The sequence below is a fragment of the Burkholderia sp. AU38729 genome (assembly GCF_020419725.1).
In the GTDB taxonomy this organism is placed as follows: Bacteria; Pseudomonadota; Gammaproteobacteria; order Burkholderiales; family Burkholderiaceae; genus Burkholderia.
Genome location: NZ_JAIZQO010000020.1, coordinates 1 through 83,557 on the forward strand (window position 1 = coordinate 1; position 83,557 = coordinate 83,557).

Genomic DNA, 83,557 nt, shown 5'->3' on the forward strand with positions numbered 1-83,557 from the left:
CCGCCGCCGCGCAAGCGCCGCAGCCGGCTCAGCCGGCGGCGCAGGCCGACCACGCGCCGCAACCCGCCGCGCATCACGACGACAAGCGCGCGCGCCCGGCCGCCGCCGCGGCATCGGGCGCCGAAGGCAGCTCGATTCGCGTCGGCGTCGAGAAGGTCGACCAGCTGATCAACCTGGTCGGCGAGCTCGTGATCACGCAGGCGATGCTCGCGGAAACCGCGAGCGCGTTCGATCCGGCGCTGCACGACCGCCTGTTCAACGGGATGGCGCAGCTCGAGCGCAACGCGCGCGACCTGCAGGAAGCGGTGATGTCGATCCGCATGATGCCGATGGACTACGTGTTCAGCCGCTTCCCGCGTCTCGTGCGCGACCTCGCCGGCAAGCTCGGCAAGCAGGTCGAGCTCGTCACGTTCGGCCAGGCGACCGAGCTCGACAAGAGCCTGATCGAACGGATCATCGATCCGCTGACCCACCTCGTGCGCAACAGCCTCGACCACGGGATCGAGACGGTCGACAAGCGCGTGGCCGCCGGCAAGGACGCCGTTGGCCAGCTCGTGCTGTCGGCCGCGCATCACGGCGGCAACATCGTGATCGAGGTGAGCGACGACGGCGCGGGCCTGAACCGCGAGCGGATCCTCGCGAAGGCCGCGAAGCAGGGCATGCAGGTGTCCGACAACATCAGCGACGACGAAGTCTGGCAGCTGATCTTCGCGCCGGGCTTCTCGACCGCCGAGACGGTGACCGACGTGTCGGGCCGCGGCGTCGGGATGGACGTCGTGAAGCGCAACATCCAGTCGATGGGCGGCCACGTGGAAATCACGTCGGTGGCCGGCCGCGGCACGACCACGCGGATCGTGCTGCCGCTGACGCTCGCGATCCTCGACGGGATGTCGGTGAAGGTCGGCAACGAGATCTTCATCCTGCCGCTGAACTTCGTGATGGAGTCGCTGCAGCCGTCGAACGACGACATCTACACGGTCGGCAACGGCGAGCGCGTGGTGCGCGTGCGCGGCGAATACCTGCCGCTGGTCGCGCTGCACGAGGTGTTCTCGGTCGACGACGCGCGCACCGACCCGACGCAAGGAATCGTCACGATCATGGAAACCGAGGGGCGCCGCTTCGCGATGCTGATCGACGAGCTGGTCGGCCAGCAGCAGGTGGTCGTGAAGAACCTCGAAACCAATTACCGCAAGGTGCACGGCATCTCGGCGGCGACCATCCTCGGCGACGGCAGCGTCGCGCTGATCGTCGACGTCGCGGCGCTGAACCGCGAAACCCGTGCGATGCACGGCGCCCGTGCCGGCGCCGAGCTCGCGATGTTCTGATGTCACTCGCCATTCAACCGATTGGGGGCAAACGTGTCTGCTGAAGTCCAAATGATCAATCCGGCCGCGGCGAACGCGGCGACGAGCCGCCGCGACGCGGAACAAGGCGACGCGACGGGCCAGGAATTCCTCGTGTTCACGCTCGGCGACGAGGAATACGGGATCGACATCCTGAAGGTGCAGGAAATCCGCGGCTACGACAGCGTCACGCGCATCGCGAACGCGCCGGAGTTCATCAAGGGCGTGATCAACCTGCGCGGGATCATCGTGCCGATCGTCGACATGCGGATCAAGTTCCATCTCGGCCGCGTCGAGTACGACCACCAGACCGTCGTGATCATCCTGAACGTCGCGCATCGCGTGGTCGGGATGGTGGTCGACGGCGTGTCGGACGTGCTGACGCTGCAGACCGACCAGATCATGCCGGCGCCGGAATTCGGCGCGACGCTGACGACCGAGTACCTGACGGGCCTCGGCACGGTCGACGGCCGGATGCTGATCCTGATGGACATCGAGAAGCTGATGTCGAGCCGTGAAATGGCGCTGATCGAGACGCTCGGCGGGTAAGCGCGCTGCGCGCGCAGGAATTTCGGGAGAATCTGCAATGTTGCAAAACTGGTCGATCCGCACGACGCTCACGGCGGTCGGACTCATCCTCGTGGCGCTGGCCGCAGCCGTCGGCGGGCTCGGCCTGGTCGCGCTGAATCACGCGAGCCGCTCGCTCGACGCGATCGCGCACGTCGACCTGCCGGCGATCCACTCGCTCGACGATACGTCGTCGTACCTGCTGCGCGCGCGCGTGTCGCTCGACCGCTTCCGCTCGCTGACGGAAGCCGGCAACACGGCCGAAGCGGCCAAGGTGCTCGACCGCGCGCAGGAGCTGTACGCGAAGTCGAACCAGAACTGGCAGGCGTTCCAGGCGACGCCGAAGCTGGGCGTCGAGCAGGCGCTCGTCGACGAGCTGGCCACCCGCTACGCGACGATCGTGAAGGAAGGCGTCGAGCCCGAGTTCGCGGCCGCGCGCGCGGGCGACATGGCCGCGTACCACGCGGTCGCCGATACCAAGATCAGCCCGATGTTCGTCGCGTACGACCAGGCCGCGGCGGCCGTGGTCGCGTCGCTGCAGAAGCGCGCGGAAGATCGCCAGGCCACGACGCAATCGCAGATCTCGCTGATGATCGGGTTGATCGCGGCGGGCATCGCGATCGCGTTCGTCGTCGTGATCGCGATCCGCTTCGCGCTGCGCGGGCTGATCGTGCAGCCGCTGGAAGACGCGATCGCGCACTTCGAGCGCATCGCCGGCGGCGACCTCACGCAGCCGGTCAACGTGTTCAGCACCAACGAGATCGGCCGCCTGTTCGGCGGCATCAAGCGGATGCAGGACGCCGTCACGACGATGGTGCAGGCCGTGCATCGCGGTACCGAGTCGATCGACGTCGGCGCGCGCGAGATCTCGACCGGCAACACCGACCTGTCGCAGCGCACCGAGGAACAGGCCGCATCGCTGCAGGAAACCGCGTCGAGCATGGAGCAGCTGACGGGCACCGTGCGGCAGAACGCGGAAAACGCGCGACAGGCCAGCCAGCTCGCGGTGAACGCATCGGACATCGCGACGCAGGGCGGCGAGGTGGTCGGCCAGGTCGTGTCGACGATGCAGGACATCGCGGCAAGCTCGGGCAAGGTCGTCGACATCATCGGCACGATCGAAGGCATCGCGTTCCAGACCAACATCCTCGCGCTGAACGCGGCGGTCGAAGCCGCGCGTGCGGGCGAACAGGGCCGCGGCTTCGCGGTGGTCGCGGGCGAGGTGCGCTCGCTCGCGCAGCGCAGCGCGAGCGCCGCGAAGGAAATCAAGCAGCTGATCGGCGATTCGGCCGAGAAGGTCGAAAGCGGGTCCGCGCTCGTGTCGCGCGCCGGCACGACGATGGACGAGATCGTGCAGGCCGTGCGCCGCGTGACCGACATCATGGGCGAGATCAGCGCCGCGTCGGACGAGCAGTCGACCGGCATCGAGCAGGTCAATCGCGCGGTCGGCCAGATGGATTCGGTCACGCAGCAGAACGCCGCGCTCGTCGAGCAGGCGGCTGCCGCGGCGGCGTCGCTCGAGGAGCAGACGCGCCAGATGAAGGCGATCGTGTCGGGCTGGCGCGTGGCGGGCGGTATCGTGCTCGCGCCGTCGCGCGGTGTCGCGCGGCCGGTCGCCCATGAGCACGCGCCGGCGCTGACGTCGGAGCCGCGTTTCGATGCGACGCCGGTCGCCGCGCTGCCGGCGCCGCAGGCTGCCGCACAACCGGCACGGCGCGCCGCGCCGGCGCCGCGTGCCGCCGCATCGGGTGCTGCGGGTGCTGCGGGTGCGGGCCATGAAACGAAGCGTGCGGCCGATACGGGCGCGCACGCGCACAAGGATGCACCGGCTTCCCGCGGCACCGCTGCGGGTGGCTATGGGCCGCGTCTCGCAAAAACCGCCGCACCGGCCGACAAGCCGGCCGCGAAGCCCGCGCTCGTGCGCCCGGCGCTGAACGGCGAGAAGCCGGCGGCGGCCACGGCCGGCACGTCCGACGACGATTGGGAGACCTTCTAAACCATGCCGCACGCGCGCGCGCCGTTTCGACCCGATGCACCGGATGCCTCGCCTCGCGCGGGCGAGCCGGGGCGCGATTTCGCGTTCACCAGCGCGGATTTCGCACGCATTCGCGCGCTGATCCATCAACGCGCGGGGATCTCGCTGTCCGAGCACAAGCGCGACATGGCGTACAGCCGTCTCGCGCGCCGCTTGCGGGCACGCGGCCTCGACACGTTCCGCGACTACCTCGACCTGCTCGAGCAGGAAGACGATCCACTCGAGTGGGAAGCGTTCACCAATGCGCTGACGACGAACCTGACCGCGTTCTTCCGCGAGGCCCACCATTTCCCGATCCTGTCGGATTTCGTGAAAGGGCGGCCGGCGCCGGTCTCGGTCTGGTGCTCGGCGGCGTCGACCGGCGAAGAGCCTTACTCGATCGCGATCACGCTGATCGAGGCGCTCGGCGAATCGGCCGCGCGCGGCGCGTCGATCCTCGCGACCGACCTCGACACGCAGGTGCTTGCGAAGGCGGAGGCCGGCATCTATACGTACGACCAGGTCAAGCACCTCGCGCCGGAGCGGCTGAAGCGCTTCTTCCTGAAGGGCACCGGCGCGCAGGCCGGCCGCGTGAAGGTGCGTCCCGAGCTGCGCGCGATGATCCGCTTCGAGCAGCTGAACCTGACCGATGCGGATTACGGGATCGCGAAGCCGTTCGACGCGATCTTCTGCCGCAACGTGATGATCTATTTCGACAAGCCGACGCAGGGGCAGGTGCTGTCGCGCTTCGAGCCGCTCGTGAAGCCGGGCGGGCTGCTGTTCGCCGGCCATTCGGAGAACTTCACGTATGTCACGCAGGCGTTCCGGCTGCGCGGGCAGACGGTGTACGAACTGACCCGCGACGCCGCCCAGGGCGCGCGTCCGCGGGGCGCGCAGGCGAGCGCGATGCAGGCCCCCGCGCGCATGCATGCCGCGGGCGCCGCATCCGCTCTTGGAGAGCGCGGATGAGCGCCCTGCCGATCGCCACCAATCGCTACTTCGACAACCACTTCGGCCGTCCCGGCGTGAAGCTGCTGCCGAACGAGTTCTACACGACGTCCGAGGACATGGTGCTGATGACCGTGCTCGGCTCGTGCGTCGCCGCGTGCCTGCACGACCCGTATGCGGGCATCGGCGGGATGAACCACTTCATGCTGCCCGACGACGGCGCCGATCCGGGCGCGGCCGCGTCGGAATCGATGCGCTACGGCGCGTATGCGATGGAAGTGCTGATCAACGAGATGATCAAGGCCGGCGGGCGCCGCGAACGCTTCGAGGCGAAGGTGTTCGGGGGCGCCGCCGTGTTGGCCGGGATGACGACGATCAACATCGGCGACCGCAACGCGGATTTCGTGCGCCGCTACCTCGCGCTCGAACGCATCCGCATCACGGCGGAAGACCTGCAGGGCGTGCACCCGCGCAAGGTCGCGTTCATGGCGGCCACGGGGCGCGCGGCGGTGAAGAAGCTGCGGCTGCAGGTGCCGGGCGTCACCGAGCGCGAAGCCGCGCTCGCCCGCGAGGCCGATCGCGCCCGCACCGCACGGCCGCGTCCGCAAGTCGAGCTGTTCGCGGCGAAGCGTCCGGCGCCGCCGCAGCCGACGCGGCCGCGCATCGAGCTGTTCGGCGCGCGCAGCGCGGCGCCGGCCGCCGGCGTGCGGCCGGCGAACCTATCAAGAAAGCAGGAGGCATGACCGCAGTGCAGAAGATCAAAGTGTTGTGCGTCGACGATTCGGCGCTGATCCGCAGCCTGATGACCGAGATCATCAACAGCCAGCCCGACATGACGGTGTGCGCGACCGCGCCCGATCCGCTCGTCGCGCGCGAGCTCATCAAGCAGCACAACCCCGACGTGCTCACGCTCGACGTCGAAATGCCGCGCATGGACGGGCTCGACTTCCTCGAGAAGCTGATGCGCCTGCGGCCGATGCCGGTCGTGATGGTGTCGTCGCTGACCGAGCGCGGCTCGGAAATCACGCTGCGCGCACTCGAACTCGGCGCGGTCGATTTCGTCACGAAGCCGCGCGTCGGGATTCGCGACGGGATGCTCGACTACGCGGAGAAGCTCGCCGACAAGATCCGCGCGGCGTCGCGGGCGCGCGTGCGCCAGGCGCCGCAGCCGCAGGCCGCCGCGCGCGCGGCGGACAGCCACCCGGCCGCGCCGATGATCAACAACCCGCTCGTCAGTACCGAGAAGCTGATCATCATCGGCGCGTCGACGGGCGGCACCGAGGCGATCCGCGAAGTGCTGACGCCGCTGCCGCCCGATGCGCCGGCCGTGCTGATCGCGCAGCACATGCCGCCGGGTTTCACGAAGTCGTTCGCGCAACGGCTGAACGGCCTGTGCCGGATCGCGGTGAAGGAAGCCGAGCACGGCGAGCGCGTGCTGCCGGGGCACGCGTATATTGCGCCGGGCCACGCGCACCTGTTGCTTGCGAGAAGCGGGGCGAACTATATTGCGCAACTGTCGGACGAGCCGCCGGTGAACCGGCACCGCCCGTCGGTCGACGTGCTGTTCCGCTCGGCGGCGACGCACGCGGGCAAGAACGCGATCGGGGTGATCCTGACCGGGATGGGCCGCGACGGCGCGGCCGGCCTGCTGGAAATGAAACGCGCGGGCGCTCACACGTTCGCGCAGGATGAAGCAAGCTGCATCGTGTTCGGGATGCCGCGCGAGGCGATCGCGCTCGGCGGCGCGGACGAGATCGTGCCGCTCGCCGAGATGAGCCGTCGCGTGATGGCGCGCCTGGCGACGATGGGCGACCGCGTGCAGCGCGTTTGAATGGAATGTCACGGGGCGCGTGCCACGATACGCGTCCCGACGGAAACGAATCTGGAAAGGAACGACGATGGACAAGAGCATGAAAATCCTGGTGGTGGACGATTTCCCGACGATGCGCCGGATCGTCCGCAACCTGCTCAAGGAACTGGGCTATTCGAACGTCGACGAGGCCGAGGACGGCGCGGCCGGCCTCGCGCGGCTGCGCGGCGGCGGTTTCGACTTCGTGATCTCCGACTGGAACATGCCGAACCTCGACGGCCTCGCGATGCTGAAGGAAATCCGCGCGGACGCGACGCTCACGCACCTGCCGGTGCTGATGGTCACGGCCGAGTCGAAGAAGGAGAACATCATCGCGGCCGCGCAGGCCGGCGCGAGCGGCTACGTCGTGAAGCCGTTCACGGCCGCGACGCTCGACGAGAAGCTGAACAAGATCATCGACAAGATGGCGAAGACCGGGAGCTGACGTGAACGAGCCGATCCATGCCGCGCTGACCGGCGCCGGGTTCAGCGCCGACGGCCAGGCCGAAGGCGCCGATTTCGCGAGCGACCGCATCCTCGCGCGCATCGGCCATGTCACGCGCGCGCTGCGCGATTCGATGCGCGAGCTCGGGCTCGACAAGCATGTCGAGCGGGCGGCGGAAGCCGTGCCCGATGCGCGCGACCGGCTGCGCTACGTCGCGACGATGACCGAACAGGCCGCCGTGCGCGTGCTGAACGCGATCGAGGTCGCGAAGCCGATGCAGGAGCGCATCCAGAACGAGGCCGAGGCGCTCGACGCGCGCTGGGCGCAGTGGTACGCGGCACCGATCGAGCACGCGGAAGTGCGCGAGCTGATGGACGATACGCGCACGTTCCTGCGCACGCTGCCCGAGTCGGCTTCGGCCACCCGCGCGCAACTGCTCGAGATCATGCTCGCGCAGGATTTCCAGGACCTGACCGGGCAGGTGATCAAGAAGATCATGGACATGGTCTACCTGATCGAGCAGCAGCTCCTCACGGTGCTCGTCGAGAACATCGCGCCCGAGCGGCGCGAGCAGTTCGCCGCCACCGCGGCTGCGCTCGCGGCCGAGCAGGTCAGCCCGACCGGTAGCCCCGAGTCGCTGCTGAACGGCCCGCAGATCGCGCCGGAAGGCAAGACCGACGTGGTCCAGGACCAGGGGCAGGTGGACGACCTGCTCGCCAGCCTGGGCTTCTGACCTGCCGCAGGCATCGGCGCGCCGCGTATCGCAGTGGCGCCCGATGCCCGCGTCACACGTTCCCCGCACCGCTTTCCCACGCACGTCTCACCTGCGAGGCCCAGGGTCGTCCTGCGTCAAATTGACACTTCGACACACTCAGCAGGCATACTACGCGTCAGCAGCAACGTAGCGTCATTCGTACGATTTCATATGTTGGCAGGTGGCGCGGGCGCGATGGCCGCACCGCCGGCAACAAAGCCAGTCCCTTGGGGGGGAACGTGAAGCTGAAACGCTTGGGCTGGGCCGTCGCGCACGCGACGGCTGCAATGGGTGTGCTGTGGAGCGTCCACGCATACGCGGAACTGGGCGGCGCGCCGATGTCGCCGCCGGCGGACGATCGGGCCGCGACCGTGCGCGCCTTGCAGCGCGCGATGCGTTCGGCAGACGGCATGCAGACGAGCACGGCCGCCTATACCGTCCGCGAGATCACGCTCGGATCGGGCACCGTCATCCACGAATACACGTCGGCCGCCGGCAGCGTGTTCGGCCTCGCATGGCAAGGGCCGACGATGCCGGATCTCGCGTCGCTGCTCGGCAGCTATTTCCCGCAGTACACCGCAGGCGTCCAGGCGGCGCACCAGGCGCGCGGCTGGCGCGCGCCCGTGTCCGTCGACACCAGCGGCCTCGTGATCCGGACCGGCGGCCACATGGGCGCCTTCTCGGGCCAGGCGTGGCTGCCGGCGGCGCTGCCAGCCGGCCTGACCGGCACCGACATCCAGTGACAGCGGGAGAGCGATCTTGAGAATTCCTCGTACATTCAAGCGCTGGCTCGGCGTGCTGGGCCTCGCGGCGGCGACGGCCGTCCTCGTGACGGCTTGCGGCGGCGGAGACGGCGGCGGCAGCAGCTCGGGCAGCAACGGCAACGGCGGCAACAACGGTAACGGCGGCTCGGACGGCAATTCCGGGAACACGGCCGTCATCACCGTGAACGCCGGCGTCGCGAACGTGATCAACATCCCGACCATCAGCCTGAAGGTCTGCGCGCCGGGCACGTCGAACTGCCAGGTGGTCAACAACGTGCTCGTCGATACCGCGTCCTACGGGCTGCGGCTCGTCGGCAGCGCCGTGTCGGGCGTGCTCGGCAGCCTCCCGCAGGTGACGAGCGGCGGCGCGCCGGTCGCCGAGTGCGGCAAGTTCGTGTCGAGCTATACGTGGGGGTCGGTGCGCACGGTCGACCTGTCGATCGGCTCCGAGCAGGCGAGTTCGCTGCCCGTGCAGATCATCGGCGACCTCGGCACGACCAACGTGCCGAGCTCGTGCACGAACGGCGGCGCGTCGGCCAACTCGGCGAGCGCGCTCGGCGCGAACGGGATCCTCGGCATCGGGCCGGCGCCGGTCGACTGCGGCACGACCTGCGCGACGTCGACGTCGACGAACAACAACTATTACGCGTGCCCGAACGGCAACAACGCGAACTGCACGGTCGCACTCGTGCCGGTGGCGCAGCAGGTGGCCAACCCGGTGCATCGCTTCGCCGACAGCAGCGGGGTGAGCGTGAGCATGCCGCAAATTTCGGACAGCGGGCAGGCCAGCGCAACCGGGACGCTGACGTTCGGCCTGCCCGACCTGACCGGGAAGACGGTGATGACGTCGACCACGACGGGCGACGTCAGCGCGACGTTCCAGGGCCGCAACGTGACCGCGTTCTTCGATACGGGTTCGAATGCGTACTTCTTCAACGATACGTCGGGCAAGTTGCCGGCCTGCTCGAAGAACACGCAGTTCTACTGCCCGTCGACGACGATCAGCAATTCGGCGACGCTGACCGGCCAGAACGGCGTGAGCGGCACGGTGACGATGCCCGTCGTGAACGCGGATTCGCTGTTCTCGAACCCGTCGACGTTCGCGTTCGACGACATCGCCGGCCCGTTCGGTTCGTCCAGCTGGCTCGATATCGGCATGCCGCACTTCTACAACCGGACGATCTACTTCGGGATGGACAAGACCGCGAGCGGCGGCGCGGCGCCTTTCGTCGCGTTCTGACGCGGCACGGCGACACGCAGGACCCAGGGGGCGAGCGATCGCCCCCTTTTTTTATTCGACGGCCGTGCGCGGCACGACGGGTCCGACCGGTGCGCCGCCGCGCGCGGGCACAGCGCCTACGATGTAATACCGGCACCCATGCCGGCACGACATCGAGGAGGCAGCGCCATGAACCCGCGCATACAACGCATCACGCCGTTCCTGTGGTTCGACCGCGAAGCAGAGGCGGCCGCCGGTTTCTACGTATCGGTGTTCGACAACGCGCGCATCGTGCACGTCGCGCGCTACGGCAAGGCCGGCGCGCATGCGTCCGGCAGCGCGGAGGGCGCGGTGATGACCGTCGCGTTCGAGCTCGACGGGCAAGCCTTCGTCGCGCTGAACGGCGGCCCCGTGTTCCAGATCACGCCGGCCGTGTCGTTCGTCGTCAACTGCCGGGACCAGGACGAAATCGACCGCTACTGGGCGCGCCTGTCGGAAGGCGGCGACGAGCGTGCGCAGCAGTGCGGCTGGCTGCGCGACCGCTTCGGCGTGTCGTGGCAGGTCGTGCCGGCGCAGATGAGCGAGCTGATGACGGGCGATCCGGCGCGCGCGGAGCGCGTGATGGCGCAGGTGATGACGATGAAGAAGCTCGACCTCGACGCGCTGCAGCGGGCGGCGGCGGGCTAGGCGGCGGGAACCCGTTGCAGGCGTGAACCGGCGAACCGGCGCTAGGCCGGCGGCCGGCCGTCGCGCATCAGGCGCGTGTGATCGAGGAAGCGGTGGCCGGGCCCGTACGCGGTGCTTTCGATCCGGACGGCGTCGGCCGGCGCGACCGGGCGCCCGGCGGCATCGACCGGCACCGATTCGATCTCGACGACCGGCACGCACCAGGCCGCGCGGGCGCGTTCCGCCGGCTCGCCGCGCGTGTCGACGCAGCGGAAGGTGAAGCTCGCGGGAAAATCCTGCGCGTGCAGGGTTTGCGTCGATCCGTTCCACGCGTGGCGCAGGGCGATCGTGCCGGGATGCGGCGCGTCAGGCGCCTGCGCGCCGGGCGGGCGGGCCGGCGTGCCCGCGCAGCCGGCGGCCAGCGCGCAGGCAAGCGACAGCAACGGAACGAGCGGATGACGGAGCATGGTGCGGTTCGACCGGAATCGGCGAATCATGGCGAAGCGTAGCGCGCTTTGCACGCCCGCGTAATGCCGGCCGGTTAATCGAATGCGGCACACTCGTTGCCGATTATCGATCGCATTCGATTTCATTCGGACGTAATCAAATGCTGGATTATCCGGGGCTGTCGTTTCTGTCAGGTCTTCAAGATTATTAAAATGACGCGGCATGCAAGCCGATGGCGCCGGATTCCGCTATTGCAGCCATTCCCGCACCGCACGGGCCGGCGAGACGGCCGGTGCGCGCACTACCCGGCATGTGAAAAGAGATGGAGTCCGTCGACATTCAAACATATAATGCCGGCGTTGTTTCCGGGGTCGTCTATATAAAACAGGAGGGTAATAAAATGAATTTTTCCGAAGCCGTTCGTGCCGTACTCAATAAATACGCGACATTCGAAGGCCGTGCGCGTCGTGCCGAATACTGGTATTTCGTGCTGCTGACCACGGTGCTGTCGATCGCCGCGCAGATCATCGGCGTGGCCGGCCGCGACGGCGGCCTGATCACGCTGCTGCTGCTCGGCGTGCTCGCCCTGGTTTCGCTGGCGCTGATCATTCCGGGCATCGCGGTCAGCGTTCGCCGCCTGCACGATACGGGCCGCTCGGGCTGGTTCCTGCTGCTCGGCCTGATTCCGGTCGTCGGCGGCATCCTGCTGCTGGTATGGACGTGCTCGCGCGGCACCGAAGGTCCGAACCGCTTCGGCGCGGACCCGATCGTGGCGGCCTGACCGACGCCTGCCCCGACGCGCGACGCCGCCGCGTCGGGGCCCGATTTCGCGTCGCCCCCGCTGCACCGCTTTACTGCTTCACCGTTTCCGCGTTTTTCCCCGCTTCACGCCGTCGCCGCTCCGCCCGGAGCCGACACCCGCCATCGCCCCCGCCGGCACGTTTTTCCGCCGCGCCGCACCCCGTTCCGTCCCCCGTCCGGCCCCGTTCGCACCGGCTCGCCCGATTCCCCGAAATACCCCCCTTTCCCGGCTTTGCTCGACCGATCGGCGTTTGACGCCTCCATGAATAATCGGTGTCACTGGAAAGCGGCATTCCGCCGTACCCGACTGGAGGCCCCGTGGCAGACGAGAGCGATCTCGACAAGACCGAAGCCGCCACTCCCAGGCGCCGCGAGAAGGCGCGTGAGGAGGGGCAGGTCGCGCGTTCGCGCGAGCTGGCTTCGTTCGCGCTGCTCGCGGCCGGGTTCTACGGCGCGTGGCTGCTCGCGGGCCCGTCGGGCGGGCATCTGCAGGCGATGCTGCGCGGCGCGTTCACGTTCGATCGCGCGACCGCGTTCGACACGAGCCGGATGCTGTCGGCGGCCGGCAGCGCGAGCCTCGAGGGCTTCGCCGCGCTGCTGCCGATCCTCGCGCTGACCGGCGTCGCCGCGCTGCTCGCGCCGATGGCGCTCGGCGGCTGGCTGATCTCGTCGAAGACGTTCGAGCTGAAGTTCGACCGCCTGAACCCGATCTCGGGCCTCGGCCGGATCTTCTCGATCCAGGGGCCGATCCAGCTCGGGATGTCGTTCGCGAAGACGCTGGTCGTCGGCGGCATCGGCGGCATCGCGATCTGGCGCAGCAAGGACGAGCTGCTCGCCCTCGCGACGCAGCCGCTGCGCGTGGCGTTGCCCGATGCGCTGCACCTGATCGCCGTGTGCTGCGGCACGACGGTTGCCGGGATGCTGGTGGTCGCCGCACTCGATGTGCCTTACCAAATCTGGCAGTACAACAAGAAGTTGCGCATGACGAAGGAAGAAGTGAAGCGCGAGCATCGCGAGAACGAAGGCGATCCGCACGTGAAGGGGCGGATCCGCCAGCAGCAGCGTGCGATCGCGCGCCGCCGGATGATGGCGGCCGTGCCGAAGGCCGACGTGGTCGTGACGAACCCGACGCACTTCGCCGTCGCGCTGCAATACACGGACGGCGAGATGCGCGCGCCGAAGGTCGTCGCGAAGGGCGTGAACCTCGTCGCCGCGCGCATCCGCGAACTCGCGGCCGAACACAACGTGCCGCTGCTCGAAGCGCCGCCGCTCGCGCGTGCGCTGTATCACAACGTCGAACTCGAACGCGAGATTCCCGGCTCGCTGTACTCGGCCGTCGCCGAAGTGCTCGCGTGGGTCTACCAGCTCAAGCGCTTCCGTTCGGAAGGCGGCGCGTTCCCGGCGATGCCGGTCGATCTGGAGGTGCCGGCCGACCTCGACAAGGGCGCGTCGGTGTCCGCCGAAGACGAGCGCGAAGAACAGGAAGACACGCTCGGTAACGGAGGCACTGCATGATTAGCCCCCACGCTCACTTTCGTTCGCTGCCCCCCGAGGGGGGGGCTGCCTCCCTTGGGGCGGCCCGGCGGGAGGCAGCATGAGCACCCCGACCGGCCTGTTCGCGAAGCGCCCGAACCCGTTCGCGGGCACGAACCTGCGCGCGCTCGCGGGCCCGATCCTCATCTGCATGATTTTGGGGATGATGATCCTGCCGCTGCCGCCGATGCTGCTGGATCTGCTGTTCACGTTCAACATCGCGCTGTCCGTGATGGTGCTGCTCGTCAGCATGTACACGATGAAGCCGCTCGACTTCGCGGCGTTCCCGAGCGTGCTGCTGTTCTCCACGCTTCTGCGCCTGTCGCTGAACGTCGCGTCGACGCGCGTCGTGCTGCTCGAAGGCCACACGGGCCCGGACGCGGCCGGCCAGGTGATCGAGGCGTTCGGCCACTTCCTGGTCGGCGGCAACTTCGCGGTCGGCATCGTCGTGTTCGTGATCCTGATGATCATCAACTTCATGGTGATCACGAAGGGCGCGGGGCGGATCGCCGAAGTGTCCGCGCGCTTCACGCTCGACGCGATGCCCGGCAAGCAGATGGCGATCGATGCCGACCTGAACGCGGGCCTCATCAACGAAGAGCAGGCGCGCAAGCGCCGCCTGGCCGTGTCGCAGGAAGCCGAGTTCTACGGGTCGATGGACGGCGCGTCGAAGTTCGTGCGCGGCGACGCGATCGCCGGCCTGATCATCATGGCGATCAACGTGATCGGCGGGCTGATCGTCGGGATGGTCCAGCACGACATGACGTTCGCGGCCGCCGGCACGAACTACACGCTGCTGACGATCGGCGACGGCCTCGTCGCGCAGATCCCGTCGCTCGTGATCTCGACCGCGGCCGGCGTGATCGTGTCGCGCGTCGCGACCGACGAGGACATCGGCACGCAGATCACCGGCCAGTTGTTCACGAACCCGCGCGTGCTGAACATCACCGGTGCGATCATCGTGCTGATGGGGCTGATCCCCGGCATGCCGCACTTCGCGTTCCTCGCACTCGGCGGCGGCGCGATCTGGCTGGCCCGCACGCTGACCAAGCGCGCGGCGGCCCGCAAGGCGGCCGGCGACCTGACCGACATCGCGCCGCCCGCGGTGCTGCCGTCGGACAGCCACGAGGCGACCTGGGACGACGTGCAGCTGATCGACCCGCTCGGGCTGGAAGTCGGTTACCGGCTGATCCCGCTCGTCGACAAGAACAGCGACGGCGAACTGCTCAAGCGCATCAAGAGCATCCGCAAGAAATTCGCGCAGGAAATCGGCTTCCTGCCGCCGGTGATCCATATCCGCGACAACCTCGAGCTGCGGCCGAACGCGTACCGGATCGCGCTGAAGGGCGTCGAGATCGGGGTCGGCGAAGTGTTCCCGGGCCAGTGGCTCGCGATCAACCCCGGCCAGGTGACGGCCGCGCTGCCGGGCGCCGTCACGCAGGATCCCGCGTTCGGGCTGCCGGCCGTGTGGATCGACGTCGCGATGCGCGAACAGGCGCAGGTGTACGGCTACACGGTGGTCGACGCGAGCACGGTCGTCGCGACGCACCTGAACCATCTGGTCGTCCAGCACGCGGCCGAGCTGCTCGGCCGCCAGGAAGTGCAGTCGCTCATCGAGCGCACCGGCAAGGATGCGCCGTCGCTCGTCGAGGACCTCGTGCCGAAGACGATCTCGCTGACGACGCTGCAGAAGGTGCTGCAGAACCTGCTCGAGGAGGGCGTGCCGATCCGCGACATGCGCACGATTCTCGAAGCCGTGTCCGAACACGCGGGCCGCGGCGATGCGTTCGAGATCACGGCCGCGGTGCGGCTGTCGCTCGGCCGCGCGATCACGCAGCAGTGGTATCCGGGCGCCGGCGAGATGCAGGTGATGGGCCTCGACTCGAATCTGGAGCGCGTGCTGTCGCAGGCGCTCGCCACCGGCGCGAACCCGGGCCTCGAACCCGGCCTCGCGCACAACCTTCTGACCGGCACGCAACAGGCGATGCTGCGTCAACAGAATCTCGGGCTGCCGCCCGTGCTGCTGGTGCAGCACGCGCTGCGCGCGATGCTCGCGCGTTTCCTGCGCCGCAGCCTGCCGCAATTGAAAGTGCTGTCGTATGCCGAAGTGCCGGACACACGCACGATCAAAGTCGTTAACGTCATCGGGGGTTCCGCTTGAACATTCGCAAATTCACCGGCGCAACGAGCCGCGACGCACTTCGTCTCGTGCGCGAGGCGCTCGGCGCCGACGCGGTCGTGCTGTCGAACCGCACGCTCGATGACGGCAGCGTGGAAATCGTCGCCCTGGCAGATTCGGACCTGGCCGCCGTGGCGCCGCCGGCCGCGGCACGCCCGCGCATCGCCGCGTCGCGCCCGCCGGAATCGGTGCCGGCCGCCGCCGTGCCGGGCATCGTGTCGCGCCCGGGCGCGCCGCTGGCCCGCCCGACGGTCAATCCGTATGCGGCAGGCGAAGGCGGGCTGCCGGACGTGTTCTCGTCGGTGTTCGGTGCAAGCGCCGACGCGGACGAGGCGACGCCGCAACCTTCGGCGCTCGATGACGAAGCGCCTGCCGCGGCAGCGCCGTCTTCCGCCGCCCCCGCGCCGACCGGCGCCGCTCCGGCCGCCGCCTCCGAACCCGCGCCGTGGCTCGTCGAGCACGCGAAGCGCCTGACGCAGCAGCGCGACGCGCTGATGGCGCGTGCGCAGGCGGCGCCCGCCGCGCCGCCAGCGAGCGCGCCTGCGCCGCAGGCCGCCGCGAGCGCGACGCCGCCCAACTGGGCGCGCGACATCGTGCGCGACGCCGAACGCCGGATGCCGGCCGCCGCCACCCGCGCGCCCGACGCGAACACGAGCGCGGCGCATGCCGCGAAGGCGGCCGAGCGCACGCGCCTGTCCGCCGACGCAGCCGCCGCGGTGGCCGACGCCGTGAAGTCGCGCATCGAGCGGATCGTCAACGATACGGTGATGCAGGAGCTCGGCGAACTGCGCGGGATGATGGCAGAGCAGTTCGACAGCCTGATGTGGCACGACCGCCAGCGTCGCAGCGCCGTGCATGGCGCGCTGACGAAGCACCTGTTCGCGGCCGGCTTCTCCGCGCAGCTCGTGCGGATGCTGGTCGACAACATGCCGGCCGGCGACGGCGCGCAGACCTTCGAACAGGCCGCCGAATGGGCGCAGTCGGTGCTCGCGTCGAACCTGCCGGTGCTCGACAGCGAAGATGCGCTGATGGAGCGCGGCGGCGTGTTCGCGCTGATGGGGCCGACGGGCGTCGGCAAGACGACCACCACCGCGAAGCTGGCCGCGCGTTGCGTGATGCGCTTCGGCGCGAGCAAGGTCGCGCTGCTGACCACCGACAGCTACCGGATCGGCGGCCACGAGCAGCTGCGCATCTTCGGCAAGATCCTCGGCGTGCCCGTGCACGCGGTGAAGGATGCGGGCGACCTCGCGCTCGCGCTGTCCGAGCTGCGCAACAAGCACATCGTGCTGATCGACACGATCGGCATGAGCCAGCGCGACCGCGCGGTGTCCGACCAGATCGCGATGCTGCACGGGGCGAACGCGCCGGTGCAGCGCCTGCTGCTGCTCAACGCGACCAGCCACGGCGACACGCTCAACGAAGTCGTGCAGGCGTACCGCAGCGCGGGCGAGCATCCGGACCTGGCCGGCTGCATCCTCACGAAGCTCGACGAGGCGACCCACCTCGGCGGCGTGCTCGACACGGTGATCCGCTACAAGCTGCCGATCCATTACGTGTCGACCGGCCAGAAGGTGCCGGAGAACCTGTACGTCGCGTCGACCAAATTCCTGCTGAAGAGCGCGTTCTGTGTACCGCGTGACGGCTCGCCCTTCGTGCCGCAAGACGAGGACATGCCGACGCTGCTTTCCGCACTGACCGCACGTTCCACCGCCGAGCTTCACGAGGTGCGATTTGGATAAACGAATCATCGACCAGGCCGAAGGGCTGCGGCGCCTGCTGGCCGGGCGCGCGTCACGCATCGTCGCGGTGGCGGGCGGGCCGGCGGGGGTCGGCTGCACGTCCACCGTCGTGAACCTGGCGGCGGCGCTCGCGTCGCTCGGCAAGGATGTGCTCGTCGTCGACGAGCGTGCCGACGTGCATTCGGCCAGCGCGACGCTGGCGGGCGCGTGGCTGCGCGACGGCGAGCGCACGCGGGTCGCGGCCGGCTTCGGCCTGTGCGCCGCGGCGCGGCTCGCGCGCACCGGCTACACCGACGCGCAGCTGAGCGATTTCATCGACGGCCCGGCCGACATCGTCCTCGTCGACGCGCAGCTCGGCGCCGACGGCTCGTTCTCGGCGCTCGCCCGCGAAGCGCACGACGTGCTGGTCGTTACGCGGGTCGCCGCGCAGGCGATCACCGAGGCGTATGCGTACATGAAGCGGCTGCATTTCGCGCATGCGTTCGCGCAGTTCCGCGTGCTGACCAATCACGTCGGCAGCCACGCGGACGCGAAGACGGCGTTCGACAACCTCGCGGGCGTCGCGAGCCGCTACCTGACGGTGTCGATCGCCGACGCGGGCTGCGTGAGCGCCGATCCGCTCGTCGAGCATGCGCGCGAGCTGACGCGTGCCGCGGTCGACGCGTTCCCGTCGTCGGCCGCCGCGCGTGACTACCGGCAGATTGCCGCCGACCTGCTGTACTGGCCGATGCGTCCGCGTTCGGGTGCGGGCCGCGCCGTGCACGCGGGCGGCAAGCCGTCGTATGAGGCGGGCGCGGCACACGCCGCGTGAGCGCCACCGGAAGGAGAGAGCCATGATGTACAACGCTCAAGGAAAGATGTCCCAGGCCGACGTGCTCGCGCAATATGCGCCGCTCGTGCGACGCCTCGGGCTGCAGCTCGTCGCGAAGATGCCGGCGAGCGTCGACCTCGACGACCTGATCCAGGCCGGCATGATCGGCCTGATGGACGCGGCCGGCCGCTACAAGGAAGACCAGGGCGCGCAGTTCGAGACCTACGCGACGCAGCGTATCCGCGGTGCGATGCTCGACGAGCTGCGCAGCAACGACTGGCTGCCGCGCAGCCTGCGCAAGACGTCGCGCGAGGTCGAGCACGCGGTGCACCAGGTCGAGCAGCATCTCGGCCGCTCGGCGAGCGAGACCGAGATCGCGCAGCACCTGAACATGCCGCTCGACGAATACCAGGGGATGCTGCAGGACCTGCACGGCAGCCAGCTGATCTACTACGAGGATTTCGACCGCGCGGCCGACGACGAGCCGTTCCTCGACCGCTACCGCGTCGATCACGCCGATCCGCTGTCGGCGCTGCTCGACGAGCACCTGCGCGAAGCGCTCGTCGAGGCGATCGAGCGGCTGCCGGAGCGCGAGAAGCTGCTGATGTCGCTGTACTACGAACGGGGTCTGAATCTGCGCGAGATCGGCGCGGTGCTCGAAGTGAGCGAATCGCGCGTGTGCCAGCTGCACAGCCAGGCCGTCGCGCGCCTGCGTGCCCGGCTGCGCGAACAGGCGTGGGTCGGCGCGGAGTCCTGACCCTTTACTGACGGCCGCGCGCGCCGACGCCGCGCGCATGTGCCGGGTGCGCATCGTGTGTGCGCATGCTTGCGCATTCTGCGCGCCGATTTGCTACAATCCTCTCCGCTTTCCGAGGAGCGTTGCGACGGACCACCCTGCGTCCGCCAGGCTCGGAAGGCTTCACCAAGCAGCCGTGCGGCACAACCGCGTCGGCCCCGCTTCCTGAACGGCGCTCACGTCACCAATCTAGAAACTTTTTAGAAAGGAGGGCGTGATGAACGCCATTATCGATTCCAAAGCTTCCAACGATTACGTCGTCGCCGACATGGCGCTGGCCGGCTGGGGCCGCAAGGAACTGAACATCGCCGAGACCGAAATGCCGGGCCTCGTGCAGATCCGTGACGAATACAAGGCGCAGCAGCCGCTGAAGGGCGCGCGCATCGCCGGTTCGCTGCACATGACGATCCAGACGGGCGTGCTGATCGAGACGCTGAAGGCGCTCGGCGCGGACGTCCGCTGGGCCTCGTGCAACATTTTCTCGACGCAGGACCACGCCGCGGCCGCGATCGTCGAAGCCGGCACGCCGGTGTTCGCGTTCAAGGGCGAATCGCTCGACGAATACTGGGAGTTCTCGCACCGCATCTTCGAATGGCCGAACGGCGAATTCGCGAACATGATCCTGGACGACGGCGGCGACGCAACGCTGCTGCTGATCCTCGGCGCAAAGGCCGAGAAGGACCGTTCGGTGATCGCGAAGCCGACCAACGAGGAAGAAGTCGCGCTGTACAAGTCGATCGCGCAGCACCTCGACGCGGACCCGACCTGGTACTCGACGCGCCTCGCGCACATCAAGGGCGTGACCGAAGAAACCACGACCGGCGTGCACCGCCTGTACCAGATGGAAAAGGACGGCCGCCTGCCGTTCCCGGCGTTCAACGTGAACGATTCGGTCACGAAGTCGAAGTTCGACAACCTGTACGGCTGCCGTGAATCGCTGGTCGACGGCATCAAGCGCGCGACCGACGTGATGATCGCGGGCAAGGTCGCGGTCGTCGCGGGCTACGGCGACGTGGGCAAGGGCTGCGCGCAATCGCTGCGCGGCCTGGGCGCGACCGTGTGGGTCACCGAAATCGACCCGATCTGCGCACTGCAGGCGGCGATGGAAGGCTACCGCGTCGTGACGATGGAATACGCGGCCGACAAGGCCGACATCTTCGTGACGGCCACCGGCAACTACCACGTGATCAACCACGATCACATGAAGGCGATGCGCCACAACGCGATCGTCTGCAACATCGGCCACTTCGACTCGGAAATCGACGTCGCGTCGACCCGCCAGTACCAGTGGGAAAACATCAAGCCGCAGGTCGACCACATCATCTTCCCGGACGGCAAGCGCGTGATCCTGCTGGCGGAAGGCCGCCTCGTGAACCTCGGCTGCGCGACCGGCCACCCGTCGTTCGTGATGTCGAACTCGTTCGCGAACCAGACGCTCGCGCAGATCGAGCTGTTCGTGCGCGGCAACGAGTACGAGAACAAGGTGTACGTGCTGCCGAAGCACCTCGATGAAAAGGTTGCGCGCCTGCACCTGGCGCGCATCGGCGCGAACCTGTCCGTGCTGTCGGACGAGCAGGCTTCGTACATCGGCGTGCAGAAGGACGGCCCGTTCAAGCCGAACCACTACCGCTACTGATCCGATGCGCCGCTGCCGCGGTGCCGGGCGCGCGTCACCCGCGCGCACCCGGTACGGCGGCACGGCGCGGGATCGCCGGCTGCCGCGGCGCGCCTTCGGGCACCCGCGGCAGCCGGCGGCGGCCACTGATCGTACCGATCGACAACCGAACCGGAGCACTCCATGAGCGTCATCCTCACCTGGGTCATCAACGCGCTCGCGCTGCTGATCATCACCTACCTCGTGCCGTCGATCCACATCAAGAGCTTCGGCACGGCGCTGATCATCGCGGTCGTGCTCGGCCTGATCAACACGGTGATCCGTCCGGTGCTGATCCTGCTGACGCTGCCCGTCACGATCGTCACGCTCGGGGTGTTCATCCTCGTCGTGAACGCGTTGTGCTTCTGGTTCGCGTCGTCGCTGCTGAAGGGCTTCGAGGTGTCGGGCTTCTGGTCCGCATTCTTCGGTTCGATCCTGTACAGCATCGTGTCGTGGCTGCTGTCCGCCCTGATCTTCGGTCAGCGCGACATCGGCTGACGCATGGGCCCGCTCCATCAGAATCATGAAAACGATCGAACTCTCGTTTGAATTCTTCCCGCCGAAAACGGCGGAAGGCGTCGAGAAGCTGCGCGCCACGCGTGCGCAACTGCTGCCGCTGCAGCCGAAATTCGTGTCCTGCACGTTCGGCGCCGGCGGCTCGACGCAGCAGGGCACGCTCGATACGGTGCTCGACATGCAGAAGGACGGCCTCGAGGCCGCGCCGCACCTGTCGTGCATCGGCTCGTCGCGCGACAGCCTGCGCGCGATCCTCGACCAGTACCGCTCGTACGGCATCCGCCACATCGTCGCGCTGCGTGGCGACCTGCCGTCGGGGATGGGCGAAGTCGGCGAGCTGCGCTATGCGTCGGAGCTCGTCAGCTTCATCCGTGCCGAGCACGGCGACTGGTTCCACATCGAGGTGGCCGGCTATCCGGAGTACCACCCGCAGGCGCGCTCGCCGAAGGCCGATCTCGAGAATTTCGCGCGCAAGGTGAAAGCCGGCGCGAATTCCGCGATCACGCAGTACTTCTTCAACGCCGACGCGTATTTCCGCTTCGTCGACGATGCGCGCAAGCTGGGCGTGGAGGTGCCGATCGTGCCGGGCATCATGCCGATCACGAACTTCTCGCAGCTGATGCGCTTCTCCGAGATGTGCGGCGCGGAAGTGCCGCGCTGGGTCGCGCGCCGGCTCGAGAGCTTCGGCGACGATCGCGAGTCGATCCGCGCGTTCGGCGCGGACGTCGTCACGAGCCTGTGCCAGCGTCTGGTCGACGCGGGCGTGCCGGGGCTGCATTTTTATACGCTGAACACGGCGGCCGCCACGCGGACGATCTGTGAACGGCTCGTCATGTAAGCGTGCTCACGCGATTGCATGCGTCAAAGCCCCGCCGGTTGTGCCGGCGGGGCTTTTTTTCGTGGCTTGCGGCGCGCGGCCGCGTGCGTCAGCGCTGCGCCTGCATCAGCGGCGGGCGCCGCTCGAACCACGGCCGCGCCTGTTCGAGCTGCCGGGCGAGCCGGAGCAGCAGCGCGTCGTCGGCGTGACGCGCGGCGAACTGCACGCCGATCGGCAGCCCGCGCGCGTTCCAGTAGAGCGGCACCGACATCGCCGGCTGGCCGGTCAGGTTGAACAGTTCGGTGCAGCCGGCCCACGTGAACGCCTTTTCCGACGACTTCGCGAGCATCTCCTTCAGCAGCGGCTTCACCGGCAGCGCGGCGAGCACCTTCATCTGCGCCGCTTCGAACGGCGTCGGCTGCAATTCGCCGATCTTCACCGGCGGGCCCGCGAGCGACGCGCACAGGATCGCGTCGTAGCGCGACACGAGGCCGGCCACCTGCACGGTGAGCTGGCGCTGCCATTCGAGCACGTCCGGCAGGCGCGTGCGCGCGAGGCGCCGGCCGACCACGGCCATCGCCCACGTCGCGGCCTCGAATTCGCCGCGCTTCGGCGAGCGGCCGGTCAGCGCACGCGCGCCGAGCACCATCTCCTCGGCGATCGTCGCCCATAGCGTGAGGAAGGTTTCGGCCGCGCGCGCGTAGTTGACCTGCAGCGTCGCCGGCTCGACATGGTGGCCGAGCGATTCGAGCAGTGCGGCCGCGTCGTCGAGCGCCGCGCGCGTGTCGTCGGCCAGTGCCGGCGCGAGCATCGGGTCGAGCACGAGGCCGATCCGCAGCGGGCCGGGCGGCGTGTCGAGCTCGCCGAGGAACGTGCCGGGCGCGCCCGGTGGCAAGGTCTGGCCGGTCGTCACGTCGAGCAGCAGCGCGCTGTCGCGCACGCTGCGCGTGACCGCATGCTGGACGACCAGCTCGCCGTTCGACGGCAGGTCGACGAGTACCGGGTTGCGGCTCGGCTTCAGGCCGAACAGCCCGCAGCACGACGCCGGGATGCGGATCGAGCCGCCGCCGTCGGACGCATGCGCGAGCGGCACGATGCCGGCCGCGACGGCCGCCGCCGCACCGCCGCTCGAGCCGCCAGGCGTGTGATCGAGATTCCACGGGTTGCGGCACGCGCCGAACAGCTCGGGTTCGGTGTACGGCATCTGGCCGATCTCCGACGTGTTGGTCTTGCCGAACACGTTGAGACCGGCCGCGCGGCTGCGCGCGATCACCGGCGAATCGTCGGCGGGCACGAAATACCGGTAGTGCCGGCTGCCCATCGACAGCGGCAGCCCGGCGACCGCCGCGCCGAGATCCTTCACGAGATAGGGAACGCCGGCGAACGGCGCGTCGGCGCCGCCGTCGGGTGGGGCGGCCGCGCGCTGGCGTGCGGCTTCGTAGTCCTGCAGCACGATCGCGTTGATCGCGCCGTTGACCGCTTCGGCCTGGCCGATCGCGGCGTCGAGCAGTTCGCGCGGGCTCGCCTTGCGTTCGCGTACCAGTGTGGCGAGGCCGATCGCGTCATGCGCGAGATAGTCCGAGTGCATCGCTGTCATCCCCGTGGTGGCTCGTGGCGATGCCAGCAGCATAACGCGGGCCCGGTGCGCGGGGCCCGCGGCCGGCCGCTTTTAGAGGTGCTCGGCGAGGAACGTCAGCGTGCGGCCGTGCGCGAGCGCCGACGCGCGCTGGTTGTACGACGCGCGATCCGTGCAGTTGAAGCCGTGCTCGGCGCCCGGATAGTCGTGGAACGACGCGTGGCCGTGGCCGGCGAAGGCGGCCTTCACCTGGTCGACGGCCTCGGGCGGGATCGCGTGGTCGTGTCCCGCGTAGTGGAACAGGATCGGCTGCTTGATCTGGCCGGCCAGATCGAGCGCGTTCTGGATGCCGCCGCCGTAGTAGGCCACGGCCGCGTCGATCTTGCCGGTCGCGGCCGCGCGGTACGCGAGCTGGCCGCCGAAGCAGTAGCCGATCGCGGCGATCTTGCCGGCCACTTCCGGGCGCGCGTGCAACGCATCGGCGGCCGCGCCGATGTCCGCGACCGCGAGGCCCACGTCGGTCTTTTTCATCAGCTCGATGCCCTTGTCGCGATCCGCGCCTTCGTAGGTCAGCTCGACGCGCGGCTGCGTGCGCCAGAACACGTCCGGCGCGAGCGCGACGAAGCCGTCGGACGCGTACTGGTCGGCGACCGCGCGGATGTGCGCGTTCACGCCGAAGATCTCCTGGATGATGATGACGGCAGGGCCTTTGCCGCGCTTGGGCAGCGCGAGATAGCCGCCGAAAGTGTCGTTACCGGCGGGGATGTCGATCCATTGGGCAGTCACGTTCTGAACTCCTGGCGAACGGGGTGCGCGATGCGCGCCCCGGGGTGGAAGTGGGCGGCCTAGTGTGCCACCGATCCCGTGTCACTGCAGGGCACGCGCCCGCTTCTCGCACAGCGATCGTTTCGATCTCGATAATTCATTTTTCGGCGCTGCGCCGCTTCGATAGAGTCGATGTGCCGGCCTTTACAAAGCGCTTTCGCGCACCGTCATCGAAGGATTCACCATGTCCGCCCGTCTGTTTTCCACGCCCTTTTCCGAACGCTTCGGCCTGCGCCTGCCGCTCGTGCAGGCGCCGATGGTCGGCGCGACCACGACCGCGATGGTCGCCGCCGCGTCGAATGCCGGCGCGCTCGGCAGTCTCGGTGCCGCCGCGTTCGCGCCCGAGCGCCTCGCGACCGAAGTCGACGCCATCCGCGCGGCGACCGATCGCCCGTTCGCGATCAACCTGTTCGTGCTGCCGGACGCGACGCCCGACGCGGCGACCGTCGCCCGCGCACTGGCCGCGATCGACCCGCTGAACGCGGTGCTCGGGTTGCCGCCGGGCACCGCGCCCGCGCGCTACGCGCCCGACTTCCGCGCGCAGCTCGATGCACTCGTGGCGCTGCGCGTGCCCGTTGCGAGCTTCACGTTCGGCGTGCTCGATGCAGCCGACGTCGCGCGCCTGAAGGCGGTCGGCACCTACGTGATCGGCACGGCGACGCACGTGGCCGAGGGTCTCGCCTGGCAGGCGGCCGGCGCCGACGCGCTGTCCGCGCAGGGCGCCGAGGCGGGCGGCCATCGCGGCACGTTCATCGGCTCCGCCGACGATGCGCTGATCGGTACGCTCGCGCTCGTGCCGCAACTGGTCGACGCGACCAGCCTGCCCGTGCTGGCCGCGGGCGGCATCATGGACGGCCGCGGGATCGCGGCCGCGCTTGCGCTCGGCGCGCAAGGCGCACAGCTCGGCACCGCGTTCCTTACCTGCACGGAAAGCGCGATCGCGGCGGACTGGAAGGCGCGCCTGCTCGCGAGCGGCGACACGTCGACGCAGGTCACGCGCGCCATCACCGGCCGCCACGCGCGCGGGCTGCGCAACACGCTGATGGCCCGGCTCGGCGAACGCGTGGCCGACGCCGCGCCGTACCCGGTGCAGAACGCGCTGACCCAGCCGCTGCGCCAGGCCGCCGCGCGCGCGAACGACGGCGACTATCTGTCGCTGTGGGCCGGGCAGGGCGCACCGCTTGCGCGGCGGCGCGGCGATGCGCCGACGACGTCGCAGCTCGTCGCGGCGCTCGATGCCGAATGGCGTGCGGCGGCCGCCTGAATCGTTCATATCGGACGACGAAACGCGCGTTGTCACGCGCGTTTCATTCAATGATCACGGGCACAAAATACCGAATCGAAATGCCCCCGGAATGTTTTAAAACGACCTTTCAGCAAGTCGCCTGGAATTAGCGGAAACCCTTATCCGGCGGGGCTCGCGGCGATATTCGAGGAGTCGTTCCAAAGCGTGCATATCGGTAGTGTTACCACTACCCCAAAAAAGTCCCACAAATTAATTTGATCACCTACACTTGCGCGCAAGTACGGACGGGCGGCTGCTAAAAGCGGCGGTTTTCACGTGCTTGAGGCCAAGTGCATGAACGATGCAACCGGCGAATCGTCCAGTGATTGCAAACACAGGGATGGCAGCGGGGCACCGGGCGATGGCGTTTATTGGGACCGAAACTGGAGACTTACATGAATATCAAGATGCAAAAGCTGTTGCCGATCACCGCGGCCGCGATGCTGTGCGCTGCAGCTGCGGGCAACGCAGCGGCCGATCAAGTCGTCAAGATCGGCCACGTCGCGCCCTTGACGGGCGGCATTGCACACCTGGGCAAGGACAACGAAAACGGCGCACGTCTCGCGGTTGAAGAGATCAACGCCAAGGGTCTCACGGTCGGCGGCCAGAAAATCACGCTGCAACTCGACCCGCAGGATGACGCGGCCGACCCGCGGCAGGCCACGCAGGTTGCGCAGAAGCTCGTCGACGACAAGGTCGTCGCGGTGGTCGGCCACCTGAACTCGGGCACGTCGATCCCGGCCTCGAAGATCTACAGCGATGCGGGCATCGTGCAGATCTCGCCGTCGGCGACCAACCCGGCCTACACGCAGCAGGGCTTCAAGACCACGTACCGCGTGGTGGCCACCGATGCGCAGCAGGGCCCGGCACTCGCGAACTACGCGCACTCGAAGGGCATCAAGAGCGTGGCCGTGGTCGACGATTCGACCGCATACGGCCAGGGTCTCGCGAACGAGTTCGAGAAGAAGGCCAAGGCGCTCGGCCTGAAGGTGGTGTCGCATGACGCGACGAACGACAAGGCGGTCGACTTCCGCGCGATTCTGACCAAGATCAAGGGCGAGAATCCGGACGCGATCATGTACGGCGGCATGGACGCCACCGGCGGCCCGTTCGCGAAGCAGGCGAAGCAGCTCGGCCTGCGCGCGAAGATCTTCGCGGGCGACGGCGTGTGCACGGAAAAGCTGGCCGACCTGGCCGGCGACGCGACCGACAACGTGGTGTGCTCGGAAGCCGGTGCTTCGCTCGAGAAGATGTCGGGCGGCGCGGCGTTCAAGGCGAAGTACGAGAAGCGCTTCGGCCAGCCGATCCAGATCTACGCACCGTTCACGTATGACGCCGTGTACATCATCGTCGATGCGATGAAGCGCGCGAACTCGGCGGATCCGGCGAAGATCCTCGCCGCGATGCCGGCGACGAACTACTCGGGCGTGATCGGCACGACGACCTTCGACTCGAAGGGCGACCTGCAGCACGGCGTGATCTCGCTGTACAACTACAAGGGCGGCAAGAAGTCGCTGCTCGACGAAGTGAAGATGTAACGATACAAGCGGTCAACAGAAGGGGTGAAAGCGCGCATGCGGCAACGCATGCGCGCTTTCTTTTTGGGCCGGCGCGCGCCGCGCCCCGTCAGATCTTCAGCCGCGCGAGCACCTTCGGCGCGACGGCCGCGACGAGCGCCGCGCACAGCGCGACGACGGACAGGCCGATCGTCAGGTTCGACGCCTGCGCGACGGCGCCGATCACGACCGGACCGAACAGCATGCCGAAATACGCGAGCCCGGCCACGTGCGCGAGCCCTTCGGCTGCATGGATGCCTTTCACGCGCGCGGCGGCCGCGAACAGCACCGGCATCATGTTCGCGAGGCCGAGGCCCATCAGCGTGAAGCCGGTCAGCACCGTGGCCGAATACGGCAGCAGCAGCGCGCCGATCATCCCCGCGCAGGCGAGCGACGCGCTCGCGAACACGAGTTGCGGCGCGCCGAAGCGGGCGCGCACGGCGTCGCCCGCGAAGCGCGCGATGGCCATCCCGCCCGAGAACGCGGCATAGGCGGCGCTGGCGAGCGCGGGGCTCGCCACGACGACGTCGCGCATGTAGACCGTCGCCCAGTCGTACATCGCGCCTTCGGCGATCAGCGCGACGAGCGCGATGCCGCCGAGCATCCACAACGCCGGCGAGCGCCAGCGGTTGCCGCCGCCGTGCGCGTGTTCGTGATGCGGCACATGCGGGAGCACGGCCGGGCTGGCGACCACGAGCACCGTCGCGCTGGTCGCCGCCGCGAGCGCGAGATGCACGGCCGGCGCCATGCCGGCCGACAACAGCGCGCCGCCGGCGGCCGCGCCGGCCATCCCGCCGATGCTGAACATGCCGTGCAGCGACGACATGATCGGCCTGCCGATCGCGATTTCGACCGCGCTGGCCTCGGCGTTCATCGCGACGTCGAGTGTCGCCATCGAGAAGCCGAACAGCGCGAGCACCGCCAGCAGCATCGGGTAGTCGGGCACGACGAGGATCAGCGCCGCGCAGGCCGACATCACGAGCCCGCCCGCGAGGCACGCGGTGCGCGAGCCGACGCGCGCGATCCAGCGCGCGATGGTCAGCATCGCGGCGATCGAGCCGACGGCGACCGCGAACAGCGCGATCGACAGCAGCCCGGGGCTCAGCGCGAACTTGTCGCGCACGGTCGGCACGTGCACGCCCCACGACGCGAACATCATGCCGGCGACGAAGAACAGCGCCATCGATGCCGCGCGGGCCCGCTGGCGGGCCGGCAGCGACAGCACGCGATGCGCGTCGGGCGGCGCGGCGAACGGGGACGACGATTCGGGGGAGGAGGATTCGGACACGATGACGCTCATCAAAGGAAATGCACGGACGCGTGCGGCGCCCGTCGGATCCGTCCGATTCTATCGAACCGCTTACGATCGTGCCGGGCGTTGGCCGTTCGGCCGATGATCCGGCGATGTCCCGGTGACCCGCGTTCGGCCGCATCGACTGCCTTGGCCGTTCGACCGATGCACGGCGCGCCGCGCCCGCGGGTAACATCGGAGCGCATGGCGTGCCCGGCGCGCCACCCTTCGACCGCAGGAGTCCTCTTGAACATCGATCCCGCTCTCGCCGTGCATCTGCTGCACCGCTGCGCGCTCGGCACGCTCGCCACCCATGCGCGCGATCCGCAGGGTTTCCCGTATCCGACGGTCGTCCCGTTTGCACCCGATGCAAGCCATCGTCCCGTGATCCTCGTGAGCGGCCTCGCGGAGCACACGCGCAATCTGGCCGCCGATCCGCGCGCGGGCTTCCTCGTCGTCGATGCGCCCGACGGCGACGTGTTGAACGCCGAGCGCGCGACGCTGCTCGGCCGGTTCGTGCCGCTCGGCGACGATCCGCACGTCACCGCGCGCTACTGTCGTTATGAGCCGGATGCCGCGCGCTATCTCGCGCTGGGCGATTTCACGTTCTGGGCACTCGATGTCGAGCGGCTGCGCTATATCGGCGGGTTCGGGCGCATGGGCTGGGTCGACGGCACGCATCTCGATACGCTGCCGCCGCTCGCGTTCGACGAGGAGCAGGCGTTATGGGACGCGTACGATGCCGGCGCGGCGCGCCGCGACGGGCTCGAATTGCTCGGCGTCGATCGCCACGGCGCCGACTGGCGACATGACGGCCGCCGCGTGCGTACGCCGTTTGATATGCCATTGGCCGATGCGGGCGAATGGCGCGAGCGGCTGATTGCGTGCGCGCGGGATGTGACGTGACGTCGCGGATACCGGCGGGTCCGCGCCGAGCCCGTTTAGCGAGGCGCGCCATCCGATTTTCGTAAAACTGTCGTCCGATGAAAGCTTCTATTTTTCAAATGCAGGGTAATTGCGTATGTTGATAGACCTAATAGCCAATCGCTAATGTCCTAATCTCTGTGTAGGAACGTAAAAATTTGAGAAAAGGCCGCGGCCGGTCAAAATGACACGTGTGAATTCCAATTGATCTCGGGATTTTCATGAATCCCGCTTCTATCAAATCTTTTTTGTGCTAATCTCTGCCTTCGAAAATCCGAGGCACATATATTTCATGAATGGTGAGCTGGCTGCAGACCGGCGCCATTGGTCAGATAGAAAGGGAAACTATGTCTTCTTACAAGGACCTGCTGGCCCAGCGGGAGAAGCTGGAGAAGCAAATCGAAGAAGCAAAGTCGCGTGAATACGCTGAAGTGCTGAATGACGTGAAGCAGAAAATTGCCGACTACGGCTTTTCGCTCGCCGAACTCGGTCTCAGCCGCGCGAAGGCAGGTAAGGTTGGTCGTCCGCGCGCAGGCGTTGCCGCGAAATACCGCGATCCGGAAACGGGCGCGACGTGGTCGGGCCGCGGCAAGCCGCCGCGCTGGATCGCCGGCAAGAACCGCGAACAGTTTGCGATTTAAACGCCCGTTTAAATAGCCTGTTCTTCAAAAGAGCCGCGTGTCCGTTAAGGAGCGCGGCTTTTTTGTTTTCAGCGGTCGCCGCGCACATGGCGTTGTCATGAAAATGTAATGATGGGGCGTGAATGAAAATACGACCCGTTCGCATAAGCGGTTGATTTAAATAAGAAATTTGTGGGTATTGGCGGGGTTCACGGGGCGCCCTTGATAGAATCGGGTATCGCTCACCGATATCTCATATTTCATGTCCACGTTTTCCGGCGACGCGCAGAGCGCAGATAAGCACGCGGTTGCACGCAAGAGCACGTTCGTCAGTATTGTGCTGAATGTCGTGCTTGCGACATTTCAGATCGTCGTCGGCGTGATTGCCCATTCGCAGGCATTGATTGCTGACGGGGTGCATTCGATTTCCGATTTGATCTCGGATTTTGTCGTGCTGGTTGCGAATCGGCATAGCGGCGCATCGCCGGATGCCGACCACAATTACGGCCACAGCCGCTACGAGACCGTCGCCTCGCTGTTTCTCGGCGCGATCCTGATTGCGGTTGGCGTCGGCATGCTGTGGCGGGCCGGCGACCGCCTCGTTAATCTCGAAAACATTCCGGCGGTACATTTTTCCGCGCTGATCGTCGCGCTGACGGTGCTCGTGTCGAAAGAGGCGCTGTTTCGCTACATGCTGCGCGAAGCGCGGCGCGTCCGTTCGGCGATGCTCGTCGCGAACGCATGGCATGCGCGTTCGGATGCCGCGTCGTCGCTCGTCGTCGCGATCGGCATCGTCGGCAGCCTGGCCGGCGTGCGGCTGCTCGACCCGATCGCGGCGGCGATCGTCGGTTTCATGGTGGCGCGCATGGGCTGGACGTTCGGCTATGACGCGTTGCAGGATCTCTCCGACCGCGCGCTCGATACGACCGATACGGCCGAGATCCGCGCGCTGCTCGCGGCGACCCCGGGCGTGCGCGACGTGCACGACCTGCGCACGCGCAAGATGGGCGACGCCGCGCTCGTCGACGCGCACATCCTCGTCGATCCGAAAATCTCCGTCTCCGAAGGGCACTACATCGCCGAGACCGCGCGTGCGCGCGTGCTGAACGACCCTCGCGTGCTCGATGCGCTGATCCACGTCGATCCCGAGAACGACGCGGCGCGCCGTCCGGCGCTCGCGCTGCCGCCGCGCGGCGAGATCGTGGCACGGCTCGAGGCCGCGCTCGCGCAGCGCGGGCTGCATGCGGCGGCCATCAACCTGCATTACCTGAGTACGGGGCTCGAGATCGACGTGACGCTTGCCTGCGATCCGCACGAGACGGATGCGGCGCTGGCTGGCCGGCTCGACGCCGACGCGCTGAAGCGCGAGTTCGGCGCGCGCCGGATCGGCTTCACGCGCACGATGCCCGCGCAGGCGTGACCCGCCGCGGGCGCGCGGGATGGACGGCCGCCAGCGCGCGCCGGCGCGTTACAGCGGCAGTTGCGTGTCGAACTTGATCTCGCGCAGCACGACGCTCGTGCGTACCTGCGACACGGCGGGGATCTTGAAGATGCGTTCGTGCAGGAACACGTCGTAGGCCTTGATGTCCGGCGCGACGATCTTGAGGATGTAATCGGCTTCGCCGGTCGTGCTGTAGCACTCGGTGACTTCCGGGCAGGTCGAGATCTCGCGCTCGAACTGCTCGACGCCGCCTTCGTTGTGGCGGGTCAGGTGCACGTGCGCGAGCGCGCAGACGTGCAGGCCGAGCTTCTCGCGATCGAGCAGCGCCGTGTAGCGCTGGATCACGCCCGACTGTTCCATGTCCTTGATGCGGCGCCAGCACGGCGTGCTCGACAGGCCGACCTGGTCCGAGATTTCCTGGACCGAGCGGCGCGCGTCGAGCTGCAACAGGCGAAGGATTTTTTGCGAAAAGGAATCGAGCGTCACCTGCGCCTCCATGCGGCAACTACAACACGCTGAATGTTAGAGGGCCGGGAAAGGAAAGGCAATCTGGCGTCGCGTTGTTGAGCGAGATTCGCTAATTTGCTCGCGGATCCGTGGGATTTTGTCCCGCGCCTGCGCTTTCCGACCGATCGGTGTCCGACACCGCGAGGCCCGCGAGCGCGGCCTGCTGGCGGCGCAGGTCGGCCAGCATGTTGCAGAACAGCGCGCCTTGCTCGATCGCGTCGTCGAGCGCGACGTGCGTGTGCGGATGGTCGTCGAACCAGTGCTTCGGAAAGCGCGGCTTGATCGCCTTGCGGTACGGCAGGCCCGTCATCGCGAACGCGAGCGTCTTGATGTCGAGCGCCGACCACGAGAACGGGCAGCGGCCCGCGAAGCGCATCATGTACCAGAACATGAACGTGAAATCGAAGCCCGCCGGCATCGCGACGAACACCGGCTTGCCGGGCAACGCCTCGACCCAGTCGACGTACGCGAGCAGCGCCGCTTCGGGCGCCTGCAGGTCCTTTCGGCACGCGGCCCATGCTTCGGGCTCGGTCTTCCACCACGCTTCCTGCACCGGGTGCGCCTGCGCGCCCGGCAGCGTGTCGAGATTGGCCGAGAACGTCGCGATCAGCTGCTTGTCCTCGGTATAGGCGGCCGACGCGAAGCTCAGCATCGAGTGCGGGCCGGGAATCGGGCCGTCGGCCTCGACATCGGTGCTGACGTAGATTTCCGGGATGGCGGTCTGGTTCATCCGAATACCTTGTCGGACACGAACGGGTTGGTGCGGCGCTCGTCGCCGAACGTCGACACCGGGCCATGGCCCGGCACGAACGTCACGTCGTCGCCGAGCGGCCACAGCTTCTCCTTGATCGACCGGACGAGATCCTCGTGATTGCCGCGCGGGAAATCGGTACGGCCGATCGAGCCCGCGAACAGCACGTCGCCGACGATCGCGACGCGATGCGCGCGGCTGAAGAACACGACGTGGCCGGGCGTGTGGCCCGGGCAGTGATAGACCTCGAGCGTCTCGTCGCCGAACTGCACGGTGTCGCCGTCGTTCAGCCAGTGATCCGGCTCGAAGGTTTCGGCGGCAGGAAAGCCGAAGCGTTCGCTCTGCATCGGCAGCTTCTCGATCCAGAAGCGCTCTTCTTCCTGCGGCCCCTCGATCGGCACGCCGTAATGCGTCGCGAGCGTCTTCGCGCCCGCGCAGTGATCGATGTGCCCGTGCGTGAGCAGCACCTTCTCGACCTGCACGTTCTGCCGCGCGACTTCCTGTTCGATCCGGTCGAGATCGCCGCCCGGATCGACGACGGCGGCGCGGCCCGTTTTTTCGCAGACGAGCAGCGAGCAGTTCTGCTGGAACGGCGTGACCGGAATGAGCGTGACTTTCATGGAGGCACCGGCGGCTAAAAGGAGCGATTGTACCGGTCGCGCGTGCCGCCTGCCGGTCGCGCGACGCGCGTCGCGGTGCACGCCTCCGGGCATTCCCGGAGCATGTCGATTGTTACAGCCATAGTGAGAATCAATGATCCCCGACGGGCGCTTTTCGGGACAACCTTTTGGTTTATGTATAATGCGCCCCATTGCACGTGAATTTCACGCAATTCGCTGGTGTTTCGGCCCCGTTAAAAAAGGGGCGTCGGAGGCACCGTCAAGCATCAGCCGCCGGGGAGTCCGGCGGTGTATCCAGCACCGAATATTCGGTGCTCACGTCTTGTCCGGCCGGGTGCTGCGCGCCCGCCTGCGGCCCTGCTGCCGCGCCGCCGGATGGGGCCTGTGCCGCCGTTCCTGTGAGTCGGTCGTTTCGACGCGCGCGAACGTGAAGCCATGTTCGATGGCGGCATGTGGGGTCTGGTCAGGCTGTTGGGGACAGGTTGTGCCAGACGTGAAAGCTAATCAGGACGGTTGCGGCCTAGACGAAAGCCGCGCCCATGCTAGCCGCCTGCTCGCATCCGAGCGGGGCGTGCACGCATTTGCCGTCCGGGCCGCATATCTGCGCCGTGAATCGGCGTGATGAAGCAGCGGCCCGAACCAGAAGGCGACACGTCGATGAATTTACGTTTTCCGAGTCGATTCGGGACCATTGCATTGTTTTTTGCGCTGACGGGCTGCGCGGTGCCACCCAGCCAGACCACCGGTAGCGCGAACCAGAAGAAAGCGGTCGACAAGACGGCCGCCGCCGCGAAGGCGGATAGCGACAAGCAGTTGAATTTTGATTCCGCGCTGGCATCGATGCCGGCTGCCGACAGCAAGGACGCGAAGAAGTCGTCGCTGGCGGACGCCGAGCCGATCGACGGCAAGGATGTGTCGGATTTCCGCCAGACGGGCCGCGCATCGTGGTACGGGCGGGATTTCCACGGCCGCCGCACCGCGAACGGCGAGCGCTTCAACATGAACGCACTCACCGCCGCACACCGCACGCTGCCGCTGTCGTCGTACATCAAGGTGACGAATTCGTCGACCGGCAAGTGGGTCGTCGTGAAAGTCAACGATCGCGGGCCGTTCAAGCGCGGCCGCGTGCTCGACCTGTCGTATGCGGCCGCCAAGATGATCGGCCTCGTGCACGCCGGCACGGGCCGCGTGAAGATCGAAGGGCTGTCGCCGCAGGAAGCGCGCGAGGCTCGCGACGAAATGTTCGCGTCGGTCTCGGCGAAGTAACGCAGCGGCTCGACCGCTCATGCAAAAGGGCTGCCCGAGGGCAGCCCTTTGTCTTTCCTGCGCGGCGCGATGCCGGTGCCGGCTTCCCGGTGCCGGCCGCCTCGCGCGTCAGCTTTCGTCCTTCAGCACCAGCGCACGCGCATACAGCGTGTTGCGCGACGCGCCCGTCAGCGCGGCCGCGAGCTTGGCCGCGCTCTTCACCGGCACCTCTTCCAGCAGCAGCTTGAGCAGCGCGTCGTGCGCGGTGTCGTCGGCTTCGCCGCTCTTCGCCGGGGCGCCTTCGACCACCAGCACGAACTCGCCGCGCTGCCGGTTCGCATCGCCGGCGAGCCAGGTCTGTCCTTCGGCCAGGGTGCCCTGGAACAACTGCTCGTGTAGCTTGGTGAGCTCGCGCGCGATCAGCAGCCGGCGCGCGGGGCCGAATGCGTCGGTGAGTGCGGCGACGGTTTCGGCAATCCGGTGCGGCGCCTCGTAGAACACCAGCGCATACGGGTGCGATACCAGCGCCTGCAGCGCGGTCGCGCGCTGCTTCGTCTTAGGCGGCAGGAAGCCCGCGAACGTGAACGCGCCGGCCCAGTCGCCGGCCACGCTCAGCGCGGTCACCGCCGCGCTCGCGCCCGGCAGCGGGATCACCGCGAAGCCGGCGGCGCGCACCGCGTCGACGAGCCGCGCGCCGGGGTCCGAGATGCCGGGCGTGCCGGCGTCCGATACGTAGGCCACGCGCTCGCCGCCGCGCAGCAGTTCGATCACGCGTTGCGCGGCTTCGCGTTCGTTGTGCTCGTGCACGGCGACGAGCGGTTTCGAGATCCCGTAGCGGGCGAGCAGCTGGCCCGTGTTGCGGGTGTCTTCGGCCGCGATGCGGTCGGCGAGGCCGAGCACGTGCAGCGCGCGCAGCGTGATGTCGGCGGTGTTGCCGATCGGCGTGGCGACCACGTAGAGGGCAGCGTCCGGGTAGTGCTGCGTGTGCGCGAGTTCGAGGAGGGCAGTCATGGCAGGCAATGCGCGCAATCGCGGCGCAAGCGGAACAAGGACGGCATTGTGCCACGCGGCGCCGGCCCGGCCGGGCGACGGGTGCGGTTTGGTGCGCGCCGGCGACAACTTTTCGGATGCGGCGCGATCCAAACCGGTCGGCGCGGCGTTCGAGCTGCGCGCGCGGCAGTTTCTCGAACGCCGCGGCCTCGGGTTCGTTGCGGCGAACGTGACGATGCGCGGCGGTGAGCTCGATCTCGTGATGCGCGAGCCCGACGGCATGCTCGTGTTCGTCGAGGTGCGCGCGCGGCGCAGCGCCCGGCACGGCGGCGCGGCCGCGAGCGTCGGCTGGCGCAAGCGGCATCGCCTGGTGGCGGCCGCGCTCCAGTTCTGGGCGCGGCACGGCGCCGGCGCCGCGTGCCGCTTCGACGTCGTCGCGTTCGAGGCCGGCCGGCTCGCGTGGCTGCGCGACGCATTTCGTGCCGACGATGCGTAGCGGCGAGCTGTGACGAGATGTAAAGAGTTCTTGCCGGACCCCTGGAGAGGGTGCCGGAGTACGGTAAACTCGCCGCACCCACGATGTCGCGCGATGCGTGCCACGCGCCCAGTTCACCAGGAATCGATGTCAGTCGAACGTATTCAGCAACATTTCCGCGACAGCGCCGCGCTTCACGCCGAAGCGGCCGACGCGCTGTCGCTGCCGATCGCAGCCGCGGTCGATGCGATGTTCGCCGCGCTGGCGAACGGCAACAAGATCGTCGCGTGCGGTGACGGCCCGTCGGCCGCCGCCGCGCACTACCTCGCCGTGTCGCTCGTCGGCGGCTTCGAGCGCGAGCGCCCGGGCCTGCCCGCGATCGCGCTGGCCACCGACGCGTCGCAGGGCGGCCTCGCGGGCGCGGTGTCCGCCGATCAGCTGTTCGCTCAGCAGGTGCGCGTACTCGGCCAGACCGGCGACATCCTGCTGGTGCTCGATCCGGCCGGCGCGTCGCCGCGCGTGCTGGCGGCGATCGACGAAGCGCACGAGCGCGAGATGACCGTCGTCGCGCTGACGGGCGGCGACGGCCATGCGGTCGCCGCCGCGCTGTCCGATACCGATATTCCGATCAGCGTGCCCGCCGTTCGCGCGGCGCGCATCCACGAAGTCCATCTGCTGACCATCCACTGCCTGTGCGACGGCATCGACGCGATGCTGCTGGGTGAGGATTGAACGAAGGAGAGCCGTCGATGAATCAAAGCCGCGTCAAACAGACGCTCGTCAGAACCACGCTGCTCGCTGCGCTGACGGCGGGCCTCGCCGTGTCGCTGCAAGGTTGTGTGCTCGGGGTCGTGGGCGCAGCGGCCGGCGGCGGCGCGCTGATCGCGACCGATCGCCGTACGCTCGGCGCGCAGACGGAAGATCGCGAGATCCAGGTCAAGTCGCTCACGCAGATCAACAACGGGCTGCCCGACCAGTCGCACGTGAACGTGACGGTGTTCAACCGGCGCGTGCTGCTGACGGGCGAAGTGCCGAACGATGCATCGAAGCAGCGCGCCGAGGAAATCGTGCGCGGCATCAACAACGTGAACGGCATCGTCAACGAGCTGTCGGTCGAGCCGGCGTCGTCGCTGTCGTCGCGCGCGAACGACTCGTACCTCGAAGGGCGCGTGAAGTCCGAGCTGATCGCGACGAAGGGCATCTCGTCGAACTACTACAAGGTCGTCAGCGAGCGCGGCAACCTTTACCTGATGGGGCTCGTGACGGTCGACGAGGGCAATCGCGGCGCGGAAGCCGCCAGCCAGGTGCCGGGCGTCGAGAAGGTCGTGAAGGTGTTCCAGTACGTGAAGCCGCAGGACGCGCAGGCGCTGCAGAACGCAGCGCCCGCGAGCGGCGCATCCGGCGCGCAGGCTGCCGCCGCGCCGGCGGATACCGCGACGGTGGGCGCCGTGCCCGACGCGTCGGTGCAGTCCACGCCGCTGCAGCCGCCCGCACCGATCTCGAATTCGTCGAACGTGCATCCGGGCAACCCGAAGGCCCCGTCGCAATGAAGAACAGGCAGATGAAGCAGATGAAACAGTGGATGGTGCAGGGCGCCGCGGCCGCGGCGCTCGTGGCGGGTACGCTGGGCGTCGCGCGCGCGGATGTCGGTGACGGGCTGAAGGTCGCGCGCGGCAACGCGTGCATGGGCTGCCACGCGGTCGACCGCAAGCTCGTCGGCCCGTCGTTCAAGGATATTGCCGCCCGCTACAAGGCCGATCCGCAGGCCGTGGCCAAGCTGTCGAAGAAGGTGAAGGAGGGCGGCTCGGGCGTCTGGGGTGCGATTCCGATGCCCGCGCACCCGCGCATGAGCGACGCCGACGTGCGTTCGGTGGTCGAATGGGTGCTGGCTGGCGCGCCGTCAAAGTAAGGTTTCAGGGGCGCTTCATCCCCTATTGCCAAGCGCAGAAATGCGTGTGTATGATGGTTGACTGTTGGGGCGGTAGCTCAGCTGGGAGAGCGTCGCGTTCGCAATGCGAAGGTCGGGAGTTCGATCCTCCTCCGCTCCACCAACGGAATTCGAAGGCCCGATCGCAATGAGACAGGAAGCATAATTTTGCATCAGGTGCAAAGTTATGCCTCCGTTGACAAAGTGCAGCCTTATGCTTCGCAAACAAAAAGCCGGCCTTGAGCCGGCTTTTTGTTTGGTCGCACTGATCTGCATAGTGAGGCTAGAGCGCCTAGCTGACCTGCATCATCCACACAAATCACCTGTCCCACATTCTTGTCAGCGGCGTCACGTGTCCCCGAGGATGCATTCGTGACGCGGCTGTACTTCTTGTCATGCGCACACCCCTTGTGACGTGGACGAGCTCGTCATCCACGGTGTCAATCGGCGTCAACGGGAACTCTACATTGAACACTACGGAGCTTTTTCGTAAGTGATTGAATATTAATGGTTTGCGTGGTCTTTTGAGCGAACGTGGAACCCTACATTCGATCTAGCCGACCATCGTGGCACGCCGAAGATCCTTCGAGTCGTTGGTTCCGGAGGATCGCCTATTCGATCAATTGCTCGAGCGCGCGATACGCGTCGCAACAGCCGCGCCAGGCCAAGGAAGATCACACTAGGCGAGAGAAGATTGCCAGCAGACAATCCATCAATGTCTGAGTATCGGTGAATTGCCCCCGTACGACCTATGTGGTGCCTCGCCTTCTATAGCTGCAGGAGTAGAGGGCCCCGATCGACCGCCATCAAGACAATCCCCCCAGCGGAGCGAGGGATGGCAACTGCTGGACTAGGTGAGCGGTGGCCTGCTGTCGCGAGATCGAGCCCACTGCTCTGGGGGGCAGAAGAATGAGTGCGGCAATGAATCATGACGCTTCGCCAGCACGTGCTGTGGTGGTTTGCCGTTGGTCACTTGACGTCCGTTACATGGGAAACGCGGACGATGATGTCCCATTTGTTGAACGTTGCATATGAAACTACGCCGTTGTCGTGCAATCGGAAGGGGACGGAGCTATCGACGCCGGGATACTTGGCTGCCTTTTCATAGTCGGCTACGTAGGCGAACAGCCTAACAATTCGTGGTTGATGAATCGTTTGCAACCACCAGCCTGCGACTGTGCTAATTAATATGGCCAATACTGCTGCTCCCGCAGCATGGCCGAGAGCGGCCCAAATTAACTGCTTTCTATCGTTTGCAATCGAAATCCGTAGCGTTGAGTTGCTTGGTAAAAATTTTGCACTCGTGGTTATAATTAAATTGATTGTCGGGTGCGTGGAAATAGTGGCAAACATTGCGGCTAAAAGCATCAGTGTATAAATGGCTAGGGCGAGGAGAGCGGTACCTGCAAGCCAAGTGCCTGGGTAGCAAAGAAGCGTCCAGAGGGTCAGTGTTATGGGGAAATCGCCGGACGGCAACTGGAACGCATCCGAAACAATATATTTAGCAGGGATGCTTGAAAGTGCTAGCACTATTGCGTGATAGAGAGCTAGTAAACCTTTTCCGTATATGGTTCGAGCCGAGTTCGCTAGTATGGGGCGGGCTCGAATGCAGAAGCCTAATCCGAATGAGATCGCACTGATTGCCTCTAGAGTGATTGTGTACCATGCCCCTTGTTTGAGTGCTAGCAGAAGAATGATTGTTGGAGCTAATGCCGCGAAACCGATGAGATAGAGTGTCCGGGATCTGGTGGCATCCGGTGTGTGCATCGTGGTATCGGTTGTTGCGTCGTTTTCCATGTTTTAAGTTGCGAGAATTGTGATGGTATGATTTTTTTTATGTATTTGCTATGGTTTTTATAAATGTTCACCAGTGTTGTTTGTCACGATTCCATATGAACGGAAATCGGTGATCTGTTGGGGCGGCTGAAGTCATTAAAAGGAAATCGAAGGTTGGCGCACAAAGAACGTCTTCTTTGCGTGCCAACGAGTCGGTGCTGGTTAGGTGGCCTCGGGGAAGGCAGTTAGCATTGCACGTATCTGATAGGCATTCGGAGGGGGGAAGCCTTTCGTTTGCCAGTGGTGGTCTGCAGGAATCGGTGAAAAATCGATCAGGTGTGACGCGTTGGGTTCGGCTCCGCGGGCTGGCTTTTTGTAGATCGCGCTCATAAAGCGAAAATTCCCATTGAATCGAATCCATAAATCATCAATGTGCTCGATGCGGGAGTCGAACCAAAACCGGAGCCACTCTGGGCGAAGTGCTGCACCTTTCGCACCACGGGGCGGAGGATGGTCCGCTGTAGCGAGGAAGATGTAGGGTATTAACCATTCTTCGAGGCCGTTGCGATACCAGAAACGCTTACGATCGGCTTGGCGCACAAATTCCACAAAAGTGTGAATTTCGGCAACTCGGGCAATAGAGAGGATCATGCCCCAATGCTGTTGCCAATTAAGCATGAAGCTGGCGCGTAGTGCTCTACCGTGGGCGTCGTCCTCTATCGCACGCGGTAACAAATCGTAGCGTCGAGCGGCCGGCTGGCTTAACGGGCACCAAGGGCGAGCCGGACTACTGACATGCGCCCAATGACCTCGCTCAGGGAAATCTTCCGCGACAGTATGTGCGTCATGGTCGCACGCGTAGCAATGCATTTCAGGGCGTCTGCGTAACCGCATAGCCACGTCATACTTGGGTCCAAATTCCTTAACATATCGAGCGACTGTATACGTTTGACCATCGGCACGGTTCAAGGCTTTCTTCATGGTTCTTCGAACGATAGAGATTGCATGGCGCTGACGAAACTTCAGCAACAATGGATCATTGGCTAGTCTTAGTATTGTCGGCAGGCTTACGCCTAGCTTGAATTCTGGCACCAATTTAACGCGCGTGACTGCTGCAGAGTTGCGCCTCCGTCCCGTGACTTGAACAGGAGGACTCCATGATCTCGTTGGTATCCCCCGAAGCCATTGCGGAGGTGATGGCGTTGCGCCCGGTGCCCCAGAGCCTTGCCGAATTGGAGGCCCGAATCTACGAGGGTCTACCTATATCAGCGCTGCGCGCCAGCGTCGATTCCGCGACTAGTAGCGGAGAGGCGCGGCGTGCGCTGCTTGCACGGATCATTTCAAAGTCGACCTACAGCCGGCGCAACAAGCGGCTTACTCGCGATGAGTCAGAGAAGGCTGAGAGATTGGCACGTGTTGTTGCGACAGCGTCCCACATGTGGGGGAATTTGGAAGACGCCCGACAGTTTCTTGCTACCCCTCATCCACTGCTCGACGGGCGTGCGCCACTTGAAGTTGGTCTGACGGAATTGCGCGCGCGCCGTGTCGAAGAACTGCTATGGAAACTCTTCTACGGACTACCAGCATGATGTCGTGGGCGGATAGGCGAGCGTAATCATATCGAAAGATATGCGAGCCGAGTGAACCTGCGGTGCAGTGGACGACAGTTGTAGTCCCTAAGCGGAAGGGGCAAGCGAGAGCTGTACGAAACAGCGGGCAGTAAGAATGTCAAAAACCGAGTGTGCACATAGCGCCGCTGTGTATGCGCCCCAATCGCTCGTTGACGGCTATAAACTCGCCGTGGGATACTCTGCACAGCCTCTCGGATGAGGGGCGGTTTTATGAACCTGGAGAAGGTTCTGGATCGTTAGCTATCGGACGATGGCACAGACTTAAGCCACGGTGTAGCCGTGCGCTCAATTCCGCTCCAGAGCCGGATCCTTTTTGGAGATCCGGAAATGAATCCCACCTCTATTATTGTTCGCTTCGACACTGTCGATGAGCAGGCCGCCGGCCCCGTTCAACGCATTGTCGGTTTCGTGCGTGCTCGCGAACTGCTGCAACTCTTTGATGCGGCTGATCTTGAAGCAAACCCGCGCTCCGCCAAAGCCGGGCCGGTGACTGAGGATATCCTTGAGAGTATCGTCGAAACGCCGGATATCTTTGTTTTCAAGACGAAGGGAATTCTGGTCGGGGCCTCGATGTACGAACGGCTCCAGCGCAATCGCTATCGCCTGACGTTCGAGAACACGAAAATTGAAGGCATCCTGGACGGTGGCCACAACACGCTGGCCATCGGTACTCACATTCTCATGCATGCTCTGGGTGATCCCGGCGTCAAGCGGAAGATTCGGCGATGGCCCGACTTCAAAGACCTCTGGGACGAGAGTCGGGACGAGATTGAGGCGCTCCGGCGAATCAAACCGGATCATGACGACTATGACGAGGGGGCGCTCGATTTCTTGGTGCCGATCGAGGTTTTGGTTCCGTCAGATCTCGAAAGTGACGACGCGATGGAAGCGTTCAACGGCTCCCTCTTGTCGATCTGCTCGGCGCGAAATAACAACGTCCAGTTGACGCTTGAGACCAAGGCCGCGAAGAAGGGCTTCTACGAGGATCTCCGCGTAGCCCTTCCGCCCACTATTGCGCAGCGCGTGGAGTGGAAAACGAACGATGGAGGTGAGATCAAGGTGCGCGATCTGATTGCGCTGTCGTGGATCCCGCTGTCCGTCCTCGAGCTGGATTACGTGCCCGAGTTTCCGCCGCAGAATATCTATCGTAACAAGGGCGAGATGACGAAGCTCTTCGATGAACTGATGAGCCACGACGAGGTGTCCCAGCCGACCGATGGGGAATATACACGGAAGGTTCACAGCAAAGCGGTGCGGAGCGCGCTCGCACTTGCTGGCACGCTGCCGGGCCTCTACGACAAGATCTATCGCGACTTCCCGGCTGCTTATAACGAGAACAATGGGAAGTTTGGAAATATCACTGTCGTGAAGAAGGCCGAAAGCATGCGTACGCAGCCGACGTCTTATTTCAACGATGAGCCGGTTGACTATAGTTATCCGGACGGTCTCATTATGCCGTTGGTGTACGGACTCAAGGCGCTGATCAAGGTGTCGAATGATGGGAAGGTTTCCTGGATGCAGGATCCGGCGAAGTTCCTCGATAAGCATTTGGCCCAGATTGTCAGGAAATACCGCGTCGTCCTGGATGCGTACCGCTTCGATCCGCAGAAGGTTGGCAAGAACCAGGGGTCGTATGACCTGGTGCTCGACGCCTATCAGACCGAACTCATGCTCCAAAGTAAGGCGTAAGCATAGAAGTGGCTAGTGGGGCTGCGCTTGCGAAGGAGCTGCTGAAACGCATGTGCGGGCGTCGCCTATGTCAAAAAAGCCCAGCAGGGGACTGCTGGGCTTTTTGCTTACTATGGGTCGTGCATGCGCCCAACTCGATAGACCGCAAATCTTAGGCCGCGGGACTCAATATCGCGGTGCGGAGAAGGGGTATGAGTGGCAACTTGAGTGTCGCTCGGGATTCGGCCATAGAAGAACAACGTGCAAAGAATTCCGGACAACCCGGACAAGGTGCAAAAGAATGCGTCCCTCCTGCCTATACTTGGACGCGGCCACCATTGGATTACCGCTGGCTAGGTGCAAAGAGATCGTCCCATCGGGTGCAAGAAGTTTCGTCCTGTCCCAGCAAGATCGGGCCTTTTTGTTTTTGCGGGTCTGCGATGGCAGGCCGGACCCAGGCGCCGCACTCGACGTGGCGGTGTGGGTCGACCGGTGGCCGGTCAGTCAGGTCAGCAGTTCGTGCGCGAGCCTGAACGTCGGCACCGCCAACGCGGCGAGCGCCATCGTGATGACCGCGAGAATCACTGTTCTCTTCCGCAGCAGCGCGAAGATGACGAACGACAGCGCATAGAACGCGCAGGTCAGCAGGATGATCCACCAGAGCGCGGCGTAGCCGGCGCCGCCTTCGAAGTTCGATACGTTCCGCGTCATCAGCGTCGCGCCGTAACCGGCGGCGGTCATGCTCGCGGGCAGGCCCAGCACCGAATACAGGATGTAGACGATGAGCTGTCGCGGTGTCGGATCGGAAGACGTCATGACGGGTGGTTCTTATTCGGGTGGGCGGGCCGCCGAACCGGTCGCCACGCGGGCAGGTTCAGGCAGCCAGCAGGATGCGGGCGTTTCCGGTGTTTGGCAACCACCCGCCGCTGCCCGCCGCCGCCTTCACCCCCGCCCGAAACTAGGCCGCTTCGGATCGTACGTCCATCCCGGCACGAGATAGCGCATCGCGACCGCGTCGTCGCGCGCCGTGCCGCCGACTTGCCGATAAAGCGCATGCGCGGCCTCGACCTGCGCCATGTCGAGCTCGATCCCGAGCCCCGGCCGCTCCGGCACGGCCACCTGGCCGCCGACGATCTTCAGCGGCTCGCATGTAAGCCGTGCATCGCCTTCCTGCCAGATCCAGTGCGTGTCGATCGCGGTGATCGTGCCGGGCGCGGCCGCCGCCGCATGCGTGAACATCGCGAGCGACACGTCGAAGTGGTTGTTCGAATGCGAGCCCCACGTGAGCCCCCAGTCGCGGCACAGCTGCGCGAGCCGCACCGAGCCCTGCATCGTCCAGAAATGCGGGTCGGCGAGCGGGATGTCGACTGCCTGCAGCCGCACCGCATGATCCATCTGCCGCCAGTCGGTCGCGATCATGTTGGTCGCGGTCGGAATGCCCGTCGCGCGGCGGAATTCGGCCATCACCTCGCGGCCCGAATAGCCGCCTTCCGGCCCGCACGGATCTTCCGCATACGCGAGCAGGTGGCCTTGTCCGCGGCATAGCGCGACGGCCTCGTCGAGCGACCACGCGCCGTTCGGGTCGAGCGTCGCGCGGGCGTCGGGGAAGCGCGCCTTGATCGCGGCGATCGCTTCCATCTCGTCGGCGCCGGCCATCACGCCGCCCTTCAGCTTGAAATCGGCGAAGCCGTAGCGCTCGACCGCGGCCTCGGCCTGCCGCGCGATCGCGGCCGGCGTGAGCGCTTCCTCGTTGCGCAGCCGGAACCAGGCGTCCGACGCCTGCGCCTCGTCGCGATACGGCAGGTCGGTGCGGCCGCGATCACCGAGATAGAACAGGTACGCGAGCATCGGCACCGCATCGCGCTGCTGTCCTTCACCGAGCAGTGCGGCGACGGGCACGTCGAGATGCTGGCCGAGCAGGTCGAGCAGCGCGGCCTCGATCGCGGTGATCACGTTGTCGAGCCGCAGGTTGATCTCGTGCGGCTGGCGCAGCACCGCGGCTTCGCCGGCCGACGTCACCTCGTGCCGGATCGTGCGGCCCGCACCCGTGCCCGCGCCGGACAGCGCCGCGCGCACCGCGTTGAGCGTCGCCTGGTAGCGTCCGATCGACTGGCCGACCACGAGATCCGTCATGCGCTCGAGCGCGTGGCGGATGCCTTCGCCGCCCGGCACTTCGCCGACGCCCGTGTGTCCGCTGCTGTCGTCGAGGATCACGAGGTTGCGCGTGAAGTACGGCGCGTGCGCGCCGCACAGGTTGAGCAGCATGCTGTCGCGGCCGGCGACGGGAATCACCTGCATGCGCGTGACGTGCGGGGTGCCGGCACGGCGGGATTCGGACATCGGTTCGCTCCTGGTTCCGGTGGGGCACGGGCCGCCGGCTGCGCCGGTGCGGCCCGTGCCGTTCATTGAAGCTCGACGCGGCGGATCTCGCCGACGACGAACAGGTAGCAGATCACGGCGACGAGCGCGTGCGCGACGACATAGACGAGCGCGCCGTTGAACGAGCCGCTGCGGTCGACGATGTAGCCGATCGCGATCGGCGTCGTGATGCTCGAGAGGTTGCCGCACGTGTTGAGCAGCGCGCCGCTCAAGCCCGCGATCTGACGCGGCGCGGTGTCGGCGTTGACGGCCCAGCCGAGCGCGCCGAGCCCCTTGCCGAAGAACGACAGCGCCATGAACAGCACGACGAGCACGTGCGAATCGGTGTAGTTGCAGACGATCATCGACATCGACAGCAGCATGCCGACCACGATCGGCACCTTGCGCGCGACCGACAGCGAGCGGCCCTGCTTGAGCAGCCCGTCGGACACGACGCCGCCGAGAATCCCGCCGAGGAACCCGCACACGGCCGGGATCGACGCGACGAGCCCCGCGTTGAGGATCGACATCCCGCGCGCCTGCACGAGGTAGACGGGAAACCAGGTGATGAAGAAATAGGTGAGCGCGTTGATGCAGTACTGCGCGACGTACACGCCGATCAGCATCCGGCTCTTCAGCAGCGCCTTCACGTGGCGCATCGACGGGCCGCCGTCGCGTCCGCCCGTCGCCTGGTCGATGTTGACGAGCGCGCCGCCTTCGGCGAGGTAGTCGAGTTCCGCGCGATTGATGGTCGGGTGGTCCTTCGGGTCGTACATCGTGCGGTTCCACACCAGGACGAACGCGAGGCCGAGCACGCCCATCACCGCGAACACCGACTGCCAGCCGAATGCGTGCACGAGCCAGCCCATCAGCGGCGCGAACACGACGGTCGCCGCGTACTGCGCGGCATTGAAGATCGCCGACGCGGTACCGCGTTCGGCGGCCGGGAACCACGCGGACACGATCCGGCTGTTGGCCGGGAACGACGGCGCCTCGGCCGCGCCGACCAGGAAGCGCAGCCCGAACAGCAGTGCGAACGCGGCCGCGCCGCCGAAGAAGCCGATTCCGCCCTGCAGCAGCGTGAACAGCGACCAGAAGAAGATGCTGAACGCATAGACGATGCGCGACCCGTAGCGGTCGAGCAGCCAGCCGCCAGGCAGTTGCGCGACCACGTACGACCAGCCGAACGCGGAGAAGATGAAGCCCATCTGCACATGGCTCAGGTGCAGCGCGCGGGCGAGGCTCGGGCCGGCGATCGCGATCGCCGCGCGATCCGCGTAGTTGATCGTCGTGACCGCGAACAGGACGGCCAGCACCAGCCAGCGCACGCGCGTGCGACGGGCCGTTGCCGACGCGGACGCCGGCAGCGCGTGAAGCGGATTCATGACTGTCTCCTCCGAAGGGCGGAAGGTGCCGTCGTGCGGCAGGCGCGTCGGTGCGCGCCATTCGTGTGGGTGCTGCCGGCCGGAGGCCGGACGCCGCTGCCCGTGGGCAGGGCGTCCGGGCCATTCTGTCATGTCGAAATTTGCGCCTTCATGCCAATTGCTGACTTGATCGATTCAGCAATTGAATCGATCGGTGAGCTGGCCCAGGGCCGTGCCAGGGCTGCCGGAATATTTTTACCCGGGTGATATTGACATCTGGTTTATACCCGGATAAAAATAGCGCTATTCCGATTCCAGCCTGCGAGTGACCACGATGAGCACCACCACACTGCTTCCTTCCTACACGGCGTTCGACGGCCACCGGCGGCTCGCGTCGGGCCCGCTCGTGACCGTCGCGCTCGCGGTCCGCCAGGCTGCCGGCGACGCGATGTCCACCACGATCCTGATCTTCGACGATGCGACGGGGCGCTCGATCGACCTCGACTTGCGCGGCACGGCGGACGAGATCCGCGCGCGCTATGCGCCGCCGTCGGGCGATGCATCGGCCGGCTCCGGCGAGCCGGCCGGCGCGGGAGAACAGCGCGGCCGCGGCCGGCCGAAGCTCGGCGTCGTGTCGCGCGAGGTCACGCTGCTGCCGCGTCACTGGGAATGGCTGGCCACGCAGCCCGGCGGCGCGTCGGTCGCGTTGCGCAAGCTCGTCGAGGACGCACGGCGCACCCATGCGGAAGCCGACCGGCGACGCGACGCGCAGGCGCGCGCCTACCACTTCATGTCGGCGATGGCCGGCGACCTGCCCGGTTTCGAGGAGGCCGCGCGCGCGCTGTATGCGAACGACCTGGCGCGGCTCGCCGAGCTGATCGCCGGCTGGCCGGAAGACGTCCGCGACCACGCGCTCGCACTGGCGCGCGGCGAACTGCCGCCGTCCACCGAAGACTGCTGACAGGAGCATCGGACGCCATGACCGCATTCGATCTGAACCGTGGCGCGATCGCGCCGGTTGCCGACGAGGTCGATCTCGTCGACCTGCGCGTGACGGGCGCGATCCCGCACGAACTCGCCGGCACGTTGCTGCGCAACGGCCCGAATCCGCCGGGCGGCCGCTTCGAAGGGAACGACGTGCTGTCGTGGTGGCCGGAAGCCGCGATGCTGCACGCGATCGCGTTCGAAGGCGGCCGCGCGACCGGCTACCGGAACCGCTGGGCGCGCACGCAGCGCTGGGCCGCCGTGCATGCGCCTGAAGAAGCATCGCAACTGCCCGACACCAACCCGAACGTGAACGTGCTGCAGCATGCCGGCGAATTGCTCGCGCTGTCAGAGGGCGGCGCGCCGTTCGCTATCACGGCCACGCTCGATTCGCTCGGCGTGCCGGCGCGGCACGCGGGCCTCGGCGGCGGGATGACCGCGCATCCGAAGGTCGATCCGGTGACCGGCGAGCTGATCGCGTTCCGCGCGGACTGGCGCGCACCGTGGCTGCGCTACGGCGTCGCCGACGCGCAGGGCGTGCAGCGCGTCGATCTCGAGATCGCGCTGCACGCGCCTTCGATGATGCACGACCTCGCGATCACCGAAACCCGCAGCCTGCTGCTCGACCTGAACGTCGGCTACGACTTCTCGCTGCTGAAGCAGGGCCACCGGATGCCGCTGCGCTGGCACGACGACCGGCCTGCGCGCATCGGCGTGCTCCCGCGCCACGGCGGCGCGGTGCGCTGGTTCGACGTCGAGCCGTGCTTCATCTTGCACGTCGTGAACGCATACGACTGCGACGCGTCGTGCATCGTGCTCGATGCGGTGCGCTATCCGTCGTACCTGCGGCTCGACGCGGGCACGGGCCGCTTCGCCGACAACCCGGTCGGCGAGCTGTGGCGCTACGTGATCGATACGGCGAACGGGCTGATCGACGAAGGGCCGCTCGCCGACGGCGGCATCGAGATGCCGCGCATCAACGAAATCCGGACGGGGCGCCGCTACCGCTACCTGTATGCGGTCGAGCAGCCGAACCCGGTGGAAATGCGCGGCGTGATGCGCTTCGATCACACGAGCGGCACGACCACGCGCTACGCGGTGCCGCCCGGCGACCAGAACAGCGAGCCGGTGTTCGTGCCGCGCCCGGGCGGCGCGAACGAGGACGACGGCTGGCTGCTGGTGATGGTCTACCGCGCGGCGACCGATACGAGCGACGTCGTGATCCTGGATGCGCGCGCGATCGATGCGGGGCCGGTTGCCACCGTGCACCTGCCGCGCCGCGTGCCGGCCGGGTTCCACGGCGCGTGGGTGCCGCGCGAACGTTGAACGTGAGCGCCGGCGCGCGTCACTGCGCGCGCAGCGCGTCGACGATCTTCAGCCGCGCGGCGCGCATCGCCGGCAGGAACCCGCCGACGAGCCCCATCACGAGCGAGAACAGCAGCGTCTTCACGACGATCGCGGGCGTCAGCACGAAGCGGAACGACAGGTCGGCGAAGGTTTGAAAGTTGGTCGTCGAGAACGACGCGAACTGCATCAGCGACGCGCACGCGAGCCCCGCCACACCGCCGACGAAGCCGAGCAGCAGCGCTTCCAGCAGGAACGCGGCGAGCACGTTGGTGCGCTTGAAGCCGAGCGCGCGCAGCGTGCCGATCTCGGCGACGCGGTTCGCGACCGACGCATACATCGTGATCATCGCGCCGATCATCGCGGCGATCGAGAAGATCGTCGACAGCGTGATGCCGAGGATGTTGATGAACGTCGACAGCGCCTTCGACTGGTCGCCGTAGAAGGTCTGTTCGCGTTTCGCCTCGTCGGTGAGGCGCGGGTCGACGTCGATGTCGGCCTTGAAGCGCGCGAAGCCGTCGGCACTCGGGATGCGCAGCACCATCGACGAATAGCTGGTACGGCGGAACGACTGCATCAGCTGGTCGACGTCGCCCCAGATCTCCGAATCGAAGCCGCTGCCGCCCGCGTCGAAGATGCCGACGATGGTCCAGTCGCGCTGCGCGAAATGCAGGCTGTCGCCGAGCTGCGTGCCGCTGAAGCCCTTCGCGATCGCGCTGCCGACGATGATGTCCGACGAGCCGGGCGCGAACATGCGGCCGGCGACGAGCTTCACGTGCGGGCGCAGCGCGAGGCCGGCCGGCGACACGCCGCGGATCACGACGTTCGACGGCTTGCCCGACGACGTCTTCACCAGCGAGATCAGCACGACCGCTTCCTTCGACACGAGCGGCCGGCCGTCGGGGCCGAGCGCGACGGCCGGATGCATCTCTAGCGCATTGGCCTGCTGGTGGTCGATCGAGCTCTGGATCTCGGTTTCGGCGCCCTTGCGGATCACTACCACGTTGTCGGGTTCGCCGGTCGACACGAGCGTCTTCGTGAGCCCCGCGTCGAGCATCTGCACGGTCGCAAACACGAAGATCACGAGCGCCATCCCGCCGGCGGTCAGCGCGGTGGTGAGCCGCCGGGTCCACAGGTTGCGCGCGATGTAGTTGAGCGGGATCGCCATGTGCCCGCCTAACCGATTGCCCTGAGGCCTTCGACGACGCGCACGCGCGCCGCCTGCCACGCCGGCACGATCGCCGCCGCGAAGCCGACCGCGACCGAGCACGCGGCCTGCAGCACGACCGTCTCGGTCGACACCTTGAACACCGGGAAGATGCCGCCGGCCGCCTGCTTGAAGAGACTCGCGGCGGGCGGCGTCGCGAGGATCCCGAGCCCGCCGCCGGCCACCGCGATCACGACCGATTCGCCGAACACGATCAGCGCGAGGAAGCCGGGGCCGAAGCCGAGCGCCTTCAGCGTCGCGTATTCGGCTGTGCGCTCGCGCGCGCTCATTGCCATCGCGTTGGCCATCACGGCCATGATGATCAGGATCACCACGTACGACACGAGGCGGATCGCCGCGATGATCTGGTTCGACATCGCGACGAAGCCGAGCTGGAACGCCTGCTCGGTTTCGGTGAGCGTCTCGGCGAGCGAGTTCTTGAACACCGCGTCGACGTTGCGCGCGATCGACGCGCCGTCGTCGGGGTTCGCGACGCCGAGCACGAACACGCCGACCTGGTCGGCCTGCTTCGGCGTGCGCTGGCGCACCGTCTCGTTCAGGTATTCCCAGTGGAACACCAGCTGCCGCGTGATCGTCGAGTCGTCGCGGCCGTCCAGGATGCCGCGTACGACGAAATCCCACGTGCCCGGGTAGATCGTGCCCTTCAGCGGGATCACGTCGCCGATCTTGAAGCCGAACTGCGTCGCGAGCTGGCGACCGACGAGGCAGCCGCGGCGGTCGCGGTCGTAGTCGGCGCGCTGCTGCGCCGGGATGATGAATTCCGGGTACAGGTCGAGATAGTTGTCCGATACCGCGAAGCTCGCGAAGAAGTTCTTCGGGTCGCGGTAGATGCCGCCGAACCAGTTCGAGCGGACCACGGCCGTCACGCCTTCGACGCCGCGGATCCGGTTCTCGTCGCTCACGGGCAGCGGAAACACGAGCGAGATCGCGTTGCGCGTGACGAGCCGCCCGCTGGAGGCAGCGGCCGCGCCCGCGTACCACGCGTCGACCACGGTGTGCAGCAGCCCGAACGCGAGCACGGCGATGGTGAGCCCGAGCACGGTCAGCAGCGTGCGCAGCCGGTGCCGCATCGCATTGCGCGCGATCAGCTTCAGCACGTACATTGCGCGCGCTCCCGGAGCCGGTCAGCCGGCGTGCCCATCGATCAGCTCCCCTTTTTCCAGATGCACGAGCGAGCGCGCGGCGCCGGCCGCGTGCGCGTCGTGGGTCACCATGATGATCGTCTTGCCGAGCTCGGCGTTCATCCGCTGCAGCATCGCGAGCACGTCGGTGGCCGACGTGCGGTCGAGGTCGCCGGTCGGCTCGTCGGCGACGATCAGCACCGGATCGGTGATCAGCGCGCGCGCGATCGCGACACGCTGCTGCTGGCCGCCCGACAGCTCGGACGGGTAATGGCTCGTCCGGTCGCCGAGGTTCACCATGTCGAGCACGAGTTCGACGCGCTCGCGCCGCTCGCGGCGCGACAGGTGGGTGAGCATCAGCGGCAGCTCGACGTTCTCGAACGCGGTGAGCACCGGCATCAGGTTGTAGAACTGGAAGATGAAGCCGACGTTCGCCGCGCGCCATTCGGCCAGTTGCGCCTCCGCGAGCAGCGAGATGTCGAGCCCGCCCACGCGCAGCTCGCCGCTGTCGGGCCGGTCGATGCCGGCCACCAGGTTCAGCAGCGTGCTCTTGCCGGAGCCGGACGGCCCCATCAGCGCGACGAAGTCGCCTTCGCGGATATCGAGCGTGATGTCGGTCAGCACGGGCACGATCTGGTTGCCGCGCCGGTACGACTTCGCGACGTGGCTGATCTCGACGAGGGGCGGCGGAGCGTCGTTCACGCGTGCGCTACTTCTTCGCGACGGTCACTTTCGCGCCGTCCTTCAGCTTCGCACCCGGCGCGAGCACGACCGTGTCGCCGGGATTCACGCCGGTGAGCGCGACGAGTTCGCCGATCCGCATGCCCCGCGTCACGGACACGGCGCGCACCACATCGTCCTTCACGACGAACACGACCGGCCGCCCGTCGCGCTCCACGACCGCGCTGGCCTGCACGGCCGTCACGGGCCGCCGGTCCTGCGCCGACACGGGCTTCGACAGGAACGCGATCTTCGCGCTCATGTCGGGCAGCACGCGGTCGTCGCGGTCGACGAAGCGCACCTTCACGAGCACGGTGGCCTTCGAACGGTCGACGGTCGGCACGATGCGCGACACGCGGCCCGCGAAGCGCATGTCGGGCAGCGCGTCGAGCTGGATCTCGCACGGCTGCTCGGCGCGGATCTTCGCGATGTTCGATTCGGCGACGTCGGCCTCGACCTCGAGCGTGTCCATGTCGGCGATCGTCACGACCGCGCCCTTGCTGTCCGATGCGGACGAGAACGGCGTGATGTTGTCGCCGACGTTCGCGTGCTTCGCGAGCACGATGCCGTCGAACGGCGCGCGGATCACCGTCTGGTCGACCGCGACCTGCGCGGCCTGCGCGTTGGCCTCGGCGGACGCGATCGCGGCCTGGTCGCTGTTGAGCGTCGCGCGCGCCTTGTTCACGCGGGCCGTGTCGGTGTCGAGCTGCGCGGCCGGCACGGCGCCGCGCGGCGCGAGCGCCGACGTGCGGCGCAACGCGATCTCCGCATCCTTCAGTTCCGCCTGCGCGACGCCGAGGTTCGCGCGGGACACCTGCACCTGCGCGCGCGCCTGCGCGAGCGATGCCCGCACGTCGTTGCTTTCGAGCCGCGCGATGATCTCGTCCTGCTTCACACGCGTGCCTTCGAGCACGCCGAGCCATTCGACGCGCCCCTGGCCCTTCGACGCGACCGCGGCCTTGCGCTGCGGCACGACGTAGCCGGTCGCATTGAGCTGCGTGTCGTTCTGGTACGGGTAGGCGGACGTGACGGCGGTGGTTTCGACAGCCGGCCGGCCGGTGAGTGCGAGGCCGGCGGCAAGCGCGCCGATGACGAGCGCGGCGGCCACCGCATAGCGGAGCCACCGGCGACGGCGTGGCGCCGGTGCGGGCGGACGCCGGTCGATCTTCAGTTTGTCCAGGTTGTGATCGGGCAATTTGAGCGCCTCGAGACGGCGGCGGTCTGGCGACCGGCCGCGATCCGGTTTCCGGGGAAAGGGACGGATGGACGCCAGTATAAGCGTCGCCCCGACGGTGCGCGAGCCGGTTTGCAGCGCCGCCGCGGCGGCCGCCGGACGGGGCGCCGGCCCGGGATACGCGTGCTCCCCCGGGGAAACCCGAGGGGCGCAAGCAACGTGTCAACTTGCCGCGAACACGGTGCGTTATGGAACCAGTGCGTCAGGTTTTGTCCCGACGGCACGGCGCAAGCCGGCCTCGCGGCCTGGGGCTCCGATGCGAATGCCTCGCATCTTTACTGACCGGTACGTTTGATTTTTTCTCCGCTAAAGGAAGAACAATGAAGAAGACGCTCGCTTCGATCATCGCCGCAGCATTCGCACTCGCATCGGTTTCGGCATTCGCACAGGCGTCCGCGCCGGCAGCCGACACGTCGGCAGCCGCTCCGGCACCGGCCAAGAAGGATCACAGCAAGCCGAAGCACCAGCTGAAGCGCCACGGTTCGGCCAAGGGCAAGGCGAAGGCCGAAGCCGCATCGGCCGCCGGCACGAACGACGCAGGCGCGCAGAACTAAGAAGCGCGTTGCGCGGCGGCCGGCACCGCCGGCCGCCAGTCGCGAGACCCCGCATGTTCACGCATGCGGGGTTTTGTTTTTTTCAGGCCTCGTGTTCATCGGCGGGCGGCGGTGGCGGCGCGCGCATCGCGTCGACCACCGTGCGCATGCGCCGCCAGTGCGAGCCTTCCCAGAACACGCGCCGGCACACGTCGCACGCGGCGAAGCGCCGGTGCCGCTGCCGGACGCCGGCCGGCACGCGCGGCGCGGCAGCGGCCGCGTCGAGCGGATGCAGCGGCGCATTGCAGCGCAGGCACAGCCGGAACGGCCGCATGTGCGGCGCGAGATCGAGCCGCGCGAACAGTTCGCGCAACTGGTCGGCCGGCTGCAGCGCGTGCAGGTAGCAGCCGCGCTCGACCGCGCGCCGCTTGAGCAGCTCGCGGTCGCGGGTCAGCACGATCCGGCCCTCTCGTGCGGCGAGCGCCGCCAGCGCGTCGTCGCGGTAGTGGTTGTCATAGCAGGTGTCGAAGCCCGCGAGGCGCAGCAGTTGCGCGAGGCCGCCGAGATGCGCGTCGGCGACGAAGCGCCATTGCGCTGGTGGCGGCGCGGCGGCCCCGTTCACGGCAGCCGTCCGTGCGCGCTCCGGAAAGGCTTCGACCCGGTCGCCGTCGTCGAGCGGCCGGTCGAGCGCGGCCGGCGCATCGTTCACGCACAGCCGGCCGATTTCGGTGTGCGGGACGCCGAGCGCCTCGATCGCGTGCTTCACCGTCGCGTCGCGCGCGCATGCGTGCCCGAACGCGCGGTCGCGCTGGGCGCGCGGGAGAAAGGCGTTCAGTTCGTCGTGGAAGCGGAAGGTCGCGGTCACCATGCGGGCAGTATGGCACCGCGCTCGGCCGGCCGTGTGCCCTGCAGCCGCCACGCATCTGTGTTTAACTCCCCGCTTCACGGAGCGAAGGAGCGGGAAATGGATCTCGGATTTATCGGGCTGGGTGAAATGGGGCAGGCAATTGCGACGAACCTGCTGAAGGCCGGGCACACGGTGCGGGTCTGGAACCGGTCGCGCGAGCGCGCCGAGCCGCTCGCGGCCGTCGGCGCGCAGATCGTCGACACGCCGGCCGACGCGTTTCGCGGCGACGCGGTGTTCTCGATGCTGGCCGACGACGCCGCGGCGCGCGCGATCTTCGACGACGCGCTGCTCGCCCAGGCGCCGCGCGGCCTGATCCACGTGAACATGGCGACGGTGTCGGTCGCGCTGGCCGAATCGCTCGCGCACGCGCATGCGTCGCGCGGCATCCATTACGTCGCCGCGCCGGTGATGGGGCGGCCCGACGTCGCGGCCGCCGCGCGCCTGACGATCATGGCGGGCGGCCCGGCCGAGGCGATCGACCGCGTGCAGCCGCTGTTCGACGCAATCGGCCAGAAGACCTGGCGGTTCGGGTCGCTGCCGCAGCATGCGAACGTTGCGAAGATCGCCGCGAACTTCACGCTCGCGTCGGCGATCGAGACGCTCGGCGAAGCCTCTGCCTTGCTCGGCGCGCACGGCGTCGCAATGCGCGACTTCCTCGACGTGATCACCGGCAGCGTGTTTCCGGGCCCCGTCTACGAAGGCTACGGCTCGATGATCGCCGAGCGGCGCTACGAGCCCGCGCGCTTCAAGGCGCGCCTCGGGCTGAAGGACGTTCGCCTCGCGCTGGAAGCGGGCGACGCCGTGTCGGTGCCGCTGCCGGTCGCGAGCGTCGTGCGCGACAACCTGCTCGACGCGCTCGCGCACGGCGGCGGCGAGCAGGATTTCGCGGTGCTCGGCGAAGTCGCGCTGCGCCGCGCGGGCCGCTGAGCCGTCGCGCGACAGAAGTCCGGCGCACCGGCATAATCGACGTTTCGTTTTCCCTTACATCGATGCAGAGGCGGGCATGAACTTGCATACGTGGTGGCTTTTCGTGGCGACGGTGTTCGTCGTGTCGGCGATTCCGGGCCCGAACATGCTGCTGGTGATGACGCATGGCGCGCGGCACGGGCTGCGGCGTTCGACGTGGACGATGGCCGGCTGCCTCAGCGCGCTGGTGCTGATGCTGTCGGTGTCGGCGGCGGGCCTCGGCGCGGTGCTCGAAGCGTGGCCGGCGATGTTCAACACGTTGCGCTTCGCGGGCGCGGCCTACCTGATCTACCTCGGCGTGAAGGCGTGGCGCGCACGCGTCGACGACGCGCAGCCGGCCGCCGACGTCGACACCGTGCCGCGCCAGGCCGCGCCGGCATCGCGCGGGACGCTGTTCCGCAACGGCTTTCTGGTCGCGGGCAGCAACCCGAAGGCGATCCTGTTCGCGGCTGCGCTGCTGCCGCAGTTCATCAACGCGGCCGAGCCGACGCTGCCGCAGTTCGGCATTCTCGTCGTCACGTTCGCGGTGATCGAGGTGAGCTGGTATCTCGTCTACGCGTCGTTCGGCACGCGCATCGGCGCGACGCTGAAGAGCCAGAGCGTGGCGAAGATCTTCAACCGGCTGACGGGCGGGCTGTTCGTCGGCTTCGGCGCAATGATGGCGCTGGTTCGTCACTGATTTCGTACTGACACCGGTGCGCCGAACGCCCCGTCCCTCGCAAGAGGGTGGGGCGTTCTGCTTTTCGGGCCTCCGTCACGCGCTTGCTTAAGCACGCGGGCGCGTCCATGCGGCCGCGCCGGCCCCGCGTCCGGCCGTGAGCCCGAAGACGGCGGCCGCGCCGGCGAACGCAAACCCCACGCCGCACACCGCGCTCCACCCGCCCCAGGCCCACGCGGTGCCAGCGAGCACCGCGCCGAGCGCGCCGCCGATGAAGAACAGCCCGACGAACAGACCGTTCAGGCGGCCGCGCGCGGCCGGGTTCAGCAGGTTGATCTCGCGGCGGCCGATCGTCTGGTCGACGATGACACCCGCATCGAGCAGCGCCGCGCCGCCGGCCAGCAGTGCGAGCGCGAGGCCGCGATGCAGGTGTGCGTCGAAGCCGAACCAGCCGGCACCCGCGATCCCGAGCACGACGAGCGCCACGAGCATCGTGCCGTGCGCGATCCGCTGCGCGGCCGGGCCATGGCCGTGGTCGCCGGCACGGCCCGCGAGCGGCGTGACGATCGCGCCGCTGGCGCCGGCGAACGCGAACAGCGCAATACCGTGCAGGTCGAGGCCGAACGGCGGCTGCGCGAGCCGCAGCCCGACCGCGGTCCAGAATGCGCTGAACGCGGCCATCGCGAGCGCGGCCGACAGCGCATGCCGGCGCAGCACCAGCTCGTCGGCGAGCAGGCGCCCCATCGACGCAAGCAGCGTGCGGTAGCCGGCCGAGATCGACGGCGTGCGCGACGGCAGGCGCAGCGCGAGCACCACGGCGATCGCGGCATTCGCGAGCGCGGCCAGCACATAGAACCCGCGCCAGCCGGCCGAGCCCGCAATCAGGCTCGCGAGCGGCCGCGACAGCAGGATGCCGAGCATCAGCCCGCTCATCACGTTGCCGACCGCGCGGCCGCGCTGCGCCTCGGGCGCCATCGACGCGGCCATCGGCACGAGCATCTGGATCACGCTCGACGCGGCGCCGGCCACGAGCGTTGCCAGCAGGAATACGGTGCCTGATCGCGTGAACGCCGGCAGCGCGAGCGCGGCCGCGCACGCGGCCAGCGTCGTGACGATCAGGCGGCGGTTCTCGAGCAGGTCGACGAGCGGGACGAGCAGCACGAGCCCGGCCGCGTAGCCGAGCTGCGGCAGCATCGCGACGAGGCCGGCCAGGCCGGACGGCAGGTGCAGGTCGGCGCTGATCGGGCCCGTCAGCGGCTGCGCGGCGAACAGGTCCATCACGATCACGCCGACCGTCGCGGCGAAGAACAGTGTCATGCCGGCGCTCAGCGCGGGCGGCGTGCCGGCCGGCGCGCTGACGGGCGGGCGCGCGGCGGCGGGGCAAGGGTTGGCAGGGCAGTTCATCGGAAGCCTGGCGAATGGGTCGAAGGAGTCCCCATCGTAGGTGTCCGATGTTTATGCGACAATTGAAATATCTATAACATGATTATGCGAGTTTGTTTTGAATACGCGTGATCTCCAGGCATTCGTCGCGGTGGTCGACAGCGGGTCGATGGTCGCCGCGGCCGCGAAGCTCCACCTGACGCAGCCGGGCCTGACACGGCGTGTGCAGAACCTCGAAACGCTGCTCGGCATGCCGCTGCTGGAGCGGCAAAGCAAGCCGCTGAAGCCGACCGCCGCCGGGCGCGACGTCTACGCGCTCGCGCGCAACGTGCTCGGCGCGGTCGACGAGCTGATGGCGGCGGGCGCGCCGGACAGTGAGCCGTCGGGCGAGCTGCGCATCGGCGTGCCGCCGTTCCTGTCCGAGCTGGCGCTCGAGCAGCCGATCGACCGGCTGCGTGACGCGTTTCCGCGCCTCACGCTGCGGGTGACGGCCGGCTGGTCGCCGGCGTTGATGCAAGGCGTCGAGCGGGGCACGCTCGACGTCGCGGCCGTGATGGTGCCGGCCAGTTCGACGCTGCCCGACACGTTCACGTCGACGCTGATCGGCACGCAGCCGACGGTGCTCGTCGCCGCGCGCGACTATCCGCTGCCGGACGGTCCGCTGTCGATCGACACGCTGTCGGGTTTTCCGTGGGTGCTGAGCCAGGACGGCTGCGGGATGCGTTCGGCGCTGAGCCGCATGCTCGGCGCGGCCGGGCTGCCGTTCGACGTCGCGGTCGAGGCGTTCGGCTCGGAGCTGCAGTTGTCGCTCGTCGCGCGCGGCGCGGGCATCGGCATCGCGGCGCCGAACGCGCTGGCGCGCAGCGCGCATCGCGATGCGCTGAGGGTGGTGGAAACCGTGGGGCTGGAGACGCGGATCAACGTGTGGATCGTGCACGGCGCGCTGCCTGGCCGGCTGGTGCGGCCCGTCGCGCTGCTGCGCGATGCGCTGGGCGAAGTGCTCGACCGGGTAAACAGGGTGGGGTCAGGTGCGGTAAAGGCGGTCTAGAGGCGACGTTCGAGGGAAAATCCTTATTTTCTCTACGGAAATGTTGCATTGCGGAAACTGTTTCGCTATAGTTGCACCTGTCTCCTCCATGTCTCCTCTGATATGGATTCAGCCCGCCTCTTAGGCGGGCTTTTTTTTGCCTGCGATTTTGTCGCGGCCTTCCATTCGTCGTCGGTCGCTGCGCTCAGAACTTGTACGTCATCCCGACGTAGCTGATGATCGGGTCGGCCTTCAGGTCCGATTTCGACTCCGAGAGCACCGTGCCGTCGGCCGCCTTGATCGTCACCGTCGACGTCGTCTTCAGCGGGATGTACGTGACCGACGCGATCAGCCCGAAATGCTCCGTCATGTTGTACTGCAGGCCCGCGTTGAACACAGGCTGCCATGACGACGACGCCTTCGCCTCCACCGATGTCGTACCCGGCTTGCCCGCGCCCGCCGCGAGAACCGCGCCGAGGTTGTCCTGCGTCTGCTTGATGAAGTTCGTGTTGAGCTGCAGGTCGCTGAACCAGTTGTACGACACGCCGAGGCCGAGGAACGGCCGGAACTTCGCGTTCGCCGCGCCGAAGTAGTACTGCAGGATCGCCGCCGGGCTCCACTGCCGCACGCTCTTCACGATCGGATTGACCGAGGCCAGCCCGATGTTCTGCGTGCCGAGCGCGCCGGCCGGGCCCGGCGGCTTGATCGTGCCCTGGCCCGACACCTTGAACACCGGCGGCACGCCGGCCACCGACGTGACCGCGATATGGTCGGTCAGGAAGTGGCTGACCGTCAGGCCCACGGTGTCGGCGCCGCTCGTGTGCAGCCCGGTGCCCGGCGACGTGAACGACGGCGGCAGCCGCAGCGGCGTGTTGATCGGCGTCGGCGCGACGTTGGTCGTCATCGGCGTGCTGCTCTGCTGCGGCATGATATGGAACCAGCCCAGCGTCACGACGTTGCTGCCGGCGCTCTGCGCATGCGCCGCGAGCGGCGCCACGGCGGCGGCGCTCGCCGCCGCGCAGAGAAGGGTCTTCTTCATCACGGCTCTTCCCTCCGCTTACTGGACGAATGCGCCGATCGTGAAATACGGCGTCGATCCCGCGTTGTCGAGGAAACCGAACACGCCACCCGTGAAGATGAACTTGCCGGTCGGCGACGTGCTGCCCGAGCCCGTGTGAATCGTCGTGACCGTGCCAGGCACCTTCTGCGTGTAGTCGAGATCGAGCGCGGTCGCGAGCGAGGCCTGCGACGCGTTGAACGGATCGAGCAGCGTGGCCTGCTTGTCGATCAGCGCGGTGGTCCGGTAGTCGAACTGGCTGTCGACGCCGATGTACTCGCCGTTCTGCGAGCCGAGCGCGATCGCCGTCTGCGGCGCGAGGATCGAGATGCTCGATTCGTCGTCGGCGGTGAGGCCCGGCACGCCGTTGCTGTCGGGCGTCGGGTTCGGGTTCGCGACGCCCGTGCGCACGAGGATCGGCACGAGCTGGTTGCGCAGCTTGCCGACGATCATGAAGCCCTTGCCCTGCGGCGTCGCCGACAGCGTCGGCTTCAGCTGGCTCGCGTAGTTGTTCGACTGGAACGCGCCGCTGCCGTCGGCCGACTGCACGAAGTTCGTGCCCTGCTGCGCGCACGCGCCGCCGGCGAACTGGCCGGTCGTGTCGCACTTGGTCCACGTGCCGTCCGCATTGATCGTCACCTTCGCGTCGATCGACGCCGGCGCGAACTTCTGCGACGGCACTTCGCCGAAGCCGACGTGGCTGTACGTGCCCGCGACCTTCGTGATGTCGGTTTCGATCGACGAGAAGCCGATGAACGGGTAGTACGGGAACTTCGTATCGGGCACCGCGGCCTGGCCGAGCACGCCGTCGAACTGGATTTCCTTGCCGGGGATCGTGCCGCCCGCGACGCCGAAGCCGACGAAGATGCGTGCCGGACGCGACGCATCGAGGCTCGCGCCGTTCAGCCGGAACGCGCACTGGTTCAGCTTGTTGGTCGGCAGCAGCGTTTCCTGCGTGAGCGTGCCGCTGTCGATGGTGCCCGCGCGGGTCGGCGTGACGGTGCCGGTCTTTTGCGGCACCGCCGATTCGACGTAGGTGACCTGCCAGGTCATCTTGGTCGTGTCGAGCTGGACTTTCGCGAGCTCGCCGCTGCCCGCGCCGCCCGTGAACACGGTGTTGTAGTCGAGCGTGGCGGGGCAAAGCCGGTCTTCGACGAGCGGGGGCGGGTTGTCGCCGCCGCTGCCGCTGCCGCCGCAGGCGGAAAGAAGGGGGGCGGCAAAGGCCGCCGCCAGAATGAGGTTGCGCTTCATGTTGCTCCTCCAGATTTGTCTTGTGCGGCGGCCAGCTCCCTGTCGGCCGCTTCTGTTGGTCGTGCTCGTCCTGCTTGCGCCGTGCCGAGCGCCTTCGTGCCTTCCCAGCGTCACGCGACGGCGGTCAGCCCGCCGCCGCGCCCTCGTTCGCTACTTGCTGATCTGCGCGCCCACGCCGAAGTACGGGGTCGACGACGTCGTCGAATTCGCCGACGTCGGCGTGACGCCGCCGTTCACCGTGCCCTGGATCAGCGCCGCATACAGGCCGCCCGTCGCGATCACCACGCCGGAAGCGGCCGTGCCGCTCTTCGGAATCGTCGTCGCGTTCAGCAGGCCGGGCGTCGCCTGGCCGTAGTCGAGCGTGAAGCCGTCTTCCTCGGCCTGCGTGCTCGGGTTGATGAACGACGCGTTGCTGCCGCGGATCAGGGCCGCCGTGTACTTGAAGTTCGAGTCCGCGCCCGCGTAACCGCCGTCGATCGCGCCCGACGTGATCGCCGTCGCCGCGCCGAGCACCGCGATGCCCGATTCGTCGTCGACCTGCGCATCGAGGTGCAGCGGCGGCGTGCCGAGGTTCACGTTGCCCGTGCGTACGATCACCGGCACCGTCGCGCCATTGAGCTGGCCGATCACCATGTGCGCGGTCGCCGACTTGCCGGTCGCGCCGGTCGGCAGTTGCGTCTGTGGCAGTATCTGCGGGGCCTTCGTGCTGTCGAAGTAGCCGCCGTTCGCGCTCGCCTTCCACGGATCGCCGGTCGTCTGGCAGCCGCCTGAGCCGCTCGACGTGCACGCGCCGTTCGCGTCGAACGTCTCGCTCGAGTTCGAACCCTTCGTCGCGTAGTTGCTCGACGGCACGAGGTGATAGATCAGCGCGTTGTACGTGCCCGGCAGCTTCGTGAGGTCGGTCGTCGTGTTCGCGAAGCCGAGGAACGGATAGAAGTCGAAGTGTCGGTTCGGCACCTGGCCGATGTTCTGGAGCACGCCCGGGATGATCGTCAGCCCGTCGTACTGGATCGTCGCGCCCGGAATGCCGCCGCCCGCGACACCCATGCCGACCAGCAGCATCGGCGGGTTCGCCTGGTTGAAGTCGGCGGCCGTCGAGTACGTCGCGCCGTTCGGCGCCTTGCCCGAGCCCGGCGTGAGGATGAACGCGCAGCGCGTCTGCTCCGCGGTCGGCAGCACGCCGGTCGGCGGGTGCATGACCGCCCCGGTGATCGTCGTGCCGACGCGGCTCGGCGTGACCGTGCCGGTCGCGAGCGGAATCGGCGATTCGAGCCACTTGAGCGTGTAGGTCATCGCCACCGCGTCGATGTTGACGCTGACGATCTCGCCGCTACCGGCGCCGCCGAGGTACGTGCTCTTCACGATGTCGGCGTTGGCCGGGCACAGCGCACCGTTGATGGGCTGTGACGGCGGCGGCCCTTGCGTGCCGCAGCTGGATCCGGAACATTGGGGCGCATTGATCGGCGCGGGTGCGCCGCCGTCCCCCCCACCACATGCAACCAGGAAAGGGGCAATGGCAAAGGCCGTTGCCACCCCCTTCGATAAGGTGTGCGACATGCCGCTGTCTCCAATCGTTTAATTGTGCGAGCTAATGTCGCCGCCTTGATTTTTGCTGTCAATTGATGAACCCGTCTAAAAAAGGCGATTGAAACGGGCATCGTGTATTGAATCCTTGTCCGACACGGCATTCGGTAAGAATTAAAACGTGAGACGGGCTTCCGAAAGCGGCCGGAGTGGGGGGCGTGCGACGCCGGACAGGCCGGCGCAGAGCCTTCCTGCGTATAACGGCAGCGTTTAAAGCGGCGGTATCCGGTTTATCCCTATTCGGGATTGACTGGATAAAGAAGGGGCGGGATTAATTCACTGGTAATCGCGCAATGGAAAGCTTGTAAATATTTGTAAATGCGCGATCCGGAATTTTTTATATATTGCCTGACAGGGATAAACAAAAAGCCGGCCAGTGGCCGGCTTTGCATTGCATGCGACGCTGAATCAGCGTTTGAGACCTGCGTCCTCGGCCGCGCCGATGCTCAGGTTCATGCACTGGATCGCGGCGCCCGATGCGCCCTTGCCGAGGTTGTCGAGGCGCGCGACCGTGACGAAGCGCTCCGCGTTGCCGAACACGAACAGGTCGACCCGGTTCGTGTCGTTGTTCGCCTGCACGTCGAAGAAGCCGCCGTCGAGGTTCGCGTCCGCATCGAACGGGGCGACGCGCACGAATGCTTCGTCCGCGTAGTACTCGGCGAACACGCGCTGCACGTCCTGCGGCGTCGTGCGTTTCGCGAGCTGCTCGGGCGTGAAGTAGGTCGTCACCGCGAGACCCTTCAGGAACGGCCCGACGATCGGCGTGAAGATCGGCGGGTTCGCGAGGCCCGTGTGCGCGGCCATTTCCGGCAGGTGCTTGTGCGTGAGGCCGAGCGCGTACGGGCGCGGGCTCGCGAGCTTGCCGCCCGGCGTGGCGTTTTCATAGTCGGCGATCATCGCCTTGCCGCCGCCGCTGTAGCCGGTGATCGAGTAGCTGTGCGCGGCGAACGTCGGTGCGACGATGCCCGCATCGACGAGCGGACGCATCGCGAGCACGAAGGCCGACGCGTGGCAGCCCGGCACGGCGATGCGCTTCGACGTGCGAATCTTCTCGCGCTGCGCGCGGGTCAGTTCCGGCAGGCCGTACGCCCAGTCGGCGCTGGTGCGGAACGCGGTGCTCGCGTCGATCAGCGTCGTGTTCGGGTTCTCGACGAGCGACGCCGATTCGCGCGATGCAACGTCCGGCAGGCACAGGAACGTGACGTCCGACGCGTTGATCAGGCGGCGGCGCTCTTCGACGTCCTTGCGCTTCGCTTCATCGATGCGCAGGATCTCGATGTCGCTGCGTGCCGACAGGTATTCGAAGATCTTGAGGCCGGTCGTGCCTTCCTGGCCGTCGACAAAAACTTTGGTGCTCATTTCGCTCTCACTGAATGAAACGGGGGCCCGCGCCCTGAATCCGCCATTTTAAGACGTCATCCGGCGGGCCTGCACCGCGCGGGGCGAAAAAAAGACGGCCGGCGGGCCGTCTTGTGTCCCTATGTCGCCCGCCGGAGCGGGCGCCAGGGCAGGCTCAGCCGCGGCCGGCGACCCACCGGGCGGTCGCTTCGGCAACCCGCCGGCCGAATGCCTTGCCGGTCTCGAGGTCGCCCGGCAGCGGGCCTTCGTCGGGCGTCGAATCCGCCGGCGACTGCGCGAGCAGGCCCGTCGAGCCGCCCAGGTAGTTGATGTCGTTGCGCGTGGCCGCCTTCGAGTTGGCCGGCATCAGGCTCGTGCCGACCCACACCATCCCATGCTGCATCGACAGCGTGACGAAATATTGAATCGTCGAGAACTTGTCGCCGTTCATCGTCGCGGAGTTCGTGAAGCCCGCGGCGATCTTGTCCTTCCATTTCTGCGTGAACCACGCTTTCGACGTCGCGTCGGCAAACTGCTTGAACTGCGCCGACGGGCCGCCCATGTAGGTCGGCGCGCCGAAGACGATCGCGTCGGCCGCGTCGAGCGCGGCCCAGCCCGCGTCGTCGACGTCGCCGACGGCGAGCAGGCGCACGGTCGCGCCGGCGTCCTGCGCGCCCGCGTGCACGGCCTCGGCCAGTTTCTGCGTGTGACCGTAGCCGCTGTGATAGACGATGACGATGTTCGACATGAAGCGTTCTCCGGAAAGGAACGGGAACGGCGGACCGCAGGCTCGCCGCGTCACGCGTCGCCGGTGGGCGGCGCGACGGATGCGCGGCATGGCGCCGCGACCGGTGACGACGAGTCTAGCAAGCCGAAATGACGGGAGAACGCGTGAGCGCGGAGAACACCATTTCGCGGCGGCCGGCAATCGCGGTGGCGTGCGATGCCTGGCGCCCCATGCGCGTTACTGCCCGTAGTTGACCGTGAGTTGCGCGGTACCGATCGCCAGCGTGCCGATCTCGTGTTCGAACATCGGCGCGGGGCGGCCCTGCGCGACGCGCAGGTCGTCGCCCTTGAGCGCATAGACGGTGATCACGTAGCGGTGCGGCTTGCCCGGCGGCGGGCACGGGCCGCCGTAGCCGTCGATCCCGAAGTCGTTGCGCGCCTCGCTCGCGCCGATGCGCCGCAGGAACCCGGACGCGCTCGCGTCGGCGGGCAGGCTCGTGACCGTCGCCGGAATGCCCGCCACCGCCCAGTGCCACCAGCCGTGCCCCGGCGCATCGGGATCGAAGACCGTGACCGCATAGCCGCGCGTGCCGGCCGGCGGGTTGTGCCAGGCGAGCTGCGGCGAGTGGTTGCCGCCCTTGCAGTCGCCGCGGTCGAACACGTTCGCGGCGCGGACGCGCCCGCCCGGCGTCAGGTCGTCGCTCGTCACGGTGAACGGGCCTTCCGCATGCGCGGGCAGGGCGGAGAGGGCGGCGGCGTAAAGGAGGACGACGAGGAACGGCGACGGGCGACCCGATGGCGCAGGCGGAGTGATCCGGCGATCCACACGCATATGGCGCTTCTCCCGTCACGTGGGCCGGACCGATGCGTCCGGCATTGTTGGCGTAGTGCGTTGCCTGCGCAGCTGATGGCAGCGATGGATCAAGTCTAGCATTAGGGTTCGATGAGCGACGCACGCCGCGACCCGTGGTCGCGGTCGTTTTGCGCACGAATCGGCGGACGCAAATTCGACGGACGAAAAAAAGCCGCCCGCGATGAAGCGGGCGGCTCGTTCAGCCAGGACGCCGGCCGGCGGGCCGGCGCGGCGTCAGTCCTTCGGGGACGTTGCGCCGCCGTGCGCAGCCGACCACTCGGCCGGTGCGTGCAGGAATTTCTCGACTTCGTCGAGCGTCTTCGTCTCGAAGTAGCCCGAGGCCTTCGCGACGCGCAGCACGTCCCACCACGTGGCGAGCGCGTGCAGGTCGACGTCGATGTCCTTCAGGACCGACACGCTTTCCTTGAAGATGTTGTAGTGGAACAGCACGAAGCAGTGGTTCACCGTCGCGCCGGCGGTGCGCAGCGCGTTGACGAAGTTGATCTTGCTGCGGCTGTCGGTCGTCAGGTCTTCCACCAGCAGCACGCGCGAGCCCTCTTCCAGATGGCCTTCGATCTGCGCGTTGCGGCCGAAACCCTTCGGCTTTTTGCGCACGTACTGCATCGGCACCATCATCCGGTCGGCGATCCAGGCCGCGAACGGGATGCCGGCCGTTTCGCCGCCCGCCACCGCGTCGATCTGCTCGAAGCCGATATCGCGCGTGATCGTCGTTTCAGCCATTTCCATCAGCGCGCGGCGCACGCGCGGATACGAAATCAGCTTGCGGCAGTCGATATAGACGGGGCTTGCCCAGCCGGACGTGAAGATGAACGGTTTTTCTGCGTTGAAGTGCACTGCCTGTACTTCGAGCAGGATTTTGGCGGTCGTATCCGAGATCGACTGACGATCGTAGCCTGTCATGGGCATTCCTTGGGTGATGAGCGAAGAGCGGGCGCGGGCCCGGTGGCGCAGCAAGGGGAACCTGCCCAGGGGGCCGGGGCGCGATCGGAGGGCCAATCGCATCGCTGCGCGCGTAGCCGGCTATTTTACCCGATTCAGGCCGGTTTTCGGCGGAATTCGCGCGGGTTCGCCGCGCGGCTCACCACCGGCGAAACAAGCGGGGCCGGATCGCTCGCACGCTGATGCGGAGGATGCGGCGCTGCACCAACATGCGTCATTTAGGGGGTGTACACTAGGCGGCCCTTAGAAATCGTTCAGTACTTTGTACTTTCCTCTTGCCATCCGCCAAGGTTCGATGGCGTGCCGACCCGGCGCGTCGCGTGCCGTCTCGCAGTCGACCACCCCCTCGATTCAAGCAGACGCGGCCGAAGGTGCTGCGTACTGAACCGTCAATATTTCGCATGTCTCTCGCAGGTCAATCATGGACGAACAACTGAAGCAGGCCGCACTCGCTTATCACCTGAACCCGAAACCCGGCAAGATTTCGGTCACCCCGACCAAGCCGCTGTCGAACCAGCTCGATCTGTCGCTCGCGTATTCGCCGGGCGTCGCCGCAGCGTGCGAAGCGATCCACGCCGATCCGCTCGACGCGCAGAAGTACACGTCGCGCGGCAACCTCGTCGGCGTGATCACGAACGGCACCGCCGTGCTCGGCCTCGGCAACATCGGCCCGCTCGCCGCGAAGCCGGTGATGGAAGGCAAGGGCTGCCTCTTCAAGAAATTCGCGGGCATCGACGTGTTCGACATCGAACTGTCGGAGTCCGACCCCGACAAGCTCGTCGAGGCGATCGCGATGCTCGAGCCGACGCTCGGCGGCATCAACCTCGAGGACATCAAGGCGCCGGAATGCTTCTACATCGAGCAGAAGCTGCGCGAGCGCATGAAGATCCCCGTCTTCCACGATGACCAGCACGGCACCGCGATCATCGCGTCGGCCGCGATCCTGAACGGCCTGAAGGTCGTCGGCAAGAAGCTGTCCGAAGTGAAGCTCGTGTGCTCGGGCGCGGGCGCGGCAGCGATCGCGTGTCTGGACCTGCTGGTGAACCTCGGCCTGACGAAGTCGAACATCCTCGTCGCCGATTCGAAGGGCGTGATCTACGAAGGGCGCGGCAACCTCGATCCGTCGAAGCAGCGCTATGCGGCGACCACCGACGCACGCACGCTCGCCGACGCGATCGTCGGCGCGGACGTGTTCCTCGGCTGCTCGAGCGCGGGCGTGCTGAAGCAGGACATGGTCAAGACGATGGGCGACCGCCCGCTGATCCTGGCGCTCGCGAACCCGGAACCGGAAATCCGTCCGGAAGACGCGAAGGCCGTGCGTCCGGACGCGATCGTCGCGACGGGCCGTTCGGACTACCCGAACCAGGTCAACAACGTGCTGTGCTTCCCGTTCATCTTCCGCGGCGCGCTCGACGTCGGCGCGACGACGATCACGGAAGAAATGAAGCTCGCGTGCGTGCGCGCGATCGCCGAGCTGGCGCAGGAAACCGACCAGAGCGAGGAAGTCGCGAAGGCGTATGAAGGCCACTCGCTCGAATTCGGGCCGGACTACCTGATTCCGAAGCCGTTCGACCCGCGCCTGATCATCAAGATCGCGCCGGCCGTCGCGCAAGCCGCGATGGATTCGGGCGTCGCCACCCGCCCGATCCAGGACATGGACGCGTACCGCGAGCAGCTCGGCGCGACCGTCTACCGCACCGGCATGGTGATGCGTCCGGTGTTCGCCACCGCGAAGCAGAAGCAGGCCCGCATCGTGTTCGCCGAGGGCGAAGACGAGCGCGTGCTGCGTGCCGCGCAGTTCGTGCTGCAGGAAAAGATCGCGAAGCCGATCCTCGTCGGCCGTCCGTCGGTCATCGACATGCGCCTCGCGAAGATCGGCTCGAAGCTGAAGGCCGGCACCGATTTCGAGATCGTCGATCCGGAAGACGATGCGCGCTACCACCGCTACTGGCAGGCGTATCAGGAGATCGGCGCGCGCGACGGCGTGACGCCGGAAGTCGCGAAGGCGGCGATGCGCAAGTTCAACACGCTGATCGGCGCGATGCTCGTGCATCTGGGCGACGCGGACGGGATGATCTGCGGGATGATCGACACGTTCCACAGCCACCTGAAGTTCATCGAGCAGGTGCTGGGCCGTGCGAAGGGCGCCGAGCACTTCGCGGCGATGAACCTGCTGATGCTGCCGGGCCGTAACCTGTTCGTGTGCGATACGTACGTGAACGAGCTGCCGAGCGCCGAACAGCTCGCCGACATGACGATCCAGGCCGCGGCCGAGATCGAGCGCTTCGGCATTGTGCCGAAGGCTGCGCTGCTGTCGAACTCGAACTTCGGCAGCGCGCCGTCGGCGTCGTCGCGCCGGATGGGCGAAGCCCGCAAGCTGATCGTCGAACGTGCGCCGAACCTGGAAGTCGACGGCGAAATGCACGGCGACGCGGCGCTGTCGGAACTGATCCGCAAGCAGGCCTTCCCCGGCACGACGCTGTCGGGCGAAGCGAACCTGCTGATCATGCCGAACGTCGAAGCGGCGAACATCGCGTACAACCTGCTGAAGATGGTCGGCGGCGAAGGCGTGACGGTCGGCCCGTTCCTGCTCGGCGCGGCGAAGCCGGCCCACATCCTGACGCCGGCCGCGACCGTGCGCCGGATCATCAACATGACGGCCGTTGCCGCCGCGAACGTGAACACGAAGTAAGTCCACGTCCGCGTGTGCCGCGCTTCACGCGCGGCGCAATGAAAAACGCCACGGAACCCGCGTTCCGTGGCGTTTTTTTTCGTGAAGCGACGTGAGCGGATAGCCGCTCACCAGCGGGCATCCGGCCGCGAATGCCCGCCGCGTGCCGTTACGCGACCTGCTGGTGCGACTGGCCGCCGGCCGGCGAACGCCACTTCGCAAGCAGCGTGTCCCACTTCACCCGTACCGCGCGCAGGTTGTTCTCCTTCACGTGACCATAGCCGCGAATGCCGTCCGGCAGCGCCGCGAGCTCGAGGGCGAGCGGGCGGTTGGCCGCGTTCAGCTTGGCGAGCACCTCGCCGATCAGCGCTTCGTATTCGCCGATCAGCGCGCGCTCGGTGCGACGCTCGTCGGTACGGCCGAACGGGTCGAGCCCCGTGCCGCGCAGGAACTTCGCCTTCGCGAGCAGCCGGAACGCCGACATCATCCACGGGCCGTACGCCTTCTTCACGAGATGGCCGTGGGCGTCCGTCTTCGCGAACAGCGGCGGCGCGAGGTGGAATTTCAGCTTCCAGTCGCCTTCGAACTGCGCGGTCAGGCGCGCGAGGAACGCCGGATCGGACTGCAGCCGCGCGACCTCGTATTCGTCCTTGTACGCCATCAGCTTGAACAGGTTGCGCGCGACCGCTTCGGTCAGTTGCTCCTGCACCGTGTCGCCGTCCGCCAGCGCACGCTCGGCCGCGCGCACCTTGTCGACGAACGCCGCATAGCGTGCTGCGTACGCGGCATTCTGGTACGCGGTGAGGAATTCCACGCGCTTCGCGATCAGGGCGTCGACCGCCTTCTTCGTGTGCAGCGAAATCACCGTGGCGCCTTGCACGGGGCGCGCGTCGCCGGCCGCGGCCTGCTTCACGCTCGCCAGGTCGTACGCGGCGCGGCGGCCCCAGTCGAAGGCCGCGCGGTTCTTCTCGACCGATACCGCATTCAGCTCGATCGCGCGGACCAGCGACGCGAGCGTCAACGGCAGCCAGCCCTTTTGCCATGCGTAGCCGAGCACGAACGGGTTCGTGTAGATCGCGTCGCCGAGCAGCGCGACCGCGAAGCGGTTCGCGTCGATGAAATCGACGGCTTCGCCTGCCGCCGCGCGGATGTCGTTCTCGGCGGACAGGCCGGGGAACGACCAGTTCGGGTTCTTGATGAACTCGGCGGTCGGCGTCTGCGCGCTGTTGACGACCACGCGCGTCGTGTCGTGCCGCATCCGCGACGTGCATTCGTCGCCGGCCGTGACGATCGCGTCGCAGCCGATCACGAGGTCGGCTTCGCCCATCGCGATCCGCGTTGCGTGGATGTCGGTCGGCGCGTGCGAGATCTGCACGTGGCTCATCACGGCGCCGCCCTTCTGTGCGAGGCCGGTGACGTCGAGCACGGTCACGCCCTTGTTTTCCAGGTGCGCGGCCATCCCGAGCAGCGCGCCGATCGTGACGACCCCCGTGCCGCCGACGCCCGTGACGAGCACGCCGTATGCGCGGTCGATGTCCGGCAGCGTCGGTTCGGGGATCGGCGGCAGTGCGTTGCCGTCGACCGACACGGCCTTCGGCTTCTTCAGCTGGCCGCCCTCGACCGTGACGAAGCTCGGGCAGAAGCCCTTCACGCACGAGAAGTCCTTGTTGCAGCTCGACTGATTGATCTGGCGCTTCGTGCCGAATTCGGTTTCCAGCGGCTCGACCGACAGGCAGTTCGACTGCACCGAGCAGTCGCCGCAGCCTTCGCACACCGCGTCGTTGATCACGACGCGCTTGGCCGGGTCCGGGTACGTGCCGCGTTTGCGGCGGCGGCGTTTCTCGGTCGCGCAGGTCTGGTCGTAGATCAGGATCGTCGTGCCTTCGATCTCGCGCAGCTCGCGCTGCACGTCGTCGAGCTGGTCGCGGTGATGGATCGTCACGCCCGGCGCGAGCAGCGCCTTCTGGCTGTCGTACTTCTCCGGCTCGTCGGTGACGATCACGATCTTCTTCGCGCCTTCGGACGCGAGCTGGTGCGTGATCTGCGGCACCGTCAGCACGCCGTCGACCGGCTGGCCGCCCGTCATCGCGACCGCGTCGTTGTAGAGGATCTTGTAGGTGATGTTCGCTTTCGACGAGATCGCCGCGCGCACGGCCAGCAGGCCCGAGTGGAAATAGGTGCCGTCGCCGAGGTTCGCGAACACGTGCTTCTCGTCCGTGAACGGCGCCTGGCCGATCCACGGCACGCCTTCGCCGCCCATCTGGCTGAAGGTGCTCGTGCTGCGGTCCATCCACACGGTCATGTAGTGGCAGCCGATGCCGGCGATCGCGCGCGAGCCTTCCGGCACGTTGGTCGACGTGTTGTGCGGGCAGCCCGAACAGAACCACGGCTTGCGCTCGGTCTGCACGTGCGGCTTCGCGAGCGCCATTTCCTTCGCGTTGATCACGGCGAGGCGCGCGGCGATGCGTGCCCGCACGTCGGACGGCAGCTCGAACTTCTCGAGGCGCGTCGCGATCGCCTTCGCGATGATCGCCGGCGACAGCTCGTAGTGCGCGGGCAGCAGCCAGTTGCCCATCGGCACCGACCATTCGCCGCCGGCGCCGTCCTTCTCGTCGAACTTGCCGAACACGCGCGGCCGCTGGCCGTCGGGCCAGTTGTACAGCTCTTCCTTGATCGCGTATTCGAGGATCTGGCGCTTTTCCTCGACGACGAGGATTTCGTCGAGCCCGCGCGCGAACGCCTGCGCGCCCTGCGCTTCGAGCGGCCACACGCAGCCGACCTTGTAGAGCCGGATGCCGATCCGCGCGCAGGTTTCGTCGTCGAGGCCGAGGTCGGTCAGGGCCTGACGCACGTCGAGGTACGCCTTGCCGCCGGTCATGATCCCGAAGCGCGCGCTCGGAGAATCGATCTCGATGCGATCGAGCTTGTTCGCACGCACGTAGGCGAGCGCCGCATACCACTTGTAGTCGAGCAGCCGTGCTTCCTGCACGAGCGGCGGGTCGGGCCAGCGGATGTTCAGCCCGCCTTCCGGCAGGATGAAGTCGGTCGGCAGCACGATCTCGGTGCGATGCGGGTCGATGTCGACCGATGCCGACGATTCGACCACGTCCGTCACGCACTTGAGCGCGACCCACAGGCCCGAGTAGCGGCTCATCGCCCAGCCGTGCAGGCCGAAATCGAGATATTCCTGCACGTTGGACGGGAACAGCACCGGCAGCCCGCAGGCCTTGAAGATGTGTTCGGACTGGTGCGCGAGCGTTGACGATTTCGCCGCGTGGTCGTCGCCGGCGAGCACCAGCACGCCGCCGTGCTGCGACGAGCCGGCCGAGTTTGCGTGCTTGAACACGTCGCCCGTGCGGTCGACGCCCGGGCCCTTGCCGTACCACATGCCGAACACGCCGTCGTGCTTCGCGCCGGGGTACAGGTTCACCTGCTGCGAGCCCCACACGGCGGTGGCGGCGAGATCTTCGTTGAGGCCGGGCTGGAAGACGATCTGGTGGGCGGCCAGGTGCTGCTTGGCTTTCCAGAGCGACAGATCGAGACCGCCGAGCGGCGAACCCCGATAGCCGGAGATGAAGCCGGCGGTATTGAGACCGGCGGCGCGATCGCGTTCCTGCTGGAGCATCGGCAGGCGCACGAGGGCCTGGATGCCGCTCATGTACGCGCGGCCGCGTTCCAGTGTGTATTTGTCGTCAAGCGTGACGGACTTCAGCGCGGCTTCTAGCGATGCGCGTTGGCCTGCGTCTAGCGGGGCATTCATTAACTGTCTCCTCCACCCAGTTTGGGATCACCAAAACTCGACTGCTTCGGGCGTCTTGTGGACGCGTCTGCAGTGGCCGGCATATTGGCCGGTTTTAAGCGATGGTAGCACTGGGGCAAACCCGCCGCCCATCGGTTGGAACGCGGGGGAATTGCGGCGGCGCATCAGAAAAACAGGGTGGAACCATGCGTTACATCATGTAAAAGCATGTAAAGCCGGCCCCATCTTCGTGCAAACGCCGTTAATCTTGTCGGCCTGCCGGAGGTGCCCGGTCGCGTTGGCTTGTTTCGACGCAATCGGGGAGGCGCCGGCAGTTTTACAGGAGGTGCAATGAACACACGTCATATCCAGAGTTTCCTGATCGTGTCCGCCGCGTTTTTCTCGATGACCGGCCCGGTGCACGCGCGAGGCGCGAGCGCACTGGCGGCCGCCGGCGCGCAGATGCAGCAGATCGTGCCGGCCCAGGACGCCGTCGCGCAGCCGTCGGCCGAGCGCGCCGTCGAGTCGAAGGCGAACGCGCGTTGATCCGCTCGCGCGGCCCGCGGGCCGCGCCGGAATGCAAAAAGGGCGGGAATCCGAGGATTCCCGCCCTTTTTTTTTGCGCCGCCGGATCGTGCGGGCTGCCGGGTTGCCCCGGGCAGCCGCCCGCCGGATGCGTCAGGCCTTGTCCTGTACGACGCCGCGGCGGATCTGGTCGAGTTCGATCGATTCGAACAGTGCCTTGAAGTTGCCTTCGCCGAAGCCCTGGTTGCCCTTGCGCTGGATGATCTCGAAGAAGATCGGCCCGATCTGGTTTTCGGTGAAGATCTGCAGCAGCAGGTCGTCGCGTGCGCCGTCGATCAGGATCTTGCGCTTTTTCAGTTCGTCCAGCGATTCGCCGTGGTTCGGCACGCGGCGGTCGACCAGTTCGTAATACGTGTCGATCGTGTCGAGCAGCTTCACTTCCTTGCTGCGCAGGCCATCGACCGCCTGGTAGATGTCGGCGGCGCCGAGCGCGATGTGCTGGATGCCTTCGCCGTGATACGCGTCGAGGTATTCCTGGATCTGGCCGGCCGTATCCGAGCCTTCCTCGTTGATCGGGATGCGGATCTTGCCGCACGGCGACGTCATCGCCTTCGACTTCACGCCCGTCACCTTGCCTTCGATGTCGAAGTAGCGCACTTCGCGGAAGTTGAACAGGCGTTCGTAGAACTCGGCCCATTCCTGCATGCGGCCGCGATGCACGTTGTGCGTCAGATGGTCGATGTAGGTGAGGCCGTGGCCGACCGGGTTCGGGTTCGCGCCGGCGATCGGCTCGAAGTCGACGTCATAGATGCTGATGTCGCCGATGGCGCCCGGTTGCGCGCCGTTCTTGCCGCGCCAGCGGTCGACGAAATAGATCAGCGAATCGCCGATGCCCTTGATCGCCGGGATGTTCAGCTCCATCGGGCCGGTCTTGTTGTCGAAGCCCCATGCGCCGAGTTCCAGCGCGTGCTGGTACGCCTTCGCGGCGTCCTGCACGCGGAACGCGATCGCGCAGATCGACGGGCCGTGCAGGCGCGCGAAGCGTTGTGCGAACGAATCGGGTTCGGCGTTGATGATGAAGTTGATGTCGCCCTGGCGGTACACCGTCACGTCCTTGTGGCGGTGGCGCGCGATCGCGGTGAAACCCATCCGTTCGAACAGTTGTCCGAGCGCTTTCGGGTCCGGTGCCGTGTATTCGATGAATTCGAAGCCGTCGGTGCCGACGGGGTTGTCCCAGTTCGGGATCTGCATGGCGTGTCTCCTGTGGGGGCGATCGGCCGGGGCGACGTGCGCAGGCCCGGCCTGGTTCGATGTCGAACGTCGCGCACGCGGTGGCGTGCGCGACGCATCGGTACGTGCGACAAAGTGTAGCGGGCAGCCGCGAGCGTAAACTTGCGAACTTAATTGCCAGAACCTACGATGGCGCAATTTCCCGTCTCAAATCATTCATTGGAGGGCAGAAGATGGCGCAAGCCGAATTGGATGCCATCGACCGGCGGATTCTCGCGATTCTTCAGGAGAACGGGCGCCTGTCGAACCAGGAGATCGCCGAGCGCGTGAACCTGTCGCCGAGCCCGTGCCTGCGGCGGATCCGGCGGCTCGAGGAAATCGGCGTGATCACCGGTTATGTCGCGCTGCTGGATCCGCAGAAGCTCGGGCTCGACCTGCTCGCGTACGTGAGCGTGCGGCTCGAGAAGCGTGGCGGCCTGGCGCCGGCGCGGGCCGACGAAACGTCGGCGCGCGCAGGCGCGACCCATGCGGAGCTGTTTCGCGCGGCCGTGCAGACCTGGCCGGAAGTGGTCGCGTGCCACGCGATGACGGGGGACATGGATTACCTGCTGCGCGTGCAGGTCGAGGACATGGCGCATTTCTCCCGCTTCGTGCAGGAGCATCTGCTGCATCACCCGTCGGTGATCGACGTGAAGACGAGCTTTTCGCTCGAATGCTTCAAGGAGACGACGGCGTTGCCGATTCGTTCGGTGCGCTAGTGCGCGGCGGGGAAGGGAGGGGCCGGGCGCGCGGCAGGCGCGGCCCGGCTGGCTGAAGTTACGCCGTCAGCGCGGCGGGCATCAGCGATTCGATGAACTTCGTGGTGCGGCGCGCCTGGCGCTTCATCGCGTAGTCGAACACCGCGGCCTGCTCCTGCAGCATCTCGGCGATGATCGTCGAGTGGTCGGCCGGCGGCAGCGACAGGTACGCATCGGCTTCGCCGTACGCGTACTCGATCCGCATCCCGGATTTCTTCGCGATGTGCATCATCGTCGCGTTACGCGACAGGCAGTGCATGTACAGCATCGTCACGTGCGTGTTGCGGCTGCGGATCGCCGCGCGCTCGAACAGCTTCGAGCCGACGCCGCGGCCGCGTGCGCTTTCGAGCACCGACACGCCGAATTCGGCCGTGCGCTTGTCGCCCTCGGCCGGCAGGTAGGCCAGGTGGCCGACGCCGATCAGTTCGAGGTCGTGGTCGAACACGCCGAACACGGTGTCGCGGCCGAAGTCGATCGTGCGGACATAATTCTCGATCACGTGGTCGGGCACCATCTGGCCGAAGCGCAGCAGGCGGTCCTCTTCGTCGAGCGAGAGAAAGTGGGTGAGCATCTGCTCACGGTCTTTGGAAGCCAGTTCCCTGACGAGAACCGGCGCACTGCCGACCGTGCCGACAACTTCGGCAGGGCCGTTGAATTGCGTGTTCATCGTGGGTTCCTCAGTGTGGGTGCACAAGCGGGTTGTGCAATGCAACAGCATTTTACCCGAGCGAGGTTGGGGAAAACCCGTATTTGACGTTATTTGTGCTGAGGGGAAATTCTAAAACCGCTTAGTTCATTCTGTAAGCTATTGATTTTAAGCGAATTTAAAATTCATCATATGAAATGCGCGGCGGGCAGCCGCAGTGTGCCCGTCGCGCAACGCTTGCTGCTGCGCGTCATTCAGGCGGCCGTCGACAGCCCGCGCTCGATCAGGTCGATCACCTGCTCGGCGAAGTCGCGGTAGCCGAGGCGGCCGCCGGGCTTCAGCCATGTGAACGTCCAGTTGATCATCCCGAACACCATCATCGTCACGGACGTCTGGTTTTCCTTCGAGATGCGGTCCGGATACGCGCGTGCGAGCTGCCGCGTGAACGCCGCGACGATGTCGCGCTGGCGGTCGAGCACGATTTCGCGCTGCGCGTCCTCGAGATACTTCACGTCGTTGAGCAGCGCGACGTGCCGGCTGTGCGACGTCTCGTATTCGGCGAGGAACGCACGCACCAGCTCGGCGAACGCGTCGCGCTCGCTGAGGCCGCGTCGCTGGCTCGCCCCTTCGACCTCGGCGATGATCAGCATCAGCCGTTTCGTGTAGCGGTCGAGCAGGTCGAACAGGATCGCTTCCTTGCTCTCGTAATAGTGATAGAGGCGCGCCTTCGACGTGCCGCTCGCGGTCGCGAGATCGGACATCGACGTGCTCGGGTAGCTCGTCTGCGCGAATTTCTCGGCGGCCAGATCGAGGATCTGCTCGCGCTGGGATTCGTGGTCGGGCGCTCGGGTACGGGCCATGGTCGAATGGGGAAGATTAGCGGTGCGGGGTGGCCGTGCGGGCCGCGCGCACCTGCGTGGAAGAGAGGGCGTCGGGCGCGTCGTCCTGCAGCTCGAGCCGGCCGGCCGCCGCGAGTTCGCGGCAGCGCCACCAGGCGATCGAGTCGCTGACGAACAGCCCGCCGCGGTCGGCGTCGGCCATGATGCTGCCGACGAGGCGCGCCGCGGGCCGCCAGGCGGTTTCCGCGCGCGCGACGATCAGCGCGTCGAGGTCCTCATAGTAGCCGCTCTTGATGGTGTTGCTGACCCAGTAGCGCAGCTCGGCGTTCAGGTGCTTCGCCTCCTGCCATTCGAGCGCGAGGCGGCCGATGCGCAGCACCGAGATTGGCGCGGCCACCGGGCGCTTGCGCGCCAGCTCGGCCGGCGAGAACATGCCGGTCGCGCACGCCTGGTCGGTGCGCGATAGCGCCGCGCGCTGGGCCGAGTCGAGATCGGCGGCCGACAGACGCACTTCGTTCAGGCGTTGCGGGACGTTGCGCAGGTGATAGGCGACGCGGCGCAGCAGCAGCTTGTCGCCGACGCTCGGCGCATGCCATACGACCACCTGGCCGGTATCCGTCGCGAGCTGGTCGAGGCGCGCGAACTCGCCTTCGATCTCCGCGTTCCAGTCGGGAATCTGGTCGCCGAGCACGCGCTGCCAGAAGGCGGCGCGCGTGTCGGGCGTCTCGTCGGCGCCCTTGAGCGGCCCGACGCCGAGATCGTCGAGCAATCCGACGACGCGCTCGTCGCGTCCGGCTTGCGCGAGTGCCTCGTGCAGCGACGCGGCGGCGGTGCCGCCCTGAATCACATGAATGGTACTCATCGGCCTGTCGTCAACAAAAGAAAACCGCCGGCCGGGCGGACGTTGCGATGTCCAGCCGGCCGGCGGCCCCTAGTGTAAGCGAGATGTGTGACGGCGAGAAACCGCCCGGCGCCGCGACGCGACGTCGCTCAACGCTCGTCGTAGCTCACGACGACCTTGTCGCTGACCGGGTGGCACTGGCACGTGAGCACGAAGCCGTCCTTCACTTCATGCTCTTCGAGCGTGTAGTTCTTCTCCATCCGCACTTCGCCCTCGAGCACCTTCGCGCGGCACGTGCAGCACACGCCGCCCTTGCACGCGTACGGCAGCGCGAGGCCCGCGCGCAGGCCGACATCGAGCAGGCTCACGCCTTCGTACGGCAGGCGCAGCTTGCGCTTCTTGCCGTCGAGCACGATTTCGAGGTCGGCGGCCGGGGTCTTGTCGGTGATTTCGACGACCGGCGCACCGGCTTGCGGCAGCGGCGTGCCGAAGCGCTCGACGTGCACCTTCGCCTGCGGCACGCCGGCCGCCTTCAGCGCGGCCTCGGCTGCATCCATCATCGGCGCGGGGCCGCAGATGAACGCCTCGTCGATCGCGTCGGCCGGCATCAGCGTGTCGAGGAATTCCGCGCATTTCGCCTGGTCGAGCACGCCGTTGAACAGCGCGACGTCCTGCTGGTCATCCGACAGCACGTGATAGAGGACGAAGCGGTTCATGTAGCGGTTCTTCAGGTCCTCGAGCTCCTCCGCGAACATGATCGCGTCGACGCTGCGGTTGCCGTAGATCAGCGTGAACGTGCTGCGCGGCTCGAGTTCGAGCGTCGTCTTCACGATCGCGAGCACCGGCGTGATGCCGGAGCCGCCTGAAAACGCGACGTACTGCTTGCCGTGATCGGCGTTCAGGTGCGTGAAGAACCGGCCGTCCGGCGTCATCACGTCGATCGTGTGCCCCGGCTTGAGCGAGTCGAACGCGAAGTTCGAGAAGCGGCCGCCGCGCACCCGCTTGATGCCGATGCGCAGTTCGCCGTCACGATCGTAGTCCGTCGTCCCGACGCAGATCGAATACGAGCGGCGCGTTTCCTCGCCGTCGATGTGGGTCTTCAGCGTGACGAACTGGCCCTGCGTGAAGCGGTACGCATCGCGCAGCTCGGGCGGCACGTCGAAGGAGACGGTGACGGCGTCGGCGGTCTCGGGCCGCACGTCGCGGATACGCAGCGGATGAAATTGCGGGGTCGCCATATCGATTAATAAGGTTTGAAGTAGTCGAAGGGTTCGCGGCAGTCGACGCAGCGATACAGCGCCTTGCAGGCCGTGGATGCAAATTGCGCGAGACGCTCGGTACGGGCGGAGCCGCAGCGCGGGCACGCGGGTGCCGCGACCGGTCGCGGCACGAAGCGCACGACGTTTTCCCGCGGCGCGGCGGTGCCGCACTGGCCGACCGGCGGCGCGATGCCGTACGCGCGCAGCTTGTCGCGTGCTTCTTGCGTGATCCAGTCGGTCGTCCACGCGGGCGCGAGTACTGTCTCGATCCGGTGCGGCGGAAGGTCCGCGGCCTGCAGCGCGGCGGCGATGTCCTCCGCGATCTGCGACATGGCCGGGCAGCCCGAGTAGGTCGGCGTGATGACGACCTCGAGCTGGCCGTCGTCTCCGAGGCGGACGTCGCGCAGGATGCCGAGTTCGCGGATCGACACGACCGGGATCTCGGGGTCGGGCACGGCTTCGAGCACGTCCCAGGCACGGGCGAGCAGCGGGTCGGCGTGGCGCGCGACGGGCACGGCGTTGGCGGGGGCGGTCTGGACGGACATCGTCGGGCTCCGTTGGGCGTGGGCGGCCGGTTACCAGCTCGCGCCGGGATGCTGGCGTGCGAGGCTCTGCAGTTCCGCGAGCAGGTAGCCCATGTGCTCCGAGTGCTCGCCCTGCTTGCCGGTCGTCACATGCTGCACGGGGGCCGGCAGCGTGAGCGTCGCTTCCGCGAGCGCGTCGTCCACGTCCGCGCGCCATGCTGCTTCGAGCGTGGCCGGTGCGGGGGCGATGCCCGCGGCGGCGACCGCGTCGTCGATTGCATCGGCAGCGAAGAATTCGCGCGTGTACGGCGTCAGGTAGTCGAGCGCGTTCTGCGCGCGGCGGTGCGATTCGTCGGTGCCGTCGCCGAGGCGAACCAGCCACTCGCGTGCGTGCTGAAAGTGATAGCGGGTTTCCTTCACCGATTTCGCGGCGATCGCGGCGAGCTGCGTGTCGGTCGACGTTTCGAGTGCGGTCCACACGTGCAGCATCAGCGCCGAGTACAGGAAGTTGCGCACGATCGTCACCGCGTAGTCGTTGTCGGCGTGCGCGGTGCCGGCGATCGGGCCGTAGTGCGGCAGCTCGGCGAGCGTGAAGTTCGCGAACTCGCGCTCCGTGCGGAAGTACGCGTAGTCGTCCTCGGTCTTCGTCGCGCCGGTGAGCTGGCGCTCGAGTTCGGCCGCGTGCGTGTACAGCATGCGCGCCTGGCCGATGAGGTCGAGGCTCATGTTGGTGAGCGCGATGTCTTCCTCGAGGATCGGGCCGTGGCCGCACCATTCGGCGTTGCGCTGACCGAGGATCAGCGTGGTGTCCGCGAGGCGCAGCACGTAGGAGAGGTGTTCGGGCGTGATCGTCATGGCGCGGGCGTTACATGTGGTTGACTTCGTCGGGCAACGTGTAGAACGTCGGGTGACGGTAGATCTTGTCGCCCGCCGGTTCGAACAGCTCCGCCTTCTCGTTCGGATCCGACGCGGTAATGGCCGACGACGGCACCACCCAGATGCTCACGCCTTCCTGGCGGCGCGTGTAGACGTCGCGCGCCATGCGCAGCGCCATCGATGCGTCGGCGGCGTGTAGGCTGCCGCAATGCTTGTGGTCGAGCCCCTGCTTGCTGCGCACGAACACTTCCCAGATCGGCCATTCCTTGTTCATCACTTTCTCCTCAATCCTGAATTCGATGGTGTGCCGCCGCTCAGGCGGCGTGCTGTTCGGCGCGGGCGCGGCGCTTGGCTTCGTGGGCGAGTGCGGCTTCGCGCACCCATGCGCCGTCCTCGTGCGCTTTCACGCGGGTCGCGAGGCGTTCCTTGTTGCACGGGCCGTCGCCGTTGACCACGCGCCAGAATTCGTCCCAGTCGATCGTGCCGTAGTCGTGATGGCCGCGCGCCTCGTTCCACTTCAGGTCGGGGTCGGGCAGCGTCACGCCGAGCACCTTCGCCTGGTCGACCGTCGCGTCGACGAACTTCTGCCGCAGATCGTCGTTCGAGATCCGCTTGATGCCCCATTTCGCGGACTGGTTGCTGTGGACCGAATCGGCGTCGCTCGGGCCGAACATCATCAGCACCGGCCACCACCAGCGGTTCACGGCCTGCTGGACCATTGCGCGTTGCGCGTCGGTGCCCTTCATCATCGACAGCAGTGCGTCGAAACCCTGGCGCTGGTGGAACGATTCTTCCTTGCACACGCGGATCATGGCGCGCGCGTACGGGCCGTACGTGCAGCGGCACAGCGGAATCTGGTTCATGATCGCGGCGCCGTCGACGAGCCAGCCGATCACGCCGACGTCGGCCCAGGTGGGCGTCGGGTAATTGAAGATGCTCGAGTATTTCGCCTTGCCGGCGAGCAGTGCGTCGATCAGCGAATCGCGCGATACGCCGAGCGTTTCGGCCGCGCTATAAAGATAGAGGCCGTGACCGGCTTCGTCCTGGACCTTCGCGAGCAGGATCGCCTTGCGCTTCAGGCTCGGTGCGCGTGAGATCCAGTTGCCTTCGGGCAGCATGCCCACGACTTCCGAGTGCGCGTGCTGCGAGATCTGGCGAACCAGCGTCTTGCGATAGGCATCGGGCATCCAGTCCTGCGGTTCGATCTTGCCGTCGGCGGCCATGACCGCATCGAACCGCGCCTGCTCGGGCGACTCGGCTGCGGCGTCGGGCGGCGCGACGTTGCCTGGGATGTCGAGGGATTGCGTGTACATGGCGAAGCTCTCGTCCGGTTGAATGTGTGCGAAGTATAAACCAACCGACCGGTCGGTTAATATATTTCTTGCGGATTTGCGGCGAGACTCGGGTAAACGAGAGACGTCGGGGCGCGATCGGGCGGCGTGACGGCGATCCGGCGCGTGGGGTTCGCGTCTTCTGCGGCACAATGCCCGCTTTCGACGAGGATTTTGCCGATGTCATTTCGAAGCAGTATCGCCGCGGCAGTGCTGGGTGCCGCCGTCTTTGTCTCGCCGCTCGTGGCCTCGGCCTCGGCCGCGCCGGCTGGATGGGTGGCGGCGTGGGCGACCGCGCTGCAGCCGATCCCCGACCTTGCCGCACCGCCGCCGCTTTATCGTGCGCCCGACGTGTCCGGGCGGGCCGTGCGCCAGATCGTCTATCCGACGGTGTCGGGGCGTGCCGCGCGGATCCGCGTCAGCAATGCCTACGGCCGTGCGCCGCTGATCGTCGAGGCGGCGAGTCTCGCGCGCGCAGGCGACGGGGCGGCGCTTGCTGGTGCGGTGGCGCCGGTTCGGTTCGGCGGCAAGGCGTCGGTGACGCTTGCGCCGGGCCAGGAACTCGAAAGCGATCCGGTGGCGATCGATGTGGCGGCCGGGCGGCCGTATGCGATCAGCCTCCAGATGGGGGCGAATCAGCGGATGACGGTCTGGCACCGCGTGTCGAACCAGTTCAATTACGTGTCTGCACCGGGTGATCACGTGAGTGATCCGGGCGCCGCCGCATTCCGCACCCGTTTTACCCAATACGCATGGGTGAGCGAGTTCGCGGTCGAGGCTGGTTCGGCGCGCGCCAGCGTAGCGGCGATCGGCGATTCGATCACCGACGGACTGCGCTCGAGCGTGAACCGGAATCGCCGCTGGCCGGACGCACTAGCGCGTCGGCTGACCGCTTCTGGCGTGGAGTCGATCGGCGTCGCGAACCTTGGTATCAGCGGAAACCGGCTGCTCAGCGATTCGGCGTGCTACGGCACGTCGCTGGCGTCGCGGTTCGAGCGTGATGCACTGTCGCGCGCGGGGGTGAAGGCGGCGATCGTGCTGATCGGGATCAACGACATCAACTTCGCCGCGATGCCGCCGCGCGCGGGGCTCGATTGCGACCACCCGCATACGCAGGTCACGGCTGCATCTTTGATCGACGGCTACCGCCGGCTGATTGAAGCGGCGCACCGCCAGGGCGTGAAGGTCTTCGGCGCGACGCTGACGCCAGCCGGGCTGCCGGAGGGGCGCGAGGCGATCCGGCTCGAGGTGAACCGGTGGATCCGGAGTGGTGGCGGGTTCGATGGCGTGGTCGACTTCGATGCTGTGCTGCGCGATCCGGCGCGCCCGAGCGTGCTGCAGCGTCGATACGATAGTGGGGACGGCATTCATCCGAGCGACGCCGGCTACGCCGCGATGGCCGACGCGGTGCCGGTCGAGCAACTACAGGCTGCGGTGATCGGCAAGTGACGCGCTTCTATATATAGAGGGAAGTGTTGCCGGCAACGCGTAGGTCAGTGGCACCACTTGGCCCGTCGAGCCCCAAGCCCCCGTGCGCGCCAGCGCACGGGGGCTTTTTCAAAATATTTTCACAAAGGGGCTTGCGTAGACGGGGGCGGGTGCTTAGAATCACGCCTCTTTCGCGCTAACGGAAACGCGGCGCGGGAGAAGGGAAGCAGGGTTGGCGGTGTGCTGGAGTCTGGAGCGCGCAACTGGCCTGGAAGTTGAGCCCCG

At 67.0% G+C, this 83,557-nt stretch carries 78 protein-coding genes, 1 tRNA gene and 1 riboswitch; of the genes, 43 read left to right on the plus strand and 36 right to left on the minus strand.

What is annotated here, in order from left to right:
• From LGM56_RS34885 to LGM56_RS34935, 11 genes are all read left to right on the plus strand, one after another.
• Window positions 1-1,325 (plus strand): chemotaxis protein CheW (locus tag LGM56_RS34885; protein ID WP_226208043.1); only part of this gene is annotated, 1,325 nt, incomplete at its 5' end.
• A gap of 51 nt (window positions 1,326-1,376) precedes the next feature.
• The gene (gene cheW / locus LGM56_RS34890; RefSeq protein WP_043185043.1) at window positions 1,377-1,892 is read left to right on the plus strand and encodes a chemotaxis protein CheW; all 516 of its coding nucleotides are present in this window, start codon (window positions 1,377-1,379) and stop codon (window positions 1,890-1,892) included.
• Window positions 1,893-1,929: 37 nt separating this feature from the next.
• Window positions 1,930-3,906 (plus strand): methyl-accepting chemotaxis protein, encoded by a 1,977-nt coding sequence (locus LGM56_RS34895; protein ID WP_226208044.1) that lies wholly within the window; start codon window positions 1,930-1,932, stop codon window positions 3,904-3,906.
• A gap of 3 nt (window positions 3,907-3,909) precedes the next feature.
• Window positions 3,910-4,893 carry a CheR family methyltransferase gene (locus LGM56_RS34900; RefSeq protein WP_226208045.1) on the plus strand — a complete coding sequence of 328 codons (984 nt, stop codon included), beginning with the start codon at window positions 3,910-3,912 and terminating at the stop codon, window positions 4,891-4,893.
• Window positions 4,890-5,615 carry a chemoreceptor glutamine deamidase CheD gene (cheD, locus tag LGM56_RS34905; protein ID WP_226208046.1) on the plus strand — a complete coding sequence of 242 codons (726 nt, stop codon included), beginning with the start codon at window positions 4,890-4,892 and terminating at the stop codon, window positions 5,613-5,615. The genes LGM56_RS34900 and cheD overlap by 4 nt, the downstream gene beginning before the upstream one ends.
• Window positions 5,612-6,703: a protein-glutamate methylesterase/protein-glutamine glutaminase gene (locus LGM56_RS34910; protein ID WP_174974784.1), complete on the plus strand. Its 1,092-nt coding sequence runs from the start codon at window positions 5,612-5,614 to the stop codon at window positions 6,701-6,703. The genes cheD and LGM56_RS34910 overlap by 4 nt, the downstream gene beginning before the upstream one ends.
• 67 nt (window positions 6,704-6,770) lie before the next feature.
• Window positions 6,771-7,166 (plus strand): chemotaxis response regulator CheY, encoded by a 396-nt coding sequence (cheY, locus tag LGM56_RS34915; protein WP_039346818.1) that lies wholly within the window; start codon window positions 6,771-6,773, stop codon window positions 7,164-7,166.
• Between the two features lies 1 nt (window position 7,167).
• Window positions 7,168-7,899: a protein phosphatase CheZ gene (gene cheZ / locus LGM56_RS34920; RefSeq protein ID WP_089493894.1), complete on the plus strand. Its 732-nt coding sequence runs from the start codon at window positions 7,168-7,170 to the stop codon at window positions 7,897-7,899.
• Window positions 7,900-8,159: 260 nt separating this feature from the next.
• Entirely contained in the window at window positions 8,160-8,663 is a 504-nt protein-coding gene (locus LGM56_RS34925) for a DUF2844 domain-containing protein (protein WP_089424239.1), read from the plus strand.
• A 16-nt stretch (window positions 8,664-8,679) separates the two neighbouring features.
• Entirely contained in the window at window positions 8,680-9,924 is a 1,245-nt protein-coding gene (locus LGM56_RS34930) for a DUF3443 family protein (protein ID WP_226208047.1), read from the plus strand.
• A 168-nt stretch (window positions 9,925-10,092) separates the two neighbouring features.
• Window positions 10,093-10,590, plus strand: a complete 498-nt coding sequence (locus LGM56_RS34935) for a VOC family protein (protein ID WP_089493896.1) — start codon at window positions 10,093-10,095, stop codon at window positions 10,588-10,590.
• Window positions 10,591-10,631: 41 nt separating this feature from the next.
• Here the strand turns inward: LGM56_RS34935 and LGM56_RS34940 are convergent, their stop codons facing one another.
• Window positions 10,632-11,240, minus strand: coding sequence for a hypothetical protein (locus LGM56_RS34940; protein WP_226208048.1), 609 nt, complete (start codon window positions 11,238-11,240; stop codon window positions 10,632-10,634).
• 176 nt (window positions 11,241-11,416) lie between these two features.
• Between LGM56_RS34940 and LGM56_RS34945 the strand changes: the two genes are divergently transcribed.
• From LGM56_RS34945 to metF, 9 genes are all read left to right on the plus strand, one after another.
• Complete coding sequence (locus LGM56_RS34945; protein WP_226208049.1) at window positions 11,417-11,797, plus strand: DUF805 domain-containing protein; 381 nt, start codon at window positions 11,417-11,419, stop codon at window positions 11,795-11,797.
• A 338-nt stretch (window positions 11,798-12,135) separates the two neighbouring features.
• Entirely contained in the window at window positions 12,136-13,332 is a 1,197-nt protein-coding gene (gene flhB / locus LGM56_RS34950; RefSeq protein ID WP_089493898.1) for a flagellar biosynthesis protein FlhB, read from the plus strand.
• A 79-nt stretch (window positions 13,333-13,411) separates the two neighbouring features.
• Window positions 13,412-15,511, plus strand: a complete 2,100-nt coding sequence (gene flhA / locus LGM56_RS34955) for a flagellar biosynthesis protein FlhA (protein WP_089493899.1) — start codon at window positions 13,412-13,414, stop codon at window positions 15,509-15,511.
• Window positions 15,508-17,268, plus strand: coding sequence for a flagellar biosynthesis protein FlhF (gene flhF / locus LGM56_RS34960; RefSeq protein ID WP_226208050.1), 1,761 nt, complete (start codon window positions 15,508-15,510; stop codon window positions 17,266-17,268). The genes flhA and flhF overlap by 4 nt, the downstream gene beginning before the upstream one ends.
• Entirely contained in the window at window positions 17,261-18,079 is an 819-nt protein-coding gene (locus LGM56_RS34965; protein WP_089493901.1) for a flagellar biosynthesis protein FlhG, read from the plus strand. The genes flhF and LGM56_RS34965 overlap by 8 nt, the downstream gene beginning before the upstream one ends.
• 22 nt (window positions 18,080-18,101) lie before the next feature.
• Window positions 18,102-18,836, plus strand: coding sequence for an RNA polymerase sigma factor FliA (locus LGM56_RS34970; RefSeq protein WP_006484033.1), 735 nt, complete (start codon window positions 18,102-18,104; stop codon window positions 18,834-18,836).
• A gap of 108 nt (window positions 18,837-18,944) precedes the next feature.
• Window positions 18,945-19,060: riboswitch (S-adenosyl-L-homocysteine riboswitch) on the plus strand.
• Between the two features lie 32 nt (window positions 19,061-19,092).
• Window positions 19,093-20,511 carry an adenosylhomocysteinase gene (gene ahcY, locus LGM56_RS34975; protein ID WP_069246874.1) on the plus strand — a complete coding sequence of 473 codons (1,419 nt, stop codon included), beginning with the start codon at window positions 19,093-19,095 and terminating at the stop codon, window positions 20,509-20,511.
• A 162-nt stretch (window positions 20,512-20,673) separates the two neighbouring features.
• A complete protein-coding gene (locus tag LGM56_RS34980) occupies window positions 20,674-21,027 on the plus strand; it encodes a phage holin family protein (RefSeq protein WP_006477367.1) in 354 nt (117 codons plus the stop codon).
• A 25-nt stretch (window positions 21,028-21,052) separates the two neighbouring features.
• Window positions 21,053-21,883 carry a methylenetetrahydrofolate reductase [NAD(P)H] gene (metF, locus tag LGM56_RS34985; protein WP_226208051.1) on the plus strand — a complete coding sequence of 277 codons (831 nt, stop codon included), beginning with the start codon at window positions 21,053-21,055 and terminating at the stop codon, window positions 21,881-21,883.
• A gap of 88 nt (window positions 21,884-21,971) precedes the next feature.
• Here metF and LGM56_RS34990 read toward each other — a convergent pair whose 3' ends face one another.
• The gene (locus LGM56_RS34990) at window positions 21,972-23,450 is read right to left on the minus strand and encodes an amidase (protein ID WP_226208079.1); all 1,479 of its coding nucleotides are present in this window, start codon (window positions 23,448-23,450) and stop codon (window positions 21,972-21,974) included.
• Window positions 23,451-23,531: 81 nt separating this feature from the next.
• A complete protein-coding gene (locus tag LGM56_RS34995) occupies window positions 23,532-24,224 on the minus strand; it encodes a dienelactone hydrolase family protein (protein WP_226208052.1) in 693 nt (230 codons plus the stop codon).
• Between the two features lie 223 nt (window positions 24,225-24,447).
• On the opposite strand from LGM56_RS34995, the gene LGM56_RS35000 reads away from it, so the two are divergent.
• Both LGM56_RS35000 and LGM56_RS35005 read left to right on the plus strand, forming a co-directional pair.
• Window positions 24,448-25,527, plus strand: a complete 1,080-nt coding sequence (locus LGM56_RS35000) for an NAD(P)H-dependent flavin oxidoreductase (protein ID WP_226208053.1) — start codon at window positions 24,448-24,450, stop codon at window positions 25,525-25,527.
• 416 nt (window positions 25,528-25,943) lie between these two features.
• A complete protein-coding gene (locus tag LGM56_RS35005) occupies window positions 25,944-27,086 on the plus strand; it encodes a branched-chain amino acid ABC transporter substrate-binding protein (RefSeq protein WP_039346789.1) in 1,143 nt (380 codons plus the stop codon).
• Window positions 27,087-27,174: 88 nt separating this feature from the next.
• Here LGM56_RS35005 and LGM56_RS35010 read toward each other — a convergent pair whose 3' ends face one another.
• Window positions 27,175-28,392, minus strand: a complete 1,218-nt coding sequence (locus LGM56_RS35010; protein WP_179243600.1) for an MFS transporter — start codon at window positions 28,390-28,392, stop codon at window positions 27,175-27,177.
• A 249-nt stretch (window positions 28,393-28,641) separates the two neighbouring features.
• On the opposite strand from LGM56_RS35010, the gene LGM56_RS35015 reads away from it, so the two are divergent.
• The 3 genes from LGM56_RS35015 (at window position 28,642) to LGM56_RS35025 (ending at window position 31,359) form a co-directional block, all read left to right on the plus strand.
• Window positions 28,642-29,301, plus strand: coding sequence for a HugZ family protein (locus LGM56_RS35015; protein WP_226208054.1), 660 nt, complete (start codon window positions 28,642-28,644; stop codon window positions 29,299-29,301).
• Window positions 29,302-29,666: 365 nt separating this feature from the next.
• Window positions 29,667-29,960, plus strand: coding sequence for an H-NS family nucleoid-associated regulatory protein (locus tag LGM56_RS35020; RefSeq protein WP_006491875.1), 294 nt, complete (start codon window positions 29,667-29,669; stop codon window positions 29,958-29,960).
• A 241-nt stretch (window positions 29,961-30,201) separates the two neighbouring features.
• Window positions 30,202-31,359, plus strand: a complete 1,158-nt coding sequence (locus tag LGM56_RS35025) for a cation diffusion facilitator family transporter (protein WP_206150406.1) — start codon at window positions 30,202-30,204, stop codon at window positions 31,357-31,359.
• A gap of 48 nt (window positions 31,360-31,407) precedes the next feature.
• Here LGM56_RS35025 and LGM56_RS35030 read toward each other — a convergent pair whose 3' ends face one another.
• From LGM56_RS35030 to LGM56_RS35040, 3 genes are all read right to left on the minus strand, one after another.
• Window positions 31,408-31,878 (minus strand): Lrp/AsnC family transcriptional regulator, encoded by a 471-nt coding sequence (locus LGM56_RS35030; protein ID WP_011882933.1) that lies wholly within the window; start codon window positions 31,876-31,878, stop codon window positions 31,408-31,410.
• A 79-nt stretch (window positions 31,879-31,957) separates the two neighbouring features.
• Window positions 31,958-32,617, minus strand: coding sequence for an exonuclease (locus LGM56_RS35035; RefSeq protein ID WP_089471951.1), 660 nt, complete (start codon window positions 32,615-32,617; stop codon window positions 31,958-31,960).
• The gene (locus LGM56_RS35040; protein WP_043185095.1) at window positions 32,614-33,258 is read right to left on the minus strand and encodes an MBL fold metallo-hydrolase; all 645 of its coding nucleotides are present in this window, start codon (window positions 33,256-33,258) and stop codon (window positions 32,614-32,616) included. The genes LGM56_RS35035 and LGM56_RS35040 overlap by 4 nt, the downstream gene beginning before the upstream one ends.
• A 657-nt stretch (window positions 33,259-33,915) precedes the next feature.
• On the opposite strand from LGM56_RS35040, the gene LGM56_RS35045 reads away from it, so the two are divergent.
• Complete coding sequence (locus LGM56_RS35045; protein WP_226208055.1) at window positions 33,916-34,524, plus strand: septal ring lytic transglycosylase RlpA family protein; 609 nt, start codon at window positions 33,916-33,918, stop codon at window positions 34,522-34,524.
• 108 nt (window positions 34,525-34,632) lie between these two features.
• Here LGM56_RS35045 and rsmI read toward each other — a convergent pair whose 3' ends face one another.
• Entirely contained in the window at window positions 34,633-35,514 is an 882-nt protein-coding gene (rsmI, locus tag LGM56_RS35050; RefSeq protein WP_226208056.1) for a 16S rRNA (cytidine(1402)-2'-O)-methyltransferase, read from the minus strand.
• Between the two features lie 46 nt (window positions 35,515-35,560).
• Here rsmI and LGM56_RS35055 point away from each other — a divergent pair, with 46 nt between their 5' ends.
• The 5 genes from LGM56_RS35055 to LGM56_RS35075 all read left to right on the plus strand — a co-directional run bounded on the left by LGM56_RS35055 (window position 35,561) and on the right by LGM56_RS35075 (window position 38,019).
• Window positions 35,561-35,989, plus strand: a complete 429-nt coding sequence (locus tag LGM56_RS35055; protein ID WP_226208080.1) for a YraN family protein — start codon at window positions 35,561-35,563, stop codon at window positions 35,987-35,989.
• 126 nt (window positions 35,990-36,115) lie between these two features.
• Window positions 36,116-36,700 (plus strand): SIS domain-containing protein, encoded by a 585-nt coding sequence (locus LGM56_RS35060; RefSeq protein WP_069246887.1) that lies wholly within the window; start codon window positions 36,116-36,118, stop codon window positions 36,698-36,700.
• Between the two features lie 17 nt (window positions 36,701-36,717).
• The gene (locus LGM56_RS35065) at window positions 36,718-37,518 is read left to right on the plus strand and encodes a BON domain-containing protein (RefSeq protein WP_089438996.1); all 801 of its coding nucleotides are present in this window, start codon (window positions 36,718-36,720) and stop codon (window positions 37,516-37,518) included.
• Window positions 37,519-37,529: 11 nt separating this feature from the next.
• Window positions 37,530-37,877, plus strand: a complete 348-nt coding sequence (locus tag LGM56_RS35070) for a c-type cytochrome (RefSeq protein ID WP_413226814.1) — start codon at window positions 37,530-37,532, stop codon at window positions 37,875-37,877.
• 66 nt (window positions 37,878-37,943) lie between these two features.
• Window positions 37,944-38,019, plus strand: a tRNA-Ala gene (locus LGM56_RS35075).
• An 845-nt stretch (window positions 38,020-38,864) separates the two neighbouring features.
• Here LGM56_RS35075 and LGM56_RS35080 read toward each other — a convergent pair.
• Window positions 38,865-39,692 (minus strand): hypothetical protein, encoded by an 828-nt coding sequence (locus LGM56_RS35080; protein WP_226208058.1) that lies wholly within the window; start codon window positions 39,690-39,692, stop codon window positions 38,865-38,867.
• 201 nt (window positions 39,693-39,893) lie between these two features.
• Entirely contained in the window at window positions 39,894-40,349 is a 456-nt protein-coding gene (locus LGM56_RS35085) for a hypothetical protein (protein WP_226208059.1), read from the minus strand.
• Window positions 40,350-40,831: 482 nt separating this feature from the next.
• Here LGM56_RS35085 and LGM56_RS35090 point away from each other — a divergent pair, with 482 nt between their 5' ends.
• Window positions 40,832-41,260 carry an antitoxin Xre/MbcA/ParS toxin-binding domain-containing protein gene (locus tag LGM56_RS35090; RefSeq protein WP_226208081.1) on the plus strand — a complete coding sequence of 143 codons (429 nt, stop codon included), beginning with the start codon at window positions 40,832-40,834 and terminating at the stop codon, window positions 41,258-41,260.
• A 369-nt stretch (window positions 41,261-41,629) separates the two neighbouring features.
• Window positions 41,630-42,991, plus strand: coding sequence for a hypothetical protein (locus LGM56_RS35095; RefSeq protein ID WP_222907685.1), 1,362 nt, complete (start codon window positions 41,630-41,632; stop codon window positions 42,989-42,991).
• Window positions 42,992-43,474: 483 nt separating this feature from the next.
• Here the strand turns inward: LGM56_RS35095 and LGM56_RS35100 are convergent, their stop codons facing one another.
• The 3 genes from LGM56_RS35100 to LGM56_RS35110 all read right to left on the minus strand — a co-directional run bounded on the left by LGM56_RS35100 (window position 43,475) and on the right by LGM56_RS35110 (window position 46,713).
• The gene (locus LGM56_RS35100; RefSeq protein ID WP_226208060.1) at window positions 43,475-43,786 is read right to left on the minus strand and encodes a hypothetical protein; all 312 of its coding nucleotides are present in this window, start codon (window positions 43,784-43,786) and stop codon (window positions 43,475-43,477) included.
• Between the two features lie 126 nt (window positions 43,787-43,912).
• Complete coding sequence (locus LGM56_RS35105) at window positions 43,913-45,310, minus strand: enolase C-terminal domain-like protein (protein ID WP_226208061.1); 1,398 nt, start codon at window positions 45,308-45,310, stop codon at window positions 43,913-43,915.
• A gap of 62 nt (window positions 45,311-45,372) precedes the next feature.
• The gene (locus LGM56_RS35110) at window positions 45,373-46,713 is read right to left on the minus strand and encodes an MFS transporter (RefSeq protein ID WP_226208062.1); all 1,341 of its coding nucleotides are present in this window, start codon (window positions 46,711-46,713) and stop codon (window positions 45,373-45,375) included.
• Between the two features lie 313 nt (window positions 46,714-47,026).
• Here LGM56_RS35110 and LGM56_RS35115 point away from each other — a divergent pair, with 313 nt between their 5' ends.
• Both LGM56_RS35115 and LGM56_RS35120 read left to right on the plus strand, forming a co-directional pair.
• The gene (locus tag LGM56_RS35115; protein WP_226208063.1) at window positions 47,027-47,653 is read left to right on the plus strand and encodes a DUF2239 family protein; all 627 of its coding nucleotides are present in this window, start codon (window positions 47,027-47,029) and stop codon (window positions 47,651-47,653) included.
• Between the two features lie 17 nt (window positions 47,654-47,670).
• Entirely contained in the window at window positions 47,671-49,002 is a 1,332-nt protein-coding gene (locus tag LGM56_RS35120) for a carotenoid oxygenase family protein (protein ID WP_226208064.1), read from the plus strand.
• A gap of 19 nt (window positions 49,003-49,021) precedes the next feature.
• On the opposite strand, the gene LGM56_RS35125 is transcribed toward LGM56_RS35120, so the two are convergent.
• Genes LGM56_RS35125 through LGM56_RS35140 form a run of 4 tightly spaced genes read right to left on the minus strand, consistent with a single transcriptional unit; the run spans window position 49,022 to window position 53,284 of the window.
• Window positions 49,022-50,188 carry an ABC transporter permease gene (locus tag LGM56_RS35125; RefSeq protein ID WP_226208065.1) on the minus strand — a complete coding sequence of 389 codons (1,167 nt, stop codon included), beginning with the start codon at window positions 50,186-50,188 and terminating at the stop codon, window positions 49,022-49,024.
• 8 nt (window positions 50,189-50,196) lie between these two features.
• Window positions 50,197-51,351, minus strand: coding sequence for an ABC transporter permease (locus tag LGM56_RS35130; RefSeq protein WP_226208066.1), 1,155 nt, complete (start codon window positions 51,349-51,351; stop codon window positions 50,197-50,199).
• Window positions 51,352-51,372: 21 nt separating this feature from the next.
• Window positions 51,373-52,071 (minus strand): ABC transporter ATP-binding protein, encoded by a 699-nt coding sequence (locus tag LGM56_RS35135; protein ID WP_089471978.1) that lies wholly within the window; start codon window positions 52,069-52,071, stop codon window positions 51,373-51,375.
• A 7-nt stretch (window positions 52,072-52,078) separates the two neighbouring features.
• Complete coding sequence (locus LGM56_RS35140; protein WP_226208067.1) at window positions 52,079-53,284, minus strand: efflux RND transporter periplasmic adaptor subunit; 1,206 nt, start codon at window positions 53,282-53,284, stop codon at window positions 52,079-52,081.
• 359 nt (window positions 53,285-53,643) lie between these two features.
• Between LGM56_RS35140 and LGM56_RS35145 the strand changes: the two genes are divergently transcribed.
• Window positions 53,644-53,877 carry a hypothetical protein gene (locus tag LGM56_RS35145; protein ID WP_089424267.1) on the plus strand — a complete coding sequence of 78 codons (234 nt, stop codon included), beginning with the start codon at window positions 53,644-53,646 and terminating at the stop codon, window positions 53,875-53,877.
• Between the two features lie 82 nt (window positions 53,878-53,959).
• Here the strand turns inward: LGM56_RS35145 and LGM56_RS35150 are convergent, their stop codons facing one another.
• Window positions 53,960-54,724 carry a Mut7-C RNAse domain-containing protein gene (locus LGM56_RS35150; RefSeq protein ID WP_089493918.1) on the minus strand — a complete coding sequence of 255 codons (765 nt, stop codon included), beginning with the start codon at window positions 54,722-54,724 and terminating at the stop codon, window positions 53,960-53,962.
• 9 nt (window positions 54,725-54,733) lie between these two features.
• On the opposite strand from LGM56_RS35150, the gene LGM56_RS35155 reads away from it, so the two are divergent.
• Window positions 54,734-55,690, plus strand: a complete 957-nt coding sequence (locus LGM56_RS35155; RefSeq protein WP_226208068.1) for an NAD(P)-dependent oxidoreductase — start codon at window positions 54,734-54,736, stop codon at window positions 55,688-55,690.
• Between the two features lie 76 nt (window positions 55,691-55,766).
• Window positions 55,767-56,408, plus strand: coding sequence for a LysE family translocator (locus tag LGM56_RS35160; protein ID WP_226208069.1), 642 nt, complete (start codon window positions 55,767-55,769; stop codon window positions 56,406-56,408).
• A gap of 87 nt (window positions 56,409-56,495) precedes the next feature.
• On the opposite strand, the gene LGM56_RS35165 is transcribed toward LGM56_RS35160, so the two are convergent.
• Window positions 56,496-57,791 carry an MFS transporter gene (locus LGM56_RS35165; protein WP_226208070.1) on the minus strand — a complete coding sequence of 432 codons (1,296 nt, stop codon included), beginning with the start codon at window positions 57,789-57,791 and terminating at the stop codon, window positions 56,496-56,498.
• A 97-nt stretch (window positions 57,792-57,888) separates the two neighbouring features.
• Between LGM56_RS35165 and LGM56_RS35170 the strand changes: the two genes are divergently transcribed.
• A complete protein-coding gene (locus LGM56_RS35170; protein WP_226208071.1) occupies window positions 57,889-58,818 on the plus strand; it encodes a LysR family transcriptional regulator in 930 nt (309 codons plus the stop codon).
• A 184-nt stretch (window positions 58,819-59,002) separates the two neighbouring features.
• Here the strand turns inward: LGM56_RS35170 and LGM56_RS35175 are convergent, their stop codons facing one another.
• The 7 genes from LGM56_RS35175 to LGM56_RS35205 all read right to left on the minus strand — a co-directional run bounded on the left by LGM56_RS35175 (window position 59,003) and on the right by LGM56_RS35205 (window position 66,527).
• Window positions 59,003-59,836, minus strand: coding sequence for an OmpW/AlkL family protein (locus LGM56_RS35175; RefSeq protein WP_089439010.1), 834 nt, complete (start codon window positions 59,834-59,836; stop codon window positions 59,003-59,005).
• Window positions 59,837-59,854: 18 nt separating this feature from the next.
• A complete protein-coding gene (locus LGM56_RS35180; protein WP_226208072.1) occupies window positions 59,855-61,105 on the minus strand; it encodes a DUF2957 domain-containing protein in 1,251 nt (416 codons plus the stop codon).
• A gap of 150 nt (window positions 61,106-61,255) precedes the next feature.
• A complete protein-coding gene (locus LGM56_RS35185) occupies window positions 61,256-62,662 on the minus strand; it encodes a DUF2957 domain-containing protein (RefSeq protein ID WP_226208073.1) in 1,407 nt (468 codons plus the stop codon).
• Between the two features lie 435 nt (window positions 62,663-63,097).
• A complete protein-coding gene (gene argC / locus LGM56_RS35190; protein ID WP_089493923.1) occupies window positions 63,098-64,048 on the minus strand; it encodes an N-acetyl-gamma-glutamyl-phosphate reductase in 951 nt (316 codons plus the stop codon).
• A gap of 154 nt (window positions 64,049-64,202) precedes the next feature.
• Entirely contained in the window at window positions 64,203-64,775 is a 573-nt protein-coding gene (locus LGM56_RS35195) for a flavodoxin family protein (RefSeq protein ID WP_039366855.1), read from the minus strand.
• Window positions 64,776-64,991: 216 nt separating this feature from the next.
• A complete protein-coding gene (locus tag LGM56_RS35200; RefSeq protein ID WP_226208074.1) occupies window positions 64,992-65,585 on the minus strand; it encodes a YbhB/YbcL family Raf kinase inhibitor-like protein in 594 nt (197 codons plus the stop codon).
• Window positions 65,586-65,840: 255 nt separating this feature from the next.
• On the minus strand, window positions 65,841-66,527 hold the full coding sequence (locus tag LGM56_RS35205) for an orotate phosphoribosyltransferase (RefSeq protein WP_011350651.1): 687 nt from the start codon (window positions 66,525-66,527) through the stop codon (window positions 65,841-65,843).
• Between the two features lie 460 nt (window positions 66,528-66,987).
• On the opposite strand from LGM56_RS35205, the gene LGM56_RS35210 reads away from it, so the two are divergent.
• Window positions 66,988-69,258: an NADP-dependent malic enzyme gene (locus LGM56_RS35210; RefSeq protein WP_089493925.1), complete on the plus strand. Its 2,271-nt coding sequence runs from the start codon at window positions 66,988-66,990 to the stop codon at window positions 69,256-69,258.
• Window positions 69,259-69,406: 148 nt separating this feature from the next.
• On the opposite strand, the gene LGM56_RS35215 is transcribed toward LGM56_RS35210, so the two are convergent.
• A complete protein-coding gene (locus LGM56_RS35215) occupies window positions 69,407-72,997 on the minus strand; it encodes an indolepyruvate ferredoxin oxidoreductase family protein (RefSeq protein WP_226208075.1) in 3,591 nt (1,196 codons plus the stop codon).
• 330 nt (window positions 72,998-73,327) lie between these two features.
• On the opposite strand from LGM56_RS35215, the gene LGM56_RS35220 reads away from it, so the two are divergent.
• The gene (locus LGM56_RS35220) at window positions 73,328-73,522 is read left to right on the plus strand and encodes a hypothetical protein (RefSeq protein WP_046547411.1); all 195 of its coding nucleotides are present in this window, start codon (window positions 73,328-73,330) and stop codon (window positions 73,520-73,522) included.
• A 132-nt stretch (window positions 73,523-73,654) separates the two neighbouring features.
• On the opposite strand, the gene hppD is transcribed toward LGM56_RS35220, so the two are convergent.
• A complete protein-coding gene (hppD, locus tag LGM56_RS35225) occupies window positions 73,655-74,752 on the minus strand; it encodes a 4-hydroxyphenylpyruvate dioxygenase (RefSeq protein WP_089439018.1) in 1,098 nt (365 codons plus the stop codon).
• A gap of 212 nt (window positions 74,753-74,964) precedes the next feature.
• Between hppD and LGM56_RS35230 the strand changes: the two genes are divergently transcribed.
• Window positions 74,965-75,489 carry an Lrp/AsnC family transcriptional regulator gene (locus LGM56_RS35230; protein ID WP_059608511.1) on the plus strand — a complete coding sequence of 175 codons (525 nt, stop codon included), beginning with the start codon at window positions 74,965-74,967 and terminating at the stop codon, window positions 75,487-75,489.
• A 58-nt stretch (window positions 75,490-75,547) separates the two neighbouring features.
• Here the strand turns inward: LGM56_RS35230 and LGM56_RS35235 are convergent, their stop codons facing one another.
• From LGM56_RS35235 to paaA, 8 genes are all read right to left on the minus strand, one after another.
• The gene (locus tag LGM56_RS35235; protein ID WP_039366876.1) at window positions 75,548-76,195 is read right to left on the minus strand and encodes a GNAT family N-acetyltransferase; all 648 of its coding nucleotides are present in this window, start codon (window positions 76,193-76,195) and stop codon (window positions 75,548-75,550) included.
• A 233-nt stretch (window positions 76,196-76,428) separates the two neighbouring features.
• Window positions 76,429-77,034, minus strand: coding sequence for a TetR/AcrR family transcriptional regulator (locus LGM56_RS35240; RefSeq protein WP_006482923.1), 606 nt, complete (start codon window positions 77,032-77,034; stop codon window positions 76,429-76,431).
• A 16-nt stretch (window positions 77,035-77,050) separates the two neighbouring features.
• Window positions 77,051-77,875 (minus strand): DUF1835 domain-containing protein, encoded by an 825-nt coding sequence (locus tag LGM56_RS35245; protein WP_226208076.1) that lies wholly within the window; start codon window positions 77,873-77,875, stop codon window positions 77,051-77,053.
• A gap of 128 nt (window positions 77,876-78,003) precedes the next feature.
• Window positions 78,004-79,092 (minus strand): 1,2-phenylacetyl-CoA epoxidase subunit PaaE, encoded by a 1,089-nt coding sequence (gene paaE, locus LGM56_RS35250; RefSeq protein WP_226208077.1) that lies wholly within the window; start codon window positions 79,090-79,092, stop codon window positions 78,004-78,006.
• Between the two features lie 5 nt (window positions 79,093-79,097).
• Window positions 79,098-79,658 carry a 1,2-phenylacetyl-CoA epoxidase subunit PaaD gene (gene paaD, locus LGM56_RS35255; RefSeq protein ID WP_089493930.1) on the minus strand — a complete coding sequence of 187 codons (561 nt, stop codon included), beginning with the start codon at window positions 79,656-79,658 and terminating at the stop codon, window positions 79,098-79,100.
• Between the two features lie 30 nt (window positions 79,659-79,688).
• Window positions 79,689-80,492, minus strand: coding sequence for a 1,2-phenylacetyl-CoA epoxidase subunit PaaC (gene paaC / locus LGM56_RS35260; RefSeq protein ID WP_089493931.1), 804 nt, complete (start codon window positions 80,490-80,492; stop codon window positions 79,689-79,691).
• 10 nt (window positions 80,493-80,502) lie between these two features.
• Window positions 80,503-80,787, minus strand: a complete 285-nt coding sequence (paaB, locus tag LGM56_RS35265) for a 1,2-phenylacetyl-CoA epoxidase subunit PaaB (RefSeq protein ID WP_010092957.1) — start codon at window positions 80,785-80,787, stop codon at window positions 80,503-80,505.
• 40 nt (window positions 80,788-80,827) lie between these two features.
• Window positions 80,828-81,826, minus strand: a complete 999-nt coding sequence (gene paaA, locus LGM56_RS35270; protein WP_226208078.1) for a 1,2-phenylacetyl-CoA epoxidase subunit PaaA — start codon at window positions 81,824-81,826, stop codon at window positions 80,828-80,830.
• Between the two features lie 198 nt (window positions 81,827-82,024).
• Here paaA and LGM56_RS35275 point away from each other — a divergent pair, with 198 nt between their 5' ends.
• On the plus strand, window positions 82,025-83,293 hold the full coding sequence (locus LGM56_RS35275; protein ID WP_226208082.1) for an SGNH/GDSL hydrolase family protein: 1,269 nt from the start codon (window positions 82,025-82,027) through the stop codon (window positions 83,291-83,293).
• Window positions 83,294-83,557 lie beyond the last annotated feature (264 nt).

Bases quoted from the DNA above. Each gene is read 5' to 3' on its own strand.
- LGM56_RS34935 (WP_089493896.1), top strand. From the start codon at position 10,093: ATGAACCCGCGCATACAACGCATCACGCCGTTCCTGTGGTTCGACCGC.
- LGM56_RS35185 (WP_226208073.1), bottom strand. From the start codon at position 62,662: ATGTCGCACACCTTATCGAAGGGGGTGGCAACGGCCTTTGCCATTGCC.
- LGM56_RS34970 (WP_006484033.1), top strand. From the start codon at position 18,102: ATGATGTACAACGCTCAAGGAAAGATGTCCCAGGCCGACGTGCTCGCG.
- LGM56_RS35060 (WP_069246887.1), top strand. From the start codon at position 36,116: ATGTCAGTCGAACGTATTCAGCAACATTTCCGCGACAGCGCCGCGCTT.
- LGM56_RS35085 (WP_226208059.1), bottom strand. From the start codon at position 40,349: ATGCTTAATTGGCAACAGCATTGGGGCATGATCCTCTCTATTGCCCGA.
- LGM56_RS35030 (WP_011882933.1), bottom strand. From the start codon at position 31,878: ATGGAGGCGCAGGTGACGCTCGATTCCTTTTCGCAAAAAATCCTTCGC.
- LGM56_RS35220 (WP_046547411.1), top strand. From the start codon at position 73,328: ATGAACACACGTCATATCCAGAGTTTCCTGATCGTGTCCGCCGCGTTT.
- LGM56_RS35235 (WP_039366876.1), bottom strand. From the start codon at position 76,195: ATGAACACGCAATTCAACGGCCCTGCCGAAGTTGTCGGCACGGTCGGC.
- argC (WP_089493923.1), bottom strand. From the start codon at position 64,048: ATGAGCACCAAAGTTTTTGTCGACGGCCAGGAAGGCACGACCGGCCTC.
- LGM56_RS35155 (WP_226208068.1), top strand. From the start codon at position 54,734: ATGGCACCGCGCTCGGCCGGCCGTGTGCCCTGCAGCCGCCACGCATCT.
- LGM56_RS35125 (WP_226208065.1), bottom strand. From the start codon at position 50,188: ATGGCGATCCCGCTCAACTACATCGCGCGCAACCTGTGGACCCGGCGG.
- LGM56_RS35000 (WP_226208053.1), top strand. From the start codon at position 24,448: ATGTCCGCCCGTCTGTTTTCCACGCCCTTTTCCGAACGCTTCGGCCTG.
- cheD (WP_226208046.1), top strand. From the start codon at position 4,890: ATGAGCGCCCTGCCGATCGCCACCAATCGCTACTTCGACAACCACTTC.
- LGM56_RS35115 (WP_226208063.1), top strand. From the start codon at position 47,027: ATGAGCACCACCACACTGCTTCCTTCCTACACGGCGTTCGACGGCCAC.
- LGM56_RS35095 (WP_222907685.1), top strand. From the start codon at position 41,630: ATGAATCCCACCTCTATTATTGTTCGCTTCGACACTGTCGATGAGCAG.
- LGM56_RS34980 (WP_006477367.1), top strand. From the start codon at position 20,674: ATGAGCGTCATCCTCACCTGGGTCATCAACGCGCTCGCGCTGCTGATC.
- LGM56_RS34895 (WP_226208044.1), top strand. From the start codon at position 1,930: ATGTTGCAAAACTGGTCGATCCGCACGACGCTCACGGCGGTCGGACTC.
- LGM56_RS34990 (WP_226208079.1), bottom strand. From the start codon at position 23,450: ATGCACTCGGACTATCTCGCGCATGACGCGATCGGCCTCGCCACACTG.
- paaB (WP_010092957.1), bottom strand. From the start codon at position 80,787: ATGAACAAGGAATGGCCGATCTGGGAAGTGTTCGTGCGCAGCAAGCAG.
- LGM56_RS35035 (WP_089471951.1), bottom strand. From the start codon at position 32,617: ATGAACCAGACCGCCATCCCGGAAATCTACGTCAGCACCGATGTCGAG.
- ahcY (WP_069246874.1), top strand. From the start codon at position 19,093: ATGAACGCCATTATCGATTCCAAAGCTTCCAACGATTACGTCGTCGCC.
- flhA (WP_089493899.1), top strand. From the start codon at position 13,412: ATGAGCACCCCGACCGGCCTGTTCGCGAAGCGCCCGAACCCGTTCGCG.
- LGM56_RS35045 (WP_226208055.1), top strand. From the start codon at position 33,916: ATGAATTTACGTTTTCCGAGTCGATTCGGGACCATTGCATTGTTTTTT.
- LGM56_RS35200 (WP_226208074.1), bottom strand. From the start codon at position 65,585: ATGCGTGTGGATCGCCGGATCACTCCGCCTGCGCCATCGGGTCGCCCG.
- LGM56_RS35020 (WP_006491875.1), top strand. From the start codon at position 29,667: ATGTCTTCTTACAAGGACCTGCTGGCCCAGCGGGAGAAGCTGGAGAAG.
- paaA (WP_226208078.1), bottom strand. From the start codon at position 81,826: ATGTACACGCAATCCCTCGACATCCCAGGCAACGTCGCGCCGCCCGAC.
- LGM56_RS35205 (WP_011350651.1), bottom strand. From the start codon at position 66,527: ATGACAGGCTACGATCGTCAGTCGATCTCGGATACGACCGCCAAAATC.
- LGM56_RS35145 (WP_089424267.1), top strand. From the start codon at position 53,644: ATGAAGAAGACGCTCGCTTCGATCATCGCCGCAGCATTCGCACTCGCA.
- cheW (WP_043185043.1), top strand. From the start codon at position 1,377: ATGATCAATCCGGCCGCGGCGAACGCGGCGACGAGCCGCCGCGACGCG.
- LGM56_RS35005 (WP_039346789.1), top strand. From the start codon at position 25,944: ATGAATATCAAGATGCAAAAGCTGTTGCCGATCACCGCGGCCGCGATG.
- LGM56_RS35195 (WP_039366855.1), bottom strand. From the start codon at position 64,775: ATGTCGAACATCGTCATCGTCTATCACAGCGGCTACGGTCACACGCAG.
- LGM56_RS35080 (WP_226208058.1), bottom strand. From the start codon at position 39,692: ATGGAAAACGACGCAACAACCGATACCACGATGCACACACCGGATGCC.
- cheY (WP_039346818.1), top strand. From the start codon at position 6,771: ATGGACAAGAGCATGAAAATCCTGGTGGTGGACGATTTCCCGACGATG.
- LGM56_RS34945 (WP_226208049.1), top strand. From the start codon at position 11,417: ATGAATTTTTCCGAAGCCGTTCGTGCCGTACTCAATAAATACGCGACA.
- paaC (WP_089493931.1), bottom strand. From the start codon at position 80,492: ATGACGATCACGCCCGAACACCTCTCCTACGTGCTGCGCCTCGCGGAC.
- LGM56_RS35130 (WP_226208066.1), bottom strand. From the start codon at position 51,351: ATGTACGTGCTGAAGCTGATCGCGCGCAATGCGATGCGGCACCGGCTG.
- paaD (WP_089493930.1), bottom strand. From the start codon at position 79,658: ATGTCCGTCCAGACCGCCCCCGCCAACGCCGTGCCCGTCGCGCGCCAC.
- LGM56_RS35165 (WP_226208070.1), bottom strand. From the start codon at position 57,791: ATGAACTGCCCTGCCAACCCTTGCCCCGCCGCCGCGCGCCCGCCCGTC.
- LGM56_RS35070 (WP_413226814.1), top strand. From the start codon at position 37,530: ATGAAGCAGATGAAACAGTGGATGGTGCAGGGCGCCGCGGCCGCGGCG.
- LGM56_RS35110 (WP_226208062.1), bottom strand. From the start codon at position 46,713: ATGAATCCGCTTCACGCGCTGCCGGCGTCCGCGTCGGCAACGGCCCGT.
- LGM56_RS34910 (WP_174974784.1), top strand. From the start codon at position 5,612: ATGACCGCAGTGCAGAAGATCAAAGTGTTGTGCGTCGACGATTCGGCG.
- LGM56_RS35105 (WP_226208061.1), bottom strand. From the start codon at position 45,310: ATGTCCGAATCCCGCCGTGCCGGCACCCCGCACGTCACGCGCATGCAG.
- LGM56_RS35160 (WP_226208069.1), top strand. From the start codon at position 55,767: ATGAACTTGCATACGTGGTGGCTTTTCGTGGCGACGGTGTTCGTCGTG.
- LGM56_RS35040 (WP_043185095.1), bottom strand. From the start codon at position 33,258: ATGAAAGTCACGCTCATTCCGGTCACGCCGTTCCAGCAGAACTGCTCG.
- paaE (WP_226208077.1), bottom strand. From the start codon at position 79,092: ATGGCGACCCCGCAATTTCATCCGCTGCGTATCCGCGACGTGCGGCCC.
- LGM56_RS35210 (WP_089493925.1), top strand. From the start codon at position 66,988: ATGGACGAACAACTGAAGCAGGCCGCACTCGCTTATCACCTGAACCCG.
- LGM56_RS35180 (WP_226208072.1), bottom strand. From the start codon at position 61,105: ATGAAGCGCAACCTCATTCTGGCGGCGGCCTTTGCCGCCCCCCTTCTT.
- hppD (WP_089439018.1), bottom strand. From the start codon at position 74,752: ATGCAGATCCCGAACTGGGACAACCCCGTCGGCACCGACGGCTTCGAA.
- LGM56_RS35120 (WP_226208064.1), top strand. From the start codon at position 47,671: ATGACCGCATTCGATCTGAACCGTGGCGCGATCGCGCCGGTTGCCGAC.
- LGM56_RS35150 (WP_089493918.1), bottom strand. From the start codon at position 54,724: ATGGTGACCGCGACCTTCCGCTTCCACGACGAACTGAACGCCTTTCTC.
- LGM56_RS35065 (WP_089438996.1), top strand. From the start codon at position 36,718: ATGAATCAAAGCCGCGTCAAACAGACGCTCGTCAGAACCACGCTGCTC.
- LGM56_RS35275 (WP_226208082.1), top strand. From the start codon at position 82,025: ATGTCATTTCGAAGCAGTATCGCCGCGGCAGTGCTGGGTGCCGCCGTC.
- LGM56_RS35175 (WP_089439010.1), bottom strand. From the start codon at position 59,836: ATGAAGAAGACCCTTCTCTGCGCGGCGGCGAGCGCCGCCGCCGTGGCG.
- LGM56_RS34940 (WP_226208048.1), bottom strand. From the start codon at position 11,240: ATGCCGCGTCATTTTAATAATCTTGAAGACCTGACAGAAACGACAGCC.
- LGM56_RS35240 (WP_006482923.1), bottom strand. From the start codon at position 77,034: ATGGCCCGTACCCGAGCGCCCGACCACGAATCCCAGCGCGAGCAGATC.
- LGM56_RS35025 (WP_206150406.1), top strand. From the start codon at position 30,202: ATGTCCACGTTTTCCGGCGACGCGCAGAGCGCAGATAAGCACGCGGTT.
- LGM56_RS35230 (WP_059608511.1), top strand. From the start codon at position 74,965: ATGGCGCAAGCCGAATTGGATGCCATCGACCGGCGGATTCTCGCGATT.
- LGM56_RS35245 (WP_226208076.1), bottom strand. From the start codon at position 77,875: ATGAGTACCATTCATGTGATTCAGGGCGGCACCGCCGCCGCGTCGCTG.
- LGM56_RS35100 (WP_226208060.1), bottom strand. From the start codon at position 43,786: ATGACGTCTTCCGATCCGACACCGCGACAGCTCATCGTCTACATCCTG.
- LGM56_RS34900 (WP_226208045.1), top strand. From the start codon at position 3,910: ATGCCGCACGCGCGCGCGCCGTTTCGACCCGATGCACCGGATGCCTCG.
- LGM56_RS35215 (WP_226208075.1), bottom strand. From the start codon at position 72,997: ATGAATGCCCCGCTAGACGCAGGCCAACGCGCATCGCTAGAAGCCGCG.
- metF (WP_226208051.1), top strand. From the start codon at position 21,053: ATGAAAACGATCGAACTCTCGTTTGAATTCTTCCCGCCGAAAACGGCG.
- rsmI (WP_226208056.1), bottom strand. From the start codon at position 35,514: ATGACTGCCCTCCTCGAACTCGCGCACACGCAGCACTACCCGGACGCT.